The 115,343-nt window shown below is 50.3% G+C and carries 101 protein-coding genes, 1 tRNA gene, 6 rRNA genes and 2 riboswitches; of the genes, 94 read left to right on the forward strand and 14 right to left on the reverse strand.

Annotated features, from left to right (window positions below):
• The 6 genes from dnaA (at position 1) to gyrB (ending at position 6,403) form a co-directional block, all read left to right on the forward strand.
• Positions 1 to 1,347 (forward strand): chromosomal replication initiator protein DnaA, encoded by a 1,347-nt coding sequence (gene dnaA, locus SNR34_RS00005; RefSeq protein ID WP_236413689.1) that lies wholly within the window; start codon positions 1 to 3, stop codon positions 1,345 to 1,347.
• Positions 1,348 to 1,582: 235 nt separating this feature from the next.
• A complete protein-coding gene (gene dnaN / locus SNR34_RS00010) occupies positions 1,583 to 2,725 on the forward strand; it encodes a DNA polymerase III subunit beta (RefSeq protein WP_236413690.1) in 1,143 nt (380 codons plus the stop codon).
• Positions 2,726 to 2,741: 16 nt separating this feature from the next.
• Positions 2,742 to 2,966: a S4 domain-containing protein YaaA gene (yaaA, locus tag SNR34_RS00015; protein WP_236413692.1), complete on the forward strand. Its 225-nt coding sequence runs from the start codon at positions 2,742 to 2,744 to the stop codon at positions 2,964 to 2,966.
• Positions 2,967 to 3,020: 54 nt separating this feature from the next.
• Positions 3,021 to 4,133 (forward strand): DNA replication/repair protein RecF, encoded by a 1,113-nt coding sequence (recF, locus tag SNR34_RS00020; RefSeq protein WP_339275450.1) that lies wholly within the window; start codon positions 3,021 to 3,023, stop codon positions 4,131 to 4,133.
• Positions 4,134 to 4,147: 14 nt separating this feature from the next.
• Complete coding sequence (gene remB / locus SNR34_RS00025; protein ID WP_017691405.1) at positions 4,148 to 4,396, forward strand: extracellular matrix regulator RemB; 249 nt, start codon at positions 4,148 to 4,150, stop codon at positions 4,394 to 4,396.
• A 96-nt stretch (positions 4,397 to 4,492) separates the two neighbouring features.
• Positions 4,493 to 6,403: a DNA topoisomerase (ATP-hydrolyzing) subunit B gene (gene gyrB, locus SNR34_RS00030; RefSeq protein ID WP_236413696.1), complete on the forward strand. Its 1,911-nt coding sequence runs from the start codon at positions 4,493 to 4,495 to the stop codon at positions 6,401 to 6,403.
• A 119-nt stretch (positions 6,404 to 6,522) separates the two neighbouring features.
• Here the strand turns inward: gyrB and SNR34_RS00035 are convergent, their stop codons facing one another.
• Positions 6,523 to 7,533, reverse strand: a complete 1,011-nt coding sequence (locus tag SNR34_RS00035; RefSeq protein ID WP_236413698.1) for a YheC/YheD family protein — start codon at positions 7,531 to 7,533, stop codon at positions 6,523 to 6,525.
• 350 nt (positions 7,534 to 7,883) lie between these two features.
• Between SNR34_RS00035 and gyrA the strand changes: the two genes are divergently transcribed.
• From gyrA to SNR34_RS00070, 7 genes are all read left to right on the forward strand, one after another.
• Complete coding sequence (gene gyrA, locus SNR34_RS00040) at positions 7,884 to 10,433, forward strand: DNA gyrase subunit A (protein WP_236413700.1); 2,550 nt, start codon at positions 7,884 to 7,886, stop codon at positions 10,431 to 10,433.
• Between the two features lie 579 nt (positions 10,434 to 11,012).
• Positions 11,013 to 12,305 carry a group II intron reverse transcriptase/maturase gene (gene ltrA / locus SNR34_RS00045; protein WP_486180916.1) on the forward strand — a complete coding sequence of 431 codons (1,293 nt, stop codon included), beginning with the start codon at positions 11,013 to 11,015 and terminating at the stop codon, positions 12,303 to 12,305.
• A gap of 261 nt (positions 12,306 to 12,566) precedes the next feature.
• Complete coding sequence (locus SNR34_RS00050) at positions 12,567 to 13,679, forward strand: HD-GYP domain-containing protein (RefSeq protein WP_236413702.1); 1,113 nt, start codon at positions 12,567 to 12,569, stop codon at positions 13,677 to 13,679.
• A gap of 496 nt (positions 13,680 to 14,175) precedes the next feature.
• Positions 14,176 to 15,727: ribosomal RNA gene (locus tag SNR34_RS00055) — 16S ribosomal RNA — on the forward strand.
• Positions 15,728 to 15,951: 224 nt separating this feature from the next.
• Positions 15,952 to 18,877: ribosomal RNA gene (locus SNR34_RS00060) — 23S ribosomal RNA — on the forward strand.
• A gap of 141 nt (positions 18,878 to 19,018) precedes the next feature.
• Positions 19,019 to 19,135: ribosomal RNA gene (rrf, locus tag SNR34_RS00065) — 5S ribosomal RNA — on the forward strand.
• The 16S, 23S and 5S rRNA genes sit together here, the layout of an rRNA operon.
• Positions 19,136 to 19,346: 211 nt before the next feature.
• On the forward strand, positions 19,347 to 19,784 hold the full coding sequence (locus tag SNR34_RS00070) for a hypothetical protein (RefSeq protein ID WP_236421362.1): 438 nt from the start codon (positions 19,347 to 19,349) through the stop codon (positions 19,782 to 19,784).
• A 449-nt stretch (positions 19,785 to 20,233) separates the two neighbouring features.
• Here SNR34_RS00070 and SNR34_RS00075 read toward each other — a convergent pair whose 3' ends face one another.
• Entirely contained in the window at positions 20,234 to 20,758 is a 525-nt protein-coding gene (locus tag SNR34_RS00075) for a hypothetical protein (protein WP_236421360.1), read from the reverse strand.
• A 399-nt stretch (positions 20,759 to 21,157) separates the two neighbouring features.
• Between SNR34_RS00075 and SNR34_RS00080 the strand changes: the two genes are divergently transcribed.
• The 10 genes from SNR34_RS00080 (at position 21,158) to rsmI (ending at position 29,288) form a co-directional block, all read left to right on the forward strand.
• Positions 21,158 to 21,343, forward strand: a complete 186-nt coding sequence (locus SNR34_RS00080; protein ID WP_236421359.1) for a sigma factor G inhibitor Gin — start codon at positions 21,158 to 21,160, stop codon at positions 21,341 to 21,343.
• 166 nt (positions 21,344 to 21,509) lie between these two features.
• A complete protein-coding gene (locus SNR34_RS00085; RefSeq protein WP_486180917.1) occupies positions 21,510 to 23,204 on the forward strand; it encodes an aminotransferase class I/II-fold pyridoxal phosphate-dependent enzyme in 1,695 nt (564 codons plus the stop codon).
• A gap of 201 nt (positions 23,205 to 23,405) precedes the next feature.
• Complete coding sequence (gene tmk / locus SNR34_RS00090) at positions 23,406 to 24,035, forward strand: dTMP kinase (RefSeq protein WP_236421357.1); 630 nt, start codon at positions 23,406 to 23,408, stop codon at positions 24,033 to 24,035.
• A gap of 77 nt (positions 24,036 to 24,112) precedes the next feature.
• Positions 24,113 to 24,442 (forward strand): cyclic-di-AMP receptor, encoded by a 330-nt coding sequence (locus SNR34_RS00095; protein ID WP_236421356.1) that lies wholly within the window; start codon positions 24,113 to 24,115, stop codon positions 24,440 to 24,442.
• A 393-nt stretch (positions 24,443 to 24,835) separates the two neighbouring features.
• The gene (locus tag SNR34_RS00100) at positions 24,836 to 25,279 is read left to right on the forward strand and encodes a YaaR family protein (protein ID WP_339275460.1); all 444 of its coding nucleotides are present in this window, start codon (positions 24,836 to 24,838) and stop codon (positions 25,277 to 25,279) included.
• Positions 25,280 to 25,288: 9 nt separating this feature from the next.
• The gene (gene holB / locus SNR34_RS00105; protein WP_236421354.1) at positions 25,289 to 26,260 is read left to right on the forward strand and encodes a DNA polymerase III subunit delta'; all 972 of its coding nucleotides are present in this window, start codon (positions 25,289 to 25,291) and stop codon (positions 26,258 to 26,260) included.
• An 83-nt stretch (positions 26,261 to 26,343) separates the two neighbouring features.
• A complete protein-coding gene (locus SNR34_RS00110; protein ID WP_236421353.1) occupies positions 26,344 to 27,144 on the forward strand; it encodes a PSP1 domain-containing protein in 801 nt (266 codons plus the stop codon).
• Positions 27,145 to 27,173: 29 nt separating this feature from the next.
• Positions 27,174 to 27,542, forward strand: coding sequence for a DNA replication initiation control protein YabA (gene yabA / locus SNR34_RS00115; protein ID WP_236421352.1), 369 nt, complete (start codon positions 27,174 to 27,176; stop codon positions 27,540 to 27,542).
• Positions 27,543 to 27,617: 75 nt separating this feature from the next.
• Entirely contained in the window at positions 27,618 to 28,406 is a 789-nt protein-coding gene (locus SNR34_RS00120; RefSeq protein WP_236421351.1) for a tRNA1(Val) (adenine(37)-N6)-methyltransferase, read from the forward strand.
• Positions 28,407 to 29,288 carry a 16S rRNA (cytidine(1402)-2'-O)-methyltransferase gene (gene rsmI, locus SNR34_RS00125; RefSeq protein ID WP_486180918.1) on the forward strand — a complete coding sequence of 294 codons (882 nt, stop codon included), beginning with the start codon at positions 28,407 to 28,409 and terminating at the stop codon, positions 29,286 to 29,288. It begins immediately after the preceding gene.
• A 279-nt stretch (positions 29,289 to 29,567) separates the two neighbouring features.
• Here rsmI and SNR34_RS00130 read toward each other — a convergent pair whose 3' ends face one another.
• A complete protein-coding gene (locus tag SNR34_RS00130; protein ID WP_024633700.1) occupies positions 29,568 to 29,822 on the reverse strand; it encodes an AbrB/MazE/SpoVT family DNA-binding domain-containing protein in 255 nt (84 codons plus the stop codon).
• A gap of 358 nt (positions 29,823 to 30,180) precedes the next feature.
• On the opposite strand from SNR34_RS00130, the gene SNR34_RS00135 reads away from it, so the two are divergent.
• The 13 genes from SNR34_RS00135 to SNR34_RS00195 all read left to right on the forward strand — a co-directional run bounded on the left by SNR34_RS00135 (position 30,181) and on the right by SNR34_RS00195 (position 42,952).
• Positions 30,181 to 31,458, forward strand: coding sequence for an HD domain-containing protein (locus SNR34_RS00135; RefSeq protein ID WP_343262700.1), 1,278 nt, complete (start codon positions 30,181 to 30,183; stop codon positions 31,456 to 31,458).
• 123 nt (positions 31,459 to 31,581) lie between these two features.
• Positions 31,582 to 32,352 carry a TatD family hydrolase gene (locus tag SNR34_RS00140; RefSeq protein WP_486180919.1) on the forward strand — a complete coding sequence of 257 codons (771 nt, stop codon included), beginning with the start codon at positions 31,582 to 31,584 and terminating at the stop codon, positions 32,350 to 32,352.
• 240 nt (positions 32,353 to 32,592) lie between these two features.
• A riboswitch (cyclic di-AMP (ydaO/yuaA leader) is annotated at positions 32,593 to 32,844 on the forward strand.
• A 267-nt stretch (positions 32,845 to 33,111) separates the two neighbouring features.
• Positions 33,112 to 34,299, forward strand: a complete 1,188-nt coding sequence (locus SNR34_RS00145; protein WP_236421347.1) for a resuscitation-promoting factor — start codon at positions 33,112 to 33,114, stop codon at positions 34,297 to 34,299.
• Positions 34,300 to 34,449: 150 nt separating this feature from the next.
• On the forward strand, positions 34,450 to 34,995 hold the full coding sequence (gene rnmV, locus SNR34_RS00150; protein WP_236421346.1) for a ribonuclease M5: 546 nt from the start codon (positions 34,450 to 34,452) through the stop codon (positions 34,993 to 34,995).
• 5 nt (positions 34,996 to 35,000) lie between these two features.
• The gene (gene rsmA, locus SNR34_RS00155) at positions 35,001 to 35,897 is read left to right on the forward strand and encodes a 16S rRNA (adenine(1518)-N(6)/adenine(1519)-N(6))-dimethyltransferase RsmA (protein ID WP_236421345.1); all 897 of its coding nucleotides are present in this window, start codon (positions 35,001 to 35,003) and stop codon (positions 35,895 to 35,897) included.
• Positions 35,898 to 35,988: 91 nt separating this feature from the next.
• Entirely contained in the window at positions 35,989 to 36,882 is an 894-nt protein-coding gene (gene yabG / locus SNR34_RS00160) for a sporulation peptidase YabG (protein ID WP_236421366.1), read from the forward strand.
• 152 nt (positions 36,883 to 37,034) lie between these two features.
• The gene (gene veg / locus SNR34_RS00165; protein WP_236421344.1) at positions 37,035 to 37,310 is read left to right on the forward strand and encodes a biofilm formation stimulator Veg; all 276 of its coding nucleotides are present in this window, start codon (positions 37,035 to 37,037) and stop codon (positions 37,308 to 37,310) included.
• Between the two features lie 232 nt (positions 37,311 to 37,542).
• Entirely contained in the window at positions 37,543 to 37,719 is a 177-nt protein-coding gene (locus SNR34_RS00170; RefSeq protein WP_236421343.1) for a small, acid-soluble spore protein, alpha/beta type, read from the forward strand.
• Between the two features lie 145 nt (positions 37,720 to 37,864).
• On the forward strand, positions 37,865 to 38,719 hold the full coding sequence (gene ispE, locus SNR34_RS00175) for a 4-(cytidine 5'-diphospho)-2-C-methyl-D-erythritol kinase (RefSeq protein WP_236421365.1): 855 nt from the start codon (positions 37,865 to 37,867) through the stop codon (positions 38,717 to 38,719).
• A 95-nt stretch (positions 38,720 to 38,814) separates the two neighbouring features.
• Positions 38,815 to 39,642, forward strand: coding sequence for a pur operon repressor (gene purR / locus SNR34_RS00180; protein WP_339275463.1), 828 nt, complete (start codon positions 38,815 to 38,817; stop codon positions 39,640 to 39,642).
• A gap of 185 nt (positions 39,643 to 39,827) precedes the next feature.
• Entirely contained in the window at positions 39,828 to 40,112 is a 285-nt protein-coding gene (gene spoVG, locus SNR34_RS00185; protein ID WP_017691372.1) for a septation regulator SpoVG, read from the forward strand.
• A gap of 391 nt (positions 40,113 to 40,503) precedes the next feature.
• On the forward strand, positions 40,504 to 41,892 hold the full coding sequence (glmU, locus tag SNR34_RS00190; protein WP_445259768.1) for a bifunctional UDP-N-acetylglucosamine diphosphorylase/glucosamine-1-phosphate N-acetyltransferase GlmU: 1,389 nt from the start codon (positions 40,504 to 40,506) through the stop codon (positions 41,890 to 41,892).
• A gap of 106 nt (positions 41,893 to 41,998) precedes the next feature.
• Positions 41,999 to 42,952, forward strand: a complete 954-nt coding sequence (locus SNR34_RS00195; RefSeq protein WP_236421341.1) for a ribose-phosphate diphosphokinase — start codon at positions 41,999 to 42,001, stop codon at positions 42,950 to 42,952.
• Between the two features lie 93 nt (positions 42,953 to 43,045).
• On the opposite strand, the gene SNR34_RS00200 is transcribed toward SNR34_RS00195, so the two are convergent.
• Positions 43,046 to 43,246, reverse strand: a complete 201-nt coding sequence (locus SNR34_RS00200; protein ID WP_236421340.1) for a hypothetical protein — start codon at positions 43,244 to 43,246, stop codon at positions 43,046 to 43,048.
• Positions 43,247 to 43,383: 137 nt separating this feature from the next.
• Between SNR34_RS00200 and pth the strand changes: the two genes are divergently transcribed.
• From pth to SNR34_RS00385, 37 genes are all read left to right on the forward strand, one after another.
• On the forward strand, positions 43,384 to 43,944 hold the full coding sequence (pth, locus tag SNR34_RS00205) for an aminoacyl-tRNA hydrolase (RefSeq protein ID WP_236421339.1): 561 nt from the start codon (positions 43,384 to 43,386) through the stop codon (positions 43,942 to 43,944).
• 104 nt (positions 43,945 to 44,048) lie between these two features.
• Positions 44,049 to 44,279, forward strand: coding sequence for an anti-sigma-F factor Fin (gene fin / locus SNR34_RS00210; protein WP_236421338.1), 231 nt, complete (start codon positions 44,049 to 44,051; stop codon positions 44,277 to 44,279).
• Between the two features lie 270 nt (positions 44,280 to 44,549).
• Positions 44,550 to 48,077: a transcription-repair coupling factor gene (gene mfd / locus SNR34_RS00215; RefSeq protein ID WP_236421337.1), complete on the forward strand. Its 3,528-nt coding sequence runs from the start codon at positions 44,550 to 44,552 to the stop codon at positions 48,075 to 48,077.
• On the forward strand, positions 48,061 to 49,227 hold the full coding sequence (locus tag SNR34_RS00220) for a peptidylprolyl isomerase (RefSeq protein WP_236421336.1): 1,167 nt from the start codon (positions 48,061 to 48,063) through the stop codon (positions 49,225 to 49,227). Before mfd ends, SNR34_RS00220 begins: the two co-directional genes overlap by 17 nt.
• A gap of 270 nt (positions 49,228 to 49,497) precedes the next feature.
• Entirely contained in the window at positions 49,498 to 50,040 is a 543-nt protein-coding gene (gene spoVT, locus SNR34_RS00225) for a stage V sporulation protein T (RefSeq protein WP_236421335.1), read from the forward strand.
• 134 nt (positions 50,041 to 50,174) lie between these two features.
• Positions 50,175 to 51,878 carry a putative polysaccharide biosynthesis protein gene (locus SNR34_RS00230; RefSeq protein WP_486180920.1) on the forward strand — a complete coding sequence of 568 codons (1,704 nt, stop codon included), beginning with the start codon at positions 50,175 to 50,177 and terminating at the stop codon, positions 51,876 to 51,878.
• 130 nt (positions 51,879 to 52,008) lie between these two features.
• Positions 52,009 to 53,502: a bifunctional methyltransferase/pyrophosphohydrolase YabN gene (yabN, locus tag SNR34_RS00235; protein ID WP_343262697.1), complete on the forward strand. Its 1,494-nt coding sequence runs from the start codon at positions 52,009 to 52,011 to the stop codon at positions 53,500 to 53,502.
• Between the two features lie 284 nt (positions 53,503 to 53,786).
• Positions 53,787 to 54,059, forward strand: a complete 273-nt coding sequence (locus tag SNR34_RS00240; RefSeq protein WP_236421332.1) for an HU family DNA-binding protein — start codon at positions 53,787 to 53,789, stop codon at positions 54,057 to 54,059.
• Positions 54,059 to 54,337: an RNA-binding S4 domain-containing protein gene (locus SNR34_RS00245; protein WP_236421331.1), complete on the forward strand. Its 279-nt coding sequence runs from the start codon at positions 54,059 to 54,061 to the stop codon at positions 54,335 to 54,337. The genes SNR34_RS00240 and SNR34_RS00245 overlap by 1 nt, the downstream gene beginning before the upstream one ends.
• A 196-nt stretch (positions 54,338 to 54,533) precedes the next feature.
• Positions 54,534 to 54,818: a sporulation protein YabP gene (gene yabP / locus SNR34_RS00250; RefSeq protein ID WP_236421330.1), complete on the forward strand. Its 285-nt coding sequence runs from the start codon at positions 54,534 to 54,536 to the stop codon at positions 54,816 to 54,818.
• A complete protein-coding gene (gene yabQ / locus SNR34_RS00255; protein ID WP_236421329.1) occupies positions 54,815 to 55,384 on the forward strand; it encodes a spore cortex biosynthesis protein YabQ in 570 nt (189 codons plus the stop codon). Before yabP ends, yabQ begins: the two co-directional genes overlap by 4 nt.
• Positions 55,385 to 55,396: 12 nt before the next feature.
• Positions 55,397 to 55,732, forward strand: coding sequence for an FtsB family cell division protein (locus SNR34_RS00260; protein WP_236421328.1), 336 nt, complete (start codon positions 55,397 to 55,399; stop codon positions 55,730 to 55,732).
• Between the two features lie 196 nt (positions 55,733 to 55,928).
• The gene (locus tag SNR34_RS00265; RefSeq protein WP_236421327.1) at positions 55,929 to 56,426 is read left to right on the forward strand and encodes a S1 domain-containing RNA-binding protein; all 498 of its coding nucleotides are present in this window, start codon (positions 55,929 to 55,931) and stop codon (positions 56,424 to 56,426) included.
• A gap of 415 nt (positions 56,427 to 56,841) precedes the next feature.
• On the forward strand, positions 56,842 to 59,346 hold the full coding sequence (spoIIE, locus tag SNR34_RS00270; RefSeq protein ID WP_486180921.1) for a stage II sporulation protein E: 2,505 nt from the start codon (positions 56,842 to 56,844) through the stop codon (positions 59,344 to 59,346).
• Between the two features lie 84 nt (positions 59,347 to 59,430).
• Positions 59,431 to 60,183 (forward strand): vWA domain-containing protein, encoded by a 753-nt coding sequence (locus tag SNR34_RS00275; protein WP_486180922.1) that lies wholly within the window; start codon positions 59,431 to 59,433, stop codon positions 60,181 to 60,183.
• A complete protein-coding gene (locus SNR34_RS00280; RefSeq protein ID WP_236421324.1) occupies positions 60,167 to 61,114 on the forward strand; it encodes a serine/threonine protein kinase in 948 nt (315 codons plus the stop codon). Before SNR34_RS00275 ends, SNR34_RS00280 begins: the two co-directional genes overlap by 17 nt.
• Positions 61,115 to 61,180: 66 nt before the next feature.
• Entirely contained in the window at positions 61,181 to 62,599 is a 1,419-nt protein-coding gene (gene tilS / locus SNR34_RS00285) for a tRNA lysidine(34) synthetase TilS (protein WP_486182374.1), read from the forward strand.
• A gap of 52 nt (positions 62,600 to 62,651) precedes the next feature.
• Positions 62,652 to 63,191 (forward strand): hypoxanthine phosphoribosyltransferase, encoded by a 540-nt coding sequence (gene hpt / locus SNR34_RS00290; protein ID WP_236421322.1) that lies wholly within the window; start codon positions 62,652 to 62,654, stop codon positions 63,189 to 63,191.
• Between the two features lie 100 nt (positions 63,192 to 63,291).
• The gene (ftsH, locus tag SNR34_RS00295; RefSeq protein ID WP_486180923.1) at positions 63,292 to 65,340 is read left to right on the forward strand and encodes an ATP-dependent zinc metalloprotease FtsH; all 2,049 of its coding nucleotides are present in this window, start codon (positions 63,292 to 63,294) and stop codon (positions 65,338 to 65,340) included.
• A gap of 300 nt (positions 65,341 to 65,640) precedes the next feature.
• The gene (gene nadA / locus SNR34_RS00300; protein ID WP_236421320.1) at positions 65,641 to 66,579 is read left to right on the forward strand and encodes a quinolinate synthase NadA; all 939 of its coding nucleotides are present in this window, start codon (positions 65,641 to 65,643) and stop codon (positions 66,577 to 66,579) included.
• A 35-nt stretch (positions 66,580 to 66,614) separates the two neighbouring features.
• Positions 66,615 to 68,252 (forward strand): L-aspartate oxidase, encoded by a 1,638-nt coding sequence (nadB, locus tag SNR34_RS00305; RefSeq protein WP_343262696.1) that lies wholly within the window; start codon positions 66,615 to 66,617, stop codon positions 68,250 to 68,252.
• Positions 68,249 to 69,115, forward strand: coding sequence for a carboxylating nicotinate-nucleotide diphosphorylase (nadC, locus tag SNR34_RS00310; protein ID WP_486180924.1), 867 nt, complete (start codon positions 68,249 to 68,251; stop codon positions 69,113 to 69,115). Before nadB ends, nadC begins: the two co-directional genes overlap by 4 nt.
• Positions 69,116 to 69,121: 6 nt before the next feature.
• The gene (locus SNR34_RS00315; protein WP_236421317.1) at positions 69,122 to 69,892 is read left to right on the forward strand and encodes a type III pantothenate kinase; all 771 of its coding nucleotides are present in this window, start codon (positions 69,122 to 69,124) and stop codon (positions 69,890 to 69,892) included.
• Positions 69,893 to 70,030: 138 nt separating this feature from the next.
• A complete protein-coding gene (gene hslO, locus SNR34_RS00320) occupies positions 70,031 to 70,948 on the forward strand; it encodes an Hsp33 family molecular chaperone HslO (RefSeq protein WP_445259726.1) in 918 nt (305 codons plus the stop codon).
• Positions 70,949 to 70,966: 18 nt separating this feature from the next.
• Positions 70,967 to 71,917, forward strand: coding sequence for a peptidylprolyl isomerase (locus SNR34_RS00325; RefSeq protein ID WP_236421316.1), 951 nt, complete (start codon positions 70,967 to 70,969; stop codon positions 71,915 to 71,917).
• Between the two features lie 363 nt (positions 71,918 to 72,280).
• Positions 72,281 to 73,219, forward strand: coding sequence for a cysteine synthase A (gene cysK / locus SNR34_RS00330; RefSeq protein WP_236421315.1), 939 nt, complete (start codon positions 72,281 to 72,283; stop codon positions 73,217 to 73,219).
• Between the two features lie 138 nt (positions 73,220 to 73,357).
• The gene (locus SNR34_RS00335; RefSeq protein ID WP_486180925.1) at positions 73,358 to 74,992 is read left to right on the forward strand and encodes an anthranilate synthase component I family protein; all 1,635 of its coding nucleotides are present in this window, start codon (positions 73,358 to 73,360) and stop codon (positions 74,990 to 74,992) included.
• 43 nt (positions 74,993 to 75,035) lie between these two features.
• Complete coding sequence (pabA, locus tag SNR34_RS00340; protein ID WP_486180926.1) at positions 75,036 to 75,611, forward strand: aminodeoxychorismate/anthranilate synthase component II; 576 nt, start codon at positions 75,036 to 75,038, stop codon at positions 75,609 to 75,611.
• A 3-nt stretch (positions 75,612 to 75,614) separates the two neighbouring features.
• The gene (locus SNR34_RS00345; RefSeq protein ID WP_486180927.1) at positions 75,615 to 76,499 is read left to right on the forward strand and encodes an aminotransferase class IV; all 885 of its coding nucleotides are present in this window, start codon (positions 75,615 to 75,617) and stop codon (positions 76,497 to 76,499) included.
• Entirely contained in the window at positions 76,496 to 77,359 is an 864-nt protein-coding gene (gene folP / locus SNR34_RS00350) for a dihydropteroate synthase (RefSeq protein ID WP_486180928.1), read from the forward strand. The genes SNR34_RS00345 and folP overlap by 4 nt, the downstream gene beginning before the upstream one ends.
• A gap of 124 nt (positions 77,360 to 77,483) precedes the next feature.
• Complete coding sequence (gene folB / locus SNR34_RS00355; RefSeq protein ID WP_236421310.1) at positions 77,484 to 77,846, forward strand: dihydroneopterin aldolase; 363 nt, start codon at positions 77,484 to 77,486, stop codon at positions 77,844 to 77,846.
• A gap of 8 nt (positions 77,847 to 77,854) precedes the next feature.
• Positions 77,855 to 78,403: a 2-amino-4-hydroxy-6-hydroxymethyldihydropteridine diphosphokinase gene (folK, locus tag SNR34_RS00360; protein WP_236421309.1), complete on the forward strand. Its 549-nt coding sequence runs from the start codon at positions 77,855 to 77,857 to the stop codon at positions 78,401 to 78,403.
• Entirely contained in the window at positions 78,355 to 78,558 is a 204-nt protein-coding gene (locus tag SNR34_RS00365; RefSeq protein WP_236421308.1) for a helix-turn-helix domain-containing protein, read from the forward strand. The genes folK and SNR34_RS00365 overlap by 49 nt, the downstream gene beginning before the upstream one ends.
• Positions 78,559 to 78,663: 105 nt before the next feature.
• Entirely contained in the window at positions 78,664 to 79,683 is a 1,020-nt protein-coding gene (gene dusB / locus SNR34_RS00370) for a tRNA dihydrouridine synthase DusB (protein WP_339275484.1), read from the forward strand.
• A gap of 248 nt (positions 79,684 to 79,931) precedes the next feature.
• The gene (greA, locus tag SNR34_RS00375; protein WP_236421306.1) at positions 79,932 to 80,408 is read left to right on the forward strand and encodes a transcription elongation factor GreA; all 477 of its coding nucleotides are present in this window, start codon (positions 79,932 to 79,934) and stop codon (positions 80,406 to 80,408) included.
• Positions 80,409 to 80,643: 235 nt separating this feature from the next.
• Entirely contained in the window at positions 80,644 to 82,155 is a 1,512-nt protein-coding gene (lysS, locus tag SNR34_RS00380; RefSeq protein ID WP_236421305.1) for a lysine--tRNA ligase, read from the forward strand.
• Between the two features lie 187 nt (positions 82,156 to 82,342).
• Positions 82,343 to 83,680, forward strand: a complete 1,338-nt coding sequence (locus tag SNR34_RS00385; protein ID WP_236421304.1) for a TrkH family potassium uptake protein — start codon at positions 82,343 to 82,345, stop codon at positions 83,678 to 83,680.
• Positions 83,681 to 83,788: 108 nt separating this feature from the next.
• On the opposite strand, the gene SNR34_RS00390 is transcribed toward SNR34_RS00385, so the two are convergent.
• Positions 83,789 to 84,385, reverse strand: a complete 597-nt coding sequence (locus tag SNR34_RS00390; protein ID WP_486180929.1) for a TetR/AcrR family transcriptional regulator — start codon at positions 84,383 to 84,385, stop codon at positions 83,789 to 83,791.
• 177 nt (positions 84,386 to 84,562) lie between these two features.
• Here SNR34_RS00390 and SNR34_RS00395 point away from each other — a divergent pair, with 177 nt between their 5' ends.
• The 15 genes from SNR34_RS00395 to SNR34_RS00465 all read left to right on the forward strand — a co-directional run bounded on the left by SNR34_RS00395 (position 84,563) and on the right by SNR34_RS00465 (position 101,226).
• Complete coding sequence (locus SNR34_RS00395) at positions 84,563 to 85,027, forward strand: hypothetical protein (RefSeq protein WP_486180930.1); 465 nt, start codon at positions 84,563 to 84,565, stop codon at positions 85,025 to 85,027.
• 520 nt (positions 85,028 to 85,547) lie between these two features.
• Positions 85,548 to 87,099 (forward strand): 16S ribosomal RNA (locus tag SNR34_RS00400).
• A 279-nt stretch (positions 87,100 to 87,378) separates the two neighbouring features.
• Positions 87,379 to 90,304: ribosomal RNA gene (locus SNR34_RS00405) — 23S ribosomal RNA — on the forward strand.
• A 121-nt stretch (positions 90,305 to 90,425) separates the two neighbouring features.
• Positions 90,426 to 90,542 (forward strand): 5S ribosomal RNA (gene rrf / locus SNR34_RS00410).
• A 351-nt stretch (positions 90,543 to 90,893) separates the two neighbouring features.
• Positions 90,894 to 92,351 carry an IMP dehydrogenase gene (guaB, locus tag SNR34_RS00415; RefSeq protein ID WP_236421473.1) on the forward strand — a complete coding sequence of 486 codons (1,458 nt, stop codon included), beginning with the start codon at positions 90,894 to 90,896 and terminating at the stop codon, positions 92,349 to 92,351.
• 459 nt (positions 92,352 to 92,810) lie between these two features.
• Entirely contained in the window at positions 92,811 to 94,199 is a 1,389-nt protein-coding gene (locus tag SNR34_RS00420) for a D-alanyl-D-alanine carboxypeptidase family protein (RefSeq protein WP_445259727.1), read from the forward strand.
• Between the two features lie 248 nt (positions 94,200 to 94,447).
• Positions 94,448 to 95,041: a pyridoxal 5'-phosphate synthase glutaminase subunit PdxT gene (gene pdxT, locus SNR34_RS00425; protein WP_486180931.1), complete on the forward strand. Its 594-nt coding sequence runs from the start codon at positions 94,448 to 94,450 to the stop codon at positions 95,039 to 95,041.
• 263 nt (positions 95,042 to 95,304) lie between these two features.
• Entirely contained in the window at positions 95,305 to 96,588 is a 1,284-nt protein-coding gene (gene serS, locus SNR34_RS00430) for a serine--tRNA ligase (RefSeq protein WP_236421475.1), read from the forward strand.
• Positions 96,589 to 96,737: 149 nt separating this feature from the next.
• Positions 96,738 to 96,826 (forward strand) — tRNA-Ser (locus SNR34_RS00435).
• Between the two features lie 156 nt (positions 96,827 to 96,982).
• Positions 96,983 to 97,324, forward strand: coding sequence for a hypothetical protein (locus SNR34_RS00440; RefSeq protein ID WP_236421476.1), 342 nt, complete (start codon positions 96,983 to 96,985; stop codon positions 97,322 to 97,324).
• A 25-nt stretch (positions 97,325 to 97,349) separates the two neighbouring features.
• Positions 97,350 to 97,526, forward strand: a complete 177-nt coding sequence (locus SNR34_RS00445; RefSeq protein WP_236421477.1) for a hypothetical protein — start codon at positions 97,350 to 97,352, stop codon at positions 97,524 to 97,526.
• Between the two features lie 23 nt (positions 97,527 to 97,549).
• Complete coding sequence (locus tag SNR34_RS00450) at positions 97,550 to 97,705, forward strand: small acid-soluble spore protein P (RefSeq protein WP_236421478.1); 156 nt, start codon at positions 97,550 to 97,552, stop codon at positions 97,703 to 97,705.
• A 260-nt stretch (positions 97,706 to 97,965) separates the two neighbouring features.
• Positions 97,966 to 99,060, forward strand: coding sequence for a hypothetical protein (locus SNR34_RS00455; protein WP_236421479.1), 1,095 nt, complete (start codon positions 97,966 to 97,968; stop codon positions 99,058 to 99,060).
• A 155-nt stretch (positions 99,061 to 99,215) separates the two neighbouring features.
• On the forward strand, positions 99,216 to 100,085 hold the full coding sequence (locus SNR34_RS00460; protein WP_236421480.1) for a helix-turn-helix domain-containing protein: 870 nt from the start codon (positions 99,216 to 99,218) through the stop codon (positions 100,083 to 100,085).
• A 100-nt stretch (positions 100,086 to 100,185) separates the two neighbouring features.
• Positions 100,186 to 101,226, forward strand: a complete 1,041-nt coding sequence (locus SNR34_RS00465; RefSeq protein WP_236421481.1) for an ABC transporter substrate-binding protein — start codon at positions 100,186 to 100,188, stop codon at positions 101,224 to 101,226.
• 67 nt (positions 101,227 to 101,293) lie between these two features.
• Here SNR34_RS00465 and SNR34_RS00470 read toward each other — a convergent pair whose 3' ends face one another.
• Positions 101,294 to 101,863 carry a GNAT family N-acetyltransferase gene (locus tag SNR34_RS00470; protein ID WP_236421482.1) on the reverse strand — a complete coding sequence of 190 codons (570 nt, stop codon included), beginning with the start codon at positions 101,861 to 101,863 and terminating at the stop codon, positions 101,294 to 101,296.
• 32 nt (positions 101,864 to 101,895) lie between these two features.
• Entirely contained in the window at positions 101,896 to 102,396 is a 501-nt protein-coding gene (gene tadA / locus SNR34_RS00475) for a tRNA adenosine(34) deaminase TadA (protein WP_343262788.1), read from the reverse strand.
• 332 nt (positions 102,397 to 102,728) lie between these two features.
• On the opposite strand from tadA, the gene SNR34_RS00480 reads away from it, so the two are divergent.
• Together SNR34_RS00480 and rluF are read left to right on the forward strand one after the other, a co-directional pair.
• On the forward strand, positions 102,729 to 105,077 hold the full coding sequence (locus SNR34_RS00480) for a PAS domain S-box protein (RefSeq protein WP_486180932.1): 2,349 nt from the start codon (positions 102,729 to 102,731) through the stop codon (positions 105,075 to 105,077).
• Between the two features lie 18 nt (positions 105,078 to 105,095).
• Positions 105,096 to 105,797, forward strand: coding sequence for a 23S rRNA pseudouridine(2604) synthase RluF (gene rluF / locus SNR34_RS00485; RefSeq protein ID WP_343262790.1), 702 nt, complete (start codon positions 105,096 to 105,098; stop codon positions 105,795 to 105,797).
• A gap of 148 nt (positions 105,798 to 105,945) precedes the next feature.
• Here rluF and motB read toward each other — a convergent pair whose 3' ends face one another.
• The gene (gene motB, locus SNR34_RS00490) at positions 105,946 to 106,767 is read right to left on the reverse strand and encodes a flagellar motor protein MotB (RefSeq protein WP_339275500.1); all 822 of its coding nucleotides are present in this window, start codon (positions 106,765 to 106,767) and stop codon (positions 105,946 to 105,948) included.
• Positions 106,754 to 107,554, reverse strand: a complete 801-nt coding sequence (gene motA / locus SNR34_RS00495) for a flagellar motor stator protein MotA (protein ID WP_236421487.1) — start codon at positions 107,552 to 107,554, stop codon at positions 106,754 to 106,756. Before motA ends, motB begins: the two co-directional genes overlap by 14 nt.
• 231 nt (positions 107,555 to 107,785) lie before the next feature.
• Between motA and SNR34_RS00500 the strand changes: the two genes are divergently transcribed.
• The 3 genes from SNR34_RS00500 to rbsK all read left to right on the forward strand — a co-directional run bounded on the left by SNR34_RS00500 (position 107,786) and on the right by rbsK (position 109,590).
• Complete coding sequence (locus tag SNR34_RS00500) at positions 107,786 to 108,079, forward strand: hypothetical protein (protein WP_236421488.1); 294 nt, start codon at positions 107,786 to 107,788, stop codon at positions 108,077 to 108,079.
• A gap of 189 nt (positions 108,080 to 108,268) precedes the next feature.
• Positions 108,269 to 108,565 carry a 4a-hydroxytetrahydrobiopterin dehydratase gene (locus SNR34_RS00505; RefSeq protein WP_236421489.1) on the forward strand — a complete coding sequence of 99 codons (297 nt, stop codon included), beginning with the start codon at positions 108,269 to 108,271 and terminating at the stop codon, positions 108,563 to 108,565.
• A gap of 44 nt (positions 108,566 to 108,609) precedes the next feature.
• Positions 108,610 to 109,590 (forward strand): ribokinase, encoded by a 981-nt coding sequence (rbsK, locus tag SNR34_RS00510; RefSeq protein WP_486180933.1) that lies wholly within the window; start codon positions 108,610 to 108,612, stop codon positions 109,588 to 109,590.
• A 132-nt stretch (positions 109,591 to 109,722) separates the two neighbouring features.
• On the opposite strand, the gene SNR34_RS00515 is transcribed toward rbsK, so the two are convergent.
• The 5 genes from SNR34_RS00515 to SNR34_RS00535 form a co-directional block, all read right to left on the reverse strand.
• Positions 109,723 to 110,079 (reverse strand): c-type cytochrome, encoded by a 357-nt coding sequence (locus tag SNR34_RS00515; protein ID WP_236421491.1) that lies wholly within the window; start codon positions 110,077 to 110,079, stop codon positions 109,723 to 109,725.
• Between the two features lie 191 nt (positions 110,080 to 110,270).
• On the reverse strand, positions 110,271 to 110,723 hold the full coding sequence (locus tag SNR34_RS00520) for a GNAT family N-acetyltransferase (RefSeq protein ID WP_236421515.1): 453 nt from the start codon (positions 110,721 to 110,723) through the stop codon (positions 110,271 to 110,273).
• Between the two features lie 278 nt (positions 110,724 to 111,001).
• Positions 111,002 to 111,472, reverse strand: coding sequence for a C40 family peptidase (locus SNR34_RS00525; protein WP_438286911.1), 471 nt, complete (start codon positions 111,470 to 111,472; stop codon positions 111,002 to 111,004).
• 4 nt (positions 111,473 to 111,476) lie between these two features.
• Positions 111,477 to 111,614, reverse strand: a riboswitch (cyclic di-AMP (ydaO/yuaA leader).
• A gap of 251 nt (positions 111,615 to 111,865) precedes the next feature.
• Entirely contained in the window at positions 111,866 to 112,708 is an 843-nt protein-coding gene (locus SNR34_RS00530; RefSeq protein ID WP_486180934.1) for a hypothetical protein, read from the reverse strand.
• A gap of 10 nt (positions 112,709 to 112,718) precedes the next feature.
• Positions 112,719 to 114,710, reverse strand: coding sequence for a M1 family metallopeptidase (locus SNR34_RS00535; RefSeq protein WP_486182375.1), 1,992 nt, complete (start codon positions 114,708 to 114,710; stop codon positions 112,719 to 112,721).
• Between the two features lie 100 nt (positions 114,711 to 114,810).
• On the opposite strand from SNR34_RS00535, the gene SNR34_RS00540 reads away from it, so the two are divergent.
• Positions 114,811 to 115,314, forward strand: a complete 504-nt coding sequence (locus SNR34_RS00540; RefSeq protein ID WP_236421493.1) for a YwhD family protein — start codon at positions 114,811 to 114,813, stop codon at positions 115,312 to 115,314.
• Positions 115,315 to 115,343 lie beyond the last annotated feature (29 nt).

Consider the following 115,343-nt stretch of genomic DNA (forward strand, 5'->3'; position numbering starts at 1 on the left):
GTGGACAGCCATACTTCCGACTTATGGCAGCAAATCTTATCAATCATACAAAGCAAGCTCAGCAAACCAAGCTTCGATACCTGGTTCAAGGCCACCAAAGCAACCAAGCTGACGGACCAGACCATCGTCATTTCCGCGCCAACAACGTTTGCCGTCGAATGGCTGGAGAGTCGTTATACCAAATTGGTCGGCTCGACAGTATACGAATTGCTCGGCAAACAAGTCGACGTGAAATTTGTCATCGAAGAGAACAAGCCGGCTGAACCGGATCCGCAGCTTCCTGCACCAACACCTACCGTTGTACAAGAGGAAGCTGTGCTTAGCATGCTTAACCCCAAATATACATTCGACACTTTTGTCATCGGACCAGGCAACCGGTTTGCCCATGCCGCATCGCTGGCGGTAGCTGAAGCGCCCGCCAAGGCCTATAATCCCCTCTTCCTTTATGGAGGCGTTGGATTGGGCAAAACGCACTTGATGCATGCGATCGGACACTATGTTCTAGAACATGACCCAAGCAGCAAAGTGGTTTATTTGTCATCCGAGAAATTCACCAACGAATTTATCAATTCCATCCGCGACAATCGCGGGGAAAGCTTCCGCAACAAATATCGTAACGTGGACATCCTGCTTATAGACGATATTCAATTTTTGGCGGGAAAAGAATCGACTCAAGAGGAATTTTTCCATACGTTCAACGCGCTGCATGAGGAGCGGAAACAGATTATCATCTCCAGCGACAGACCGCCAAAGGAAATTCCGACATTGGAGGAGCGCCTTCGCTCCCGATTTGAATGGGGTCTGATTACGGACATCCAGCCTCCGGATCTGGAAACGCGGATCGCTATCCTGCGCAAGAAGGCCCGCGCGGAAAACCTGGACATCCCGAATGAAGCGATGATGTACATCGCCAACCAAATTGACACGAACATCCGCGAGTTGGAAGGGGCTTTGATCCGGGTCGTAGCCTACTCATCGCTGACAAACCAGGATGTCACGTCCCATCTTGCTGCCGAAGCCTTGAAAGACATTATTCCATCCAGCCGTCCTAAAATGATCACTATTCAAGACATCCAACAAAAGGTCGGGGAATACTACAACCTGAAGCTCGAAGATTTTAAAGCGCGGAAGCGAACCAAGGCCGTTGCCTTTCCGAGACAAATCGCCATGTATCTCTCCCGCGAATTGACCGATTTTTCGCTGCCGAAAATTGGCGAGGCTTTTGGAGGAAGGGACCATACCACTGTCATTCATGCGCACGAGAAAATCTCCCAATCCATTAAAAGCGATCAGGAGCTCTATAAAGTTATCAACAACTTAACCGAAAAAATTAAGAACCCAACCTGAACAAGTCCAAAGCCTATGCACAACGTGTACACATGTGGATAGGCTTAATTTTATGGGTTTTAACACACTTATCCACATATTCAGTGCCCCTATTACTATTAATACTAAAAAGATTTAAAATATATCTTCTCCTAAACAGACAAGTCGAAACAGGCCTATCGGCCTTTTGAATAACCGTAGCCCATCACTTGACCACCTAATGCACACACCCAAAAAATCCGTCAGGAGTGAAACCATGAAAATCAGCATAATGAAAAGCTATTTGAACGAGTCCATACAGCATGTATCCAAAGCGATCTCCAGCCGTACAACGATTCCGATCCTGAGCGGGATCAAATTCGACGTAAATCATCAAGGCGTCACGTTGACGGCAAGCGACACTGATATTTCGATCCAATCCTTCATCCCTCTTGAGGATGGAGATCGCAGCGTAGTTCAAGTCGAGCAGCAAGGAAGCGTCGTGCTGCCTGCCAAGTTTTTTGTCGAGATCATCAAAAAGCTGCCTTCGCAGGAAGTTCACATGGAGGTCAAGGAAAACTTCAATACGTTTATTTCAGCCGGAGCTACCGAAATCCAACTGGTCGGTCTTGATCCGGAAGAATTCCCTGTATTGCCAAGCATCGAGGAGAATCAAACCGTATCGATTCCCGGCGATTTGTTGAAAAACATGATCAAGCAAACGGTATTCTCCATTTCCACTCATGAAACCACGCCTATTCTTACAGGGGTGCTTTGGAGCCTGGCGGATAACGAGTTGAAATTTGTGGCAACCGACCGCCACCGTCTTGCCACCAGATCGGCAATGTTGGATAATGCAGAAGGCGTTCGTTTCAGCAATGTCGTTATTTCGGGAAAAACGCTGAACGAGCTGAGCAAAATCGTGCCGGACCAAAACACGCTTGTGGATATCGTTGTCGCTGATAACCAGGTCCTGTTCAAAATCGACCGGGTGTTGTTCTATTCCCGCATTCTGGACGGAACATATCCCGATACTTCTAGAATTATTCCGACTTCGTACAAAACAGAACTTGTTCTCGATACAAAAAAATTGAGCGAGTCGATCGACCGCGCATATTTGCTGTCCCGCGAGGAGAAAACGAATATTGTGCGCATGCAGACGATGGAGAACGGATCGATCGAGATTTCTTCCAGCTCCTCCGAGCTGGGGAAAGTAAGGGAAGAGATCGAGCCAGCCGAATTCACCGGCGATCCGCTCAAAATTTCGTTCAACTCCAAATATATGCTCGACGTACTGAAGGTTGTGGAAAGCGAGCAGCTGATGATAGCTTTTACCGGCGTCATGAGCCCGATTATCCTCAAACCGATGGATGACAGCCATAGCTTGTATGTCATTCTGCCTTACCGTACGACGAACTAACGAAAGGAAGATTCCTTTGAAACGAGTGACCATTCGTACAGACCGTACGGAATATATCAAGCTTGACCAGTTTCTGAAACTCGCTGACTGCGTCCCGACCGGAGGTATGGCCAAAGCGTTGCTTCAGGAAGGGCTTGTGCGTGTGAACAATGAGCCGGAGGAGCGCCGGGGACGGAAGTTATACCCTGGGGATATCGTTGAGGTGGACGGAGAAGGCACTTTCGAGGTTGCCGCGGAATAAAACGATGTGCTCCTGATGCCTCCTGATGAACGGAATCACAAGGGAGGGTAACGCGTGTTTGTCAAAAGCATAGATCTGCAGCAGTTCCGCAATTACGAGCATCTGAGACTGGATTCGTTCGGTCCGGTGAACCTGCTGATCGGGCAAAATGCCCAAGGCAAGACGAATATGGCCGAGGCTATATTTGTCTTGGCCCTTACCAAAAGCCATCGCACGTCCCGGGATAAGGAGCTGATCCGTTTCGGGGAAGAACGTGCCCGCTTGTTTGCTGAGGTTGACAAAAAGTATGGCGCGGTCCAACTGGAACTGTCGCTGTCCCAACAAGGCAAGAAGGCGAAGATCAACGGCCTGGAGCAGCGCAAGCTTAGCGATTTTATCGGGGCGCTCAACGTGGTGATGTTTGCTCCCGAGGATCTGGAGATCGTCAAAGGAACACCGGGGGTTCGCCGCCGGTTTCTTGACATGGAAATCGGACAAGTGGCACCGGGTTACCTCTATCATCTGCAGCAGTACCAGAAGGTGCTCGTGCAGCGGAACAATCTGCTTAAACAGCTGTGGGGCCAGGGCGCTTCCGCCCAGACGATGCTAGACATCTGGAACGAGCAGTTGGCCGAGCACGGTGTTAAAATCGTCAAAAAAAGGAAACAATTCATAAAGAAACTGCAAAAGTGGGCCGAAACGATTCATCAAGGCATCACCGGCGGCGGAGAAGTGTTAAAACTGGCATATGTGCCATCATTCGGCGAAGCCGCCGAGGAAGATGAAGCTGTTTTAATGGACCAATTTATGATAAAATTATCACAAATGAAAGAGCAGGAGATTCGCCGGGGGACTACGCTGAGTGGCCCGCATCGGGATGACCTGTCCTTTTTCATTAACGATCGGGAAGTGCAAACATATGGTTCGCAGGGACAACAGCGCACAACCGCATTGTCCCTTAAACTTGCAGAAATCGAACTGATCCATGAAGAAATCGGAGAGTACCCCGTCCTGCTGTTGGACGACGTGCTGTCCGAGCTGGATCCTTTTCGCCAGACGCAGTTGATCGAGACGTTCCAGAGCAAGGTGCAGACCTTTATTACGGCTACCGGAGTCGAGAGCCTGAACGTTGACAAGCTCAAGGATGCCAGTATTTATCACGTTCATGCCGGACAGGTTGAACGCTAGGGAGTGAGGGTGCCATGTACATTCATCTGGGCGGCGAGAAAATTATCCGTTCTTCCGAGCTGGTTGCTATTTTTGATATATCGATTGAAAAGTCCTCAAAGATTTCCAAGCAATATGTTACGCATGCAGAGCAGGAAAAAACGGTGGAACACATCGGCGAAGAGGAAGCCAAGTCCATCGTGGTAACCAAAAACATTGTGTACTACTCGCCGATTTCATCTGCTACGCTCAAGAAGCGGGCGCACATCTTTCCGGACCTATGACATGTGCAAGCAACACGAGCGTTGCCTCCCGTTCCTTGGTTTTATTATGTTTAACGCATATTTAGGATATTGAATCTATAGAAGTAGGTGAAAGGCATGTCTATGAATCAACCGTCATATGATGCGAATGAAATTCAGGTCCTTGAGGGACTGGAAGCCGTACGGAAGCGTCCGGGGATGTACATCGGTTCTACCAGCGCCAAAGGTCTGCATCATTTGGTGTGGGAAGTAGTGGACAATAGTATTGACGAAGCACTTGCAGGATACTGTGACCATATCGAAGTGACGATTCATGAAGATAACAGCGTTACCGTCGTGGATAACGGGCGCGGAATTCCGGTCGGTGAGCATGCCAAAATGAAACGCCCTGCGCTTGAAGTCGTCATGACCGTACTTCACGCTGGCGGTAAATTCGGCGGCGGCGGTTATAAGGTATCGGGCGGTCTGCACGGTGTAGGGGTATCGGTCGTTAATGCCCTGTCCGAGAAAGTGGTCGTTACCGTTAAGCGTGACGGTCATATCCACCAGCAGGAATATCGCCGCGGTGCGCCGCAGTATGATCTGAAAGTCATCGGCACGACGGATGAGACGGGAACGACGGTTACGTTCCATCCAGACCCGGAAATTTTTACGGAAACGACCGTATACGACTATGAAACACTGCTGACCCGTATTCGGGAGCTTGCTTTCTTGAACAAGGGAATCGGTCTTACGCTCACCGATGAGCGCACGGGGGCAACCAACTCATTCCTGTATGAGGGCGGAATCATCGAGTACGTATCTTTCCTCAACCAGAAGCGGGAAGTGCTTCATGAGAATCCGATTTACGTTGAAGGCTCACGCGATAATATCCAGGTAGAAGTGGCGTTGCAATACAACGACAACTATACCGAGAACATTTATTCTTTTGCCAACAACATCAACACTCATGAAGGTGGAACACACGAATCCGGATTCAAGAGCGCCCTTACCCGGATCATTAATGACTATGCACGCAAAACAGGCGTTATCAAGGACAGCGCGAGCAACCTGTCGGGAGATGACGTACGTGAGGGCCTGACTGCCATCATTTCGGTCAAAATCCCTGAACCGCAATTTGAGGGACAAACGAAAACCAAATTGGGCAATAGCGAAGTGCGCGGTGTCGTTGAATCCCTCTTCTCGGAGAAGCTGCAGGAGTTCCTGGAAGAAAACCCTTCTGTATCCCGCAGAATCCTGGAAAAAGGTCTGCAGGCTGCACGCGCTCGAGAAGCTGCGCGCAAAGCGCGTGAGCTGACCCGACGCAAGGGAGCGCTTGAGGTAAGCTCCTTGCCAGGGAAGCTGGCGGATTGCTCCTCCAAGGATGCTTCCATCAGCGAACTGTACATCGTCGAAGGGGATTCGGCGGGCGGATCGGCCAAACAAGGCCGGGATCGTCATTTTCAGGCCATCCTGCCATTGCGCGGTAAGATCCTGAACGTCGAAAAGGCGCGCCTTGACCGGATTTTGGGCAATGCAGAGATTCGGGCCATCATAACGGCAATGGGGACAGGAATCGGCGACGATTTCGATATTTCCAAAGCACGTTATCACAAAATCATTCTGATGACCGATGCCGATGTCGACGGTGCGCATATCCGGACACTATTGTTGACATTCCTGTACCGCTATATGCGCAAGATTATCGAAGCGGGCTATGTATACATTGCCCAACCGCCTTTGTTCAAAATCGAACGTAACAAGGTCATTCGCTACGCAGGTTCCGAGAAGGAACGTGATGAGATCATTGCAAGCTTCGGCGAGAACGTGAAAGTCAACGTCCAGCGTTATAAAGGTTTGGGCGAAATGAACGCAGAGCAGCTGTGGGAAACGACGATGGACCCTGAGAGCCGGACGATGCTTCAAGTATCCATCAATGATGCGATGCTTGCTGACGCCATGTTCGATACGCTGATGGGCGATAATGTCGAACCACGACGCGATTTCATTCAGGAAAATGCAAAATACGTTAAAAACTTGGACATTTAATTTCGTTGATTGCGAACGGCTTAATGACAAGGATATGGGGCGCCTGATGGCGCCCCTTTCACTTTGTGATCATATAATCCGGTGGTGGTGTGGTAACCAAAATGCAATAGAGCAGACAGTCACTGTTTTTTGGACTTAGCGGCACTTGTTTTTAGCTGGCGTATTTGGCGGGCTGGCTTTGATTTTTTGGAAGGCAGTCTGCCATATGCGATGGCATAACGCTTAATCTTACGGTAGGTTTCTTTGTCGGGCAAAAGGCCGAATGCATAAATGCCGGGAAGTGTGTTGACTTCCAGAATCCAGGGTTGACCCGATGGGTCCAGCGCAATATCAACGCCGATTTCTTTGATTCCGGGGTAGTACTTCCTCAGTTGCCGTGCAATCAGGACCCCTAGGATATTCAGTTCGTTGCGAAGCTGCTGATAGCGCTTTGGTGTGAAGTGAGGTTGTACGAGTTCCGCGAAGGTTGCGAGGCGTCCGCCGCCGTGAATGTTGGTTATGATTTTGCCGGGGGCGGCGACCCTGCCTAAGATACCGGTCGTTTCCCAGTTTCCTTTCAAGTTTTTTTGCGTCAGCACCCGGAGGTCGAAGGGCAAATCCTCATGTTTGAGCAGGGGGATGCCTTGCTGGATGATGTAATCATGGTTTTTGATCCGTTTTTGCAGTGCCGAATCCAAATCGTCCAGACTGTGATATGAAAACTGTTCCGTACCATGTTGCAGCTCGTAAGCAAAGGTTGGGAGTGCGGAGATTTGGGCTTGGAGGATTTCGGAATTTCCCTCGATTGTGGACAATTCGGACTGTCCGACGGCTTCATCTCCAGCAGCATCATGTCGGAAATCCTGAGGAACTTGGTAGGTACGAAGCGCTTTGACTCGCATAACTCCATTCCCATAGGTGCCACGATCGGGTTTGATATAGTTCGATTCAAATAAATTTAACATTTGTTCCAGGGTCTGGCGACTATATTGGCGGGTGACTGGAATATATGGGGCTATACCATGGTTACGCCGTAAAACTGCTGTCTTGGCCCATTTGCTGGAGACGCGCTGGATACTCAGAGGGCATCGTTCCTTTCTGTTGTAATCAGAATCGCGTGCAGGCAGAATTGCAGAGAAATCAAAGGACAATTGAGGATTTCAATGGTATAATAGAGAAATATGGCGTTTTGTGCGGTTTGCTGCACAATTTGCAGTTTAGTCTTGTGAATGGGAATGGCGAATGCCTGATGGAAGCAGTATAACTGCCGCTTTTTCTAGCATTGTATGTACAAATGCCGAGGAAGTAAGGGCTAACCCCCAAACTACCCCAAGTTCCCGGAAAAAGGCTAAAACCCAGCGGACGTTTAATTGTGTAACTTTTGTGAAAGTAATATAATAAAGAGTAGCGTTTTTGTGCGGTTTTAGCCTTGTTATGCTTTTCACATATAGTGATTGAATGGATTTGGAACGTTTGTTGAAGGTCAAAAAGGAGGTCCAGCATGGCGGAAGAAATGAACTCGCAGATAAAGGATCGGGATATTGGCGTCGAGATGCGTGAATCGTTTATGGACTACGCGATGAGCATCATCGTCAGCCGCGCGCTTCCTGATGTGCGTGACGGATTGAAGCCGGTGCACCGGCGGATTTTGTACGCAATGTCAGAGCTAGGCATGACACCCGATAAACCGCATAAAAAGTCGGCCAGAATCGTCGGAGAGGTCATTGGTAAGTACCATCCGCACGGAGACTCGGCTGTATACGAAACGATGGTACGGATGGCTCAGGATTTCTCTCTTCGCTACATGCATGTCGATGGTCACGGCAACTTTGGTTCGGTAGATGGCGATATGGCGGCTGCCATGCGTTATACCGAGGCACGCCTGTCCAAGATTGCGATGGAGATGCTGAAGGATATCAATAAAGATACGATCGACTTCCAACCAAACTATGACGGCGAAGAAAACGAGCCGGTTGTTCTGCCTGCCCGTTTTCCAAACTTGCTTGTCAATGGTGTAGGGGGGATCGCCGTAGGTATGGCGACCAACATTCCTCCGCACAATCTGGGTGAGGTTATTGACGGCGTACAAGCGATGATCAAAAACCCGGATATTACTTCGATGGAATTGATGGACTATATTCAAGGGCCGGATTTCCCGACGGCTGGTTACATCATGGGGCGTTCCGGTATTCGCCAGGCTTATCAAACGGGCCGCGGATCAGTGACCATGAGGGCGAGAACCAACATTGAGGAACATAACAACAAGGCCCGCATTGTCGTTACGGAAATTCCGTATCAGGTCAACAAGGCGAGACTTGTTGAGAAAATTGCCGAGCTGGTTCGTGACAAAAAAATCGACGGCATTACCGATCTTCGGGACGAGTCGGATCGTAACGGGATGCGTATCGTCATCGAGCTACGCCGCGACGTGAATCCAAACGTTGTGCTTAACAATCTGTACAAGCATACAGCGATGCAGTCGACTTTCGGGATCAATATGCTGGCCATCGTGAATAAAGAGCCGAAAATTCTGAATTTGCGCGAAGTGCTCTATCACTATCTGCAACATCAGATTGAGGTTATCCGTAGACGGACCCAGTTTGAGCTTCGGAAGGCTGAAGCCCGTGCACACATTCTCGAAGGATTACGCATTGCTCTTGATCATATCGATGAGATCATTGCGCTGATCCGATCTTCGGCGACGGCCGATGCGGCAAGAGAAGGTTTGATTGAACGCTTCGGACTCAGCCATGACCAGGCGCAGGCGATTCTTGACATGCGTTTGCAGCGTCTGACAGGTTTGGAGCGGGAACGCATTGAGAACGAATACCAAGAACTGATGGCCAAGATTGCCGAGTATCGCGAAATTTTGGCGAATGAGCATCTCGTTCTCGACATCATCAGCACAGAGCTGGAAGAGATTCGCGAGCGCTTTTCCGATGATCGCCGTACCGAGATTACGATTGGCGAGGAAAGCATTTTGGATGAGGATCTCATTCCTCGCGAAGAGGTCATCATTACGATCACCCACACGGGCTATGTGAAACGTCTTCCTGCGTCGACATATCGCAGCCAGAAGCGCGGCGGACGCGGCGTGGTTGGCATGGACACAAAGGATACGGATTTCGTGGAGCATCTTTTCGTGACCAACTCGCATAACTATTTGATGTTCTTTACCGATAAGGGTAAAGTATACCGTCTTAAAGCTTATGAAATTCCTGAACTTGGCCGTACGGCACGTGGAACACCGATCATCAACCTGATCCAGATCGAGCAGGGAGAATCAGTCAACGCGGTAATTCCGGTGCAGGAATTCGAAAGTGACAAATATTTGTTCTTTGCCACGCGCCAAGGGGTTGTGAAAAAGACGCCGCTTGAGGACTATACCAATATCCGCAAAGGCGGTCTGATCGGTATTTCCCTGCGCGAGGACGATGCCTTGATCGAAGTGAAGCTGACCGATGGGCAGCAGGAGATCATTATGGGGACAGCCCACGGAATGTCGATTCGCTTCTCCGAAGAGAATGTTCGTTCAATGGGCCGCAGTGCTACCGGTGTCAAAGGGATCACGCTTGAAGGCGATGATGCCGTCATCGGCATGGACGTTGTCGATCATGATCTGGACGTACTCATCGTGACTGCCAAAGGTTACGGCAAACGGACTCCGGTTGCGGATTATCGTATTCAGACCCGGGGCGGTAAAGGGATCAAGACGATTAATGTTACCGATAAAAATGGCGAAGTAGTCAGCCTGAAAATGGTTAAGGATGACGAAGACTTGATGATTATCACATCCAGCGGCACGCTTATTCGTACAAGCATGGATGGCATCTCCACGATGGGGCGTTACACCCAGGGCGTGAAGCTGATCAATATTCGTGAAGAAGACGATGCGGTGGCTACCGTCAGCCGAATCGACAAAAATGAAGAAGAACCGGACGAGCAAGAACTCGAAGGATTGGAGGGCACGGATGCCGATAGTGAGGCAACTGCCCCGATGGAAGATTCAAATGCTGACACGGAAAACGATCCTTCCGATACAGAAGCATAAAACGGAATAAACATGGATGAAGAGCCCTGCATAAGGGCTCTTTTCTTTTATGCGCGTGCCCAGAGGCACGTATCTTCTAGCCGGTGAAAGTCCGGTCATGGGAGGGGCCAAGCCCCCATGTAGCTAGGATGCCTGCGTACGGCGAGAGCTTTGCGTAGAAGCGCATCGACAAAAGTCATGTCAGAGACAAGGCGAGCGACATACCAGGCCGTAACATCAAGTGAATCCTGCCGCGTCGTCAAAAAGGCCTCGCAAGAGGGACAAGAGGAAGCCGAACCTCGGCTTAATGGGTGAAGGCCACGGAAACTGTTACGAACTTGGAGCGGCAGTGAAGAATCCTCCGGCGTAAGGGGATCGGCATGGTATGAAAGAGGATACAGTGAACTGGGGAGACCCTCCCCTGCACGGATTTTTTTTTTGAAACCGTAACGAAGTGGTCCATAAGTCCAAAAGATGAAATGATCAACTTGCAGGAAGGGAGTCCGAGGGGCTCATAGTACTGAGGAACGACAGGACAACACAACCTGTCGGAGGGAAGGAGCCCTGCTTTGTTCATGTTTCTTAAGGAGGTACGAGTTAGTGAATGCCGAAGGGCTAACAACACCAAAAGAAAACGTTCAACAACTCCAAGAGAAGCTAGGTCATGCGGCCAAGGAAAACAAGAAGCGAAGATTCCATGCTCTGTATGACAAGGTCTATAGAAGGGATATTCTGTGGGAAGCATGGAGGCGAGTGCGCGCGAACAAAGGTGCAGCGGGTGTGGATGAACAAACCCTTTCGGACATTGAGAGGCAAGGTGAATTTCAGTTCATAGAAGAGTGCCACCGACTGCTGAAAGAAGGAGACTACCACCCTTCGCCTGTTCGAAGGAAGTACATCCCCAAGAAGGATGGAAAGCAGAGGCCTCTCGGCATCCCAACCATTCGTGACCGGGTCATGCAAATGGCAACGAAGCTTGTCATTGAACCTATCTTTGAAGCAGATTTCCAAGAATGTTCGTTCGGTTTTCGCCCGAAACGGGGTGCCAAACAAGCGCTGGAACGAATCCGTAAAGCATGCAACCGCAAAGGAAACTGGGTGGTCGACGTCGACATCCAAGGCTACTTCGATAACATCAACCAAGAGAAACTAATGAAGCTGATCGCTATGCGAATCAGTGATCGTCGTATCTTGAAATTGGTGAGAAAGTGGCTTGTTGCGGGAGTTATGGAAGAAGGAAGTGTCCGGCGCTCGGATTTAGGCACGCCACAGGGCGGAGTGATTTCGCCTTTACTAGCAAACATCTATCTGAACTACTTCGATCTATTGTGGGAACGCCATGGGAAACAATGTGGAGAATTAACGCGATATGCAGATGACTTTGTGGTCGTATGCAAAACCAGAAAAGACGCTATGCGTGCCTACGAACTCATCCAGAGGATTATGGAACGATTGGAGCTAACCCTGCATCCGACCAAAACACGGATTGTTGGTTTATGGACAGGCGAAGAAGGCTTTGACTTTCTGGGGATGCATCACCGCAGAACGAAAGCAGAAACGTCCAAAGCACGAGTGTATTATTCAACACAGCAATGGTTAACTTCAAAAGCGGAAGCGCGGATTCGCGAAGTGGTGAAGGAGCGCTTAGCGCCACCAAGTATGCGAAAGTACGCTTTCCAAGAACACGTTGCATGGCTGAACCCCAAGATCCAAGGTTGGCGAAATTACTACCATACGTTTTACGGTAAACGGATATTAGCCAAATTAGACTGGTATATTCTACAGCGGTTCACAAGATGGTATGCGAAGAAACGGCAACGAGCGAGATGGATAGGGTCCTATTCAGAGGTGAAGTATTTGGCAAAATTACATGGATTGAAGAAGCTCTTGTAGTCCGCACGCTCAGGAATGACGAACATCGGAAAGCCGTATGAGGGAAAACCTCACGTACGGTTTGATGAGGAGGGGCTGGGAAGACCAGCCCTTTACTCTAGTCTGATCTAGGCAGATAATGTACAGCAGCATAGCTGTGCGGAGAAAATCCTTAGAATCTGGGATGTACAAGCCCGTTTGCTCAGTAATATAATGGGGAATATCATGCGATCCGGGACTATGGTCATACAAAATTCATAGATAAACAACGAGGGGATAAATATGGGACTAATTACCGTGTCTGAGGCCAAACCAGGCTTTAAACTGGGAAGTGACGTGCTTACTACGCGCGGAAACGTGTTGTTGCCGAAAGGCAAGGTCATCTTACCAAAGGATATTGAAGTGCTAAAAGCTTTCATGATACATAAGGTCGAGATCGAACAGGCGAAAACAGGTGCAAATGCTCCGACCTTCATCCCGAACGAAACAGAAGATCCAATCCTGAACGGAAAGAATGCTGAGCGGCCAGTTTCGGATGGAGGAGCAGCTTCAACTGTGCAGTCTTCTTTACAGGATGAGTATGAGAAGATGGTGAATTTGACTAAAAGTGCTTTTTTGGCCTCTATTGCTGCCGAATTGCCAATATATGAGCTTCGTACGCAGTTGGAATCCTTACTAGGATATATTAAACAGTACAATCCGCTAACCTTCAGTCCGAGAAATATGATGGATCACGATTATGTATATCACCAAGCGGTGTTAAGTGCAATGACCTCCTACCAATTGGCTCAATGGATGGATCTTCCGTCCAAAGACTGGATGCAAGTAGCTTTTGCAGGGTTATTCCATGATATAGGAAACAGCAAGGTCGATCCTCAAATTTTGCATAAACCAACGACGTTGACAAGCTCGGAACAGGAGGAAATCCGACAGCATACGAAATATGGGTATCAATTGCTGAAGCAGGCAAAAGCGATTAATGAAGGGGTCAGGCTTGCCGCTCTCCAGCACCATGAAAAAGTGGACGGATCGGGTTATCCGCTACAGCTGAGTGGCAGCCAGATCCATGTATATGCGAAGATTGTTGCCATAGCGGACATTTTCCATGCGATGACACTGGAGAAGGTTTACCGCAAAGCCCAGTCTCCTTATTTGGTGCTCGAGCAGCTCCAAAGCGAAGCGTTCGGTAAGTTGGATCCGGCGATTGTAAATGTTCTGGTTCAACGTTCAACGCAAATTCATAATGGAGTAAGAGTAAAGCTGAGCAACCATCAGATTGGTGAAATTGTATTTTCGGATCGGGATCATCCCACGCGTCCAATGGTTTCTGTGGAGGGCAACATCATTAATTTGATGCAACAGCGGCAGCTACATATTCAGGAGGTTATTGGTTGAACTGAATCCTGGACAAAGCACGATGAAGAAACTAGTCAGGTTATAAAGTGTGTTTCTTTATCGTGCTTAAGTTATGTATCTTCTGCTGCCACCATAAATTTTATTCGAAATATTATTAAAAAACACTTGCATAATATTTATGTACATGGTATATTCTAATTCCGGCCAAGAAAACACCGAGAAACATGGTGCGGCAAGCAAAGCAAATAAGCTTCGAAAAAAGAAACTTAAAAAAATGCTTGCAAAGTTGGTTCGGATGTGATAAGATATAAGAGTTGCTAAGGGCAACAACTTAGTAACGAAAACGAAGTTTGATCTTTGAAAACTGAACAACGAGTGAGTAATGCGAGGGTTTTTGGTACATGTCGTATGACTGTATAAAAAACCGGAGCGACATTGAGATATTTTATCTCGTCAGATTCAAAATGAGCTAATCGCTCTTTTCAATACCTCAGATGATTTTCATCACGATTAACCTCGTGTCCGAAATTCATCTTTATTGGAGAGTTTGATCCTGGCTCAGGACGAACGCTGGCGGCATGCCTAATACATGCAAGTCGAGCGGAGTTGATAGGAAGCTTGCTTCCTTGATGCTTAGCGGCGGACGGGTGAGTAACACGTAGGCAACCTGCCCTCAAGCTTGGGACAACTACCGGAAACGGTAGCTAATACCGAATACTTGTTTTCTTCGCCTGAAGAGAACTGGAAAGACGGAGCAATCTGTCACTTGAGGATGGGCCTGCGGCGCATTAGCTAGTTGGTGAGGTAACGGCTCACCAAGGCGACGATGCGTAGCCGACCTGAGAGGGTGATCGGCCACACTGGGACTGAGACACGGCCCAGACTCCTACGGGAGGCAGCAGTAGGGAATCTTCCGCAATGGGCGAAAGCCTGACGGAGCAATGCCGCGTGAGTGATGAAGGTTTTCGGATCGTAAAGCTCTGTTGCCAGGGAAGAACGCTTGGGAGAGTAACTGCTCTCAAGGTGACGGTACCTGAGAAGAAAGCCCCGGCTAACTACGTGCCAGCAGCCGCGGTAATACGTAGGGGGCAAGCGTTGTCCGGAATTATTGGGCGTAAAGCGCGCGCAGGCGGTCATTTAAGTCTGGTGTTTAATCCCGGGGCTCAACCCCGGATCGCACTGGAAACTGGATGACTTGAGTGCAGAAGAGGAGAGTGGAATTCCACGTGTAGCGGTGAAATGCGTAGAGATGTGGAGGAACACCAGTGGCGAAGGCGACTCTCTGGGCTGTAACTGACGCTGAGGCGCGAAAGCGTGGGGAGCAAACAGGATTAGATACCCTGGTAGTCCACGCCGTAAACGATGAATGCTAGGTGTTAGGGGTTTCGATACCCTTGGTGCCGAAGTTAACACATTAAGCATTCCGCCTGGGGAGTACGGTCGCAAGACTGAAACTCAAAGGAATTGACGGGGACCCGCACAAGCAGTGGAGTATGTGGTTTAATTCGAAGCAACGCGAAGAACCTTACCAGGTCTTGACATCCCTCTGACCGGTACAGAGATGTACCTTTCCTTCGGGACAGAGGAGACAGGTGGTGCATGGTTGTCGTCAGCTCGTGTCGTGAGATGTTGGGTTAAGTCCCGCAACGAGCGCAACCCTTGATCTTAGTTGCCAGCACTTCGGGTGGGCACTCTAAGGTGACTGCCGGTGACAAACCGGAGGAAGGTGGGGATGACGTCAAATCATCATGCCCCTTATGACCTGGGCTACACACGTACTACAATGGCCGGTACAACGGGCTGCGAAGCCGCGAGGTGGAGCTAATCCTAAAAAGCCGGTCTCAGTTCGGATTGCAGGCTGCAACTCGCCTGCATGAAGTCGGAATTGCTAGTAATCGCGGATCAGCATGCCGCGGTGAATACGTTCCCGGGTCTTGTACACACCGCCCGTCACACCACGAGAGTTTACAACACCCGAAGTCGGTGGGGTAACCGCAAGGAGCCAGCCGCCGAAGGTGGGGTAGATGATTGGGGTGAAGTCGTAACAAGGTAGCCGTATCGGAAGGTGCGGCTGGATCACCTCCTTTCTATGGAGAATCGTCTTCTGCAACGAAGACATTCAAATAAGCAGCTCAGCTGCAAACTTACTCACTCGTTGCTCAGTTTTGAGAGTTCAAACTCTCATGATTGTTCCTTGAAAACTGGATATCGAAACGAAAAATGCGAATTAGAACATTCCTTTTAGCTGAACTTGTGTCAAAACAAGTTTCAATAAAACGGTAGATTGCATCTTACTCTTTACGAGTAACATGGTTAAGCTACTAAGAGCACACGGAGGATGCCTAGGCGCTAGGAGCCGATGAAGGACGTGGCGAACAACGATACTGCCTCGGGGAGCTGTAAGCAAGCTTTGATCCGGGGATGTCCGAATGGGGAAACCCAGCTGGCGTAATACCCAGTTACTCTTGTCTGAATACATAGGGCAGGAGAGGCATACCAGGGGAACTGAAACATCTAAGTACCCTGAGGAAGAGAAAACAATAGTGATTCCGTCAGTAGCGGCGAGCGAACGCGGAACAGCCCAAACCAGAGAGCTTGCTCTCTGGGGTTGTGGGACGTCTCACATGGAGTTACAAAGGAGCCGGTTAAACGAAGAGGTCTGGAAAGGCCCGCCATAGAAGGTAAAAGCCCTGTAATTGAAAGTCTGTTCCCTCCGAGACGGATCCCGAGTAGTGCGGGGCACGTGAAACCCCGTATGAATCCGGCAGGACCATCTGCCAAGGCTAAATACTTCCTAGCGACCGATAGTGAAGCAGTACCGTGAGGGAAAGGTGAAAAGCACCCCGGAAGGGGAGTGAAATAGAACCTGAAACCGTGTGCTTACAAGAAGTCAGAGCCCATTTTAGGGGTGATGGCGTGCCTTTTGTAGAATGAACCGGCGAGTTACGTTCCCGTGCAAGGTTAAGGTGAGAAGCCGGAGCCGCAGCGAAAGCGAGTCTGAATAGGGCGACATAGTACGTGGACGTAGACCCGAAACCGGGTGATCTACCCCTGTCCAGGGTGAAGGTGCGGTAACACGCACTGGAGGCCCGAACCCACGCACGTTGAAAAGTGCGGGGATGAGGTGGGGGTAGCGGAGAAATTCCAATCGAACTCGGAGATAGCTGGTTCTCCCCGAAATAGCTTTAGGGCTAGCCTCGGAAAACAGAGTCGTGGAGGTAGAGCACTGATTGGGTGCGGGGCCCGCAAGGGTTACCAAGCTCAGTCAAACTCCGAATGCCATAGACTTACTTCCGGGAGTCAGACAGTGAGTGCTAAGATCCATTGTCAAAAGGGAAACAGCCCAGACCATCAGCTAAGGTCCCCAAGTGTGTGTTAAGTGGGAAAGGATGTGGAGTTGCACAGACAACCAGGATGTTGGCTTAGAAGCAGCCACCATTGAAAGAGTGCGTAATAGCTCACTGGTCGAGTGACTCTGCGCCGAAAATGTAACGGGGCTAAACACACCACCGAAGCTATGGCTTGATCTTATGATCAGGGGTAGGGGAGCGTTGTATAAGGGTTGAAGGTGTACCGTAAGGAGCGCTGGACATTATACAAGTGAGAATGCCGGTATGAGTAACGAAAAGATCAGTGAGAATCTGATCCGCCGAAAGCCTAAGGGTTCCTGAGGAAGGCTCGTCCGCTCAGGGTAAGTCGGGACCTAAGGCGAGGCCGAAAGGCGTAGTCGAAGGACAACAGGTCGAAATTCCTGTACCACCGTAAATCGTTACGAGCGATGGGGGGACGCAGTAGGGTAGTGACGCAGGCTGATGGATGCCTGTCCAAGCAGTGAGGCTGGTTAGTAGGCAAATCCGCTAACCGCAAGGCTGAGCTGTGATGGGGAGTGAAAATTACAGTAGCGAAGGTCATGATCTCACACTGCCAAGAAAAGCCTCTAGCCAGATGAAGGTGCCCGTACCGCAAACCGACACAGGTAGGCGAGAAGAGAATTCTAAGGCGCGCGGAAGAACTCTCGTTAAGGAACTCGGCAAAATGACCCCGTAACTTCGGGAGAAGGGGTGCCCCGGTAGTGTGAATAGCACGAGGGGGCCGCAGTGAAAAGGCCCAAGCGACTGTTTAGCAAAAACACAGGTCTGTGCGAAGCCGTAAGGCGAAGTATACGGGCTGACGCCTGCCCGGTGCTGGAAGGTTAAGGGGAGCGGTTAGGGAGCAATCCCGAAGCTGTGAACCGAAGCCCCAGTAAACGGCGGCCGTAACTATAACGGTCCTAAGGTAGCGAAATTCCTTGTCAGGTAAATTCTGACCCGCACGAATGGCGTAACGACTTGGGCGCTGTCTCAACGAGAGATCCGGTGAAATTTTAATACCTGTGAAGATGCAGGTTACCCGCGACAAGACGGAAAGACCCCATGGAGCTTTACTGCAGCTTGATATTGAATTTGGGTACGATCTGTACAGGATAGGTGGGAGCCTGAGAAGCATGAGCGCCAGCTTGTGTGGAGGCACCGTTGGGATACCACCCTGATCGTATCTAGGTTCTAACCTGGTGCCCTAATCGGGTACGGGGACAGTGTCAGGTGGGCAGTTTGACTGGGGCGGTCGCCTCCTAAAGAGTAACGGAGGCGCCCAAAGGTTCCCTCAGAATGGTTGGAAATCATTCGAAGAGTGCAAAGGCATAAGGGAGCTTGACTGCGAGACCTACAAGTCGAGCAGGGACGAAAGTCGGGCTTAGTGATCCGGTGGTACCGCATGGAAGGGCCATCGCTCAACGGATAAAAGCTACCCTGGGGATAACAGGCTTATCTCCCCCAAGAGTCCACATCGACGGGGAGGTTTGGCACCTCGATGTCGGCTCATCGCATCCTGGGGCTGAAGTAGGTCCCAAGGGTTGGGCTGTTCGCCCATTAAAGCGGTACGCGAGCTGGGTTCAGAACGTCGTGAGACAGTTCGGTCCCTATCTGTCGTGGGCGTAGGAAATTTGAGAGGAGCTGTCCTTAGTACGAGAGGACCGGGATGGACGTACCGCTGGTGTACCAGTTGTTCCGCCAGGAGCACCGCTGGGTAGCTATGTACGGACGGGATAAGCGCTGAAAGCATCTAAGCGTGAAGCCCCCCTCAAGATGAGATTTCCCAATTAGTAAGACCCCTTGAAGACGACGAGGTAGATAGGCTGGGGGTGGAAGTGCAGCAATGCATGGAGCTGACCAGTACTAATCGGTCGAGGGCTTATCCAAAAAAATGCAGGTTCTAAGTCGCAGATTTCGTTTCGAATCCAGTTTTCAGAGAGCAATCTCTGGGCTTGAGAATAGGCTGTCCTTTAAGGGCTGAACTTTTCTCGCAGCGATTTCGAGAAGCGTAGGCTTCGAAAAATCATGTTTGGTGGCGATGGCGGAGGGGTTCCACACGTTCCCATCCCGAACACGACCGTTAAGCCCTCTAGCGCCGATGGTACTTGGACCGCAGGGTCCTGGGAGAGTAGGAAGCCGCCAAGCGAAGAACCACTGCCGATGTCATCGGTGGTGGTTTTTATTTTGTATTTATACTATCGAAATCTGTTTCCTTTTTGAAATGGATTTACAAAAGGAAGGTAACAGTTTTGTTACGGAAAGCGCAGACAAAACCAGTATAATAGGACTATGTTTATTATGCTAAAAGTACCTGACCCGAGAGCTGGAATGTGCAGCTGTGAAAAGGAGGGTGTGCATGTTTAGTTGGCGCAGACTAGTGCTGTATTCTTGTTTATTAAGCTTGGTGATTGTGCTAGCTGGCTGCGGTGAAGATTCTGTCGCTTGGAACTCCTATGAGGGTGCGGTGAACGAAAAGAGCTTCCCGGTTCCGAAAGTGGCCAATAAAAGCGAGCAATTCGAAAACCGTTCCGACATGGATTATGTTCGATATACGATTTCCGGAATCAGCGAAAAGACCAGCTTGCCAGAGGTTTATTTGGATGAAATCAAAAGTTGGGGATGGACGGAAGAAGCCTCCAGCAATACAAGTGAGAACTCAAGTTCAACCCGTGTGTTTGCCAAGGATGGACATCTTGTTCATTTAGCCGTGCATGATGGATTCTTTACGCTAATGGTGCCTAGAACGGATGCAACCGCAGCCAAGGTAAAGTCCATGGATGATGACGAAGACTGACCGTGTACGAGGATTGCTTGGCCAGAGAAGGTTAAGTAGGTATCGGTGATTGTATATGAGATAGAAAGCCCTGATCAATGAATCAGGGCTTTTTCGTCGTGGGAAAGAGAACGTTATCTACCAACCACTATATGCGTGAACAGCTGAAGCAAAGGATCCAACCAGCGACATGTATATGATAAGGTGTGGTGCAGAAGCAGGGATGCTGTTTCATCGCCAGCAAGCATGCATGGTCAGTCGAAGTGGATCGCCTATCTCATCAATGCATGTTCGAACTGCGAGGAGGAGTCGGTGCTGAACTCTGGGGATAAGTTTGGTATTAATATGCTTACGTTCTTTGTGGATAAAAGAAAAGCGAGAAAAGCCAAAGAGGTTATCCACTGTGGATAACCTCTTTGGTACAGCATCAACTTTGAACTGCGAGGGTCGAAGCGAAATGAATAACCATTTCATTGCAGATAATAAGATACGTCCTGCGGGTTCAACTTGATGAGCCCGTCTTTTCGCTGGCGGGAGAGTGCGGCCAAGACGTAAAGGCGCGGTACTAACAACCATAGATGCCAAAAGATTAACGAGATCGTAAAGGACAATGGTGACCAGATTAAACAAATGGTGATGATACAGAGACCAATCCAACTCAGATTGAGATGGACTCTGGCAAACATGCGGTAACTAAAATGCTGGCTGGGAATATAGCCAAACCAGGGCATCTGGAAACTCCACTGCCAGCGTTTTACATACGATGAACCCAGGCTGAGAAGTATAGTTCTGGCGATAACATAGTGGATCCAAACCGTTAGGGGGCCAGCCAGGACAAAAAAGAAAAGTGATGTCCAAGGGAAGGCAAGCAAGTTAAACAGAAGCATGACGACAGGCAAACATAAATAGCTGTTAACGACGCTGCGGGGGATATTCTTTTTTTTCAGAAGCCGGTATTGGTAGAATGTTGCTTTATTCTCCGGTTCGGGAAACATACGTGTTCAAATCCTCCTTGTGAATACGTTTGATTAAAAAGTGTGAGTCGTACATGATGGTGATCCGTGAGTGGTTATGTAATAATGCAGCATGGCAATCCTGACTGCGACAGGTTTTGGTCAAATTGAAGGAGAGGCATAAGCAGCATATCCCGAGTTACTTTCGCTGTCAGGTTTGAAGAATTTGCGATGTAATATATATATCGGCGGCGATTCGGTGATTTTTTAAGGTTAACGAAGATTAGTTTTCGATAAGGCTCGGTTGTTTTTTTCGGTACAGACACCCGACGGCAAATGGGCGAATATATATATTTTGAATCAAGAAAGCACTATGAAAAGGTTTAAAATAATAGAAAGTGTGCCATACTGATAGTAAACGTAAATAAGGTGGGATGGTTGATGGAAGAACGCGCCGAACACGTCTGCATTATTTGTGAAGAGAAAAAAAGAGAAGGCATATTTATCGTATCCGAATTCATATGCGACGCTTGCGAGTCTGAAATGGTTCATACCGATGCACAAGATGCCAAGTATCCTTTCTTTATCCATCAGATGAAGCAGATTTGGGTACAAAAGAACGCATAATATGATCGCCGTATATATGTGAGACAAACATAGACGGAAGGCCCTGTGAGGCCTTTTTCTGTTGAAATCCGAAATGGGAGTCCGCAAATGCTTGGTATCGGAGATAAGCTGATATAATAATATTGATTTTGATATTTCATTTCTAAATGTTCAGGAAGGGTAACTTATGAACGATAGATCGCATCATGCACCACTATATGAAGCATTGCTGGCTTACCGGGAATCAGGCAACCGTTCCTACCATGTCCCGGGTCATAAAAATGGACAAGCATATCGTAGAATGCCAACGAAAACGGAGGGAGAAGGTGTAAGAGTAGAGGAGGCCATTCCATCTGGCGCGGCGGTCTCCTCCGAATTCGTGGGGCGGAAGACGGTTAAAGGTGAAATGGATCACCGCTCTCTCCGATCTTCCAGTACGCCTGATATGGCGTTTATGGATATGATGCGTATGGACGTAACAGAAATCACCGGGACAGATGACCTCCACCACCCGGAGGGTGTCATTTTGGAGGCGCAGCAGCTCGCGGCAGACTGTTATGGAGCGGAGGAGAGCTTCTTTCTTGTAGGCGGCAGTACGGTTGGCAATCTGTCGCTGCTGCTGACGATTTGCAATGAACCGGGGAGTGTCGTTTTGGTACAGCGGAACGTGCACAAGTCCGTGATTCACGGTTTGATGCTGGCGGGGGCGAAAGCGGTATTTCTTGAGCCATGGGTCGATACTGCAAGTGGACTTGCGGTCCTACCGTCGGTAGAGACGGTCCAGGCTGCTGTTCAAGCGTATCCTGAGGCAAAGGGAGTACTCGTCACGTCGCCGAATTATTACGGCATGGGCAGCGATCTGTCGCCCCTTGCCGAGGTTTGCCATGCAGCAGGCATGCCGCTGCTGGTGGATGAGGCGCATGGCGCCCATTACGGCCAGCATCCGCAGCTGCCGAAGTCCGCCCTGTCCTGCGGAGCAGACGGGGTGGTTCAGTCGACGCATAAGATGCTGTCGGCCTTCACCATGGGGGCCATGCTGCATGTCCAGGGACCGCGCATCAACCGGTCCCTGCTGAGGCAGCGCCTGGCCATGGTGCAGAGCTCAAGCCCATCCTACCCGTTGATGGCTTCGCTCGATCTGGCGCGCCGGCACCTGCATGTGCACGGCGCAGAAGCCTTCACGGCGGGACTTGTCGCCGTGGAAGCCTTCAGGCGCGGCCTTGCGGAGCTGCCGCGCTTTCGGCTCCTGCAGCCGGCACAGCCGTGCGCTGCAGGATACACCGCTCAGGACCCGTTCAAGGCCGTCATTCATGACGGCGCAGGGGTGCTGAGCGGCTACAGGCTGCAGCAGCAGCTGGAAGCCCGCGGCTGCGTGCCTGAGATGAGCGACGAGCGATACGTCGTCTTGCTTTTCAGCCTCGGATCGACGATGCAGGATGCGGGGCACCTGCTTCGGGCTTTGGATGAAATCGATCAGGCCAACCGCCCGGGGCAAGAATTATTGCCGCAGCCTGATTCAGGGGTAGGGATGACTTATATTTCCACGTGGAACAATTTAGAAAATGCCAAGCCTTTTTCGGATCCGGTTCCTTTTTCGCTGCAACCTGTTCTTGAAGGGGACATGTCTTCTGTATCGATTGAGGAAAGCGTTGGGCACATATCTTCAGAGTTGATTACTCCTTATCCACCCGGAATTCCTTTAGTTTATCCTGGCGAACGGATCACTTCTGCCATGGCAGCGCGCTTAAAGCTTCTGAGCCAGGAAGGGGCTAAATTCCACGGTGCTTACGATCCCCGATTGCAAACTTTGAAAATCAAAAAAGAGGGGTTCACTGAGCATGGGACGCTTGGTCCATCGAATGAAAAATCTGCATATAGCTGACCACATGGGCTTGATCATGTATAGTATTATGTGAGAAACAATGATTTGTACATGCCCATGAAACAATGAGTGGGCCTGATCATACACCTCTGGGCGCATGGATTCATAATGTGGAGCAAGAGACCGCATCCCATGCCAATGAACAGTCGCCGAATCAACCAAGAACCGACGCAATCAACGATATAGAAAGCAGGGAAGTATATGCAGGGCAGAGGTCAATTCATTACGTTGGAAGGAGGAGAGGGCTCCGGGAAAACGACGATGATCGCCAGCTTGGATTCTTATTTTCGTGAAAAGGGTACTCCGTATATAGTGACACGGGAACCGGGAGGAATCGAAATCGCGGAAAAGATTAGAGAAATCATCCTTAATCCTCTTCATACGGCAATGGATGCACGAACAGAAGCGCTGCTATATGCAGCCGCAAGAAGCCAACATCTCGCTGAAAAGGTGGAGCCTGCGCTTGCCGCAGGAAAGACGGTGGTGTGTGACCGTTTTGTCGATAGCAGCCTGGTTTATCAAGGCTACGCCCGCGGATTGGGCATGGATAACGTATGGACCATCAATCGATTTGCCATCGGCGATCTGATGCCTGACATTACGTTTTATCTGGATATCGAGCCAGAAGTCGGTCTGGGGCGAATTAATGCCCATCAGGGACGCGAAGTCAATCGCCTCGATCTGGAGAGTCTCGAATTTCATCACAAAGTGCGGGAAGGGTACCTGCTCTTGAAAAAACAATTTCCGGAACGCATTCGCATTATTGACGCATCGGGCACACCTGATGAGGTCGCAAAGGCGATGATTTTGTCGCTGGACGAGGGATATTGAAGGAGTTTGGCGAGTAATTGTCAAATATATTAGGCAAGGCATTTCCGAAATGCCAATTCTGAAGGAGGTAATGCAGGATGAAACTGATTGTTGCGATTATACAGGATAAAGACAGCAACCGATTGTCCAGTGCATTGGTAAAAGCAAACTTTCGGGCAACCAAACTGGCCAGTACCGGTGGATTTCTGAAGGCCGGAAACACCACGTTTATGATCGGTGTTGACGACGGTCAGGTTGAGAATGTAATGAACGTCATTCGCAGCAGCTGTAAGGTTCGTGAACAGCTCGTGACTCCGGTCACTCCAATGAGCGGTACAACCGATTCGTACCTGCCGCTGCCTGTGGAAGTGCAAGTGGGAGGGGCCACTGTATTTGTTCTCCCGGTAGACCGCTTCGAACATTTTTAATCGGATCAGAACATATATACCTCGGCGGAACAGTACCCGATATGGCATTTAAACCTTCTGCTATGCGCGGTCTGGCTTCCCTGAGAGTAAATTTAGACATACGTTTGTGTTATGATGGATATAGGCCATGAAATATAAATGTGTCTAGTGCCGTTAGCACCTTACGTGACTTCGTTCTCCGTCCAAAATGAACAAACCTGATCGGCCAGTGTTCAGCGGGTATCTTTTGGCTGGAGAACGATGACGGCTCGATGTTGTACGACGAACTCTTTTCTACCATTATATATAGTGTATTGAACGTCAGAAATCGAAAAAGGGTTTTCTTCCATGCACAGGCGCAGCGCGTACTGTGCTGATGGTCGATCACCTACTATAACAGAAGGCGGGCGTTTTATGAAAATCAATCCTGGCTTCAGGCCGATGCAGAGCGGGATCAGTTCGGCCGATACCGGATCCAAGCCGATTCAGTCGAAAAGCTTTTCCGATATGATGCAGCATCAGGGCGAGCGTGCTTCTCAGGCCGAATTGAATCGCAGATTAAGCGAGATTCAGATGCAGGGTGAGAGGCTTGCCCGCTCTATGACCATCCGTGAACTGAAGGCGTACAAAACTATGGTTAAGCGATTCCTGGAGGAGACGGTGCGCCGCGGCGTATCGATGAAGGAAACGCGTGGATGGGATCGCCGGGGAAGAGGCAAGCGGTATAAACTAATTGATGAGGTCGATTCTGCGTTACTCGCTATGGCGGATGAGCTGTTGGAAACGGAAGAAGGCAAGATTACGCTATTACAGCAGGTTGGGGAAATTCGGGGAATGCTTATTAATTTAAGCTTCTGAGGAGGAAACATGTCCTTTCAACAAATTATGGGCCAGCAGGCGGCCAAGCAAATGTTACAGAGCAGTTTGAGACGACAGGCCATAAGCCATGCATATCTGTTTAGCGGCCCGACGGGCAGTGGCCAATTGCAGACTGCGGTTACGTTTGCCAAGGCTATTTTCTGCACGGAGCTAGAGGATGATGCATGCGGACATTGTCTTGAATGCCGTAAAGTAGAGCACGGTAACCATCCGGACCTAACGATGATTGCACCGGATGGAAGCACCATCAAGATCGATCAGATCCGGGATCTGCAACGGATGTTTTCATATCGATCAGAGGCAGAACACCCGAAAGTATATATTATTGAACAGGCCGAAAAAATGACGGTGCAGGCTGCAAACAGCTTGCTGAAGTTTTTGGAGGAGCCCCAGGTTCCGGCGGTAGGCATTCTGATTACCGACAATGGCCAGGCCATGCTCCCGACCATTCGTTCACGCGCACAGCTCGTGCCTTTTAATGCACTCCATCCTGAGGAAATGCTGCAAGCGTTGACGCTGGAAGGATATACTGGAAATCTGGCTCGTACTGCCGTTCACCTGGCTTCGGGACTGGAAGGATGTAGAGAAATCCTCCAGCAGAATTGGTTTGCAGAAATTAGAAACGTAATGTTACAATTAGGGAAGGAGTCCCTGGGCAGAGGCAGTACATCACTGATATCTGCGCAGCAGAAAATTTTTAAAACAGGACTCTCTGAGCATTTGGACATGCTGTTCAGCCTGTTCCATATTTGGTTCAGGGATATGCTGTATGTCCAGGTTGGTAGGCATGAACATATCGTTTTTATAGATCAGTTGGACATGCTGTCTCAATTGGCACATACCCGAAGCACAGAGCAGTGGGTCTCCTATATGGATTTGGCCGCGGCATGCAGGAAAAAATTGCGTTTCAATGTCAATGGCCAGCTTTGTCTGGAGCAATTTTTGATTGGTCTGGCATAAGACTTGTGATCACTTCGGCGGAATTGCCATAAGAATACAGGGCTTCAGACGAAGTGGGGTTGGCTTACGAGGGGGTTAATTTTTTGTATAGTGTAGTGGGTGTCCGTTTCAAAAAAGCGGGCAAAATTTATTACTTCGATCCCCTGGACCTTCCCATTGAAAAAGAAAACTGCGTTATCGTGGAGACAGCGCGGGGGGTTGAGTACGGTAAGGTTGTTGTTGGCAAGAAAGAAGTAAGCGAGTCCGATGTAGTGTTGCCGCTTAAAAAAGTCATTCGCGTAGCCGGGGAGACTGATGCCCGGGTTGTTGACGAAAACAAGCGTGCAGCCAAGGAAGCATTCGGTACTTGTTTAAATAAAATCAGAGACCATGGACTCAAAATGAAGCTGGTCGATGTAGAGTTTACGTTTGATCGCAACAAGATCATTTTTTATTTTACGGCTGAAGGAAGGGTGGATTTCCGGGAGCTGGTGAAGGATTTGGCCAGCATTTTCCGTACGCGGATCGAGCTGCGGCAGATCGGTGTTCGGGATGAAGCCAAAATGCTTGGCGGTATTGGTCCCTGCGGCCGCGTGTTATGCTGTTCCTCCTGGCTGGGAGACTTCGAGCCGGTATCCATCAAGATGGCCAAGGATCAGAGCTTGTCACTGAATCCGACGAAAATTTCCGGGTTGTGCGGAAGGCTCATGTGCTGTCTGAAATTCGAGCATGATAATTACGAAAGCGTAAAGGAAGAACTACCGGCCGTTGGCAAGCTGGTTATCACCTCCTTGGGTGAAGGGAAAGTGGTCGCCATTAACGCAGGCAATCGTACGGTGCATGTTCAACTGTTCGAGATCAGTAAAGTCAAAGAACTTCCGCTGGATGACGTCGTTATCAAGTAAACCATTATAGGTTGCTTCGGGGTGGAAACTTGGAAAAGAAAAATCTGTTTACGCATATTCATGAGATGGAAACCCAATTGGGTCAATTGCACAGTGATTTGGGAGAGTTAAAAATGATTGTTAAGGAGCTGCTGGAAGATAATCAGCGGCTTACCATTGAGAATGAGCAGTTACGCAAACTGTTGAAACGTGAAACGCCGGCAGAGTTGCCTGTGTCCTCCGCACTCGCTCCGGTAGCGAGGCCTGCTGGCCCCGATCCGGGCGAAGACGTGGTGGGCGAAGGATACGACAATTTGGCTCGGCTGTATCACGAAGGGTTCCATATCTGCAATGTCTATTATGGCCATTTGCGAACGGAAGGCGATTGTCTGTTCTGCCTGTCTTTTCTTAATAAATGATGTGACCGTAGGGAAGAGCCCCTACGGTTTTTTTTCAAGGTTGGAAACATTGAAGGATAGTATACCGGAGGATGAATGCAATTGACGAAGGTGAATTCAGTGCCACTATACGAGTCTGAACGGCTTGACGATCTGTTGACGCATGATCTGAACATTATACAAAGCGATGAAGTTTTCAGTTTTTCCATGGATGCAGTTCTATTGGCACGATTTGCGGCTGTACCCAAGTATGGGCGAGTCTTGGATCTGTGCACCGGAAATGGAGTCGTCCCGATTCTATTATCGACGCGAACGCAGGCCCGACTAGAGGGGATCGAAATTCAGCCGAGGTTGGCCGATATGGCCAGACGCAGCGTGCAGTTGAATGGTCTGGAAGACATCATTACAATCCACGAGGGAGATCTGCGCGATTGGGTGAAACAAACCGGGCATGATGTCTATGATGCGATTACCGTGAACCCTCCTTACATGCCCTTAAACGGAAGCGACATCAAGGTCAATGTACATCAGGCCATGGCAAGACATGAATTGGGATGTACGTTGGAGGAGGTCATTCAGGCGTGTACCCGTTTGGTTCGTCATGGAGGCAAGGTGTTCATGGTACATCGACCACAGCGGCTTGCTGAAATAATATCGCTCATGAGGCAGTACCGGCTTGAACCGAAACGGATCCGTTTGGTACATCCACGCGCCCATCTTGAAGCCAATATGGTATTGATCGAGGCACACAAGGGAGGCAAGCCTGAAGTAAGGATGCTGCCGCCGCTCATTGTTTATAATGAAGAGGGGGCATACTGTGATGAAGTTATGGAGATTTACTATGGCTCCACGAATTCGAAACTTGGGCAGGAAGGAGGAGAGTAAATGACGCTGCACGTTCAAAAGAGTTTTGCCGACCAACCGGAGCATTACGGCAAATTGTATTTGGTAGGAACTCCGATCGGTAATTTGGATGACATGACCTTCCGTGCGATCAAGACACTTCAGAGCTGCGACATTATTGCAGCAGAGGACACGAGGCAAACGCGAAAATTGTTGACCCATTTCGAAATTACGCCATCCATGCTGTTCAGCTATCATGAGCACAATAAGGTGGCCAGCGGGCCTGAACTGATACGCTATATAATAGAAGGAAAAAATTTGGCGCTGGTTAGCGATGCCGGTTTGCCGGCCATTTCCGACCCTGGTTCCGACCTGGTCAAGCTGGCTCTTGAAGCCGGAATTAGCGTTGTTCCCATCCCCGGTCCCAATGCCGCGTTGTCGGCGCTCATGGTGTCGGGACTATCGACGGAACGCTTTACTTTTGGCGGATTCCTCCCGCGAGAGAAAAAGGACATGCGCAAAGTGCTGGAAGGGTTCAATGAATCCAATGGAACGTTGTTGTTCTATGAATCGCCGCACCGTATACGCAAAACGTTATCCGTCCTGGAAGAGCTGCTCGGCGATCGTTCGGTTGTGCTTGCACGTGAACTGACGAAACGGCATGAGGAATTTGCGAGGGGAAGTATTAGCCAGTGCATGGAATGGCTGGATGAGCACCCTCCGCTTGGCGAGTACTGCCTTCTGGTGGAGGGCATTCGGGAGGAAGAGCGCAAGGCGGAGCGAGAAGCATGGTGGCAGCAAATGTCCTTGGAGGAACACGTCAGCCATTATGAATCAGAAGGATTCAACCGGAAAGACGCGATGAAAAAAACGGCGACGGACCGAGGCTTATCGAAACGCGAGGTATACAATGCTTTGGTATAATGGTTTGCATGTTCCTGAAAAAGGAGAACGTATCCTTAAAATGGATGACTTTCAACCTTAATGTAATATTAAAGAAATATGAAAAAAGGAAGCGACGAAAAAAAATTTTTCATCGTTTCCTTTGATGATTACGGGGTAATGCCCTAAGACAGGATCGAGCGGTTTGGGCAGCTCCAAAAAAAAGACCTTCCAACGATGGGGTTCACATCGGGAAGGCAACCAAGGAATATAAAAAGGTTAGAATTAACAATGTTATAAGTCCATTATACCTGATCTTTCTTATTTTGTCACAGGTGCAGGGATTTCAGAAATACATTCGTTGCAAACAATTTTACCTTTGAAGTATGTCACGTTTTCGGCATTTCCGCAGAAGATGCATGCTGGCTCATATTTTTTCAGCATGATGCGTTCGCCATCAACGTAAATTTCAAGAGCATCTTTCTCGCCGATACCCAGAGTACGACGCAATTCGATTGGAATAACTACCCGTCCCAGTTCGTCTACTTTTCTTACAATACCTGTTGATTTCATCATTATAATCAGTGCTCCTCTCAACTAACTATCAGTAGTTCAGTGTCATTATTCGACATTATTTTATGTTTTATGATACTCATCATACCAACGATTCCCAAAACAGTCAACCTTAAAATTTGCTTAAAATTAAGGTTATTTTTGATAAGGTAACGGTGGGCAAGGGATTGGGGCAGTTTTTTCGCAAATAGACACGAAGTTCGGCTTTGTCGATTTGGAAGACGACAAAATCACTGTATTCGACATAATTCGTCATTGTTTGTCGAATGGTTGATGTGCTTTTCGCCAAAATCCAATAAACTGCAGTAACAAACGTATCGTAGACTTAGATCAGGAAATCATCTTAAAGGAGTGAGTTAACATGGAGCAGCGCTTGACGGAAGAAAAGGTGTTTAAAGATCCCGTACATAATTACATTCATGTGCAAGATCCAATCATTTGGCAATTGATCAACACGCCCGAGTTCCAACGGCTGCGTCGCATCCGTCAGTTAGGGACATCCTATCTCACGTTTCATGGTGCGGAACATAGCCGGTTTTCCCACTCGCTTGGCGTATACGAGATTACGCGCAAAATCATCTCGCAGTTTGAACGAAGCCATTATCCTGATTGGCCAAAAGAAGAAAAGATTGTGGCCCTTTGTGCAGCATTGCTGCATGATCTGGGGCACGGTCCATTTTCCCATTCCATTGAAGAGGCATTCGATATGCATCATGAAGATTGGACCTGTCGTATTATTCTTGGCGATACCGAAGTGGGGGCGATTCTGAGAAGGTATGCTTCCGACTTTCCGGAGAAAGTCGCTTCCGTGATTCAGAAAACATACGACAAACCTATTGTGGTCAATTTGATCACAAGCCCTCTGGATGCGGACCGAATGGATTATTTGCTGCGCGACGCCTATTTTACGGGCGTAAATTATGGGACGATCGACCTTGATCGAATTTTGCGAATGTTGAGGCCCTACCATGGCAGAATCGTCGTCAAGGAGTCGGGCATGCATGCGGTGGAAGATTACCTGATGTCCCGTTATCAGATGTACTGGCAGATCTATTTCCATCCGGTAACACGAAGCTCTGAAATCATTCTTAGGCAAATATTCAAACGGGCCAAACAACTGATGAAGCAGAATTTTAACTTCCGTTTCATGCTGGATCCCCTGCCGCAGCTGTTTGAGGGATCGCTCTCGGTCAAGGAGTATTTGCAATTGGATGAAGCGCTCATCCAGACCGCCTTTATGCAATGGCGTAAGGAGAACGATGCCATTCTTCGAGAACTGTGCGAACGCTTCATGGATCGCAGGTTGTACAAATACGTAGAGATTGAACAGCATGACGTAGCGTTGATGGATGACATTCGGAAGGCCTTCGCCGAAGTGGGACTGGAGCCCGAGTACGATGTCGAAATTGATTTTCCAACTGATCTTCCGTATGATGTGTTTCGTCCGGACGAATCGACGGAGAAACAGATTTTGCTGCTGGATCGCCAAGATAAATTGCATGAATTATCCGAGGTATCCGATATTGTTCGTTCGATTAGCGGCATACAGCGTGGAAAGCATCATCTGTATTATCCGCAGGATAAAGTGGATGCCGTTCTTCACCATCTTCCAGCCCATATACGCCGTTATTTTTCTTGAAGCTGCACTTATTTTTTTTATGATACAGTAATCTGCTTTAATGGAGAGTAAATGTAGATCGACATAATTTTGTAATTCATTATTTTTTTCCGGACAGACCATTAAGGAGAAGGAGATGTAACCATGATGTTATTCGACACTCACACGCACCTGGATGCGCCGCAATTCGACGAGGATAGGGAGGAGGTCATTCAACGTGCTGTCGACGCTGGCGTCGGACGCATGATTAATGTCGGTTTTAATCGGGAAACTATTCCATCCACCATGAAGCTTGCCGAAACGTACGAGTTTATCTACGCCGCGGTCGGATGGCATCCCCAAGATGCCATCACCATGCAGGAGGGCGACCTGGAATGGATCGCTGATTTGTGCAAACACGAAAAAGTCGTAGCCATTGGCGAGATCGGGCTTGACTACTATTGGGACACCTCCCCCAAGGATGTTCAGCATCGCGTTCTTCGCCAGCAGATCGGATTGGCTCGCGAGCTGAAGATGCCTATTGTCATTCATAACCGGGACGCGCATGAAGACATTGTGAGAATTTTGCGTGAAGAGAAGGCGTCAGAGGTCGGCGGTGTGATGCATTCGTTTTCGGGGAGCTGGGAAACGGCAAAACTTTGTCTGGATATGAACTTTGACCTTTCCTTCGGTGGACCGATCACGTTTAAAAATGCCAAGCAGCCAAAAGAGGTACTCGCCAAGGTGCCGATGGACCGGTTTTATATCGAAACCGACTCCCCTTATCTTACTCCTCATCCATTTCGAGGAAAGAGAAACGAGACGGCTCACGTTCGCCTCGTGGCTGAGGCAGCTGCCGAAATCAAGGGTGTATCGGTCGAGGAAATTGCGGCAATTACGAACAAAAATGCCATGGGACGTTTTGGGATTCGTTGAAAATCGGAGTAATTCAGGTGAAAAAACGAGCTAGACGGAGTGAATTTGCTTTTTGATCCAAATAAACGAAGTTTATTACAATATTTTAACCAAATATTTAGAAAAACGTAGTTGAATGCTGCTTTACAACATGCATCGAAACAGGATATCATCTTTTCAGTGAATTGTTGCGTGGAAAAAGGACAGATGTTCGGGGGATAGCAAAAGGGACTCTTCCTTGAACGCAGCGTTTACTTTCATGAACCAGTCTCGCTGAGTCTCCGAACACGGAGAGCGGGGGAACCAATAGGGCTTGAATATCGGTGAATTTCCCGATCCGCGTCATTCGCTGACCCAAAAGCAGCGGATGGACTGCGAAGCCGTATTTGATTTCTTCTTTGGGTCTCGGGGTGAATTCAAGGGTATCCGCCATGAGCGGGTGACCGGAGATAGGGCGGCTCTCTTTCGTCCGAACCCGACAGCTAACCTCGCAAGCGGAAAAAGAGAGGTAATCTCGTGCATGAATTTCCGATATTCAAAATCATTCGGAAGCCACGAAAGAGTCCTCTTAGCTCTTTCTTTGGCTTTTTTGTTTTTGAATAAAAGAAATGCGGTCATCATAGAGTTCTTTTTAGGATGACTGATCTCATGTTGCGAAGAAGGGTTCATGGTGCAGAGCCGGTTGTTGTTTTGACCCGTTCTGTAGAAAATTTCGGTATAGTCGCGTCAAAGACATCATGCATTACTTTAGACGGCGGGGCTATGAAGGAGGACGGAGAAGTGGGCGCATTCCAACCAGAGGAGACCCATGAGTCACGATCATCCAGTAAGTCTTACGCGTTGAGGTGGAAGCATGAGAACTTGCGTCAAATTGCGTTGATCGCTATTTTCTCAATCGCACTTACAATCATGATCTTGTTAGTCGTTTATGGTCAGGCCGGAAAACAAATATCACTGGTGATTGACGGCAAATCTCAAGAGGTTGAGACTCGTACAGGATTGCTTCAGGAATTGCTGGATGAGCAATCCATCACGGTAGGGCCTCACGATGAGGTATCCATGCCATTGAACGGGTCCATTACGGATGGCGATCGCATCGTCATCGAGCGTGCTGTTCCAGTTAATGTTACGGCAGACGGAGACACCAAGACTCTGTATACAACGGATGCATCGGTGGAAGAAGCCATTCAAAAGGCAGGCATCACCGTAGGGAATGAAGACAAAATCTATCCAGCCTTGGATACTTCGATCAAGAAAGATATGAAAATTCGCGTAGTGCGGGTAACAAAGCGTACAGTCGACGTTGAACAGCCGATCGCATATAAAGTGGTCAAAACGGCTGACCCGAGCCTGTACAAGGGTGACAATCGAGTCATCGTGAATGGCAAGGAAGGCACATTGGTGCAGCATATCGAAAAGGTATTTCAGGATGGAGAATTGGTCTCCAAAAAAATGGTCGGCAAGACGGTGACTACGAATCGCGTGGATAAAGTCATTGCGGTGGGAACCAAAGCAAAACCGGTTGTCAAGGAAGAGCCTGTGGTTCAAACCGTATCGGCCCAAACTTCGAAAACTAAATCGGCTACAACGGCAAGCTCGACCAAAAAGTCTGCTTCGGGCAGCAAGGTCATCACGGTTTCGGGCACGACGTTCAAATATTCCAAAGTCCTCAAAAACGTAACCATGACGGCGTACTCCGCCGAAGAACCGGGAATCGGAACCAAAACGGCTTCCGGTACGAAGGTAACCGAAGGACGCACCATTGCCGTGGATCCGAAAGTGATTCCGATCGGTTGGTGGGTTTACATCGAAGGCCTCGGCTTCCGTCGCGCAGAGGATACGGGAGGGGCAATCAAAGGAAACAAAATCGATGTTTATTATGATAGCGTGAAGCATGCCCTGAACTTCGGAAGAAAGAAAGGCAAGACGGTATATGTCATCGGTCCGGTGAAGCCGGAACTGAACTAAAATCGTTTTACTTTAAATAGGGAATGCTATAAAATAGTGCATGATTGAATCATGCGGAATATGCGACAGTGGGAGCAAATGCTTTTCACGTCGTTTGCCAGAGAAGAGGGTCCTCCTCTTCTTTTTGCGTTAGAAAGGGAGAAATCGAACATGATAAAAGAAGTGATCGTGGTGGAAGGCCGTGACGATACGGTAGCGATTCGGCGGGCGGTGGAAGCCGACACGATAGAAACGGGAGGATCGGCCATCAATGATCGCATCCTGAGTCGCATTGCGCTTGCCCAGGAGAGACGGGGAGTCATCGTGCTGACCGACCCGGACCATGCCGGAGAGCGCATTCGCAAAATTATTGCGAATAAGGTGCCAGGCTGCAAGCATGCGTTCATTCCGGAAGCGGATGCTACCCGCAAGGGCGATATTGGCGTGGAGAATGCTTCGCCGGAGGCGATCCGTCTGGCGTTGTCCCGCGTTCACACATCGTATGAAGGGGTTCCTAGCCTGATTGACTGGGAAGATCTGATCGAGGCGGGATTGATCATTCATCCCAGGGCTTCCGAACGCCGGATGCAGATGGGCAATCTGCTGGGTATCGGCTATTGCAACGGCAAGCAGTTTCACAAGCGGCTGGGCGTGTTCCAGATTACCCGGGAGGAGTTCCTGGCCGCTCTGGCAAAAATTGAACGTGAAGGAATGTGAGGAGCATGAAGGGCATGGAAGAACGGTTGGAAATTGCTACACCCAAACGCACGAAGGAAATTATCGCTCGACACGGATTTTCCTTCAAAAAAAGTCTGGGCCAAAATTTTCTGATCGATCAGAATATTTTGAATAAAATCGTAGACGCTGCCGATCTGGACGAGTCCAAGGGTGCATTGGAGATCGGTCCCGGCATTGGGGCATTGACAGAACGCCTGGCTCGCGTAGCGGGGACTGTAACAGCCGTAGAGATCGACCAGCGGCTGCTGCCGATTCTGGACGAGGTTATGGAGCCGTATTCCAACGTAAGAGTGCAGCATGGAGATGTGCTGAAACTGGATCTGGCGGAGCTGTTCCGCAATGATTTTGGTTCGGTGGACAAGGTAAGCGTGGTGGCCAACCTGCCTTATTACGTGACCACACCCATCATGATGAAGCTGCTCGAGGAAAAATTGCCGGTAGATCGCATCGTGGTCATGATTCAAAAGGAAGTGGCAGAGCGCATGGCAGCTGCTCCGGGCTCCAAGGACTACGGCAGCCTTAGCATTGCGGTTCAATACTACAGCGAACCAGAGCTGGTTTGCATCGTGCCGCATACTGTCTTTATTCCGCAGCCGAATGTCGAATCGGCTGTCATCCGGCTGAAGGTCCGCGATGAGCCTCCTGTTCGGGTTCCGGACGAAGCATTCTTTTTCGAAGTGGTTCAGGCTGCTTTTGCGCAGCGGAGAAAAACGATATCGAACAATCTCAAAGCCAGATTTTTCACCAAGGAAAATCGGGAACAAGCCGATCAATTGCTTGAACAGGCGGGAATTCAGCCTTCCAGACGGGGAGAGACACTCAGCCTTCAGGAATACGCAGCGCTTAGTACCGTTATGTGGGAAGCAGGCATTCGCGATTAAGGCTCCCAGCCCCGTTCGTTCTTCACATTTTCGGTTTGGATGAACCAATCCGGGTTCCTGCCCATACGATGGGGTAGAGGTGATGATGTTGATGAATGTCGGAGATCTGGTCGTTCGAAGATCATATGGCGGAGACGTAACTTTTCGGGTAGAGGTCCTTCAACTGGATAAAGCGATCATCAAGGGAACCGAATTCCGGTTGCTGGCCGATTCCCCGCTAGACGATTTGATACAGGTGACTCAAGAGGCGCAGAGTGACAAATCGAGACGCGCACATGTGAAAGCACACCAGACGCTCACGCGTCTGCAGCAAAATCGGATGGACCAGGCTGAACGAAACCGGGAAGGCCTGCTTCAAGAGTGGTCTGCCCAAGAGCCCGCCTACTTTGAAATGCCGGGTAAGGTGCTGCATCTGGACGGCGACCCCAATTATCTGAAAAAAAGCATGAATCTGTACGAACAGCTCCGCGTGCCGGCCGAGGGCCATTATGTGCATGAATCGGCAATGGCCGATACCTTGTACCACCTTTTACCCCAAGTGCGTCCCGACATTGTCGTGATCACGGGGCATGATGGAGTGCTGAAGTCCCGTCAGCCCTATGACCTGTATAGTCTTTCGAGCTACAAAAACTCCCAAAACTTCGTGTCTGCCATCCAGGTCGCACGCCAGTACGAACGCCACTTGGATGCACTCACCATCGTAGCGGGAGCCTGCCAGTCCCATTTTGAAGCTTTATTGCGGGCAGGGGCGAACTTCGCCAGCTCGCCGGGCCGTATACTCATTCATGCCCTTGATCCCGTATACGTGGCTTCAAAGGCAGCATTTACTTCGGTAAGGGAAACGGTGAACATGAATGATATTCTGCACAATACCATTAGTGGCAGCCAGGGAGTTGGCGGTGTGGAAACCCGAGGCAGCTACCGCGTCGGTTTGCCGGGGCTCAACGATTTATCTACGCTCAAAGTCAATCCATCGGTTGTGTAAGGGTGGGCAGAGGAAGTCCCAAACAGGGGCTTTTTTTGTTGCAAAAAAATTCATTGACAACTGCTTTTACAGGTTGATATAATATTTGTCTTTAATTTGACATTGACTGTAAAAAGAGGTATAATGGACAAGAAAAGAGGTGGTCGTCGACAATGGCTAAAAATACGCTGTTGGATATCAAACGCAATCTCGATGCTCATATCGGTCAGAAGATCATGCTGCGCGCCAATGGTGGCCGCCGCAAGACGATTGAGCGTACAGGAGTATTGGAAGAAACGTACCCTTCTGTTTTTATTGTCAAGCTCGATGAGGAACACGAAACCTTTAAGCGAGTTTCTTACAGTTATGCCGATATACTTACGGAGTCGGTGGAGGTCATGGTGGTTGATCCCGGCCAATCTACCGATAATTCCTTCATGGAGACGTAAGCAAGATTTGACAATGCGGTTTGCCGATCAGGCGAGCCGCATTTTTTCGTTTCCGGCATATTTCTCTCCGCGAAGACAGGAATGAGACGCAGGGGCACTTGGCATACTATGCGGACAGGCTCAAAACCATATGCTTTACCCTTAGGTTTGATGCCTGTAACGGATATGCAGCATGAATCACTGTGGTGGTCTGGACTAATCATGGTTTAATTTATACGAGGAGGACGATGGCATGAGTCGGAGAAGAAGAAGCGTAATGTCGGAAGAGCTGAAATACGAGCTCGCCAAGGATCTTGGTTTTTATGATACGATCCAGCAGGAGGGCTGGGGGGGCATCAAAGCCAAGGATGCTGGAAACATGGTGAAACGGGCCATCCAGATGGCAGAGCAGGCGGCGCGCAAATCGTAAGTGGTTTAAAAGCTAAAGGGCGGGGGAATCCGTTAGGAGCACCTCGCTTTTTCCCCATACATGGCGAATGGCAATGACTTGACAGTCCCATTTTGATATAATATGTTAAGTTGTCTTAGGGAAAAGGTGAGGACGGGTGAACGCCTTGAAAATTTACGAAAAAGCGCCTGCTAAAATCAATTTGATGCTGGACGTCTTACATAAACGAAGCGATGGATTTCATGAAGTGGAAATGATCATGACGATGGTTGATCTTGCCGACCGGTTGGAAATGTCGGAGCTTCCACGCGACACGATCGTCATTTCCAGTCAGGCAGGGTATATCCCGCTGGATGAGAAAAATTTGGCTTTTCAAGCAGCCCGATTGATCAAGGAGCGTTATGACGTCAAGACCGGCGTGCACATCCATCTGGATAAAAAAATTCCGGTGGCGGCAGGGCTCGCCGGAGGGAGCAGCGATGCAGCGGCTGCCCTGCGCGGCTTGAACCGTCTCTGGAAGCTGGATATCCCCGACACAGAGCTCTGGAAGCTCGGGGCCGAGCTAGGGTCGGACGTTCCGTTCTGCATTACGGGAGGAACAGCGCTCGCCACAGGCCGGGGAGAGAAGCTTCGGGCGATTCCGAATCCGCCGCAGTGTTGGGTCGTTTTGGCCAAACCGCCTATTAACGTATCCACAGCGGACGTATATGGGCGATTCCGCAGCGACAAAATCGTTCGGCATCCAAGTGCGGAGAAAATGGAGCAAGCCATACGTAACGAATCATTCCCTGAGGTGTGCGCACAATTAGGAAACGTGCTTGAGGACGTGACGCTGCGGCTGTATCCTGAAGTCCGGCATCTGAAGGAAGCCATGATCCGGCTTGGGGCGGATGGAGTTCTTATGTCGGGGAGCGGTCCAACCGTATTCGGGCTTGTCTCGAAGGAATCGAAGGTTGCCCGCATATACAACGGGCTTCGCGGTTTCTGCAAAGAAGTGTATGCGGTACGCATGTTGACTTAAATTTACATTTTAATGTACAAACACGTATAAAGGTGTTATATTTTTAGATAATTATTCGGATTTGGATGTTTCCGTGATCGTGAGGATGGATCTCTGTGAAGAAATTAAAACGAAGCGCAAGGCTGGTTGAAATGACGCAGTACTTATTGGCAAGACCGCATACAGTCATTCCGCTCACCACTTTTGCCGAACGTTACGGTGCCGCGAAGTCATCAATTAGCGAAGATTTGGCGATTATCAAGGAAGTGTTCGAAGAAGGTGGATCGGGCGAGCTTTTAACGCTGGCTGGGGCGGCTGGAGGAGTGAAGTGGATACCGAAAGTATCCAGAGAACATGCTCTTCATTTTGCTGAAAAATTATGCAGTGAACTGGAACAACCGGATCGGATCTTGCCGGGAGGGTACCTGTACATGTCGGATCTTCTAGGTGAACCTTCCCTGATGAACGAGGCAGGCAAAATTTTCGCCACGGCATTTGGCGGTATGGATATCGATGTGGTCATGACGGTAGAGACCAAAGGAATACCGCTGGCGTATGCGACCGGAGCCCAACTTAACCTGCCTGTCGTTCTCGTTCGCAGGGACCATCAGGCTACGGAAGGATCGGCTGTTAGTATCAATTACGTTTCCGGGTCCCATAAAAGCCTGCATACAATGACCCTGTCCCGCAGGGCTATGAGAGAGCATTCCCGGGTCCTGATCGTGGATGATTTCATGAAAGCGGGAGGAACGGTTCAAGGGATGATCGACTTGCTGGCCGAGTTTAATGCAACGGTTGCCGGTGTAGGCGTTTTGGTGGAATCGGGAGCGGTGGATTCGGAGGAAAGACTGCTGACCGATTACGTCTCTTTGGCCAAGCTGACGGCGGTTGACGCCAAGAGCAGACAGATTTCCGTGAAGCCGGGGAACTACTTCGATCTGTAAAATGTTGACGGTTTACGTGTCGAGAAAGCTTCTATTCCATCGATCAAACATGAATACTGTCGAATTGTGTATTAAATAAAAAAATTCCTGATATTAGGACATTTTTATGGTTCTAAAAGAAGGAGTTCGTATATGCTGTGTGGAATTATACACCAAGTTCTGATGGAAAAAGGTGGTGAACACACATGCAAATTACGGATGTCAGACTCCGCCGAGTTAACTCTGAGGGGAGAATGAAGGCAATCGCATCCATTACCATCGATAACGAATTCGTCGTTCATGACATTCGCGTCATTGATGGCAACAACGGAATGTTTGTTGCAATGCCGAGCAAGCGGACTCCTGACGGAGAATTCCGTGATATCGCCCACCCGATTTCTTCCGGAACGCGCGAGAAGATTCAGGCTGCTGTTTTGACTGAGTATGACCGTGCTGCGACTGAGGAAGAAGTCATTGAAGAAGGTGCCTGAGAACATTATTGGGGTTCAAAGGAAAAGAGAGCCATGTCTTATGGCTCTCTTTTCTTTTTGTCCGGAATAAGATATATTCAGTATTGAGTTTATTCATGCAGGAGATCTGCGCAGCGACTGTGTTCCCATGTTTCGCATGGGTAATATGCGTGCGCAAAAATATATACGGCAGGCGTATTCTGAAAGCGTCGTGACATTCGAAGGCTTACAGATAATGGCGTATACGTATAACTGCGATGATCGGTGTCCGCGTTGTTACGTGTCATGACTGAGACAGTGGTTGATGAACAAGACCGGCTCAAGCCGGCTGAACGTTGCTCGTTGACAAGGCTTCGCAAAAGGGGATGTCAATGAGGATTTTCAGAACAGGAGGTCGTGGATTTTGAAAAAAATGGCAATCGTTCTTGCTGCAGGGCAAGGCAAACGAATGAAGTCGAAATTGTACAAGGTGCTGCATCCCGTATGCGGCAAACCGATGGTTGGCCACGTACTGGATGCAGCGCTTCGGGCAGGTGTTGAGCGTACCGTCGTCGTGGTTGGCCATGGAGCCGAAGCGGTGCAAGCCTTTTTGGGTACAAAGGCGGAATATGCGCTTCAGGCCGAGCAGTTGGGTACAGGGCATGCCGTTAAACAGGCAAAGGATCTGCTCGGAAGCGAGTCAGGATCGACGATCGTCGTTTGCGGCGACACACCGCTGGTAACCAGCGAGACGTTGCAAGGACTGATGGAGCTTCACGAAAGCCGAGGGGCGGCAGCTACCGTCTTAACGGCAAATCTGGATCAACCTCATGGATATGGCCGCGTCATTCGCAGTGAAGACGGGTCCGTACTGCGGATCGTGGAACAAAAGGATTGCAACCCGCAGGAAGATGCAGTGAAAGAGATCAATACGGGGACGTACTGTTTCGATAATGCAAAACTGTTTGCCGCCTTGGAAAAAGTGACGAACGAGAACGCTCAGGGGGAATTTTACCTGACGGATGTGATCGGCATTTTCCGTAACGAAGGTGAAGTTGTGGAAGCATACATGTCGGATGACATCGCTGAATCGATCGGAGTCAATGACCGACTGGCCTTGTCCCAGGCGGAAGGATTCATGCGCGAACGTTTGGCCAAACATCATATGCTGAACGGGGTTACGATCATTGATCCGGCATCGACATATATCGGGGCAGATGTTACGATTGGAGCAGATACCGTACTCTATCCGGGGACCGTTCTGAAAGGAACAACGACGATCGGCGAGGCTTGCCAGATCGGGCCGCATGCGGATATTGAGGATAGTGTCATTCATAACGGCGTGGCCATCAAACATTCGGTTGTTTCGAAATCCGAAATTGGAGACGAAGTGACCGTGGGTCCGTTCGCCAACTTGCGTCCAGGCACCAAATTGGGACGCAAAGTGAAAATCGGCGACTTTGTCGAAGTGAAAAATGCTACAATTGATGAAGGCTCCAAAGTGTCTCATTTGAGTTATGTTGGAGACGCCCAAGTGGGCAAAAACGTTAATATTGGTTGTGGTGCAATAACGGTGAATTATGATGGATATAATAAGGCAGTGACGACAATCGAAGACGATGCGTTCGTGGGCAGCAACGTCAATCTCATTGCACCGGTAACGATCGGAAAAGGAGCATACGTTGTAGCCGGTTCCACGATTACCCATGCTGTTCCCGATAACGATCTCGCCATTGCGCGTCCACGCCAAGAGAATAAAGCGGGCTATGCGGAGAAGATTCGCGGCCGTGCAAAAGCAAAGAAACAAGCGAAGTCCGAGTAAACTCGGGATATCTATATTCCTTTTTTCCTTCCGGAAGCCCGGAAGGTGCCGACATGTCGCAGACGCTTACAGATTCCAATGAACCAGCACGGAGGGTTTTTATTTTATGACTTATTTTGATTCGAAATTGAAAATATTCACTTGTAATTCTAACCCAAAGCTTGCCCATCAAATCGCGGATTATATCGGAATTCCTATGGGCGAATCTCACACGACCAGTTTCAGTGACGGCGAGATTCAAGTAAAACTCTCCGAGAGCGTGCGCGGCTGTCATGTATATATCGTGCAGTCTACTTGTGCGCCAGTGAATGACAATTTGATGGAAATGCTCGTGATGATCGATGCGTTGAAACGGGCTTCCGCCAAAACGATCAACGTTGTCATTCCGTATTACGGATATGCACGTCAAGATCGCAAGGCTCGTTCCCGTGATCCAATCACGGCGAAACTGGTGGCGAATTTGATCGAAAAAGCAGGGGCTACCCGCGTCATTGCCATGGACTTGCATGCCATGCAGATCCAAGGATTTTTCGATATTCCCGTCGATCATTTGCTCGGCGTGCCGATTCTGGCACAGTATTTCCGTTCGAAACAGATCGAAAATCCCGTTGTTGTCTCGCCTGACCATGGCGGTGTGGTTCGCGCGCGCAAGCTGGCTGACTTCTTGAACGCACCGCTTGCGATTATTGATAAACGCCGTCCGGAGCCGAACGTCAGCGAAGTCATGAACATCATCGGTAACATTGAAGGGAAAACGGCGATCCTGATCGACGATATCATCGATACGGCAGGAACCATTGTGCTGGGGGCAAATGCTTTGATGGAAGGCGGCGTGAAAGAAGTATATGCATGCTGTACGCATCCGGTATTGTCGGGTCCTGCGATGGAGCGTTTGGAAAACGCACCGCTGAAAGAGGTCATCGTGACGGATACCATTCCAATTACGCATGCCAATCCGACGAGCAAGCTGAGAGTGCTGTCTGTTGCACCTTTGCTTGGTGAAGCGATCATCCGGGTTCATGAGGAACTGTCCATTAGCAAACTATTTGAAATAGAATAAGGCTGTCTGCATCATCTAGAAGTGAGGGGTTACGTTTTCCAGTTCAATGGAAAATGTAACCCCTGTCGGCGTGCTAATAAAAATAAACCCCGATCAATAACCGGGGCGGGAAATAAAACGAAACCGGCGCCGATGGAACAGCGTGTCGGCAATTTCGACAAATTGATGGTCGAAACGTGTAATCACACCGATTTCTACGTGGGTATCGCGGTCATATACCTGCACAGGGGTACGAGATTCCAGATGATAGATGAAATCATGATGCTGAGTCAGTTGTCCATTGTCTTCGCGCAAAACCCGCTCACCTTCCTGAGTCGATGAAATTAGGCTGTGAAAGTTACAGCAAATTGGAAGTTCACTTTCCTGATATTATATGTAATATATCAATCGAAGTCTATGCTATATGTTGGTTACCCGAAGGAGGGAATACAATGAAATGGATTGTCGGACTCGGAAACCCGGGCTCGAATTATGCCAAAACGAGGCACAACATCGGTTTTATGGCGCTGGATCGCCTGGCGGAGCGCCACGGCATTTCCATCACGCAGAACAAATGCAAAGCGCTGATTGGAGAAGGGAATATCAATGGAGTAAAAACGGTGCTGATCAAGCCGATGACCTACATGAATCTTTCGGGTGAATCGGTACGTGCATACATGGACTTCTTCAAAGTCAGCCTTGAGGACATGATTGTGGCGTATGATGACATGGATACGGAGATCGGCAAAGTGCGATTGCGGTATCAAGGAAGCGCAGGCGGACATAACGGAATCAAGTCGATCATCCAACATGTGGGCACGCAGCAATTCAACCGGGTGCGTATGGGAATATCCCGTCCCGAACCTGGACATGCCATCGTGGATTATGTATTGTCGACGTTTATGAAAAAAGAAAAAGAAGCGCTTGAACAGACGATTGAGCAGACCTGCAATGCGCTGGAGTTCAGTCTGGACCATACGTTTGAACAAACGATGGCGAAATTCAATGGCTAAACCGCTCTGAAGCATTAGCGAGAACAAAGACAGATTGTTTCCAGGTTGAAATCGGTCCGAATGGGGTATGCTGAACGTATAAACCACGTGCAGGAGGCATAGATATGTCAGTGAATTATGTGTGCAGGCATTGCCGCACCTTTATTGGACGGATCGATTCGGCTCGAATCACGGAGACGCAGCTCGGTTTTCATTTCTTGACCCCCGACGAGCGGAGGGATATAATAGCGTATAATTCCGGTGGTGACATTACCGTCCGGATTACTTGCGATTATTGCAAAGAAGCTCTGGACTCCAATCCCGAGCTCAGTTTGCTGGCCAACCCGCTTCAGTAGCGGAGCTGGGCAGCAGCAATCAACCGATTACAGATGATGGCGGCAGCGAAATGCTCCACCTTTATAGCCTTGGCAGCCTGCTGAGGCTTCTTTTCGGTTTGGGTAAAAACAGTCTCTCCCCCACAATAGGGAATCCGCATCAAACGGATTGTGGCAAAGAAACGGCAAATCCCTTATGATGGAACAGGAGAAAAAGGCAATGTTATCCAAATGTTAAAAGAACGCTTGGCTGCGTACATCATTAAGTAAGTTATAAGAGAGGTGCCCCTTTTGTTACAAGCACTTATACAGGCTTTTTCCAAAGATCCGGACTTTGGGTCCATCACTGCCGGTATTGAGTCCGGAATGAAGGAGCAGCTGGTTTCGGGGTTGTCCGGATCAGCACGGCAGATCATGCTGGCTGCACTTCATGAAGAGATGAACCGGCCATTGCTCGTCGTTACGCATAATATGTTTTCCGCACAAAAAATTGCAGAAGATTTACAGGAAGCGCTTTCACCAGAGCGCGTGCTTCTATACCCCGCCAATGAGCTTGTTGCCGCTGAAGCCGCCGTTTCCAGTCCGGAAACGTTGGGTCAGCGTATTGACGTGCTCGTTCAGTGTGCCCAAGGCTTTCGAGGGGTCGTTGTCATCCCGTTTTCGGGGGTACGCAGATATGTACCGACTCCAGAAGTCATGGCCAGCGCCCGAATCACGCTAAAACAGGGAGAAACGCTGGAGCTTGATGCCTTCCTGCTGGAGATGGTGAAGCTCGGGTATCAGCGGGTAGAACGGGTTGAATCACGAGGAGAGATGAGCGTCCGCGGCGGAATCATTGATTTCTACCCGGTGACGTCCTCCGTTGCATACCGGGTAGAACTGTTCGACGACGAAATTGATTCCATCCGGACATTTGATCCAGCGGACCAGCGCTCGATCGAACGTATTGGCGAAATCACGGTGCTGCCATGCAGAGAGTTGATCGCCGACGGCGATCGGATGGAACGGGCGGCCGACACGGCTGCACTTATGCTGGAGAAACAGCTGGAGAAGGTGACGGACCGGCAGGCCAAGCTGCGCCTGCGCGAAGAGATTCATCGCGAGATTGAGCTGCTGCGAGAACATGTCTATTTTGATGAAATATATAAATATATATCCCCGCTCTATCCGGAGCACAAAACGATTTATGATTACTTGCCTGAGGATACGCTCCTTGTGCTGGATGAACCTGCAAGGCTGGGAGAGACTTCGAAACAGTTGGAGCGGGACGAGTCCGAGTGGAATCTGCATTTGATGCAAAACGGTAAAACGCTGCCGGATCTGCATCTGTCCGCGGACGGGGATGATTTGATATATGAACGTCCGTTCCAGACGCTCTTCATGTCAATCTTTTTGCGTCAGGTACCGCATACGCAGCCGCAAAACATCCTCAACTTTATCAGTCGCGGCATGCAGGATTTCCATGGACAGATGAACGTGCTCAAGGCCGAAATGGAGCGTTGGCATAAAGCAGGGGTTCGCGTTGTCATGCTCGCGAGCGGCGAGGAACGATTGGAGCGCATGCGGCGCGTGCTTGCGGATTATGAAATTCCTGAGCCGGAAATGCTGATCGGAAATCTGCAAACCGGCTTTGAGCTGCCATCGATTCACCTGGCTGTGGTCACGGAAGGCGAGATGTTTTCGCAGAAACAGCGCAAAGTTCGCAAATCCAGCCGCAATGTCGACAATGCGGAGCGGATCAAATCCTACAGCGAACTGAAGGTCGGCGATTATGTCGTGCACCAGAACCATGGTATCGGTAAATATCTGGGGATCGGAACGTTAGAGGTTGCGGGCATTCATAAGGACTACATGCACATTTTGTATGCCGGCGGAGACAAGTTGTCCGTGCCAATCGAGCAGATCGACCTGATTCAGAAATACGTCGGTTCCGAAGAGAAGGAACCGAAAATCTACAAGCTGGGCGGCAACGAGTGGACGCGCGTAAAAAACAAGGTCCGTTCCTCCGTTCAGGATATTGCGGATGATCTGATCAAGCTGTACGCCGAGCGCCAAACGTCCCAAGGATATGGCTTCGACAAAGACACGCCGGAGCAGCAGGAATTCGAGGCCATGTTCCCTTATGACGAGACACGGGATCAGATTCGTGCCATCGAGGAAATCAAAAAGGATATGGAACAGAATCGGCCTATGGACCGCCTATTGTGTGGTGACGTCGGATACGGCAAAACAGAGGTCGCCATTCGTGCTGCCTTCAAAGCTGCCATCGAGGGAAAACAAGTTGCTGTACTTGTGCCCACAACGATTTTGGCGCAGCAGCATTACGAGACGTTTCGCGAACGTTTCGGCGAATATCCTTTCAACATTCAGGTGCTCAGCCGATTCCGTTCCCGCAAGGAACAGAACGAGACAGCCAAAGGCATCAAGGCCGGAACGGTGGATATCGTAATCGGTACGCACCGGCTGTTGTCTCAGGATTTGGTATTCAAGGATCTCGGATTGCTGATCGTCGACGAAGAGCAGCGCTTTGGCGTTACCCATAAGGAAAAGCTCAAAAAATTGAAAACCAACGTGGACGTGCTGACGTTAACGGCGACGCCGATTCCGCGTACCCTGCACATGTCGATGCTGGGCGTACGGGATTTGTCGGTCATCGAAACACCGCCGGAGAACCGTTTCCCTGTGCAGACGTATGTCGTCGAACACAGCCAGACATTGGTGCGTGAAGCCATCGAACGCGAGCTTGCCCGGGGAGGGCAGGTGTATTATTTGTACAATCGGGTTCAGGGCATTCACGAAAAGGCAGCAGAGATATCCGACCTGGTGCCGGAAGCAAAGGTTGGCGTAGGCCATGGACAGATGTCGGAAACGGAGCTGGAGAAAACCATTCTGGACTTCCTGGATGGCGAATATGACGTACTCGTCAGCACAAGCATCATCGAAACAGGCGTAGATATTCCGAACGTCAATACGTTAATCGTTCACGATGCCGATAAGATGGGATTATCCCAGCTCTATCAGCTGCGCGGACGTGTAGGGCGCTCCAACCGGATTGCGTATGCTTATTTTACGTATCAGCGGGATAAAGTGTTGACCGAGGTGGCGGAAAAACGCCTGCAATCCATTAAAGAGTTTACGGAACTGGGCTCCGGCTTCAAAATCGCGATGCGCGACTTGTCGATCCGCGGGGCGGGCAATCTGCTCGGTGCGGAGCAGCACGGCTTTATCGCATCCGTCGGTTTCGATCTGTACTCCCAGATGCTTGCTGAGGAGATCAACAAACGCAAGGTAACTATGTTGGGCGAAGCACCAGTGCCTTCCGATCAGTGGAATACGACGCTTGATCTCAGCATTGACGCGTATTTGCCGTCCGATTATATTTACGACAGCATTCAAAAAATAGAGATTTACAAAAAAGTAGCGGTAATTTCCTCCTTTGAGGACGCGATGGAGTTGGAAGACGAGTTGGTAGACCGATTCGGCGATCTTCCGGAGGCGGTTATTAACCTCATGGCTGTAGCGAGACTTAAAGTGTATGGAAAAACCTACGGCATTGAGTCCATAACCCGCCGTGGCGATGACTTGACCATCAAATTCTATGAAGGCCGTGAACATGCCTTTGAACTGTCCAAAATCGCGAACATTGGAAATCAGTTCGAAAGACGTGTACAATTTGAGCAAGGGAGCCACATGCTGGTCCATGTCAAAGGCAAAGGTCTCGAGGACAAGCAATTGATGGAACTGGTCGAGAAGTTTATGGAGTCCTTACAAAGTGCTTTTAAATCAAAGGGGGAACCAAAGAATGTTACTAAAGTATAAAAACGTGAGGAAAGTGCTGTCCGTCAGCATGGTTGCAGTACTTTCCCTGTCCTTGCTTGCCGCATGCGGCAAAAAGGATGCTGAAAGCACGAACGATCCGAAGGATACGAGCGCTGTTGTGGCAAGCTACGAGGGCGGTACCATTACCGCCAATGAATTCGATATGGAACAACGGGTAATGAAATTCCTGTATCCGGAATACGCACAAATGATGGACATGGACGACTTCAAGGACTTTCTGGTACGTCAGGAAGTCGCTTATGAATACCTGAGCAACAAGGCAAGCGAAGAAGCAAAGACGGCAGGCGCCAAGGCGGCGACCGAGCAGTTTGACAAAATGAAAGCTCAGGTCGCAGCCGATCAATGGACCGAAATGACCAAGGCACAAAACTTGACCGACCAAAACATCAAGGATTACATGACTCGCATCATGACGGTCATCAAGGACAAGGAAACGGGTGTAACCGAAGACCAGATCAAATCCGAGTTCGAAACGAACAAAGATCAATACACGACGGCAACCGTTCGTCACGTTCTGATCAATTTCACGGATCCGGATACGCAAAAAGAACGCAAAAAAGAAGACGCGTTGAAATTGGCCAAAGAAGTAAAAGCGAAACTGGATGCCGGCGATGATTTCGCCAAAGTGGCGAAAGAATATTCCGAAGACCCGGGTTCCGCGGAGAAAGGCGGCCTGTATGAAAACGTGCCTGTCGGCAATTGGGTAGAAGCCTTCAAAGAGGCTGCCAAAACGCTGCCGCTCAACAAAATCAGCGATCCGATCGAAACCGAGTACGGTTATCACATCATGAAGGTAGAAGCGCGCACGGAAGCAGATTATGCCAAATTGACGGATGAGCAAAAAGAGAGCCTGAAGAGCCAGCTGGCCGCTACCGAGATCGACAAGTTCATGTCGGATGAACTGGATAAGATCGTCAAAGAAGTAAAACTGCCTAAGTCCGAAACGAGCGAAGAAGGCAAGACGGAAAGCGGAACAACGGGCACTGGAACCGATGCAGGAACAAGCAAGGAAGGCGATAAAGCCGGCGAAACGAAAACCGACGGTACAAGCAGCACCGATTCCAAAACGGATCAAGGCACGACTGGAACAGATGCAAAAAGCGAAAGCACGGAATCCGGCAGCAAGTAAGAGCCAATACACCAGTGGGTGGACAAGTTATGAAAGCGAGGGAGGCCTTTTGGCCCGCCCTTGCTTTTTTGCTGTCTGATCGGGGAAGAATAGGCATAAAGTCACCTTTTGTCTGGTAAGCACAACGATATCCCCCAAGGCATGTATAAGGAAATGGGAACAGATGAATACTATGGTCAAGATATTACAAATCACGTTCTGGGATTCTCCTCTGCCCATTAACGAACAGTAGTTTAAAAATCTTCTCGAGAAAGTGGGGCAACATGTGAAATGAAAGCTACTGGTATTGTTCGCCGTATTGATGACCTCGGCCGCGTGGTCATTCCGAAGGAAATTCGCCGTACGTTACGGATTCGCGAAGGTGACCCGCTGGAAATTTTCGTGGATCGCGACGGAGAAGTCATTTTGAAAAAATACTCACCGATCGGCGAGCTTGGGGACTTTGCCAAGGAATATGCTGAATCGCTGTATGAAAGCACAGGCCACGTCACTCTGATTTCGGACCGTGATACGATCATCACTGTAGCCGGAGGCTCCAAGAAAGAATATTTGGACAAGCAGGTCGGCCAGATGGTCGAAAATTGCATGGAGAACCGGAAGACCATTCTGGAAACAGGAAGCGGCTCTTACGAAATCAGCAAGGATCATGACGAGACGTTATCATCCTTTGTCATCGCACCGATCATTTCGGGTGGAGACCCGATTGGAACCGTCATTTTGTTCAACAAGGACGAATCCGTGAAAATGTCCCAGTTGGAAGTGAAGATGGCTGAGACGGCCGCAGGGTTTCTTGGCAAACAAATGGAACAATAAATTACTTAGTCAACTCCTGAAGCCTGCTTTGGCGAACAGGAGTTTTTCTATTTTATTCGTCTGCGCACCGATCGGGAGGTATAATACAAGCATATGCTTGTTATTCTTGATCGGAAATGGTGCAGGAGGAGATTATGGGACAGCCATCTACGGCTTCGAGGTTGCTGCAGGGTGCGTTTGTGCTCGCGCTGGCGGCCATTATGTCGAAAGTCATCGGAGCTTTTCAGAAGATTCCGCTGCAAAACTTGGGGGGCGACGGTGTTTTCGGCATTTATAACACGGTGTACCCGTTCTATATGATGCTCATCACGATTGCAGCGGCTGGATTGCCTGCTGCGGTCTCCAAGTTCGTGGCTGAAGAAAATGCATTGGGGAGACCGGAAGAAGGACGGAGAGTTGCCCGCCTGTCCTCCGCCTTGCTCGGGGGAATCGGATTGGTCATGGCTGCCCTGATGTATGCGGGAGCACCCCTTCTGGCAAAGATTATCGGAAACAGCCATGTAGCAGCATCAATACGTACCGCCTCGCTTGCGTTGCTCTTTGTGCCTCTGATGACAGGACTGCGAGGTTACTTTCAGGGACTGCAGCAAATGGTGCCTACGGCCGTATCCCAAGTCTTGGAGCAAACGGTTCGGGTGACGGTCATGATTGTTCTTTTGTTATGGCTGTTAAGGAAAGAAGCCTCGCTGGAGACGATTGCCGCAGGTGCGATGCTCGGATCGGCAGCGGGCGGCATCGCTGGACTGTTGGTTATGCTGTATTTCTGGTATCGCCATCGCCATCGCCTGAAGGCTGCGGACCAGAGCGGACCGACGGGTACATGGAGCAGGACAGGACGATGGAAGGAGGACCCCGTACAAGGGCAGATGGAGACAACCGGGGCAGCAGGCAAACGCAGCAATGCCGAGTGGGTTCGTATGTTAATGGCTTACGCGATTCCGGTTTGTCTCGGTTCGTTGGCCGTTCCCCTCATGAACCTTGTGGACACGTTCACTGTGCCGCGGCTGCTTCAGCGCGAAGGATTGGACGAAATCGGGGTCATGGTCGATTTCGGTATTTACAATCGCGGCCTGCCGCTCGTGCAGATGGTGACGATGCTGGCCACGTCACTATCGGTGCTGTTCATCCCGGCGATGGCCGAAGCCCGGCTGAAGGGTGGGCCGGAAGCCGTAAGACAGCAAGCGGGCATGGCGCTGCGCTGGTTTTGGCTCATCGGCCTGGCAGCATCCGCTGGGCTTGCGGTGCTGGCGGAGCCGATCAACCGCATGTTGTACGGGGATGCCGCAGGCACGGAAGCTTTGCGGTACATGGCGCTGACGGCCGCGGGCAGCACCGTCAGCATTATCGCGGCGGCGCTGCTGCAAGGCCTCGGCGCCGTGCGCGCACCAGCGTTCAGCATGCTTGCCGCCGCAGGCGTCAAGGCGCTGCTGAACGTGCTGCTCGTGCCGGCGCTGGGCATCAGCGGCGCGGCACTGGCAGGCGCGGCCGCCTACATGCTGGCGGCCGGCCTGAACGTGGCGCTGCTGGCGCGGCGAAGCGGCATGCGCCCGGCCATCGGCGCCGCCCTGGCGAAGCCGGCGCTGGTGATCGCCGCCATGGGCGCAGCGGCGGCGGTCGCCGCCTGGGCCGCCGAAGCGGTGCTCGGCGGCGTGGGCATCGCGGCCGATCGCAGGCTGGCCGCGATGGGCATCAGCCTGCTGGGCATGGCCGCAGGCATAGCCGTGTTTGTGCTGGCCGCGGCGCGAACCGGGCTGCTTACCGCCGCAGAGCTGGCGTCCGTTCCGAAAGTGGGCGCTCGCCTGGCCGCGATCTTGCGCAGACTGCGTATTCTGCGCTAGTCACCCGCTCATGCTGCACAGCCTGCATGAGCGCCATTTACAGGCGAGCGGCAGATTCTGGTATAATACGAGTAATCATGATGCGACGCCCGGTTCGAAAGAGCGGGACGCAAGATACGGAGGTTTGTGCATGAGCGCAGCATTAACGGTGGTTGGCCTGGGTTCGGGAGATGCCGATCAACTGACGATAGGAATCGTGAAAAAAATGAAGCAGGCGGCCGTTCTGTACGTCCGCACGCTGGATCACCCTGTTCTGGACGATCTCAGGCAGGAAGGGCTCAAGATGACGTCGTTCGATTCCATCTATGAATCGAAGGCTTCTTTTCCGGAAGTGTATGACGAGATTGCGAACCGGCTTATCGAAGCTGCATGTCAAGGTGAAGGCGGAAGCGAAATCGTATATGCCGTTCCAGGGCATCCCATGGTTGCCGAAGCCAGCGTGCGGCTGTTGAAGGAGCGCTGTCCGGACAAGGGAATATCGCTGCGGGTGATGGGCGGAGAGAGTTTTCTGGACGAAGCGTTCATCCGCCTCGGTTTTGATCCGATTGAAGGGTTCCAGCTGCTTGATGCAAGCAGCTTGAGTCCGGAGTTGATTCAGCCCCAACTGCATACGCTGATCGGACAAGTGTATGACACGTTCACCGCTTCCGACGTGAAATTGTGCCTGATGGAAGTGTATCCGGATGAGTATCCGGTCTATGTCGGTCATGCGCTGGGCGTGCAGGATCAGGAAATCATCCGGAAAGTGCCGCTGCATGATCTCGATCGGGTCGAAGGATATGGGAATCTGTCGCTGATCTATGTGCCAAGAAATACGGAAGATCATTTGCGCCGCCGCTCATTTGCCCGCCTGCACGAGATCGTGAACATTCTTCGCAGCCCTGGCGGATGTCCGTGGGATCAGGAGCAAACGCATCAGAGCATCCGCAAAAACCTGATCGAAGAAACGTACGAGGTCATCGAAACGATAGACGAGGACGATCCGGACCACATGAAGGAAGAGCTCGGCGACCTGCTGCTGCAGATCATGCTGCACTCCCAAATGGAGGAGGAGGTCGGCACTTTTAACGTGTACGATGTCATTGAAGGGTTGAACGACAAGCTTATTTTCAGGCATCCGCATGTTTTTGGCGAAAATCAGGCCAGCGATGCGCATGAAGCGCTGCAGAATTGGGAACAGATGAAAGCAGAAGAGAAACGCCGCAAAGGCCAGGACCTGAAGGCAGCCTCTGTTCTGGACGGCATACCGCCCGACCTGCCTGCCCTGATGAAAGGATACAAGCTGCAGAAAAAAGCAGCCAAAGTCGGCTTTGACTGGGACGATGTCGATGGCGTATTTGCCAAAATCGAAGAGGAGCTGGCTGAGCTGAAGGAAGCCGTACAACAGAATCACTCCGACGAACAACGCAAGCTGGAGCTCGGCGATCTTTTATTTGCCACTGCCAATGTGGCACGTTTCATCGATGCTGATCCTGAAGAAGCGCTGGCTGCAACCAACCGGAAGTTCACGAAGCGTTTCCACTACATCGAAACCCGGTTGCGCGAGCAGGGGAAAACCCCTGCAGAGAGCAATGTTGAGGAGATGGAAAGATACTGGCAGGAGGCCAAGCAAAGAGGCTTGTAAACGGAGCGGTCGGTACATTCGTTCTTAGAAATCCATCTTAGATGAATGACGCTGGATTTGAAATCCCGTATAATGTTGATTGGCATGGATCGGTTTAGGGTATTGGACTTGACGGTCTTTGGCGAATTGGTGTGGCGATTGTTAAAAAAAGTCGTCGCCGAAGGCAGGAATTCGAAGCCGAAGCCAGAATACATGTGTAGTAACCTTGCGCGAATCAAGGTGCGGCTTATATGCTGCAGCGCATTCGCAGATACTTTTTTTTCAATTTGGGAGGCTTCTAAAAGATGAACAAAACAGACCTGATCAACAACATTTCCACGAAAAGCGGATTGACTAAAAAAGACGTCGAAGCTGTACTGAACGGCTTTTTGGGCGAAATTACAGACGCACTTGCTAGCGGAGACAAAGTACAATTGATCGGCTTTGGCACTTTCGAAACCCGCAAACGTTCCGGCCGCACTGGCCGCAACCCGCAAACAGGGAATGAAATCGTTATTCCTGAGTCCATTGTTCCTGCATTCAAAGCGGGCAACAAGCTTAAAGAAGCTGTAAAATAATGCGTCTTGATAAATTCCTGAAGGTCTCAAGGCTGATCAAACGCCGCACGGTGGCCAAAGACGTTTCCGAACAGGGACGCGTGCTGATCAATGGACGAGAAGCCAAGCCAAGCGCTGCCGTTAAGGTAGGCGATGAGCTGACGGTTCAGTTCGGTCAGAAACTGGTCACGGTAAAGGTAGAGCGACTTGCGGAGAGCACCAAGAAGGAGGAGGCGACCAGCCTCTATACCTTGGTTAAGGAAGAGCCGATCGCAAAGGATAACGGGCTGAACTGGTAACATTCGCCTGGGATGCCTTGCAGCATCTTTCTGCAAAACCATCGACATAGGGCTGTCCCGTAAGTCATGCAATTGACGAGGGGCAGCCCTTTTGGCTTTTCGTTCAGCGACAATTCTATTTTGTTTCTGTTAGTACCCAAGGTTCTATTCCTTTCTTCTGCTCCATAAGCTAGGTGTAGAAGGAGGGGTACATGCCATGGTTGAGTACGGTAAGCCAAAGCAGCATCATGTGAACATGCAAAATCGAAAGCTGTTGGATCTGACAGGTGTTTCGAATGTGGAGAGTTTTGACAGCGAGGAGTTTTTGCTTCAAACTGAACTTGGACATTTGACCATCCGCGGACATAATTTACATATCAAAAACCTGAACTTGGAGGAAGGTTTGCTGTCCATAGAAGGTACAGTGAGTTCACTCCAGTATCTGGACCCCGGTTCCCAGACCAAAAACGGCAAGGGCTTGTTCGGCAAGATGTTCCGATGAGTCCGGATACTCAATGGATCACTTTGGTGTGGATGGTCCTTTCGGGAGCCGTAATGGGAGTGGCCTATGACAGTTACCGGGTGTTATGCGGGCAACTACGATTTCCGAGATGGAGCGTCCACACGCTCGATCTGTTGTATTGGATCGCTTCGGCGCTGTTCGTTTTTCGGATGCTGTACGCCGGCAACCATGGGCAGCTGCGTTTTTATGTCTTTTTGGGGCTGATTGTGGGGGTTTGCTTCTATTTTTGGCTTTTAAGTGTTACAACCCAACGTTTTGTGGTAATGTTAATTAAACTCGCAAGAACGCTGATTCATTGGTGTGGACATATCCTTAACGTCCTTGTCGTCATGCCCGCCAAAGGGGTATATAAGCTAGTGCGCGTGTTGTTGGGATTTATACTGGCGATTCTCCTTTTTGTGGGCAAGCTCGTATTACAATGCTTGGTGCCTTTCGGAAAGCTGCTTCGCTGGATGTTCAGGCCGCTGCTGAAGCATTGGGTAACGCCGCGCTGGATGATTCAGGCGTGGACAAGGGTTGCAGCGATATGGAAACGCTGGTTTTAAGGAGGTCCGTATATGGGCAGAACAACCTTGGGGCGAACCGCCGCTCCAACAGGCCAGGGGAAATCTGCTGCTTCACGAAGAAGGTTGATGTTATGGATGGTTTTTGTTGTTTTATTCACCATCTGGGCACTCTATACGTTCTTCGTACAGAACGCACAGATTTCGGACAAGAGCTCTCGACTGGCCGCTCAACAGGCATCCCAGGAAGAGACGTTGAAAAAGCTGGATCAGTTGAAGTATGAAGTCAGCCGGTTGAAGGACCCTGAATACATAGGACAGCTGGCACGTAAAAAAGGGTATTACCTCCCTGAAGAAACGCCGATTAAGGTAGAGGGCTCAGGAAACTGACGAGTTTGGTCCATACGAAGGGATAGGCGCTCGATACGGTTCCAGGGTCATCGAATCCGGAAAAAATAGGCTCTATTATAGGGAGCAGCTCAGTTGACCTTGGTTTGAGGCATAAGGTATAATCAGTTTAGCACAGCATTGATTTTTGCATCCAAAAATCGGGTTGTATATTTTTAAGGGAGGATCATTTTATTCTATGGCAATTGAAGTGGGCACCAAGTTAGAGGGCAAGGTGACAGGCATCACGCATTTTGGAGCATTTGTGGATCTGTCAGGAGGTGTCACGGGTCTCGTTCACATCTCGGAAATCGCCGACAATTACGTCAAAGATGTCAACGACCACCTGAAGCTTAATGACGTGGTTACAGTGAAGGTCATCAACGTTGACAAAGACGGAAAGATCGGACTTTCAATCAAGCAGGCTGTTGACAAACCGGTTGAGCAACAGACGCAGTCGAGACCCCCGAGAGGTCCTAGACCGGAACGCAGTGGAGGAGATCGCGAACGTTTCGGTGGCGGCGGCGGAGGTGGTTTCAACCGTGACCGCGGAGGACGTTCCTTCAAGCCCGCAGCAGGCAAACCTTCATTTGAGGATAAAATGTCACGCTTCCTGAAAGATAGCGAGGAACGGATCTCTTCGCTCAAGAAGAACACGGAAGGCAAACGCGGAGGTCGCGGAGCTAAACGTGTCTAATCTGTTCAACCTGATTTAAAATATATACGTTCAAAGCCGTTAGCCCTCGGGCTGGCGGCTTTTTAGCGTTCTTTGCGATTTTTGCAGCTGCCCAGGCAGTAAATAAGAACATTTGTCGTCTACCATTTTTTACCGACAGCATTCCATGGCATTCCGCAGGTATTTTGTTTGAATGCTGCAGCGCTTGGAACAGAAACGATTCAAAATCAGACAATCGCCTCCCTTGGATGGAGGAGCAAAAATCGGCGAAGCAAGCATAGGGACGGGGTTCTGCCGCACCGCGCAATCGCCGAGTCTTTTGTCGTAAATTTTTTATGGCCTGTCCAGTTATTGTGACAAACTATGTCTTTCATTCTATCTATAATCGGTACCAATGAGATGGAATTGAAAACATACGAATGGGGTGCCTTGGGATATGGAAAAGTGGAATGTCATTCAATTTCCGGGATGGAAAGCAGGGAAAGAACGTACGAAGGCGTGGGAGGATCTGTCCGGAAGAATCAAGCAATGGTTCAGCTCCCGCAAGGCGGTCCAGTTCGTTGCTGCACGGAAGTGGGTAATGCTGCTCACTGCGATGGGTTTTTTACTCGGGAAGGCGATGATTCTGAATGAACTGTCCCCCTTTGCCATCGCGTATTTTGCCGTCATTGCGTTTATGCGGAAAGACTATGTCATCCCGGTGGGCATTGCTTTGCTGGCAGGCAGCTTCTTCGCGCCCTTCCCGGTTGTGCTGATCGTTGCGGCCGAAATTGCCATTTTCCTGCTGCTCTACAAAGGTTTGTCCACATATGATCGCGCTGAATTATCCTATGCGCCGGCCATGGTGTTCATGACCACTTTTCTGGTCAAGCTGTTTGCCGTCGTGATCGGCCCTTCGTTCAGCTGGTATGCCATGATGATGCTGACGCTGGATTCGGTGCTCAGTTTCGTGCTTACCCTTGTGTTCATACAAGCGATTCCACTCTTCACGTTCCGCAAAAAAAAGCTTAACTTGAAAAGCGAGGAGATCCTTTGCTTGATCATTCTGCTCGCTTCCGTCATGACAGGCGCCGTAGGATGGACGATACAATCTCTCTCCGTGGAACATATGTTATCGCGATACCTAATTTTGATCTTTGCTTTGGTAGGCGGAGCGCCCTTGGGAGCTTCGGTCGGGGTCATAACCGGCCTGATCTTGAGCCTGGCTGATATGAGCGCCATCTATCAGATGAGTTTGCTCGCCTTTGCCGGGATGCTGGCCGGGATGCTGCGGGAGGGGAAACGCCCGGGCGTTATACTCGGCATGCTGCTCGGCTCATCTATTCTGTCTATCTACCTTGGCGGGCCTAATGACGTAATGAATTCGTTATGGGAAACCTGTGCAGCCATCGCCTTGTTCATACTTACCCCCAAAAGCATTATGGCCGCCATATCCAGATATGTGCCAGGTACGCAAGACCACACGAAGTCACAGCATGAGTATGCCAAACGCATTCGCGACGTGACGGCAGAGCGGGTTGCCCGCTTCTCGCAAGTGTTCCGCCAGTTGTCCCGAAGCTTCGACCAGATGTCAGGGGCGGGCGAAGCCGTGAAAAATGAGGGTGGTATGGAGCATTTTATGAATGCTGTTGCGGAGGGCACCTGCGCGTCCTGCTTCAAACGTTCCCAATGCTGGGACGCCAAGTTCATTCAAACCTATAGGTATATGACTGACGTGATGAGTTCGATTGAGGCCAACCCCGAGATGACGGCAGAGCAGATTCCGGTGGGATGGAACCGGATCTGTGCCAAACCGGAGGAAGTGCTTGAAGTTATGCGTGCCCAATATGGACTGTATCAGCATGATTTGCAGTGGAAGCGGCAGATCATGGACAGCCGTCAGCTTGTTGCCGAGCAGTTGTCGGGCGTATCCCAGGTGATGGAGGATCTGGCGAGGGAGATTCAGCGGGAAAGCGAGGAGATGGTGCAGCAGGAGGAACAAATTCGGGAAGCGCTGGAATCATTCGGCCTGTCGATTCATTCCATCGAGATCATTAGTCTGGAGGCAGGCAATGTGGAAATTGAAATTGTCCACGCCTACACGCGGGGGTTTGACGAATGCCGCAAAATGATTGCTCCGCTCATTTCGGAGGTGCTGGACGAGCACATTGCCGTCCTGCATGAAACGATGACCGATCCTAAACAGGGGCTGGCTACCGTCACCTTCGGGTCAGCCAAAACGTTTGAGATTACGACTGGAGTGGCCGCCGCAGCCAAAGGCGGGGATCTGTTTTCCGGCGATAGTTTCAGCACGGTGGAGATGGGGAACGGCACGTTCGCGGTAGCCCTCAGCGATGGCATGGGCAATGGTGAGCGGGCACGGATGGAGAGCAGTGCGGCTTTAAATATATTGGAGCAGCTGCTGCAATCCGGGATGGATGAAAAACTGGCGATCAAATCGGTGAATTCCATTCTGATGCTGCGCTCCCCTGAAGAAATGTATGCTACTGTCGATATGGCGCTCATTGACGAGTATTCGGCCGAAACCACCTTCATGAAGATCGGCTCAACGCCGAGTTTTATTAAAAGGGGACACGAGGTCATTCAAGTGTCGGCCAGCAATCTCCCGATTGGCATCATCAAAGATATCGAGGTCGATCTGGTGACCGTACAGCTCCAGCCCGGCGATATTTTGATCATGATGACAGACGGCATTTATGATGCACCCGGTTATGCCGTGAACAAAGAACTGTGGATCAAACGCCTGATTCAGGAGGTGAGCAGCGAAGACCCGCAGGAAGTGGCGGACTGCCTGTTGGAGAGCGTGATCCGATACCAGCAGCATGAGATTTATGACGACATGACCGTGATCGTTGCCAAGGTAGAGCACTACCATCCGGAGTGGGCCACATTGCGGGTCCCCGGAATTAGCCGGATGGAACGGCCGCGCACCGTAAGTTGAAGCCCGTTCCCTCTTGTTTGAAATCTCTTCAATCTGGCAATGCTAGTCATAGAATTGAAGAGTAACGAAACGGAGGGATATCGGATGAAGCAAATTCTATTGATTACCGACGGTTGTTCCAATGTGGGCACAAGTCCTGTGCTTGCTGCGGCTGAGGCGCATGAAGAAGGCATAACTGTGAATGTGGTCGGGGTTATCGATTATGGCACGATTGGAGAACTCGGAAGCCGAGAAATCGAAGACATTGCCAGAGCAGGGGGAGGGATCAGTCAGATCGTGGGCACCAGACAGCTGGCCCAAACGATGCAGATGATGACCAGAAAAACGGTGGTACAGACGATCCAACAGGCCGTTAACCGCGAGCTCACGCAGATTTTCGGAGAAAACTCGCCTAAAAGCGTGACCGATCTTGCGCCTGCGCAGCGGGCGCAGGTTGTTGAAGTTATGGATAACATGACGGAAACCGCTCCGCTGCAGGTTGTGCTGATGATCGATGTCAGTGCAAGCATGAAGCCCAAGCTGCCTGCCGTGGAAGAAGGCATCCGCGACTTGATGCTAAGCTTGCAGGCGAGGGTTGGAAAGAGCCGGCTTGCGGTATTTCACTTTCCCGGCCGGCACAGCGGTGAAGAGGCCGTGATGGATATAGACTGGACGGACGATCCTGGCAGCGTGAAGTCGCTGTTTGGACGTCTGCAAATGAAAGGCGCGACGCCCACGGGACCCGCGATTCAGAGGGTGATTGATTTTTATCGTTATGGTACACTGGAGGAACAGCAGGAAATAGAAGGGAACTATCGCATTGAAAGAGAAGGGATGCTCGGTGACAACGTTGTCTGATGCTTCTTTCCCGCCGGGCACCGTCATTACGGGAAAATGGAATCGAAGCCGTTATACCGTCCGGAAGCTGCTGGGCAAGGGGGCCAACGGCATCGTTTTTCTTGTCCAGCGGCGGGAAAACGGGAAACATTATGCACTCAAAATGGGGTTCGATCCGGTAGATCTGCAATCGGAAGTCAACGTGCTCAAATCGTTTCAACTGCAACGCAAGCACGAGGCCTTGCAACAGAGCGGCATTCCTTCTTATTTAAAAGAGGTTGACGATTACTCCGTTGAGGGACGGGATATCCCCTTCTACGTGATGCGTTACGTTCGCGGCGAGGCATTTCATCACTTTATACGACGCCAGGGAACGGAGTGGACAATCGTTGTCGGTCTGCGGTTGCTGCAGAAGCTGTCCCAACTGCATCAGGCCGGATGGGTGTTCGGAGACCTCAAACCGCAGAACGTGCTCGTAACCGATTACGGCCAAGTTGAACTGATTGATTACGGCGGTGTAACATCGATGGGGCGCAGCGTCAAACAATTTACCGAATGGTATGATCGCGGATTCTGGAATGCAGGGAGCCGTGCTGCTGACGGGACTTATGATATTTTTGCATTTGCTTTATTGCTCATTCATGTGTTGGAGGGAGAAGAATTAAAAAGGCTGGCAGCAGAGGGGTTGCCGCAATTGCGGAGCGTCAATCAACTCGTTGCCCTGGTCATGCGCAGCGAGCGGATGAAGCCGCTCCAGAGCTGGACTGTCCAAGCCTTGCGGGGACAGTTCACCGATGCGGAGCAAGCGATTCGCGGCTGGAAAGAGATGATGGCGCGGCCGTCCAAGCTCCGCCGTTCGTCCAGAGGTGCGACGCCGGGCTGGCTTAAAAGCGCATTTGCCATTTCTATCATTATACTTATTGTGGCGCTCATCTATGCACTCCTGAACTGACTGATGCGAGTGCATATACATAACGCAAGGAAAGAGGAAGCAGGGATGGAAGCTTTAGGCTGGGACATGTTGGTGAAGACTGTGATGGAAGCAGCAGAAGAGCATCGGTTATGGGTTTCCGGGGATCGGATCGTCGTTGCGGTGTCCGGCGGACCGGACTCGGTGGCCTTTTTGCATATCATGCATGAAATCAGCACCCGCCATACGCCCCTTGAACTGATCTGTGCACATGTGCATCACGGGTTCCGAAAAGCATCGGACCAGGAAGCCGAGATGGTCAAAGAATTGGCGGGTCGGTTAGGGATTGCCTTCGAGTGGATCAAAGCCGATATTCCTTCATATATGAAGCTTACAGGCTTGGGTTCGCAGGAAGCTGCACGCGACCGTCGCTATGCCTTTTTGCATGAGGTCGCACGCAAATACGATGCATCCAGCATTGCGCTGGCTCACCATGCCGATGACCAGGCGGAGACGGTTTTGCTTCATTTATTGCGCGGCTCCGGGCTTTCCGGCCTGGCCGGCATGAGGTTTAAACGTCGCGAAAAAAATGTGGAACTAATTCGGCCATGCCTTCGTATAAACAAGACGGACCTTGTAGAAGCTTGTAATACACAAGGTTTCCCGTATGTGAACGACGAGTCGAACACCAACCGAAAATATACACGGAATGCCATCCGTCTGGATGTGCTCCCTTTCTTGGAGCAATTTAACGGACAGATCACGCCGTCTTTGAATCGTCTTGCCGAAATCGTGGGCGATGAAGACGAATTCATGGGGCAGGGTGCACTCGACGCATACAGCTGTCTAGTGCAGAAGAACGGCGGAAGGCAGACCTTTGAGTTGCCTTCCTTTTTGAAGTTACATGTCGCTTTACAACGGAGGTTGATTAAACTAATATTGAATTATCTGCCTTTGGACAGTGATTTTGTCGACTTTACCCGGATCGAAACCATTCGGCGCAAGGTCACGGAGAACGATTCGACGACCTGGAGTCTGGATCTGGGACAAACCTTTGTCTGTACTCGGGAATACGAGAATATTTCCTTTGGCGTACGGAATGAAGTACAGGATCAATCTTATGAGTATCGTCTCGAGCGATGGAGCGGAGTTTGCGAGCTTTCGCTCATGGAGATTAATCGTCAACTGCGGTTATTCCCCCTGAGCCCCAAGGACTACCTTGCACCCGAATCGGCTGACGTGGCCGCATTTGATGCGGACGAACTGATCATGCCGCTCGTTGTGCGTTCACGGTTACCTGGAGATACCATGAAGGTCATGGGATTAAACGGAAGCAAAAAGGTGAAAAATATTTTCATCGACGAAAAGGTACCTCCCTCTGTCCGACCACGCATTCCTGTGGTATGTGACGGTGCTGGCAACATTATTTGGTTGCCGGGCGTGCGCCGGTCCAGTCTGGCTCCGGTGAAGGAGGATACTTCTGCCATTCTGTACATGACTGTAGGCGATTCAGCGATTCAGGGGTAGTGGTTATGGTTCAGGTAAGGCTTTCATAGTATAACTTAGGAGGTTCACGCAGTTGCAGAACGACATTCAGGAAGTATTGATCAGCGAGGAAGAGATTCAAAACAAGGTGAAGGAACTTGGTGCAGTATTGAGCGCCGAATATGCAGGTCGCAATCCTTTGGTCATTTGCGTGCTCAAAGGTGCGTTTATATTTATGGCTGATTTGGTTAAAAACATTACTGTACCCGTGGAGATGGATTTCATGGCGGTATCCAGCTACGGCGCTTCAACCAAATCGTCCGGCGTTGTCAAAATCATCAAGGATTTGGACGTATCCGTCGATGGACGCGAGGTCCTGATTGTTGAAGATATCATCGACAGCGGACTTACGCTCAGTTATTTAATCGAACTGCTGCAAGGCCGCGGAGCCAAATCGGTTCGCGTAGTGACACTCTTTGACAAGCCGTCCGGCCGCAAGGTCGAGCTGGAAGCGCATTATACGGGCTTTGACATTCCGGATGCCTTTATTGTTGGTTACGGTCTGGATTACGCCGAGAAGTATCGGAACCTCCCTTATATCGGGATCTTGAAACCAGAGGTTTACACCAGTTAATCTGTGCTGGACCCCAGCCCCGAGCGGCTTTTTTGCTTCTGTTGAGAAGCCATATCGGGCTATGTTAAAATAAATAAAGTGTCTCGAGAGGAGGTAGGGGATGAATCGGTTCATCCGGAATTCTGGTTTTTATTTGATTCTTTTTTTAGTTGTGGTGGGCATAGTCCAATTCGTCAGCAATGGCGGCGAAGCCACCGATAATCCTAGATATGATCAGTTGCGTTCGGCGATTCAGGCCGATAACGTCAAAGATTTGACGGTTCAGTTCGATGGACAGTCATTTCTGGTAACCGGTCATTACAGAACCAAGCCAGCAGAAGCCAAATCAGAAAATTTCTCGACGTACATTCCTCCTACAGACGAAGCGATTGGGGAGCTTGTAAAGGCAAGCGAAACCAATAATTTCGAGTTTAATCAGGAGCCCATGAGAGGTGACAGCATTTGGTTGACATTGCTGACCTCCTTTATTCCTTTGATCATTATGTTCCTCCTGTTCTTCTTCCTGTTTAATCAGGCTCAAGGCGGCGGCGGTAAAGTAATGAACTTTGGTAAAAGCCGTGCCCGTCTCTACAATGAAGAGAAGAAACGGGTCACGTTCGAAGATGTTGCCGGTGCGGACGAAGAGAAGCAGGAGCTTGTCGAGGTCGTTGACTTCCTCAAGGATCCTCGCAAGTTTGCGGCTGTCGGCGCACGGATTCCGAAAGGCGTATTGCTTGTAGGTCCTCCGGGTACGGGTAAAACTTTGCTTGCGCGTGCCGTAGCGGGTGAAGCAGGAGTGCCGTTCTTCAGCATTTCCGGTTCCGATTTCGTGGAAATGTTCGTCGGTGTCGGTGCTTCCCGTGTACGCGATTTGTTTGAAAATGCAAAGAAAAACGCACCATGTATCATCTTCATTGACGAGATTGATGCCGTGGGACGTCAACGTGGTGCCGGACTTGGCGGCGGTCACGATGAACGTGAGCAGACGCTGAACCAGTTGCTCGTTGAGATGGACGGTTTCGGGGCGAACGAAGGCATCATTATCGTTGCCGCAACCAACCGTGCAGACATTCTCGACCCGGCGTTGCTGCGTCCAGGCCGCTTCGACCGTCAAATTACGGTAGATCGTCCGGATGTTAAAGGCCGTGAAGCTGTACTGAAAGTACATTCCCGTAACAAACCGCTCACCAAAGATGTGAAGCTGGATGTGATCGCGAAGCGTACAACCGGATTCTCCGGTGCGGATCTGGAAAATCTCCTGAACGAAGCGGCATTGCTTGCGGCACGCCGTAATCGTAGAGATATTTCGATGCGCGAGGTAGATGAAGCGATTGACCGTGTCATCGTTGGTACGGAGAAGAAAAGCCGTGTCATCAGTGATCGCGAGAAACGCATCGTTGCTTACCACGAAGCGGGTCATACCATCGTAGGTTATTTCCTGGAACATGCCGATATGGTACATAAAGTGACCATTATACCGCGTGGACGCGCGGGTGGATACGTCATCATGTTGCCAAAAGAGGATCGCATGCTCGTCACCAAGCAAGAGCTTCTGGACAAAGTTACGGGTCTCCTGGGGGGCCGTGTAGCAGAGGAATTGTTCATCGGCGAGATTGGTACTGGCGCATATAGCGACTTCCAGCAAGCAACAGGTATTGTTCGCAGCATGGTAATGGAGTACGGTATGAGCGAGAAATTGGGACCAATGCAATTCGGCAGCTCGCAAGGGCAAGTGTTCCTTGGTCGCGATATCGGTCACGAACAAAACTACTCGGATTCCATCGCTTATGAGATCGATCAGGAGATGCAGCGTTTCATCACGGAATGTTATGAGAAATGTAAAGACCTGCTCGTGAAACATTCGAAGGAAGTTCACCTGATTGCACAAACGTTGCTGGAAGAAGAAACCCTGGAGATGGAACAAATCAAGCAATTGATTGAAACAGGATCCCTGGGCAATAAAGCCGCCAGCGACAATGGCAATGAAGGTACACCTAATGAAAGCGGCGAGGCAATCATTGATAATATCGGTGATGTGCGCGTTCGTATTCAAGGCAAGGATGATGTAGTGCCTGAGACACCAGCCGGAGATGTTCCCAACGAAGCTCCGAACCTGGATAAAGGCGATAACACCGATCCAAGCGATGGTGGTTCGAAGCCGACATCCTAAGCATAATCATAACCGCTCGTTGTTAGCGCGGATTAAAAAGAGAGCCTTCCGGCTCTCTTTTTTTTGCAAAAATACATGAATGGATCAAGATAACGCAAATGGAGAGCTAGGACGCGAACCGGGCAGGAAATGGGCCGATACGTGGCAATTCTGTGGCGTTTTCATTAATTGACAGACTCGTGAACGTTGTGTACATTAGGTGTTAAACCGCTTGTGATTCGTTTCTCAAGCGAAAATTACGGTACACAACCTTATACAACACAGCGCTATGCGCTGTCCTGATAAAGGAGAGGATCGCAGGTGGAAGCTCTGGCATTAGAGCGCAAGGCTGAGATGAATCGGGAGCTGCGGGAGCGGCTGCTGCAGTTGAAAAAAGAACGTAACGCCATTATTCTTGCCCATTATTATCAACGTGACGAGGTACAGGAGGTCGCCGATTTTCGTGGGGATTCGTTCTTGCTTGCCCAGAAGGCAGCGCAGACGGATGCCGATGTCATTGTTTTTTGCGGCGTACACTTCATGGGGGAGAGCGCTAAGATTTTGGCGCCGAACAAAACGGTTATCATCCCGGACGAACGTGCCGGCTGCCCGATGGCAGATATGGTGAATGTGGACGGGTTGCGAAAGCTGAAAGCACAGCATCCGAATGCCAAGGTTGTTACTTACATCAACTCTTCCGCCGAAATCAAGGCAGAAACCGATATTTGCTGTACATCAGCCAATGCGGTCAGAGTCATTCAATCTGTCGATTCTGACGAAATCATCTGGGTGCCGGACAAAAATCTGGGCCATTATGTGCAGCAGCACACGGACAAGAAAATGATTATTTGGGAAGGTTACTGCAACACACATGACATGCTGACTGTAAAAGATGTTGTGGAGATGAAAGCCAAGTATCCGAACGCCGAATTTGTCGTGCATCCGGAATGCCGCCCGGAAGTTGTGGCCATGGGGGATTTCGTAGGCAGCACAACGGCCATTCTGGAATATTGCAAAAATTCTACGGCCAAAGAATTCATCGTAGGAACCGAAGACGGAACAGGCTACCAGCTTCGTTTGGACAGCCCGGATAAACAATTTCATTTCGCGACCAAATTCCTCGTATGTCCAAACATGAAGGTCAACAACCTAAAGAAACTGGTGAAATGCCTGGAAACGATGAAACCGCAAATTTACGTACCGCCGGCCGTTGCCGATAAAGCCAGAGAATCGCTAGAGCGCATGTTACTCGTGAAGTAGCGTGCGCTACTCTTGCTCCAAGACAGGTGAATAACATGATACCGCAATATGTAGTAGATTTTGATATATCCCTGCTGCCGGTGCATGAAACGGATGTGCTGGTGATTGGATCGGGCATCGCAGGTTTGTTTACGGCCATTAAGGCGAGCGCGCAGAACCGCGTACTCATGATTACGAAGAAATCGTTGCTCGAAAGCAATACCCGTTATGCTCAGGGAGGCATCGCCGCAGTGATTGCTGAGGACGATTCGCCGGCATACCATCTGCAGGACACGATGGTGGCCGGGGCCGGGCTTTGTCGTCCTGAAGCGGTGGAAGCTTTGGTAAATGAAGGGCCCGACGGAGTCAAGGAACTGATCCGCCTGGGCACCTCGTTCGATCTCGAGGACGGCGAGCTGGCACTGACACAGGAGGGCGCGCATAGCCACCGCCGCATACTGCATGCAAACGGAGATGCGACAGGCTACGAAATCGTGCGTGCGCTGGCCGTTGAAGTGAGCGAGCATCCCGGCATCGACGTTTGGGATGAACACTTCGTCATCGACTTGATAACCGGGGATGGCGAGTGTAGAGGCGTGCTTGTGCAAAAGCCTGATGGAACAAGAGTATTTGTGAAGGCAAAGGCCACAGTGCTCTGCTCAGGCGGGGCGGGGCAGCTGTATAGATACACAACGAACCCGGAAGTAGCGACAGCCGACGGGGTAGCTATGGCGTATCGTGCTGGCGCCGTCGTTCGTGATATGGAGTTCATTCAGTTTCATCCAACCTCGCTCTGTTATCCCGGTGCCCCGAGATTCCTGATCTCCGAAGCGGTTCGCGGCGAGGGCGCGTATCTGCGCAACGTGAAGGGCGAACGGTTCATGGCGCGGTATCATGCGCAGCTGGAGCTTGCACCGCGCGATATCGTAGCAAGGGCGATCATTAGCGAGATGGAAGCTACGAACAGCACGTTTGTTTATCTGGACATTACGCATGAATCGGCAGAGATGGTCAAACACCGTTTTCCAACCATTTATGAAACCTGCATGCGTTACGGACTTGATTTGACATCCGATTGGATACCCGTCGCTCCTGCGGCCCATTACATGATGGGTGGCGTGAAGACGGATATGAACGGGGAGAGCAGCATTTCAAGATTGTTCGCTTGCGGGGAAGTCTCGTCCACAGGCGTGCATGGTGCAAACCGTCTGGCCAGCAATTCATTGTCCGAAGCGATCGTGTTCGGAAGCCGCATCGTCGAACGGATTTCTCAGCTGCCTCCGTTAACTGCACAGGAGGAAAACCATTCGAAAACAAGTTTCATCGGGAACCCTGATCCAAGAGTCAACCGGTTAACGTTAGATCAAAAGCCTGTTTCCGAGCGGCGTCTACGGTTACAGAAGCTAATGGTAAGACAAGTCGGATTGCGGCGTAACCTGAACGGATTGCGCGAAGCCTCCGAGAAGTTGAAGCAGGAGATGGCCTTTTTTGAACAGGAGCTTGAGCAAGTTGAGGAAATGGAATATGCAAACCTGCTGACATGTGCCTGGCTGGTGACAAGCGGAGCCTTGCACCGGCAGGAGAGCCGGGGAGCTCATTATCGTGAGGATTACCCCGAACGTAATGACGCGGTTTGGCAGAGACACAGCCTGCAGCAGCGGGAACAAGCGATCGTGGAGGAATTGATGTCATGATACTCGATGGATATAATGAAGCACTGATTGAATCGATTAAGGGCTGGCTTCGCGAAGATGTCGGTTCGGGTGATGTAACGACAACTGTAACGATCCCGGAAGGTCATCAATCCAAAGCGGTGATCCATGCCAAGGACGATGGTATCGTTGCCGGAATCCATGTAGCCGAGCTTGTTTTCCGCGAGGTGGACCGAACGCTTTCTTTTGCCGCTAAAGTGAAAGATGGCGATCGTGTTACACGTGGAACGATTTTAGCCGAGGTGGAGGGCAGTACGCATCGTCTGCTGACGGGAGAGCGACTTGCCTTGAATCTGCTCCAACGCATGTCCGGCATTGCGACCCGCACGCGTATGTATGTGGACGCATTGGAAGGGCTGCCAACCCGATTGGTGGATACGCGCAAAACGACGCCGGGCCACCGCATGCTGGAGAAGTATGCCGTACGCGTCGGCGGGGGAGCGAATCATCGGTTTGGCCTCTATGATGCAGTCATGATCAAAGACAATCATATTAAAGGTGCAGGCGGTATCACTCAAGCGGTCCAACGGGCAAGAATGGCTATTCCGCATACAATGACCATTGAAGTAGAGACGGAGAATCTGGAACAGGTGCAGGAAGCGCTGCAGGCCGGCGCGGACATCATCATGCTCGACAACATGCAGCCCGGCCTGATGCGTGAAGCCGTCGCCGTCATTCGTGAGCAGGCCCCACATGTTAAGGTGGAGGCTTCAGGAAATGTATCTTTGGAGACGATCCGAGGAATTGCCGAGACGGGTGTGGATGTAATTTCGGTAGGCAGGTTAACCTATTCTTTCGAGAGCCTCGATATCAGCCTGGATTTAAACGAAAAGAAGGAGGGGTGAACCTCTTTGATTCTTGTTGTGGACGTGGGCAACAGCAATATCGTGCTTGGGGTATACCGGGGACGGGAGCTGCTCCATCATTTTCGCTTGAGTACCTCACGCCAGTCGACAGTGGATGAATACGGCGTATTGATTTATAATTTATTTCATATGTCCGGCATGTCTGCCCGAGACATTGAAGGCGTGATCATTTCATCGGTGGTTCCGCCGCTGGTGAACGTGATTGAAACGATGTGTGAAAAATACATCGGCCAAAAGCCGATGCTGGTTGGGCCCGGTATCAAAACCGGCCTGAATCTGCGATATGAAAATCCGCGCGAGGTAGGCGCCGATCGGATCGTTAATGCCGTGGCTGCCACCGCCAAATATGGCGGACCGCTCGTTGTTGTCGATTTTGGGACGGCAACGACCTTCGACTGCATTGACGAGAAAGGCCATTATCTCGGCGGAGCGATCGTGCCTGGCATTCATATCGCCACCGAGGCGCTGTATGAACGGGCTTCGAAGCTGCCGCGCATCGAATTGGAAAAGCCCAAAAAGGTTATTGGCCGCAACACCGTACATGCCATGCAATCAGGTATTATTTACGGATATGCCGGCCAGGTCGACGGCATCGTGGAACGCATCTGCGCAGAGATGGACGCGAAGCCGACGGTGATCGCAACAGGGGGATTGGCATCACTGATTGCCGAGGAGACCCGCAGCATCGAGAAGGTTGATCCGCTGCTTACACTGGAAGGGCTGCGTATCATTTATGAACGGAACCGGGAAAGGTAAGGATAAGGACGGCAGACAGCGGGCTGGTGGACAGCCTGAAGTACGGGCCGTCTTTTCTGTCGCTTGCAGGAGCTTTTTCTCTTTATCATTGGATTGAAATCGGGTTCATTAAATAATTTAAACATCATCGATATGATGATGAAACAACTAAGGAGGCTGAAAAGCTTGGAAAACAACCACAAGCAAGACCGGCTGATTCGTGGGACGGCCATGGAGGGACGGGTCAGAGCCTTCGCCGTTCAAACGACGGCGTTGGTAGAAGAATTGCGCCGAAGACACGATACGTTCCCTACCGCCACGGCAGCGATGGGACGCACGGCAACGGCTGCGGCCATGATGGGCGCCATGCTGAAGGGCGAGGAGAAGCTGACGGTTCAGATCAAAGGAAACGGGCCGATCGGCCAGATTGTTGCCGATGCCAACGCCAAGGGCGAAGTGCGCGGATATGTACACAATCCGCATGTGCATCTGCCAAGCAACAGCAAAGGAAAGCTCGATGTTGCGGGAGCGGTTGGTACGGAAGGATTCCTTCATATTACCAAGGACCTTGGATTGAAGGAGCCTTACCGCGGCAGCGTGCCGATCATTTCCGGCGAGCTTGCCGAAGATTTTACCTACTATTTCGCAACTTCCGAGCAGACGCCCTCTGCGGTTGGTTTGGGTGTGCTGGTCGATCAGGATAGCTCGGTCATCGTCGCTGGCGGATTTATCGTACAATTGCTGCCAGGATTGAGCGATGACGAGATCTCAGCGATTGAAACATCCCTTGGCGAGTTGTCCCCGGTAACCACTTTGCTGGAGCAAGGAATGGAACTGGAGGAACTGCTTCGCCAGGTGCTTCCGGACGTGCGTATTATGGATGGCATGGACATTCATTTCCGTTGCGAGTGCTCGCGTGAGCGCGTGGAAAAAACGCTGATTAGTCTTGGGCAATCCGAGATGGAGCAATTGATCGAAGAAGATGGCAAAGCGGAAGTGGTTTGCCAATTTTGCAACGAAGCTTACCAATTTGATCGCGAACAGCTCGAGAGCATTCTAGAACAAGCCAAGAGCTGATTCGGGCGGGGGCACGCAATGACAAGTCAGGAAAAAGGGTTGTGGACGGCGGTAGTTGTCTTGACGCTCGGCATGGTGGTGATGGGGACCATGATGGTTATGCAGGGCCTCAGGCCACAACGCGAAGACGCGGATGCATCCGGCGAGAACGGACGGGGAGATGGCAATGTCATTGCAACAATCAATGGGGAAGTGATTACCGACAAGGAATGGACGGATGCGCTGAAGCGACGTTACGGAAACGAATTGCTGATTCAGATGTTGAATCGCAAAGCGGTGTATGCCGAAGCGCTCAACCGCAATCTGACGGTAACCCCTCGTGAAATTAGCCGGGAACTTAACGCGGCGATGGAAGGATACGACTCGGTGCAGGCGTATTTTGACGAGATGCAGTCCCAACTGGGCCTGACCAAAGAAGAACTGGAATTAGAGGCAGGCTACAAGCTGCTGCTGGAAAAGATCGCAACGATCGGCATCCAGGTGAGGGAATCGGACATTGAGGACTACCGGAGCAAACATGAGGAAGATTTCGTGACACCTGAGAAATACGATCTATCTCTTATCGTGGTCAAGGACAGGCAATATGCCGAGGATTTGGTGGATGCATTGAAAAAGGGCACCGACTTTGAAGAAACCGCGCGAACGGAATCGATCGACAGTTACTCGCGCGACTCCGGCGGGCGATTGGGTTGGATCGAACGAACCGATCCCTTTCAGCCTGAAGCGATCATGAACCGGGCCGAACATATGCAAAAAGGCGAAATCGCAGGTCCCATTCCGGTGGAAGAAGGGTATGCGATCCTCAAAATGAATGACCGAAAAGAAAAAGAAGTTCCTTCGGACGAGGAGATCGTTGAAGAGATTCGCATGCAGCTCGCATTAAGTCAGGCAGATCCCCTTTCCGAAGTGGAAGAGAGACTGCGTGACAAATACGAAGCGGTCATCATTGCCGAAATTCCGGCTTCGTGAAGCCTGACTCTTCCCCGTTGCAGCCTGCCGACAGCATTGTGATAAATAGACTCTTTTTGTGGGCCCAAATGCCCATGGAAAGAGTATTTTTTTTGGCACTCATATTGACAATAAGGTGTAACGTTGATAAGATGAAAATAGCAAATACCTACTTTTTTACTCGGATTAAACATGATTTGTGCTTATATACTTTTTGAAAAGAAACCTTCGGAGACCTGGCCTGCCAATGCGTTGTCGTTGACAGGATGAATATGAAGCAAGGGGTTTCCGCGGTTCTTCTATACAGCAACCAGAGGCTGGTTCAGCCGCAGAAGGGTCCCGCAGGACCAAGATTTACTCATCCAACCTAAGGAGGGCATTCATATGGCTAAAGTCGTTAATAACGTAACAGAATTGATCGGGGGAACTCCTCTTGTGCGTTTGAATCGCATCGTTCCGGAGGGCAGTGCCGAAGTATTCGTGAAACTGGAGTACCAAAACCCTGGCTCCAGCGTTAAAGACCGCATTGCCGTTAGCATCGTGGAAGAAGCGGAAAAGGAAGGCAAGCTGAAGCCGGGCGACACCATTATTGAAGCAACCAGCGGGAACACCGGGATCGGTTTGGCCATGGTTGCCGCAGCCAAAGGTTACAAGGCAGTGATCGTCATGCCTGAAACGATGAGTTTGGAGCGCCGCAACCTGCTGCGCGCATACGGAGCCGAACTGGTGCTGACGCCAGGGTCCGAGGGCATGAACGGGGCCGTTAAGAAGGCGGAAGAACTGCAGAAAGCCAATCCGACATACTTCATGGCAGAACAATTCAAGAATGAAGCGAACGTAAAAATTCACCGTGAAACGACAGGTCCGGAAATCGTGGAGGCCATCGAATCCATCGGAGGCACATTGGATGCATTCGTTGCGGGCATCGGTACGGGGGGAACGATTACGGGTGCAGGCGAAGTGCTTAAAGAAGCGTTCCCATCGGTGAAAGTATACGCGGTTGAACCGGCAGCATCTCCAATTCTTGCCGGCGGCAAACCGGGACCACATAAAATCCAAGGAATTGGCGCGAACTTTATTCCTGAAATCCTTAACCAAGAAGTGTATGACGAGATCATTCACATCGAGAACGATGATGCATTCGAAACTGCCCGCCAGGTGGCCAAGGAAGAGGGCATCCTTTCCGGTATTTCCTCCGGTGCGGCCATTCGTGCCGGCTTGCAGGTAGCCAAGCAGCTTGGGGCAGGCAAACGCGTTGTCGTGATCGTGCCAAGTAACGGTGAACGTTACCTCAGTACGCCATTGTACAACTTCGAAGCTTAATTTTATGCGCTGGATCGATCCTCCATGCCCGTGTATCGGGTGTGGGGGATTTTTTGTCTGGATGCTTTTAAAAGGGTCGGCGCTTTAGTATACTATCAAACAATAGAACTTGCGACAGATGGAGGGCGGCAAACCGCGATGACAGAGCTGATGACAACATACGCCGATTGGATGGAGTGGGCCGTTCAGGACTGGACGATGCTGCCTTATATCATTCGGTCGGACGGTGGCACGAAGCATGGCGGTTTGCCGCCGACGTGGGCTGAAGCGTGGCAGCAGGCCGCTCCTCATGCCATGGTTTTGGAGAACGGCAAGGGTGGACGCTATACGTTTGTGGGACTGCACCCGGTATCGGTGATTTCGGGAAAAGGAAGCGAAGCCGTAATCGAGGAGCTGGCCAGTGGAGAGCGGCGAAATGATCAGGGTAAGCCGCTGGAGGTTCTGCAGCGTTGGGCACAGCCCTATCGCGCTCCCCGAGTAGAGGGAGTACCTGGCTTCGCTGGCGGATGTGCAGGCTATCTAAGTTATGACGTGGCCCGCTCGCTGGAGAAACTGCCTGCACTAGCGAAGGATGATCCGGCATTGCCGGATTACTGGTGGATGCGTTTCGAAGAGTTGTGGGCCTACGATCATGAGTCTGGTGCGCTTTATTGCATGATCCATGTGCCGGCGCCTGTACAGCCGGAAGCGAATGACAGCGGCCTTCGCGCTGCGTTTGAAAAGGCGGAAGGCCGTGCAAAAGCAATGCAGCGACAGTGGTCGCAGATGATGGATGCGGCGAAGTCGGACGAGCAGCAGCGGATTTTGGATCAACGCAGGCAGCGGTGGGCCGTGCAGCAGAACGAACCGGCGGACGCGGAAACGGAAGGTTGGCAAACCCCGTTTCCGCGGCAGGATTTCGAAAATGCGGTACAGCGGGTGCAGGAGTACATCAGGCAGGGCGACGTATTTCAGGTGAATCTGTCCCTGCGTCAACAAAAAGGATTGCAGTCTTCGGCTGAAGATATCTATGAATGGCTGCGGATCGTCAACCCGTCTCCATACATGGGCCTGCTGCGCAGTCCGGAATTTCAACTCGTCTGCGGATCGCCTGAGCTGCTCGTCAAGGTCGATCAGGGCAAGGTAAGCGCACGTCCTATTGCGGGAACAAGGCGAAGGGGCCGGGACCAGGCTGAGGACGAGGCGATGGCTGCGGAGCTGTTGAACAGCGAAAAGGAACGGGCCGAGCACATTATGCTGGTCGATCTGGAACGAAACGATATCGGCCGGATTGCCGCTTACGGTTCGGTGCGTGTTCCGGAGTTGATGACGATCGAGAGATATTCGCACGTCATGCATCTTGTCTCCCAAGTGGAGGGAATGCTGGCCGAGGGATTATCGGTGTACGATGTCATCGCAGCCACATTTCCTGGAGGCACCATTACCGGCGCGCCGAAGGTGCGAACGATGGAAATCATCGAGGAGCTGGAGCCTGTTCGCCGCGGGCCCTACACGGGCTCGATTGGCTGGATAGACTTCAGTGGAAACATGGAATTGAATATTGTCATCCGGACGCTAGCCGTCAAGGATGGCGTGGGTTACGTCCAGGCCGGGGCGGGCATCGTGATCGATTCCGACCCTTACCGAGAATACAAAGAGTGCCGCAACAAAGCCAGAGCGATGATTAAAGCCGTGAAGCACAGTGAAGAAGAGATTCGGAGCAGAGCATTGGTGGAACATACCGATTCCACAGAGAAGCAGTCCGGGCAGGCTGAGCCGGTCCGGGCCCAATAAGAGAGCCGTCTTCAAGCAGGACGGAAGAGGAGGAGCACGAGCGATGATCCTGGTTATCGATAATTATGATTCTTTTACCTACAACTTGGTTCAGTATTTGGGCGAATTGGGGGAAACCGTCGAAGTAAGACGCAATGACGAGATTGAGCTGGAAGGCATTGAGACACTCGCCCCGGATCACATTTTGATCTCTCCCGGCCCTTGTACGCCGAATGAAGCGGGAATCAGCTTGGCCGTTATTGAACATTTCAAAGGCCGCATCCCGATCTTTGGCGTATGCCTGGGCCATCAATCCATCGGACAGGCGTTTGGCGGCAATGTCATTCGCGCAGAGCGCATGATGCATGGCAAAACGTCGGAGATGTTCCATAACGGCACGTCCGTGTTTGCCGGATTGCCATCTCCGTTTACGGCAACGCGTTATCATTCCTTGATCGTTGAGCGCAGCAGTTTGCCGGATTGTTTGGAAATCACGGCAGAAACCGCCGAAGGCGAAATTATGGGCCTGCGTCATAAGGAATATGCGATCGAAGGTGTACAGTTCCATCCGGAGTCGATCATTACGGATCATGGGCACCAAATGCTGCGTAATTTCCTGGCAGGTCAGGTCAAGGCATAGACGATGAAATATGCCGCATTGAATGGAAAAGTCGTTCCCATGGCAGCAGCCGTGGTTCCGGTAACGGATCACGGCTTTTTGTACGGGCTGGGACTCTTCGAGACGTTCAGGACCTATCGGGGCGTGCCCTTCCTGCTGGAACGTCATCTGGAGCGGATGGCGGCCGGTTGCCGGGAGTTGGGCATCCCCTTCCATGTGACTGCGCCCGAGGTGGAGAGCTGGATTCGGGGGTTGATGCAGGCGAACGGATTGGAAGAGGCATATGTACGCTATACCGTTTCAGCCGGGGAGGCGCCGCTCGGTTTGCCTTCATCCGATTACGGAACGCCAAATCATATCGTCCTGGCCAAGGCACTGCCGCCCGCATCGTCTGAATTGCACGAACGCGGCAAAATGCTGCAATGCCTGAAGCTGCCCCGCAACACCCCGGAAGGGGCCGTGCGGCTGAAATCGCTGCATTACATGAACAGCATTCTAGCCAAACGCGAGCTGAATGGATATGGCGAGGCGGCTCATGGCGCGGAAGGCCTTCAGTTGACTAGGGAGGGCTATGTGGCGGAAGGCATCGTGAGCAACGTATTTTGGATAAGATCGGGTGTCCTGTATACGCCGTCCATCCATACGGGCATACTGCCTGGCATCACCCGTGGAATGGTGTTGGAATTGGCGGGCGGGCAGAACATACCTTGCGAAGAAGGTTTGTATGCATGGGACAGCCTGCTGGAGGCGGATGAGATTTTCCTGACAGGCTCCGTGGCCGAATTGGTCCCCGTGACTTCGCTGCGTGATCCGATGGGTGAAGTCCGAATCATCAGCGACGGAAGAATAGGTCCAATTACAGCCGGGCTTCTTCATAAGTACCGAGAGAAAGCGGGGTTAAATTCATGACGCTTGCACCAATCATATATGAACGAGATTATGCATGGGGGCCGGCCGGGCTAAAGCTCGGGGAACGGACGCTTATTATGGGCATTCTCAATGTTACGCCCGATTCGTTTTCGGATGGAGGGCGTTACAACAATGTGGAGCGCGCCGTCACTCATGCGCTTCAGATGATGGAGGACGGCGCCGACCTGATCGACATCGGCGGAGAGTCGACGCGTCCCGGCTCACAGGTCGTGACCGCCGAGGAAGAGATGAGCCGGATCGTTCCGGTGATCGAGGCGCTGCGCCGGGAAGCTCCGCATATTCCCATTTCGGTGGATACCTACAAGGCGGGCGTTGCCCGTGAAGCCATCCTTGCCGGAGCTCACATTATTAACGACGTGTGGGGGGCGAAAGCTGATCCGGATATGGCCCGCACGGCTGCAGAGCTGGGATGCCCCATCATTCTAATGCACAATCGGCAGGCGCGCGACTACACCGATTATGTGCCTGACGTCGTCCGCGACCTCCAGGAGAGCGTACGGATCGCAAAGGAGGCGAGCGTAAAAGAAGACCAAATCTGGCTGGACCCAGGCATCGGATTCGCAAAGGACCTGAACGAGAATTTGATGCTGATGTCTGCGCTTGGGGAATTGAACGAGCTGGGATATCCCGTTCTGCTCGCCACATCGCGCAAGCGGTTCATTCAGAGCACGCTCGGCGTGGAGCCGGGCGATGCGGTGGAAGGCACGGCGGCAACGGTTGCCTTCGGCATCGCCCAAGGCTGCCAGATGGTTCGCGTCCATGACGTGAAGCCGATTCGGCGCACGGTGGACATGTGTGACGCCATGTTATACGCTTCTCCGGGCTTGCGGAAAAGATGAAACGGCGGTCTGCCTGGACCCGTCCGGAGGAAGCGCAGCGTTTTTGGGAAAGAGGAGAAGGTTGCTAACGGAATGCGTTTGATGAGGTTGGCGGACTGCATAAAGGTTGAAGGAGGATGAAATGATGGACCGGATGGTTTTGCATCGAATGGAGTATTACGGGTATCATGGCGTGTTTGAGGAGGAACGGAAACTTGGGCAGCGCTATTACATAGACCTGGAGCTGGATATGGACCTGGGGGAAGCCGGGCGTACGGACGACCTGACCAAAACGATAAATTACGCGGAAATCCACGAGCTCGTGAAGGGCATCGTCGAGAATACGTCATTCCAGTTAATTGAAGCATTGGGTGAACATATTGCATCTTCATTACTGGACACTTATACTAGTATCATTGCACTTACAGTCAAGGTGACGAAGCCGCATCCGCCGTTCGATATTCATTTTGGCGGCGTGACCGTGGAGCTTCGGCGCACAAGAAAGTGAGAACGGATATGAATGCACATTCGACCTCTGAATTTTCAGAGGCTTATATTGCTTTAGGGGCTAATTTGGGGGATCGCGAGCAGACGCTGCTTGAGGCGCTGAATTTGCTGGACGAACACCCGCAGATCAAGGTTCTTCGGGGTTCTGCGCTCTATGAGACGGAGCCGGTAGGCTACGTGGATCAGCCCGCTTTTCTGAATATGGCGGCAGCGCTCCAAACGAGCCTTCAGCCTGAGCAGTTGCTTACTGCGATGCTGGAGATCGAGAATCGGCTTGGCCGGGTTCGGGATGTTCGCTGGGGCCCTCGCACCGTTGATCTGGACCTGCTTTGGGTAAATGGGGAGACAAGGGATACGGAATTGCTGCAGCTGCCGCACCCGCGAATGGGTGAGCGGGCATTTGTGCTGGTTCCGTTGTCCGACATCGTGTCCGAAGGGGAGACTACAGGTTTGTACGACGTTGTACACGCATCGTTGTCTGCGCTGGATGGAAAGGGTGGAATTCGGCTTTGGAAAACATGCAACTGGCCAATCGCATCCGGGCATTCCGGAAGTTGAGAGGTTTGACGCAGCAGGAGCTTGCTGCAAAAACCGGCATATCGCTGGCTGTTCTAGGCACGATTGAGCGGGGCAACCGCGTGGTGACGGAAAAGGAGTTGGCACGGATCGTTGAAACGCTTGGGGTCAGCGCCAGCGAGCTTCAAGGGCAATAGACTGTATTTGCAGTCTGAATGACAGCTCGTTCGACATACAATGTTCAATTTTGACTGCGGGTCTTCTGAGGGATGCCTGCAAAATGAAGGAGAGTGGGACAAGGGATGCTGAAAATAGGCAATATTGAAATGAAAAATCAGGTCGTGCTGGCGCCTATGGCCGGTGTCTGCAATCCGGCTTTTCGTTTGATCGCCAAAGAATTCGGAACAGGACTCGTTTGCGCCGAGATGGTCAGCGACAAAGCGATCGTTCACGGCAACAAGCGCACGCGCCAGATGCTGTTCGTGGATGAACGGGAGAAGCCGCTCAGCCTGCAAATTGTCGGAGGCGACCGCCAATCGCTCGTAGAGGCTGCCAAAGTAGTCGATAAGGAAACCAATGCAGACATCATTGACATCAACATGGGATGCCCGGTACCCAAAATAACGAAATGCGATGCAGGGGCACGCTGGCTGCTGAATCCGGACAAAATCTACGAGATGGTATCTGCCGTAGTTGATGCTGTTGAGAAGCCGGTCACGGTCAAAATGCGTATTGGCTGGGACAGTGAGCATATCTATGTGGTCGAAAATGCCCTTGCCGTAGAACGTGCTGGAGGACAGGCAGTGAGCGTGCATGGTCGTACCCGGGAGCAGCTGTATACGGGAACAGCCGATTGGTCCCACATCAAAAACGTGAAAGAAGCCGTGTCCATTCCGGTCATCGGCAATGGGGACGTAGCTACTCCGGAGGATGCGCGGCGCATGCTGGATGAAACGGGTTGCGACGGCGTCATGATCGGCCGTGCTGCACTCGGCAATCCATGGATGCTGTATCGTACCATTCAATATTTAAGCTCCGGGGAGCTGCTGCCTGATCCGGAAGCCGAAGAAAAAATTCGCGTGGCTATCCTGCATATGGATCGTCTCGTTGCCCTTAAGGGCGAAGTGGTCGCTGTACGCGAGATGCGCAAACATTTGGCGTGGTATCTGAAAGGGCTCAAAGGCTCCGCACGTATCAAGGACGTTATTATGGAAGGAACGAAACGTGACGAAATGGTGCAGATTTTGGAGAATTTCGTAAGTCAACTGCATCAAGAGGGGCCATCTGACGCTGAACGTGCCGTTGCTGAAAATGCATCCTAAGACGACGTTGTAAAACGTTTACAGCCATATGGGGAGTGACATTGACTTTTCGATGTCGTTCCCCTATAATTTCTCAGTATAAATTCGCCAATGTGTGTCATAAGGCTTAGTGCATCAGGGGAAACGTTCTGTTTCTCCGGAGAACTTCATATAGTTTTCAAGATATATGCGGGCGGGGCTTTTGAAAGACATCATGGGTTCCGTTGCCGTGCAATCAAATTATTCCCATGACAGGAGAATCGGTTGAGATGAGCGATAAGGAAGTTATCCTTACACAAGAGGGACTCAAGAAACTGGAAGAAGAACTGGAGACGCTGAAGTCTGTCAAGCGCCGTGAGGTGGCTGAGCGGATCAAGGTAGCCATCGGTTATGGCGATATCAGCGAGAACTCCGAATACGAAGATGCGAAGAATGAGCAGGCGTTCATCGAAGGCCGCATCATTACGCTGGAGAAAATGCTCCGCAACGCGCGCATCATCAACAATGACGAGATCGATACCGACGCTGTAAGCGTAGGCGCAACGGTAATCGTTGAGGATTTGGAATTTGGCGACACCATGGAGTATACCATCGTAGGTACGGCTGAATCCGATCCTTTGCAGAACAAAATCTCGAACGAAAGCCCTGTCGGAAAAGCGATTTTGGGCAAGAAAAAAGGTACGGTGGTTGACGTAAACGTGCCTGCAGGCGTTATTCAATATAAAATTGTAGATATTAAGAAGTAATATAATCAATGAAGCAGTCGGGAAATGAGGCAAAAGCTTCCTTAGGGGAGCTTTTTTCAACATGTCCGGCATGCATAAACATTGATGTACACTTGCATCCTGATACTGCAACATAAACTTCCGACAACCGTGGTCTGCCTTTTGCGGGAAACCATCGATGAACGATGTTCCCGGCATGAGAGGAAGCGCAGATTCGCCTTTGTCTGCAATGTAAATAAGGAGATGAATATAGATCATGACGGATGAAGTCTTGAATCAGGAAACCGAACTTAGCGAGCTTTTGCAAATTCGCCGCGACAAGCTGGACGAGCTCCGCAATCTGGGAATCGACCCGTTTGGCAAAAAGTACGTACGTACCGAGGAAGCCGGTTCTATTCTGAAGAAGTACAATGAACTGACGAAGGAAGAGCTCGAGGAAAAGCAAATCGAAGTCAGTATTGCCGGACGGATTATGGCGAAGCGGGGAATGGGTAAAGCGAGCTTTGCGCATATTCAGGACCTGAGCGGCAAAATCCAGATTTATGTTCGTCAAGACTCGGTGGAAGAGTCGAAATTTGCTGCATTCAGCCTGCTTGATCTCGGAGATATCGTCGGTGTTAGCGGTGTGGTCTTCAAGACCAAAACCGGTGAAACGTCTGTCAAAGTTAAAGATTTGGAAGTGTTGTCGAAATCGCTCTACCCACTGCCGGATAAATATCATGGTCTCACAGATGTGGAGCTGCGTTATCGTCAGCGCTATGTGGACCTGATTACGAACCCTGAAGTACAACAAACATTCATTACACGTTCCAAAATCATTCAGTCGATGCGCCGTTACCTGGATTCCCTCGGCTATCTCGAGGTGGAAACCCCTACGTTGCATACTATCGCTGGTGGTGCCGCTGCGCGTCCGTTCATCACGCATCATAATGCGCTGGACATGGAATTGTACATGCGGATCGCAATTGAGCTTCATCTGAAACGTCTGATCGTAGGCGGATTGGAGAAAGTGTATGAAATCGGTCGTGTTTACCGGAATGAAGGGATGTCGACACGTCATAATCCTGAGTTCACGATGATCGAGCTGTATGAGGCATATGCCGATTATAAAGACATCATGCGTCTGACTGAAAATTTGGTTGCTCATATCGCCCAAGAAGTGCTTGGCACGCAGGTCATCCAGTACGGAGACCATCAGGTGGATCTGACGCCTCAATGGCGCCGTGTGACCATGGTGGATGCAGTCAAAGAAGTCGTTGGTGTAGACTTCTCCGTGCACATGTCGGATGAGGAGGCTCATCGTCTGGCCAAAGAACATAAGGTTCCGGTTGAACCGCATATGACTTTCGGTCACATCCTGAATGCGTTCTTCGAGCAATTCGTAGAAGAGACGCTGATTCAGCCGACGTTTATTATGGGACATCCGCTTGAGATCTCTCCACTGGCAAAGAAAAGTGATGTAGACCCGCGTTTTACAGACCGTTTCGAATTGTTCATCGTCGGTCGCGAGCATGCCAATGCCTTTACGGAGCTGAACGATCCGATCGACCAACGTCAACGGTTCGAAGCGCAGCTGCTGGAGAAAGAGCACGGAAACGACGAAGCGCATGAAATGGATGACGACTTCATCCGTGCGTTGGAATACGGCATGCCGCCGACAGGTGGACTGGGGATCGGCATTGATCGTCTCATCATGCTGTTGACCAACTCGCCGTCCATTCGCGATGTTCTGCTGTTCCCTCATATGCGTCCGCGTACGCAAGACTAGGAGTTGTACTGCAAGAGTCAAAGTATCGAGAGTCGGCGTTCTGCGAATAACGGCTGCGGTTAATAATAAGGGACGCATCCAGCGTTCATAATAGAAGAGGAACCTGCTGTTCGGCATTACCGCTGGCGCAAGTTCCTCTTTAGGTTTAATATGCGGTTTTTATTATGTTTTAGAAGAGGTGCCCTTTATGAAGTTCAAGCTTCATTTAGCCAAAATCCTGTCTCCTCCGTTAATCCTGGTAGGTGGATTTTTATTGATCATAACCATCGGTACCATTCTGCTTATGATGCCTTTTGCCAATCAGAGCGGAGTACATCTGCCATTGATCGATGCGCTGTTTACCGCGACCTCAGCTGCTTGCGTTACAGGGTTGGTCGTGGTGGATGTGGGTACGACGTTCAATCTGTTCGGCCAGATCGTTATTATGGTATTAATGCAGCTGGGCGGACTGGGGTTCATGACACTTGCAACCTTGTTTGCGCTTGTGGTGGGTAAGCGGATTTCCCTGAAGGACAGGCTGCTGCTTAAAGAGGCCATTAATGCCGACAGCATGGAAGGCATCGTGCGCATCATCCGCAAGGTGCTGATATTTTCGTTTACCATTGAGGGGATTGCTGCAGTGATATTGGCTCTTCGATGGGCGCTTGAAATGCCCTTTGGCCAAGCGGTTTATTACGGAATTTTCCACTCCGTATCTTTATTCAACAACGGTGGCTTCGACCTGTTCGGCAACAGTTTTCAATATTTTACGGGAGACTGGTTGTTCAACATTACTGCATCCGTTCTCGTCGTTTCCGGCGGACTGGGGTTTGTGGTGCTTAATGATCTGTTCGAGTATCGTAAAAAACGGCGTTTGTCTCTGCAATCGAAGCTGGTATTATCCGTCTCGGGTTCGTTAATCGGTATCGGTGCGCTTGTATTGTTCATTTTTGAGTTCACCAATCCCCATACGCTTGCTTCGCTTACATGGGACGAAAAGATCTATGCTTCCTTCTTCCAGTCCGTTTCGACGCGTTCTTCGGGTACAAGCACCATTGATATTACCGAAATGCGGCAGGCTACGCAGTTTTTCTTCATACTGCTGATGTTTATCGGGGCCTCGCCGGGCTCCACCGGGGGCGGCATCAAAACAACGACGTTCCTGATCATGATCGGGGCAGTGTATGCCATGATTCGAGGGAATCGGGATATCGTGTTTTTCCGGCATCGCGTACCCAAGGAGCTGTTGATGCGTGCATTAACCATCATTATGGTCTCGTTGATCATCTTTATGATCGTTGTTATGCTTCTCCTCACGACAGAAGATGCGCCGTTTCTTGCATTGATGTTTGAAGCAGCTTCGGCGATCGGAACGGTAGGACTATCAGTAGGGGTGACCCCGGAGCTTAGCGATTGGGGAAAAATCATTATCTCCCTTACCATGTTCATCGGCCGGATCGGCCCGTTAACGATTGCGTATGCATTACGCCCTCGCAAGGAGAAGAGATTGTACCGCCATCCGGAAGGGCGAATCATTATCGGATAAACCAAATAACCGCAAAACCCGCCGAATTTCATCCAGGCATCAGCTCGGGCGAAATGTCGAATCGGGTTTTGCGGTTTTTTTTGTTTTCAGGGTCTGGTTTCGTCTTTATTACGTTTTACTGCATAGAGAGGATAGATGCAGCTCAACGATGTCCTCCAACAGTTGGGGTTCCATCTGCTCGGGATTCAATATGGCATGAATTGCAAGGCCGTCAATCAATGCGTATAAACGTTCCGTTTCCAGTTGTTCCTGCATATCGGGTTTGGCCAACCCGAGCTTGATTAAATACTGAATGACGGAGGAAGCGGTATAACGCAATTCTCCATATACCTGGTCTGCTAGCGATTTCAGCGCCGGATCTGTCTTGGATTTGGCCGTAAAAGCATACCACACCTCCATTTCGGCCATGTTCTCTTCCGTCGTCGGCAATACCTCAAGCAGCAGCCTCTTTGCATTTTCCAATGGCGGGCCGTTAAGGTCCAGCCTTTTAATGCGTTCGTGTACACGCTCCGAGACCAAGGTCATTGCATATAACAACAACTCGGACTGAGTGGAAAAATAGTGACGCATGGAGCCGGGCGAGATGCCGGCCTCTTCGGCAATTTTGCGAACAGAGGCTTGTTCCATGCCATCCCTTCGTATGACGCGCCATGCTGCCTCGGCTACGAGCAAGCGCTGTTTGTCGTGATCTACAATTTTAGGCATATACGAATTATATCACTATTGATTAATATAATACAATTGTGTTAAATTGTTTTCAGTACACTTGTATTATAAAAAAAGGGGGGAGATAGAACGGTGATTGCCTATTTTATCATTGGGTGCGAGATTGCATTCTGGATTTTTGTGATAGCCGGTTTGAGTGTGCGATATTTGCTTGGAATGAAAAGGGTGGGTATGGGATTGCTCGCGGCAACTCCGGTGGTGGATCTGTTGTTGCTTATAGCTACCGTCATTGATTTACAACGAGGGGCAACGGCAAGTCTGGTACACGGCATAGCAGCTATATACATCGGGGTGAGCATTGCTTATGGGCATCAGATGATCTCTTGGGCTGATCGATACTTTCAATTTTGGTTTAAAGGAGGAAGCCATCCTCGGGAAATGAAGCGATACGGCAAAGATCATGCCAGCCATGAACGGAAAGGATGGTTGCGGCATGTAGTCGCTTGGTGTATCGGAAGTGGATTCCTGTATATCATGATTTGGTGGATTGGTGACCCTGAGAGAACAAAGGCATTTTCGGACTTGGTCCAAATATGGGGAATCATTCTGGTTATCGACTTTGTGATCAGTTTCAGTTACACATTGTGGCCAAAGAAAGAGCCTTTGAAGAAGGTAAACTAGGCGGAGTGAGAAGGGTGCGCATGTGGGGAGCTGAAGGCATGTGCGCCTGGATTTGTTTGGTTCAGTTCAGTGTGCATGCTCATGATTTTGAGAGGGAGTTGCATTATATCCATTTTAATTAGGTTGCCAGAGTTATAGATCCAATAAGGATAAACACTTTTTTCAAAAAAACACTTGCATAATATTTATGTACATGGTATATTCAAATTCCGGCCAAGAAAACGCCGAGAAACATGGTGCGGCAAGCAAAGCAAATAAGCTTCGAAAAAAGAAACTTAAAAAAAGTGCTTGCAAAGTTGGTTCGGATGTGATAAGATATAAGAGTTGCTAAGGACAACAACTTAGTGACGAAAACGAAGTTTGATCTTTGAAAACTGAACAACGAGTGAGTAAAACTGATCTTGCTTGCAAGGTCAAAACTTGAGATATTTTATCTCGTCAGATTCAAAATGAGCTAATCGCTCTTTTCAATACCTCAGATGATTTTCATCACGATTAACCTCGTGACCGAAATTCATCTTTATTGGAGAGTTTGATCCTGGCTCAGGACGAACGCTGGCGGCATGCCTAATACATGCAAGTCGAGCGGAGTTGATAGGAAGCTTGCTTCCTTGATGCTTAGCGGCGGACGGGTGAGTAACACGTAGGCAACCTGCCCTCAAGCTTGGGACAACTACCGGAAACGGTAGCTAATACCGAATACTTGTTTTCTTCGCCTGAAGAGAACTGGAAAGACGGAGCAATCTGTCACTTGAGGATGGGCCTGCGGCGCATTAGCTAGTTGGTGAGGTAACGGCTCACCAAGGCGACGATGCGTAGCCGACCTGAGAGGGTGATCGGCCACACTGGGACTGAGACACGGCCCAGACTCCTACGGGAGGCAGCAGTAGGGAATCTTCCGCAATGGGCGAAAGCCTGACGGAGCAATGCCGCGTGAGTGATGAAGGTTTTCGGATCGTAAAGCTCTGTTGCCAGGGAAGAACGCTTGGGAGAGTAACTGCTCTCAAGGTGACGGTACCTGAGAAGAAAGCCCCGGCTAACTACGTGCCAGCAGCCGCGGTAATACGTAGGGGGCAAGCGTTGTCCGGAATTATTGGGCGTAAAGCGCGCGCAGGCGGTCATTTAAGTCTGGTGTTTAATCCCGGGGCTCAACCCCGGATCGCACTGGAAACTGGATGACTTGAGTGCAGAAGAGGAGAGTGGAATTCCACGTGTAGCGGTGAAATGCGTAGAGATGTGGAGGAACACCAGTGGCGAAGGCGACTCTCTGGGCTGTAACTGACGCTGAGGCGCGAAAGCGTGGGGAGCAAACAGGATTAGATACCCTGGTAGTCCACGCCGTAAACGATGAATGCTAGGTGTTAGGGGTTTCGATACCCTTGGTGCCGAAGTTAACACATTAAGCATTCCGCCTGGGGAGTACGGTCGCAAGACTGAAACTCAAAGGAATTGACGGGGACCCGCACAAGCAGTGGAGTATGTGGTTTAATTCGAAGCAACGCGAAGAACCTTACCAGGTCTTGACATCCCTCTGACCGGTACAGAGATGTACCTTTCCTTCGGGACAGAGGAGACAGGTGGTGCATGGTTGTCGTCAGCTCGTGTCGTGAGATGTTGGGTTAAGTCCCGCAACGAGCGCAACCCTTGATCTTAGTTGCCAGCACTTCGGGTGGGCACTCTAAGGTGACTGCCGGTGACAAACCGGAGGAAGGTGGGGATGACGTCAAATCATCATGCCCCTTATGACCTGGGCTACACACGTACTACAATGGCCGGTACAACGGGCTGCGAAGCCGCGAGGTGGAGCTAATCCTAAAAAGCCGGTCTCAGTTCGGATTGCAGGCTGCAACTCGCCTGCATGAAGTCGGAATTGCTAGTAATCGCGGATCAGCATGCCGCGGTGAATACGTTCCCGGGTCTTGTACACACCGCCCGTCACACCACGAGAGTTTACAACACCCGAAGTCGGTGGGGTAACCGCAAGGAGCCAGCCGCCGAAGGTGGGGTAGATGATTGGGGTGAAGTCGTAACAAGGTAGCCGTATCGGAAGGTGCGGCTGGATCACCTCCTTTCTATGGAGAATCGTCTTCTGCGATGAAGACATTCAAATTTAAAATCTAGCCAGGTCGGCTAGTGACTCACTCGTTGCTCAGTTTTGAGAGCTCAAACTCTCAAACACATGCTCGTAACTTTCGACCGACACATTCCGTGAACGGCCCGAAAGCAAGCGAGATTGTTCCTTGAAAACTGGATATCGAAACGAAAAATGCGAATTAGAACATTCCTTTTAGCTGAACTTGTGTCAACAAGTTTATATATTAGTGAAAACTGCATTGCTCATCCGAGCAATTGGTTAAGCTACTAAGAGCACACGGAGGATGCCTAGGCGCTAGGAGCCGATGAAGGACGTGGCGAACAACGATACTGCCTCGGGGAGCTGTAAGCAAGCTTTGATCCGGGGATGTCCGAATGGGGAAACCCAGCTGGCGTAATACCCAGTTACTCTTGTCTGAATACATAGGGCAGGAGAGGCATACCAGGGGAACTGAAACATCTAAGTACCCTGAGGAAGAGAAAACAATAGTGATTCCGTCAGTAGCGGCGAGCGAACGCGGAACAGCCCAAACCAGGGAGCTTGCTCTCTGGGGTTGTGGGACGTCTCACATGGAGTTACAAAGGAGCCGGTTAAACGAAGAGGTCTGGAAAGGCCCGCCATAGAAGGTAAAAGCCCTGTAATTGAAAGTCTGCTCCCTCCGAGACGGATCCCGAGTAGTGCGGGGCACGTGAAACCCCGTATGAATCCGGCAGGACCATCTGCCAAGGCTAAATACTTCCTAGCGACCGATAGTGAAGCAGTACCGTGAGGGAAAGGTGAAAAGCACCCCGGAAGGGGAGTGAAATAGAACCTGAAACCGTGTGCTTACAAGAAGTCAGAGCCCATTTTAGGGGTGATGGCGTGCCTTTTGTAGAATGAACCGGCGAGTTACGTTCCCGTGCAAGGTTAAGGTGAGAAGCCGGAGCCGCAGCGAAAGCGAGTCTGAATAGGGCGACATAGTACGTGGACGTAGACCCGAAACCGGGTGATCTACCCCTGTCCAGGGTGAAGGTGCGGTAACACGCACTGGAGGCCCGAACCCACGCACGTTGAAAAGTGCGGGGATGAGGTGGGGGTAGCGGAGAAATTCCAATCGAACTCGGAGATAGCTGGTTCTCCCCGAAATAGCTTTAGGGCTAGCCTCGGAAAACAGAGTCGTGGAGGTAGAGCACTGATTGGGTGCGGGGCCCGCAAGGGTTACCAAGCTCAGTCAAACTCCGAATGCCATAGACTTACTTCCGGGAGTCAGACAGTGAGTGCTAAGATCCATTGTCAAAAGGGAAACAGCCCAGACCATCAGCTAAGGTCCCCAAGTGTGTGTTAAGTGGGAAAGGATGTGGAGTTGCACAGACAACCAGGATGTTGGCTTAGAAGCAGCCATCATTGAAAGAGTGCGTAATAGCTCACTGGTCGAGTGACTCTGCGCCGAAAATGTAACGGGGCTAAACACACCACCGAAGCTATGGCTTGATCTTATGATCAGGGGTAGGGGAGCGTTGTATAAGGGTTGAAGGTGTACCGTAAGGAGCGCTGGACATTATACAAGTGAGAATGCCGGTATGAGTAACGAAAAGATCAGTGAGAATCTGATCCGCCGAAAGCCTAAGGGTTCCTGAGGAAGGCTCGTCCGCTCAGGGTAAGTCGGGACCTAAGGCGAGGCCGAAAGGCGTAGTCGAAGGACAACAGGTCGAAATTCCTGTACCACCGTAAATCGTTACGAGCGATGGGGGGACGCAGTAGGGTAGTGACGCAGGCTGATGGATGCCTGTCCAAGCAGTGAGGCTGGTTAGTAGGCAAATCCGCTAACCGCAAGGCTGAGCTGTGATGGGGAGTGAAAATTACAGTAGCGAAGGTCATGATCTCACACTGCCAAGAAAAGCCTCTAGCCAGATGAAGGTGCCCGTACCGCAAACCGACACAGGTAGGCGAGAAGAGAATTCTAAGGCGCGCGGAAGAACTCTCGTTAAGGAACTCGGCAAAATGACCCCGTAACTTCGGGAGAAGGGGTGCCCCGGTAGTGTGAATAGCACGAGGGGGCCGCAGTGAAAAGGCCCAAGCGACTGTTTAGCAAAAACACAGGTCTGTGCGAAGCCGTAAGGCGAAGTATACGGGCTGACGCCTGCCCGGTGCTGGAAGGTTAAGGGGAGCGGTTAGGGATTTATCCCGAAGCTGTGAACCGAAGCCCCAGTAAACGGCGGCCGTAACTATAACGGTCCTAAGGTAGCGAAATTCCTTGTCAGGTAAATTCTGACCCGCACGAATGGCGTAACGACTTGGGCGCTGTCTCAACGAGAGATCCGGTGAAATTTTAATACCTGTGAAGATGCAGGTTACCCGCGACAAGACGGAAAGACCCCATGGAGCTTTACTGCAGCTTGATATTGAATTTGGGTACGATCTGTACAGGATAGGTGGGAGCCTGAGAAGCATGAGCGCCAGCTTGTGTGGAGGCACCGTTGGGATACCACCCTGATCGTATCTAGGTTCTAACCTGGTGCCCTAATCGGGTACGGGGACAGTGTCAGGTGGGCAGTTTGACTGGGGCGGTCGCCTCCTAAAGAGTAACGGAGGCGCCCAAAGGTTCCCTCAGAATGGTTGGAAATCATTCGAAGAGTGCAAAGGCATAAGGGAGCTTGACTGCGAGACCTACAAGTCGAGCAGGGACGAAAGTCGGGCTTAGTGATCCGGTGGTACCGCATGGAAGGGCCATCGCTCAACGGATAAAAGCTACCCTGGGGATAACAGGCTTATCTCCCCCAAGAGTCCACATCGACGGGGAGGTTTGGCACCTCGATGTCGGCTCATCGCATCCTGGGGCTGAAGTAGGTCCCAAGGGTTGGGCTGTTCGCCCATTAAAGCGGTACGCGAGCTGGGTTCAGAACGTCGTGAGACAGTTCGGTCCCTATCTGTCGTGGGCGTAGGAAATTTGAGAGGAGCTGTCCTTAGTACGAGAGGACCGGGATGGACGTACCGCTGGTGTACCAGTTGTTCCGCCAGGAGCACCGCTGGGTAGCTATGTACGGACGGGATAAGCGCTGAAAGCATCTAAGCGTGAAGCCCCCCTCAAGATGAGATTTCCCAGTATGTAAGACCCCTTGAAGACGACGAGGTAGATAGGCTGGGGGTGGAAGTGCAGCAATGCATGGAGCTGACCAGTACTAATCGGTCGAGGGCTTATCCAAGAAATGCAGGTTCTAAGATCGCAAGTTTCGTTTCGAATCCAGTTTTCAGAGAGCAATCTCTGAGTGAAAAACGGGTACATCACTTGATGTGCGGATCGTTTTTCAATCCAAAGCAAAATCGTTTGGTGGCGATGGCGGAGGGGTTCCACACGTTCCCATCCCGAACACGACCGTTAAGCCCTCTAGCGCCGATGGTACTTGGACCGCAGGGTCCTGGGAGAGTAGGAAGCCGCCAAGCGAAGAACCACTGCCGATGTAATCGGCGGTGGTTTTTATTTTTTTATAGATATATTTAGTGAATTTATGCATCAAAAAAAGGCCTTATTATATAGTACATTTTGACAAACATACCATTCCAATTGGAACGGTAATTTGTCTCATCTTTTCATTTGTCCTCAGTGTACATACATATGTGTTCAACAGACAGTACACCCTATAGAAGAGGGCGGTTTTCCTTGACAGTCTAAATAGCGCTTTGCTATCATGGCAATAATAAATTTTTAAGTAACGTACTTTTTAGGAACATACAGCCTGGAATCAACAGATTTTGGACCGTAAAGCAGAGCACATATTAAGGAGGAACACCCGCGTGTGGGAAGACAAATTTGGTAAGGAAGGCTTGACCTTCGACGATGTTTTGCTGGTGCCACGGAAATCCGAGACACTGCCTAAGGAAGTAGACGTATCCGTTCGTTTGAGCGATAACGTGAAATTGAACATCCCTTTGATCAGTGCCGGGATGGATACCGTAACAGAAGCAACAATGGCAATTGCCATCGCTCGGGAAGGCGGCATTGGTATTATCCATAAAAACATGTCCGTCGAACAACAGGCTGAAGAAGTGGACCGTGTTAAACGTTCCGAGAGTGGCGTCATCACCAACCCGTTCTCTCTCACTGCCGATCACCTGGTATCTGATGCTGAAGCGGTTATGGCTAAATACCGGATTTCCGGTGTGCCGATCGTGGATGCCGATCAAAAGCTGGTCGGTATTTTGACAAATCGCGATTTGCGTTTCATTCACGATTACGGAATCAAAATCAATGATGTAATGACTCGTGAAAACCTGGTAACTGCTCCTGTCGGCACAACGCTGCAAGAAGCCGAGGGGATTCTGCAGAAGCATAAGATCGAGAAGCTTCCTTTGGTGGACGAGACGAACACCCTTAAAGGGCTCATCACCATTAAAGATATCGAAAAAGCAATTCAATTCCCGAACGCAGCCAAAGATGCTCAAGGACGCCTGCTCGTCGGCGCAGCGATCGGCATTTCCAAAGATACGTTCGAACGTGCCGAAGCATTGGTACAAGCCGGCGTGGACCTGATTACGGTTGATTCCGCTCATGGTCATCACATTAATATCCTAGATGCGGTTCGCCAACTGCGTGAACGTTTCCCGAACCTGACCATTGTTGCAGGCAACGTTGCAACGGGTGATGCAACACGCGACTTGATCGAGGCAGGTGCTTCGGTAGTCAAAGTGGGTATCGGCCCGGGTTCGATCTGTACAACCCGTGTTATCGCGGGAATCGGCGTTCCGCAAGTAACGGCCGTATACGATTGCGCAACGGTTGCACGCGAATACGGTGTACCGATCATCGCCGACGGCGGGATCAAATATTCCGGCGAGATTACAAAAGCTCTTGCTGCCGGGGCTCATGCAGTTATGCTGGGAAGCCTGTTTGCAGGTACGGAAGAAAGTCCGGGCGAGTCGGAGATTTATCAAGGACGCCGCTTTAAAGTATATCGCGGAATGGGTTCCCTCGCTGCCATGAAACAAGGCAGTAAGGACCGTTACTTCCAAGATGACGACAAGAAGCTCGTTCCTGAAGGGATCGAAGGCCGCGTTGCTTACAAAGGGCCGATCTCGGATACGATTCACCAGTTGATCGGAGGTCTGCGTTCCGGAATGGGATACTGCGGGACAAGCAACCTGGAGCAGCTGCGCAACGATACGGCGTTTATCCGCATTACCGGTGCAGGGCTTCGCGAAAGCCATCCGCATGATGTACAAATTACAAAAGAGGCACCTAACTACTCCTTGTAATCAGAAGGGTGTCATTTATTCCCAAGGCAGGCTCGGCGATTTTCGCCGGGCTTGTCTTTTTTTGCGGATACCCCTGTGATAGAATAGTAAGGGTGGTTACGGACCATGGGCAAACGAGGGCGAAGCGACATTGTTGTTAAAATTGCCCGGACAAGCCTGTGGCGTTTTTATGAAGGGTTTCTCGTTTATTGAAGTCCTTCCTGCATGGGCCTTATTAAGAGGCACCGATGCAGTTTCTGTTTTATCATTATGAAGCGCATATGTCCTTCTACATAAGCATGTAGATATGCTGATTAAGTGACGATCGATCTTGTACTTTCAGAGCGACGGCATCGCTCTTTCGATACAGCGCATATACAAAGAAAAAGATTCACACCAACATCTGCACGGTTCAGGGCAAAAAAATATCACAGTTCAAGCTGTTCCACAGCTTCGGATGTGAAGGGAGAATTCACTACATTGAAAGCTAAACGAACGAATAAAAATAAACGCCAATTGCTCAAAAAAAGCGTAGCGTCGATGATGCTGGTCAACATGCTCTGCATGTCCGCGGTCATGCCGGTCATGGCGGCAGCGAATAATTCGGGTCAGGTTCTTACTGCGGCAGCTACCAAAACACAAACGGCAAAAGCAGCACAGATTCCATCCGTGGATTCCCTCGGGCTGAAGGTTAAATCGGCGATTCTCATGGAGGCCTCCACAGGGGAAGTTCTTCTGAATGTGAATGCGAATGAAGCTATGCCACCTGCGAGCATGACCAAAATGATGACGGAATATATCGTGGCTGAACAGGTCAAACAAGGAAAATTCAGCTGGGATGACGTCGTTGAGGTTAAGGATAACGCAGCAAAAAGTATCGGTTCCCGCATTTTTCTGGCCAAAGGGGACAAGCATACAGTTAAGGAGCTGTACATCGCGATGGCCGTAGGCTCGGCAAATGATGCTACGGTTGCGCTGGCGGAATATGTCGCTGGCTCTGAAGCCGAGTTCGTAAAAATGATGAACGAAGAAGCACAGCGTATGGGCATGAAAGATACGTATTTTATTAACTCTACAGGTCTTGACCGTGCTGACATGCCGGAGGATTACCGTCCTGCCGAAGACAAGGAAACGGTGATGTCGGCGTATGATGCGGCGATCCTATGCAGATACATCATTAAAGACCATCCGGACTATAAGGATTTTACGACGATTCAATCCTACAAATTCCGTCCAAACGACAAGGCGCCAATCATTAACTACAACTGGATGCTGGAAGCAAATAAAGATATCACCAACTTCAAAAGCTTTGCTTACGAAGGTTTGGACGGCATGAAGACAGGTCACACTACGAAAGCAGGCAACAATTTCACGGGAACTGCTGAGCGTAATGGATTGCGTTACATCAGCGTAGTAATGGGCACCACTTCTGAAGCAGCACGCTTTACGGAAACACGGAAGGTACTGGATTATGGATTTAACAATTTTGAGGTCAAGCAGGCAGTTGCTGCAAAAACGAAGGTAACCGGTCTGGAATCCGTTCCTCTTAAAAAGGGGAGTGAAACAACAGTTCCTGTCGTGACCGATAATGCGGTAAGCTTTGTCGTTCCGAAGGGTACGCAGAACCTGGATGTTACGTTCAAGACGAACGTATCGAACGATAACGAACTGGTGGCCCCAATCAAAGCAGGAACCAAGGTTGGAACGGTAACCTACACCTATAAAGCGGACGGCATGGAGCCTCAGGAGAAAACGGTAAACCTGATCACGGCAGAAGACGCGGAAAAAGGCGGATGGTTCCGGTTGTTCTTCCGTGCCATTAAAGATTTCTTCGTTGATCTGTTCGACGGAATCAAGAACCTCTTCTAACGAGCAGGGCCGATCCGAACCATCAATGAATATTACGCAAAGGTGGCAGCAGAGGATAAGCCTTTAGCCGTTTGCGTGTTATTCGATCGGATGGATTGTAACTTGGTTGGTTTTCCGGTAAAATATCAAGTTAGGATTCTACGTATAATCTGATGATTTTCCAGCTTAAACACAGTAATGAAATCTCCAAACTTGCCCCTTCCGAGCGCATGCAGGATCGTGGCATGTAAGGGAAGGAAAATGCGAAAATGAAGATTGGCGTTTTGGCACTTCAAGGTGCGGTAACCGAACATATACGCAGCATCGAACTTGCCGGGGCAGAGGGCGTACCTGTCAAGCAGGTTGAGCAATTGGCTGAATTGGACGGCCTGATCCTTCCTGGCGGAGAGAGTACGACGATAGGCAAGCTTATGCGCAAATACGGCTTTATGGAGGCCATTCGTTCTTTTGCAGCTGAAGGAAAGCCTGTTTTCGGCACATGCGCGGGATTGATTGTTATGGCAGAGCGTATAGCTGGACAGGAAGAGGCTCACCTGGGCCTTATGGACATGACGGTATCCCGGAATGCGTTTGGTCGTCAGAGGGAGAGCTTTGAAACGGATCTGCCTGTCAAAGGCATTGAAGGACCGGTAAGGGCCGTATTTATACGCGCGCCTTTGATCGAAAGCGTAGGGGAAGGGGTAAATGTGCTTTCTACCTATAACCATGAAATCGTCACAGCTCGTCAGGGGAACTTGCTGGCATGCTCCTATCATCCGGAGCTTACGGACGATTATCGTCTGCATGCTTATTTTGTAGACATGGCTCGTTCCGCTAAGAATGCTGTACCTAACCATGAATAAATAATGCACAACCTATGATCTCCCGATATCGATCACCCCTGTGATGGTTATGCCATTGCTCAGGAATTGTATGTGATCAGATGCCTGATGTTGCCCGTATCTGCTTGATGAGACAAAGCGGGGATCGCAGCGTGGGGTATCTTGTCACCGGGAGATAAAGGTTGTTTTTTTGGTTCCATGAAAAGCGAAGTTATAAGGGCTCCCTAATAATGCCGATAAAAGAGTAAGGGGCTTATTACGCGGAGGATTTAGGAGGGGTAGTAGTGCTTGATGTAAGAATTTTGCGAAATGAATTGAATCGAGTGGAAGAAGCGCTTAACAACCGCGGCAAGTCGTTGGACCTGATCTCGGGGTTCACCGAGCTGGATACCAAGCGCCGCGAGCTTCTGCAGGAGAGCGAAGCGTTGAAAAACCAGCGAAACACCGTTTCCGCCGAGGTGGCCAAACGCAAAAAAAACCGTGAGAATGCGGATGAACTCATCGTTGAAATGCGTGAGGTTTCTGATCGGATCAAAGCAATGGATGAAGAGGTTCGCGAACTGGAAGCCCAAATCAATGACCTGACCATGGCTATTCCCAACATTCCAAACGAGAGCGTGCCGGTGGGCGCATCCGAAGAGGATAATGTGGAAATTCGCCGCTGGTCCGAACCGAAAAGCTTTTCCTTTACACCAAAAGCACATTGGGAAATTGCGCAGGAGCTGAACATCCTTGATTTTGAAGCGGCTGCGAAAGTTACAGGTTCCCGGTTTACTTTCTACAAAGGGCTTGGAGCACGTTTGGAGCGTGCACTGATCAATTTCATGATGGATCTGCACAGCGATCAGCATGGATACGAAGAAATCTTGCCTCCTTATATCGTCAACCGAGATAGCTTGTTTGGTACAGGCCAGTTGCCAAAGTTCGAAGAAGATTTGTTCAAACTGAAAGATACCGAATATTATCTGATTCCGACAGCGGAAGTTCCCGTCACGAACTATCATCGCGAAGAAATTTTGAACGTGGAAGATCTGCCGAAGCATTTCGTGGCGTACAGCTCTTGTTTCCGTTCCGAGGCCGGCTCCGCCGGTCGAGATACACGCGGTTTGATTCGCCAGCACCAGTTCAACAAGGTGGAGCTGCTCAAACTCGCGACGCCAGAAACCTCGTATGAGGAATTGGAGAAAATGACCCAAAATGCGGAGCGCGTGCTTCAATTGCTTGAGCTCCCTTACCGTGTTTTGACGTTGTGCACAGGGGATATGGGCTTTACATCTGCCAAAACGTACGATCTAGAAGTATGGTTGCCGGAGAGCAATACGTACCGTGAAATTTCTTCTTGCTCCAATTGCGAGGATTTTCAGGCACGCCGTGCCAACATCCGCTTCCGCAGGGAGGCTAAAGCGAAGCCGGAATTCGTACATACCTTGAATGGTTCCGGTCTGGCGGTTGGCCGTACCCTTGCAGCAATCCTGGAAAACTACCAGCAAGAGGATGGTTCGGTTGTGATCCCTGAGGTTCTTCGCCCTTATATGGGAGGCATTAGCGTAATCACCCGCCGTTCGTAGGCAATAAAAACCAAGTGGGGATCCGGCGTAACATTTCGTAATAAAACGCCGGATTTTAATCCCACATGGAGCAAAGTAAAAGGGTTGCTTCCGCATATAATGATGTGGTATGATATGTTTCGTGGCAACTTTATAGTTCTTTATAACCTGGAGAGATACCGAAGCGGTCATAACGGGGCGGTCTTGAAAACCGTTAGAGTGCAAGCTCACGTGGGTTCGAATCCCACTCTCTCCGCCAACTTATAATAATGACAAGGATTTGGGCGTATATGCCTGAATCCTTTTTTGATTTTCTTGGCTTTATAACGCTAACGGCAGCCTTCCATTCGCGTTCGAAGCAGATGCATAAAAACATGCTCAACGCCGCAACTTATAGGGGTGGAGGTGGTCAATAATGAACCGCGAGTTGAACATGGATCAAAATGAGCTTGTGGACGCTTGGCAGGAAGTGCTGCCCCAGGTCTTGAATGTAGGCGATCAGGCACAGGTAATGGCCGATGAAGCCGATCAGCAAGCGATACGCATACACATCGAGACGGCAGGGCATCAGATGTATTCCTTCGACTTTAAATGTGCTTACGTGGACTCGCGTGAAGTCGAGGTCCAGCTCGTGGACGTTGAACGGGATGGCAGAACTACCGATGAGCGCACCGAATCCATACAAGAACTAGCTTACGACTATAAACGTCACATCCATGAATGTGCCCAGTCTTTGCAGTCGAAAACGAACCGATAACTTGTGATCCAAAGGAGTGAGGAACTTGAGCAAAGCCAAAGCAGGCGTGGACAAAAATTTGCAAAACGTTGCCGCCGATCTGGAGCAGACTGTCGTCAATAGCCATCATGCCCAACAGATACAGCAGGATACCAACGACCGTCGCCATCAGGATTCCTTGAATCATGATAAAACGGAAGACATGGACCCATCCCATTCCTAATCTCTTGTACTGGAGGTAACCAAATGAGCAAACCAAAGGCTGTGCCCGTACCCGAAGCTCAAGATTCCGGACAAAATCATCGGGATTCACGCAAGGATTCGACCATGCAAGAGCCATTATCCGGGTCGAAAAAAGTAAAAAACCGGAACCATGTGGGTCACTTGAATCCTGAAGGCTAGGCAGAATCAAAATATAACGGATTTTATATATTTAGCAAGACATAAAACTCTGGTTACCTAACCAGAGTTTTTGCGTATTAATACATATACCTTGGGATGGTAACGGTGCGCGCCTAAACCTAACATAGGTCTTTCTAGCTATTTTTCCGTGTTGGGACACAAATTTCCCAAAATGTGTTTCCGTTTTTCAATTTATGGTTTATCATTGAACTTGAATTGCTTTTTTGGGGGCAGACACACGAGAGGAGAGAAACAAATCAATGACAAAACGTATGGGGGCGCTTCTTCTTACATTGCTGTTGACGGTATCTTTGGCATTAACCGCATGCAGCAGCAAACAAGAACCGAAAGAAGCGTTAAAAACAGCAGCAGCGAACGCATCCAAACTGACTTCGTATGAGATGAAATCCAACTTTACCATTAACGAACTGAGCTATAAACCACAGGACCAATCGACGCAGGATCCGACCGTAACTCAATTCATGAGCATGCTGAAGGATGCCCAGCTGAATATTACGGGTGTATACCAAGCTGAGCCAATGCAAACCGAAATGACTTTAGGCATCGAGCTTAAAGGCGACATGGGCATGACGTTCAACATCCCGATGGTCTTAACTGCGGAGAAAATGTATGTTAAGGTTCCAAGCATTCCGTTCTTGCCGATTCCGGAAACGTTGGTAAACAAATTTGTCGAGATTGACCTGAAGCAGCTTGCTGAACAGGAAGGTACCGAATGGAACCCAAGCGCGATGGATGCGGCCAAAACGCAAAAGCTGAGCAACGAATTGATGGATGCCGTACTTAGCGAGTATGACCAAAACAAGTTTTTCAAAAACCTCGACACCAAGGATGCAAAACTGCCTGAAGGCGTAGATGCAAAACAAGTGGTTCAATTCACGGTAAACAATGACAACGTGAAGGAAGCCGTTACCGTATTGGTAACCAAAGCTTTGCCTAAAGTGATCGACATTATTTCCAAAGACGAATATCGCGAAGTGCTGCAACTGACGCAAGAAGATATCGATCAAGCTAAATCGGATTTGAAACTGACCGAGGAAGATAAAGCGGAGATGGAAAAGGATCTGGATAAACTGAAAGATGTACTGACCATCAATGCGTTCAACATCGATTTTGCCCTGGATAAACAAGACTTCCCGGTATACCAAAAAATGAATGCAGACGTTCTGATCAAAGATCCGGATACGAAGGATGAAATCAAACTTGCATTTACCGCATCGAATACGTATACGAAAATCAATGAAAAACCAGCATTCCAAATTAACATCCCTTCTGGCGATGACGTCATCAAAATGGATGAGTTGGAAGAACTGATGAATAGTTCTTACGGCTACTAAGCCTATCTGAAATAAAAACAAACCGTCTTTTCGTAAAATGAAGGAGTGCTCCTTCATTTGAACGGAGGCGGTTTTTTTCTATACAAATGGGAAAGGCGAGAGATAAACTAAATAAAAACAATATTACGCAACGAAACAGGAAGGAGAAGGCAAGCATGACCCTTGGAGATGAACAGCTTGCGCTGGAATTCGCCCGGCATCCTGTTCGTGTTTACGGTGTTTATCGCACGTTACTGGAAGCAGAAAAATACTATGATGGCCACAAAGAAAAGCGAACCGAGAAATGCGCATTGCTCTTGGTGCTTAATGGTCGGGCGGAATTTCGTTTTACGGATATTCAGGGCCAACTGTGCAGGCTTTCACTACAGCCCGGGAATTCCTTTATTGGTGGTTTGAATATGAATTTGGAAATTCAGGTTGGGGAAGAAGACTTCGAATATGTACTAATTCATTATATGCCAGTATCCTTAATGGAGGGAGGGGGTTATCCGGCCCATACGCATATGATCCAGGAAATCAATATGGATCAGAACGACTCTGAGGTGAGCCTGCAGGCAGAGCTGATGCTGGCCCTTCTTGAAGTAGCTGCGAAGCCGGGGCATATGGAACAGTTGGAGAAACAGACATTGTTCTATCGTTTGCTCGAATCGGTGCTGCGCGCATCAAGGAACACCCGGAATCGGGAGAGCGGCAGAATAATGAATGCGGCGCAGGAGTTTATTCATCGTCAATACATGGAGCCGTTGACACTGGAAGGCTTGGCGGCGAGGTTCGGGATGAGATCCAAATATTTTTCTCACAGATTTCAACAGTATTCGGGAATGGGTCCGATGCGCTACCTTTCTAAATATCGCTTGAATCGGGCACGGGAACTACTTGAAGTAGGCAACTATAGCGTAAAGGAGGTTGCGGCCAAGGTAGGTTATGCAGACCCGTATTACTTCAGCAGGGTTTTCAAATTGCATATGGGCTTGGCGCCTTCCGAGATAAAAAAGAAGGGTAGGGAAGGGAAAAATCCATCCTGAATCGGACGATATCCATTGTATAAACAAGCTTCATCCGTATAATTGATAATGATAATTGTTATCATATTCGAGTGCGATACACACTGGAGGAATAATACGGATGTACAGAAAAAAGTATAAAAATAGAGGATTATTAGCTGCTCTCATCGTTTTGGTCTTCATGCTGGCGGCTTGCTCGGGACAATCGGAATCGGGTCAAACGCAAACAGATACACGACAGAGCGCTAACGAGAAGGCTGAAAACTCGAAAACCTCGGTGGATCCGGAATCGACGGAAGAGGCAAACGTAACTTATCCACGTACGATTCAGGATGCTCGTGGAAGCGTAACGTTGGAACAGCAGCCGAAAAGGGTAGCTCTCGCTCATTGGGGATTGAGTGATGATCTGTTGGTTTTTGAGCTGGATTCGATCGCCATCACGCTTCCATTTACGAAGAACCAATCTTTGTTGGATAGCGATATTTATAAACCATATGTCGAAGGAAAGAAACAGATCGAAGTGGTAGGTGAAAATACGCAGGTTAACCTGGAAGCACTGCTCGCCTATGATCCCGATTTGATCATTGCCGGAAGCGAGACCAACAAGGATATTATCGAGCAGCTTGACCAGATCGCTCCGACCATTGTTATAGATGAGACCAAAAGCGATGTTTTCAAGGAGTGGCGTGCCACCATTAACGAGTTCGGTAACATTTTGGGACAAGAAGAGACAGCGCAGAAATACATCAGTGATTTTGACGGCAAGCTGGCCGAGGGCAAGAATAAGTTGGCATCGATGGATGGCACGGTTGCCTTTCTGCAAATTCGGGAGAAACAAGCTTACCTGCAAGGGAAAGACTATATTACCGAGTATTATGAAGGTCTGGGATTGACACCGCCATCGACCGAGGCTGGAGAGTTAACGCTGGAGGGGCTGGCTGAGCTCGATCCGGATTATCTCTTCCTGGGATACTTCAATATGGAAGACCCGTCATTGCCGGCAGTTTCCGATGAGTGGGAAAAAAGTGCTGTCTGGAAGGGGCTCAAAGCCGTCCGAAATGGACATGTGTATAAAATAAACGGACAGATTGCATTCGGATTTGGTCCTATTAGCAAAAATTACGGAGTAGAAGCGATCGTCCATGCGGCTCAGGCCGAATAACGTCATAAAAAAACTGCACTGCCAACATTTCTGTGTTGAGGGTGCAGTTTTTTATGTCCTCACAAGATCATTCGTGTTCTTCGGGCAGATCCTCAGCAACAATGGCATAAATCCGGTGATCCTGATATTCGCCGTTGATTTTGAGATATTTACGGGCGATGCCCTCGGCCTGAAAGCCGTTCTTCTCCAGTACGCGCTGCGACCCCATGTTGGAAGGCAAAATGGCAGCCTGAACACGATTCAGCTTTAATGCCCGGAAGGCATACGCTACAGCCAGCTTGACAGCCGCAGTCATTCGTCCGCCGCCTTGATAGTCGGGGTGAATAAAGTAACCCAAATCCGCATAGTTGGCAACGCCATGAACGACGTTGTTAAGACTCACCTGACCGATGAGGGCATCGTCGCCCAATGAAAAAATCCCGAATTGATACCCCGTTCCTTGTTCGGCCGCGTTCATTCGATCTGCAAGACGCCTGGTCTGGGCATCCAATGTGTAAAACTCGTCGTCTCGGATCGGTTCCACAGCTTGGTAGGGGACACGAGTAACCCGGATCATGTTCAAATAGGGCTCAGCATCCAAAGTGGTAAGCAAACGCATGCGGATCCCGTTAGGGGTATCATAAAGGGTCAAAGGCATATACAGCACGTCCTTTCATAAATAAACCAGTGTTATTTTTTTCGTAATCGCCTGAAAAACTCAGTTAAAAGCGAGGCACATTCCGGCTGCAAAATGTCCGCGATGACTTCGGTTTGATGGTTAAAACGAGGCTCCTGCAACAAATTCATCAACGTTCCAGCGCAACCGGCCTTGGGATCGGCAGTACCGAAAATTACGCGCGGCACCCGTGATTGCACAATAGCTCCCGCACACATTGGACAAGGCTCCAGCGTAACGTACAGGCTGCAGTCCAATAGGCGCCAAGCACCAATCGTTTCGCTGGCTTGCCGAATGGCTACCATCTCCGCATGAGCGGTTGAATCGAGAGTGGTTTCCCGCAGGTTGTAACCGCGTCCAACAATACGATCGTTTTGAACGATGACGGCACCGATCGGAACTTCCCCCAACGCTTCGGCTTGGCGTGCTTCGGCAATGGCTTCCCGCATCCAGAATTGATGCCGCTCCTCCTCGGAATAGGATGAGAAGTCAGTAGGGATGGAATGATCAAACATGCTTTAGTCAAACTCCTTCCAGAAGAGAACAATGTAAGAGAACAAACATTCGTTTGTTAACATGTTGTGTATAAGTCTGTGGATAACAGAGTAGTTGCTCACATAGTTATAAACAGGATATCCACAAGCCTGTGGATTTGTGTATAAAATCATGATTGATTTTATTGTAGATGCGAAAATGACAAAAAACAATGAATTTCGACCTGATGACCCAAACGGTAACTTTTGGACTGTGGTCAATTCTCCTTTTCAAATACCCATTCAACCGTTATGATGGATATAGTATTTGCCATATATCGCCAAAGGTACAAGCCAAGAGGTGAACAAAAAATTTGTCTATCAAAACGAAGTTATCCATAATCATGTCGTGCTCGGTGTTTGTCATACTCGTTTTGAACATCGCGCTAAATTATTATACTACGGAAGAAAACCTGCGACAGGACAGTGAAATGAAAATGGTGCTCACGGCCAAGCAGATTGCAATCGCTGTCGAACAGAACCAGTACAGTTCGAATTATGTCACACGGCAAATCGGCAACAATTTGTGGCTTGCATCCATCATAGCTGCCGAAGAGCTGGACCCGGATATTAATAATATCACAAATGAAGAACTGGTTCGCCTGAGCCAAAAGGTCGGCGTTTCCCATATTTCGCTGTTGGAGCAAACCCCGGACGATATTGTCGTCACCCGTTCCTCCGATCCAAGGGAGATTGGATTGTCCACCAAATCAATGAATTATTGGTATGAAGCATTCAAGCAGTTGTTCGATAAACATCAAGTTACGATTCCGCAAGGTCAAACGAAGGACCATTTCTGGTCAGACGGTTTCGAGTACTCCACTTCAAGCCCGTCGGATGTAGATATATGGGGCTATTATCATGATGGCAAGAGAAACTACATAATCAATCCCTTCTATAATAACGCCGAAGTTGATGACTATGTGAAGATCTCTAGCCCGAATGAGATACTGAACAAAATCAGAGAGGTCAATCCTTCCATTCTTGAAATTACCGGAATCAACCCTCTGACCTTCGGGAGTCCAACCATGAACGTGGACGGGAGAGACGAGAAGTTCAACAAGCTCAATAATAAACCCATCCGTTTCGGCACGTACCAGTACGGCACTGCTGAAGAAGATCATCGAGCCGTAGTCAAAGCCGTACGCACAGGCCAGAACGTCACCTTCGTGAGCCAAGCGCGTGGTCAAAAAGTGCTCAAAAGCTTTATTCCGATCTTTGCGCCGAATCAGTCCTCATACGTTATCAGCATCGTCACGGACTATAGGCAGATCTCTTCCATGATTTCCGAACAGTTGGTCAGCCATGCCTCAATCTCCCTGGTTCTGCTGGAGATTGTGATCTTTGGCAGTTATTTGCTGGCAGGGTATATTACGCGTCCGATTCAATCCATTCTGGACAAGGTGAACGATGTTGCCGACGGGCATTTCGACTTCCGCCTCAAAATTCGAAGGAGAGACGAACTGGGACAGTTGGCCAACCGGATCAATGCCATGATTCGCAATCTCGGACATTACACGAATCGCCTCAAGCAGATGTATGAGGAAAACAGGGCCGTAAAGGAACACCTCGAATCCGTCATCAATCAGACTGCGGATGCCATACACATTACCGATCTGGAAGGTAATGTGCTTAGGGTCAATCGGGCCTTCGAACAGTTATACGGATGGAAGAGCCGGGAGGTAGAGGGACGTAAGCTCAGAATCATTCCTCCGGATGCGGAGGAAGAGATGATGGAGCAGCATGCCCAACTCGTTGAGGGATTATCCATTACGTCCAATGAGACGGTGTGGATGAAGAAGGATGGAAGCCGGGTTGAAGTTAGCGTCAGTACAGCTCCGGTGAGAGACGAGGAAGGGGAAATTACGGCGCTCATCAGTGTATCGCGAGATATTACCAACCGAAATCGCATGGAAGAGCTCCTAAGACGCTCGGAGAAGCTGACGACCGTTGGCCAGCTCGCCGCAGGTGTGGCGCATGAAATTCGCAACCCGTTAACAACGCTGCGCGGATTTTTGCAGCTCCAACAACAGACGAACAAGTTGAACCATCGCCATTTGGACCTGATGTTATCCGAATTGGACCGAATCAACTTGATTGTGGGCGAGTTCTTGATTCTTGCCAAACCCCAGGCTGTGCATTTTCAGGACCGGGATATTCGCTTCATTCTGGGAGACGTGATCTCGTTGCTCGACAGCCAGGCGCATTTGCACGGCGTTGAATTTATATTGAATGCCTCGTCCGAATCGGCTATGGTACACTGTGAAGAGAACCAACTGAAGCAGGTATTTATTAACGTGCTCAAAAATGGCATGGAGGCCATGCCTGAAGGTGGGGCGATTCGGATCAAGCTGAAGTATATGGAGGAACAGCAGCGGGTGCGAATCGAAATCAAGGATGAGGGCATCGGTATTCCTGAAGAGATTATGCCCAAGCTGGGTGAGCCGTTCTTTACGAACAAGGAGACCGGCACGGGTCTGGGTCTAATGGTCAGCCAGCGCATCATTCAATCCCATAAGGGCATGATGGATATTAAAAGCGTCATGAACAAAGGGACTACCGTAATCATTGAGCTTCCTTCTTCCGGGCTGCAGCAGCAAGAGGAGAAACATCAGGAAGAAGATGAGGAAGAGCAGCCTCCTTTGGCAGACAAAGAGAATTAGATGGGGTGAGATGAGCTTTTGCGTATTAACAAGTTTATTAGTGAAACCGGCTATTGCTCCAGACGTGAAGCCGATAAGTTGGTGGAAAGCGGAAAAGTGACCATCAATGGAGTGAAGGCGGAGCTCGGAAGTCAGGCAGAAGAGGGCGATGATGTCCGGATTAATGGCAAGCCCATTCGGGAGAAACGGAAGCATGTGTACATTGCCCTGAACAAACCGGTAGGCATTACGAGTACGACCGAGCGGCATATACGCGGCAACATTGTTGATTTCGTGGGTCATAAAGAGCGCATTTTTCCGATCGGCCGCTTGGACAAGGATTCGGAGGGTCTGATTCTAATGACCAACGATGGGGATATCGTTAACCGGATCCTGAGATCGGAGGGCCGCCATGAAAAGGAGTATATCGTGACGGTCGATCGTCCAGTGACGACGAGTTTTTTGAAAGGTATGAGCACGGGCGTGCGCATTTTGGGAGAAATGACGTTGCCCTGCAAAGTAACCCGAATATCGGAGCGAGTATTCCGCATTATTTTAACCGAAGGGAAGAATCGCCAAATACGCCGGATGTGCAGTGCCTTTGGTTATGAGGTTAAACGCCTTAAACGCGTCCGCATCATGAACATTCATTTGGGCGAACAAGCTACAGGGGTATGGAGAGAGCTGAGTGCCGATGAGAAAGAGGAACTGGGCCGCATGCTCGACTATCACCTGGAGTGACGTAGCCGGAAATCCGTACGAGCCCTGTTGTCTAAAGATGACAGGGTTTTTTATAAACGGCGAATGTATGCGCTCCCATGGATGCGGGGCAATAAAAAAACCGTCCCCCGCTAGGGAGGACGGTCCAAAAATCAATGGGTCAGCGACCTTAGTTGTTATTCTGATTCACAGACTGTGTGGCGGTGTTTCCGCTCTGGTATTTACGAATAATCGAGACCTCTACACGCCGGTTTTGGGCTCTTCCAGCCGAAGTATCGTTACTGGCAACCGGATGATATTCTCCATACCCGCTAGGCGTGAATTTGCTGGGGTCGAGAGACGCGTTCAACAACAATATTTTGAGGAAATTCAGGGCACGATCCGCACTTAAGTCCCAGTTATCCTTATATTGGCTGTTGGAAATGGGAACATTATCAGTATGGCCGGATACAACCACCTCGTACTCAGGGAATTCAACCAGCATGCTGGCAATGGCTTTGGCCAATGCGCGCGATTCCGGTTTGACAGTGGCTTGTCCCGAGGCGAACAGCGCGTTGTCGCTGATCGTGATTTTGAGCTCGGATTGGTTCAGCTTGGTGTTTAACTGGTCCGAAAGACCGTTTTGTTTAATATACTGATCCAACCGTTTTTTGAGCTTCTCCAGATCTTCCTGCTCTTTCTGGGCCATCTGCGCATCGGTGATCTGATTGGTTTTATTTTTAGTCACTTCCTGAGGTTCCTGTTTCATTTTGCCCAGATCCGTGCTGGAGTCTGTCGGGTTCATGGACGTGTGGTCCAAAACCCCTGATCCTCCATTCAATGCGCTGCTTAGCGCACTGGCCATCTGCTCGAATTTGGCTGCATCGAGCGAGCTCATGGAGAACAGCGTAATAAACAGGGCCAGGAGCAAGGTCATCAAGTCAGAATACGGAAGCAGCCAGCTCTCGTCGATATGCTCTTCGTGCGCCTCGTGTTTCTTAGCCTTTTTCACCTGAAGCCCCCTCCTTCTCCTCCAGCTGTTTACGTTCGGAAGGCGTCAGGAATACAGACAATTTTTGATTAATGGCGATGGTGGACACACCGGATTGAATGGATAACAATCCTTCAACCATCATAAGCTTGATTTCGATCTCCTGCTTGGATAACCGCTTCAGCTTATTGGACATCGGGTGCCATAACACGTAACCGGTAAAAATACCGAGCAATGTGGCAATAAATGCAGCCGCGATCGCATGGGACAATTTTTCCATGTCACTGAGATCGGCAAGCGCCGCGATCAAACCGACGACCGCCCCGAGTACCCCGAGCGTTGGAGCGTACATACCCGCCTGGGAGAAAATCAATGCACCGGCGCGGTGACGCTCTTCCGTTGCGTGAATATCCTCCATCAGGACATCGCTGACGAATTCCTGATCGTTGCCGTCAATAATCATGCGCATGCCGCCGCGCAGAAACTGGTCGTCGATCTCTTCGACTTTCGATTCAAGCGCCAGCAGACCTTCCCGACGGGTGGTGGAAGCCCAGTCCATAAACGTGCCAATCAGGGAAACGCGGTCGATCAGCTGTTGCTTTTTGAACAAAATTCCGAATAACTTGGGAATCTTTTTGACATCCGACATGGGAAATGCCATAAAAATACTTGCTGCCGTACCTACAAAAATGATCATGTAAGCTGCCGGGTTGTTTACCAGGTTGATGATGGGAGCACCCTTTAGTATCATGCCGACTACAAGGGAAACAAGTCCCAAAACGAGTCCGATAATCGTTGAAATTTCCATTATACACCTCATCCATGAGATAAAATTGAATCCTTTCGAGCGGCTTCATTCGGGCTTCCGGACGAACGTAACGCCGCATTCCGCCTAACCGGGAGGTCTCGGGAACTACCCAATAGTTAAAACGGTCATGTATAGTATTTATCGACCAAGGGGCCTTTTTTTTTAAGGTTTATTTTCAGGTATAATAGGATTAAATCCGCTCCGCAGGGGCCGAACAGGAGTGAAAAGCCAATGGGCGTAAAGCATGGACGGGATTATGAAGGAATATTGACAGATTTGACAGGGGCGATCGGCCGGATACCGGACCGGTATGTTTTTTTCGAAATGGACGAAGAAGACTGGACCCGTTTGGATGCTCCAGAGCAACTGGAGGTCGATGAAGCTTTGGCGGAGGATCTGTTCTATGCGCTCGGCACACAGCCCGTCATACCGGTGGGGAGCGGCGTCGTCATGCACGACAAGGACCTGCACCGGATTAACGTGTTGATCGGAGAAGAGGAACTGACCTTTGTTCCGTTGATCTGACCATGGGATATTTATCTTTGTTGTGGTGAACACAAAAGGTGATGCTTTCAAATCCGAGCCGGCATCGCTGCGAAACCGCGTCCTGGTTGGATTAAAGGCTTCGCCGTGGTAAGATAATAGTCATGGAAATGCGAGCGGGAGTACGGAAGGATGCCTATAATTTCCGTCCAAAGGGGAGGAAGATGACACATGGTTTTTTCGCAAGAGGAGATCGAAGCGTATTTGGAAAGGCTGGAAGGCTGGGAGCTGGAAGAGGGACGCTGGATTGTACGCAAGTTCGTTTTTTCCAGTTACATGAAGGGGATTGCGTTTGTGGATGAAGTAGCCGCGATCTCGGAGGCGTTCAATCACCATCCTTTCATTACGATCGACTATACGACCGTGACACTGCGATTGACGTCATGGGACGAAGGCGGCATTACTTCGGTCGATATCAAGGAAGCGGAACAGTATAATGAAGCTTTCGAGAAAATGAGCTCGGAATAACTGAAACGGTTATTGCATAACGGCTGGAAATGAGTGAAGCATACATGTCAGAACAGAATCAGATGAGGCCTCATATTGCTGTCGTGGGCAGCTTGAACATGGATCTGGTCGTGAAATCGGATATCATTCCGGAAGAAGGCGAGACCGTGACCGGAGAGGAGCTCCATTACCTGGCCGGGGGCAAAGGAGCGAACCAGGCTGTGGCAGCCGCGCGTCTTGGCGCCGAGACAACGATCATCGGCGCCATCGGCGACGACAGTTTCGGCCAGAGATTGATGGACAGCTTGACCGAAAGCGGGGTAGACGTTGCTCAGGTACGCGTACTGGATGAAATCGGGACCGGTACAGCCTCGATCTGGCTGTCAGGTGGAGATAACCGAATTATCGTCGTTCCTGGGGCGAACGGGAGCGTTGTGCCGGAAATGATGGATGAGGCTGATGCGGCAAAAAGCCTGAAGGAAGCGGCAGCCGTGCTGCTTCAGCTGGAGATTCCGCTGCCTGCGGTGACCCGCGCGGCTCAACTCGCGGCCGAAGGCAGCGCTCTGGTGGTGCTCAACCCGGCTCCCGCAGTGCCGGGTCTGCCTGAGGAGCTCCTGCGGTGCGTCGACGTGATTACGCCGAACCGCAGCGAGCTCGCCGTGCTTACCGGCCGGGACCACCTCCGGCCGGAAGACGTCGATGCGGCGGTCGCAGAGCTCGCCGCATCCCTCGGGGCCGCCGTCGTCACGACGCTCGGCCCCGAGGGGGCTGCCTACGCGGCTGCGCCAGGCGGCCGCGTACAGGCAGGGCAAGCCGGCGCATGCCGTGCGCCCGGCTATGCCGTGAGCGCCGTCGACACGACCGGCGCCGGCGATTGCTTCAACGGCGCGCTGGCGGTAGCCCTGGCGCGCGGCGAAACGCTGGACGCGGCCGTAGGCTTCGCCATGGGCGCGGCAGCGTTGTCGGTGACCAAGCTCGGCGCCCAGTCCGGGATGCCGACGGCGCGCGAGGTAGAGGCATTCCTCGCGGAGCGAGCGTCCAAATAGCCTTCTACAAGGCTTGGCGCTGCAGCAGCCGTGCTGCCTATGGTTTGCAATGGAAAAAGGCTCACGATCCTTCAATAGAGGGCCGTGAGCCTTTCTGCATGTGCACCCCATGCGAAGGGCCATGCTTGCGTATTATTTCTTCTCCGACAACCACATCGCAATGTTGGCGATTTCCTCTTCTTTCAGCTTGCCTTTGAAGGAAGGCATGCCGCCTTTGCCCTTGAGAATGACGGAGTAGATTTTGTCCACGTCGTCCTGGCTTCCGATCTTTTGCAGATTGGGGCCAACGGCGCCTTGAAGCTGATCTCCATGACAGGAGATACAGTTGGCTTTGACGGTCGCCTCCGCTTGGGCAGCGTCCATCGTAACTTCCGGCATGGTGGGTTTGGCCTCCTCAGCCACCTCCTCTTTCCCTGGAAGCGTAAACATTAACACGATTGCCAACGCGCATGCTGCAAAAAATATTCCGCTCATGATCCATTTGTGCATCCCTTAAGTCCCCCTCCAGAATGAAAGATCATCTTACTCCAACTGTCCATCTCATTATACCGGAACCGGGTGGGACAGCATAGCATTTTGTGGAAATTATCATAACCAATTACACCTTTGCAGGATTTGCGATGCTGGTTCACATATCATTCAATTCAACCGACTAATAGAGAGGCGGCCGTCCGGTAGAATTAAAAGCCTTCATAAACCATGCAGTGAAAAAGCTTCATTCCTTCCGGCGTCATTCGTTCATAGGTGTCGTGAATCGCAAATCCTGCCCTTTGATACACCCGAATGGCCCGATGATTCCAGGTCAGCACCTCCAGATCGATTTCATTTTCAGGATTGCGGCGCCGGGCCTCCTGGACGATGGCTGCCACGAACTCCATGCCCTGGCCCTGTCCGCAGCGCTCCGGCCTCATCCCGAGACCAATGCGCGTTACGCCTTCCAGCGGAAAGTATTGCGCGAATCCCGCTAATTCGCCATGCTCCGTGAGGACGGCGACATATTGTTCTCGTCTTAGCCGATCATCCCCAAATTCGATCTCAAGCGCCTTCATCTGTTCCCAAGGAAGGAACCCATAGATGTTGTACGGGGGATCATATGCCCAACTGCAGATCTGTTCGCCGTGTTCTTCCTGCATCGGAATAACGTTGAATGTGGTTGAACCTTCGTACACCACCGTGCCTCCTTTCCTGATGCGAAACAGGACAAGCTTTGAAAAAAGTGAAACAAAAGTCCTGTCTATTCCGTTATATATATTCATAATACGCCATTCGCCGTTTATATTATAACAGGATGGGTAAAATCATCATAAGGGCACGGACGCATGCAAAAAACCGCTGGGATCATTCCTGCGGAGAATGATGCCAACGGTTTTTGTTCAAGCTTCGTTACAGTATGACGTTGCCTAGCTTGTCCTTAGTCGAGTGCAAGCGTCTCATATGCGTCCGTGCTCATAATGCGTTTGGCGCCGATATAACGGTCAGCCCAATAGTTTTCGCTCAGGGAACTGATAGTTACACCTTTTGATGAAGAAGAATGTGCGAATTTGCCTTCGCCGACAAAGATGCCAACGTGGGAAACGCCTTTACCTGTCGTGTTAAAGAATACCAGATCGCCTGGTCTCATTTCCATGCGGGATACCGAATCGCCCATTTCGTATTGAGCGCTTGATTGACGTGCCAAATCAATGCCCAGCTTGTCGAATACATAACGCGTGAACCCTGAGCAATCGAAACCGCTAAGGGTTGTTCCACCGCTTTTATATGTAGTTCCCATTGCCGAATCAATGACTTCATCCATTTTAGAATCTGCGAATGCGCTTCCTGCCCCAAGCGATAGTGCGAATGTTAGGCTGAGTACAGCTGCGGTGATTTTCTTCTTAAACAAAAGATTTTTCCCCTTCCAACGCCTGCGAGGTTAGCTTAAGGATTCGGTTGAAGGTCCCCTATGATCCCTCTGTAGCAAGATCAATTCACCCATAACTGGTTCCCCCGCTTCCCAGGTGCCAGGAATTTGGCTTATCATGATGTGCACCTGTGAAATCAATATGACAATTTTAAGTAGTTACAATTATGAAGTTAAAGATTACAAAGTTGTTACTAAAAGATCACTGGGAATATTGTAACAGAGGTGTACCTGTTTGGCAACGTTTAACAGCAAATTTAGCAAAAAAATCCCCGACCTTAGACGGGGAAAGGTCGGGGATTGCTGATTTTAAAGCGTTTTTATAAATAAAAGTTAACATGGAGATGGTAACAAATTTGCTCGCCAACCCCTGACTTAATGTTTGGCGAGCTTGGATTGCCAAAGGCGAAAATGTGCGCATATTTTCCACAGGCTGAGGATGCAGCGTGCAAGCGGATAGGTTTGCTGCAGGATCAGTCCGGCAAGACCGGTCAACCACCAGGAGAACGAGGTGAATGCGCCGAAGAGGAGCAGGTGGAAAACACCGAGAATAAGGGCAATGCCCGTCACGGTCATAATGCTCCGGAGCGCGATCCACAGCGCGTGGAACGCGCTTTTTATCGGTTCATGGCTTTCTGGAGCCGAGACCCCGAACTGCATGTACAACAAGGCATGATGCACGATCCAGCCATAGACGATCCAGCCGGCGATATAAGGAATCCCGGGCATCAGCAGGGCGAGTGAATGGAACCCGTCCATCAGAATGGCATACAGCTTTGGCAGAAGCCAGTAGCCGGGCAACAAGATGAGCAAGGTTCGGGTCGTTTGCAGGAGCAGGATCGGCTTCCAAAGCTGGCGAATGCCTTTCACAAACGGGATACGTTCATCCGTTTGCTCGAAATGCTGCAGCGAGTACATCAGGCCGGCATGGATCAGGGGGCTGATTAGCATCCGCAAGAGCAGCATGGCCCCCAGAATCCAAAGGTATCGATGTACTTCCGGATGGGCAGACAGGCTGAGCTGGCTTTCCATTTTGAACAATAATGTGCTGAGTTCGCCCGCTTCAGGCTCGGGATAGCGCCGCAGGAGCGGCACGACTGCCGACTGTACCATCCGGAACAGGAAGTAACCCCAGACCAATTGATACAAGAATAAAAGCGCGGCAATGAACATGTGCTGGCGGACGAGAAACCAGCCTTCGCGTATTTTAGCTTTCACTGTTTCCACCTCACCATGTCAGACCTCCGAAAATGGCTTCTATTAGTTTGGTTGCGCCCAGGCTCCAGCGGAATTGGACGGGCTCATCCAGGCCGGCTTTTAAAAAATTGTTCATATGCCGGTTCTCCAGCACCATGCTGTACAGCGGATCGGTCATGGCCCAGGAGACGGGAGAAGAATAAGTGAGACGGTAAGTAATCCGCTCTTCCCGTCCATCCCATTGCTTGTTCACGACGTGGCCGTCTTCAAACACGATCCGAACGGGCACGCCCTTGTAATCACTGCCTTTTTTCTGGACCGTGATAGACGATTCATACCAGGTGTTACCTTCCTTTTGCACGGGTTTCACCGAGATTTTTTCAACCGCGAAGTCGGCCATGCCGCTGCCGTATACGTACTGGTTGAAATATTCGGACCACGAGGCTCGCGTGACCTGTTCCACCACCCTCTGAAAATCCGTGGAGGAAGGATGTTTGAACCGGTACTTTTTGACGTAGGTCGAAAGAATGCGTTCCATCGTTTTGGCGCCGACCTGCTGTTCGATGCCGAGAAGCACGAGTTTGCCGCGCGTATACACGTTGGAGGCGTAGTCATTCTGCGAATCGAACTTCCACGACTCTTGCGTAAGCGGGGCAGGGGAGGTAATGAGACCAGCTTGTACAGGCAGGTTGGGAATAAGGCCGTATTCCAGTTCCATCACCTTATCCTCGGCATAGGAGGTGAAGCCCTCATCCAACCAAGCCTCCTCGAATTCGTTGCTTGCGACCATACCGTAAAAATACTGATGCCCAATCTCGTGCACAACGGTGCGTTCCAGATCATAACCCGGGGACGTATCGTCCGCGCCAAACGCTGTAACGAGCGTTGGATACTCCATGCCGCCGGCACCGTTACCGGCTTTCGGAGGAACCACGATGGATAATGTGGAGTAAGGGTAACGCCCGAACCATTTGCTGTAATTGGTCAATGCGGCTTTGGCTGCATAGAAATAACGTTCTTTCAAGTCCTCATGGGCAGGATCCAAATATAGCTTGATGCGCACGCCAGGCACGTTGGGTGCGGAGAAGGGCTCTTCGGCATAGACGAAGTCCGGTGAGGCGGCCCAGGCAAAATCATGCACGTCGTCGGCATAGAATTGATAGATTTTTTCTCCGTTTTTTACGACAGAGGGTCTGGTTGGGAAACCTGTGGCTGCCACCTTGTATTTCTCCGGTACCCGAATGCGTACGCTATAGATGCCAAAATCCGAATAAAATTCCGAGTTGCCGTGGTACTGGTGCAGGTTCCACCCTTCAACGGCACGGTCTCTACGGCCTGCCGGCTCGTAGACGCTCAGTTTGGGAAACCACTGGCCTGCCATGACGAAATTGCCCGCGGTGCCCATTCGGGCAAAGATTTGGGGGAGCTTGACCTCAAATCGGGTATGGAGCGTGATGCTTTCTCCGCCTTTGACCGGTTTAGGCAAACGAACCTTGATTAATGTACGATCCTTGATATTACCGTCGTCCGGTTGGACATACTGCATGCGATGCATTAGGGAGAGCCCGTCCTCCGTTTTCATCTCAGTGATCGTCATGGAACCGTAACCGTTCGCCGGCATGACGTCACCTCGCAGTTTTCCGCCCGATTCTTGCATGAATGTTGTGTTTTGGGAGGAAAAGGCGTTGGGGTACAGATGAAAGTAAAGCTCGTTGACCGTCTTTTTGCCCGGATGGGTCCAAGTGAGGGTCTGCGTTCCTTGAAGGACGTTATCATCCGCCAGCTTCACGTCGATGTGATATTCCACCACGCGATCACTGAGCACTTCTGCAGTGGGTGTCTGCACGCTCTCAGGGGAGTTCGGGAGCTGTGCGGGTGCCACAGGCTTGCCCGATTCCGGAGCGAACGCGGGCAATTCGGATATTGTGGCTTGGGGTTTACCCAGAATGAACCATGCCGCTCCGGCTAGAAGAAAAAGGACAAGACATGCAGTGAGCCGGATCTTGGCGCGTCGTGAAATCATCATTCAATACCTCCCGTTGACAAGCATCTAAAGCATGTATATGTTTGCAACCGGACGATTATTAGTTAAAATATTGGTATCAACCCTTGGAGGCTAGAACATGGATCAGAACGAGCAAAACGGCAAGAAACAGATTGCCTTGAATATCGTAAGTTCAAAAAGCAAGCATAAAGGTTTTGGAGCAGGATCCATCGACCTGAACAACCTTTCCCCGGTCATCATCGACCAAGGGGAGGCCAAAATCGATATTGGTGCAATGCATGCCAAAAGCAAGGTGGAGCGAGGCATCAAATTTTCAACAAATCGGGAAGACGTACCGAACGGACGCCAGGTTTGGCTGGTATGGGTAGCCGTGGATCGCAACGAGAACGGGCAGCTGTATGGTGGAGCTACCGCGTGCGAGATGTGGATCGATACAGAGGCAAAGCGAGGCTGGAAATTGCTTGCAGATCACGTCAATCGTATGGACTACGCACTGAAACGCCGCATTATGCTGGATGAGCTTGGACCAGCGGAACGTGCGGCGCTCAAGAATTTGCTGATTTCCCACAATGAAGATTGGTGGAACGCTTCCCCGGATGAGTTGAAAGAAGCGTTGGCATAACAACGAAGCATTGGCGTAACTGCCGCTTG

Source organism: Paenibacillus sp. XP01 (assembly GCF_057364885.1).

Bases quoted from the DNA above. Each gene is read 5' to 3' on its own strand.
- SNR34_RS00470 (WP_236421482.1), bottom strand. From the start codon at position 101,863: ATGCCTTTGACCCTTTATGATACCCCTAACGGGATCCGCATGCGTTTG.
- folP (WP_486180928.1), top strand. From the start codon at position 76,496: ATGACGCTTGCACCAATCATATATGAACGAGATTATGCATGGGGGCCG.
- rsmI (WP_486180918.1), top strand. From the start codon at position 28,407: ATGACGCTGCACGTTCAAAAGAGTTTTGCCGACCAACCGGAGCATTAC.
- SNR34_RS00240 (WP_236421332.1), top strand. From the start codon at position 53,787: ATGAACAAAACAGACCTGATCAACAACATTTCCACGAAAAGCGGATTG.
- SNR34_RS00460 (WP_236421480.1), top strand. From the start codon at position 99,216: ATGACCCTTGGAGATGAACAGCTTGCGCTGGAATTCGCCCGGCATCCT.
- folB (WP_236421310.1), top strand. From the start codon at position 77,484: ATGGACCGGATGGTTTTGCATCGAATGGAGTATTACGGGTATCATGGC.
- lysS (WP_236421305.1), top strand. From the start codon at position 80,644: ATGACGGATGAAGTCTTGAATCAGGAAACCGAACTTAGCGAGCTTTTG.
- SNR34_RS00075 (WP_236421360.1), bottom strand. From the start codon at position 20,758: ATGTTTCCCGAACCGGAGAATAAAGCAACATTCTACCAATACCGGCTT.
- yabP (WP_236421330.1), top strand. From the start codon at position 54,534: ATGGTTGAGTACGGTAAGCCAAAGCAGCATCATGTGAACATGCAAAAT.
- SNR34_RS00135 (WP_343262700.1), top strand. From the start codon at position 30,181: ATGGAGCAGCGCTTGACGGAAGAAAAGGTGTTTAAAGATCCCGTACAT.
- rbsK (WP_486180933.1), top strand. From the start codon at position 108,610: ATGTCAGAACAGAATCAGATGAGGCCTCATATTGCTGTCGTGGGCAGC.
- spoVT (WP_236421335.1), top strand. From the start codon at position 49,498: ATGAAAGCTACTGGTATTGTTCGCCGTATTGATGACCTCGGCCGCGTG.
- remB (WP_017691405.1), top strand. From the start codon at position 4,148: ATGTACATTCATCTGGGCGGCGAGAAAATTATCCGTTCTTCCGAGCTG.
- ftsH (WP_486180923.1), top strand. From the start codon at position 63,292: ATGAATCGGTTCATCCGGAATTCTGGTTTTTATTTGATTCTTTTTTTA.
- SNR34_RS00120 (WP_236421351.1), top strand. From the start codon at position 27,618: ATGCAATTGACGAAGGTGAATTCAGTGCCACTATACGAGTCTGAACGG.
- SNR34_RS00345 (WP_486180927.1), top strand. From the start codon at position 75,615: ATGAAATATGCCGCATTGAATGGAAAAGTCGTTCCCATGGCAGCAGCC.
- yabN (WP_343262697.1), top strand. From the start codon at position 52,009: ATGAGCGCAGCATTAACGGTGGTTGGCCTGGGTTCGGGAGATGCCGAT.
- SNR34_RS00220 (WP_236421336.1), top strand. From the start codon at position 48,061: ATGTTACTAAAGTATAAAAACGTGAGGAAAGTGCTGTCCGTCAGCATG.
- SNR34_RS00335 (WP_486180925.1), top strand. From the start codon at position 73,358: ATGACAGAGCTGATGACAACATACGCCGATTGGATGGAGTGGGCCGTT.
- SNR34_RS00535 (WP_486182375.1), bottom strand. From the start codon at position 114,710: ATGATTTCACGACGCGCCAAGATCCGGCTCACTGCATGTCTTGTCCTT.
- tilS (WP_486182374.1), top strand. From the start codon at position 61,181: ATGTTGGTGAAGACTGTGATGGAAGCAGCAGAAGAGCATCGGTTATGG.
- SNR34_RS00450 (WP_236421478.1), top strand. From the start codon at position 97,550: ATGAGCAAACCAAAGGCTGTGCCCGTACCCGAAGCTCAAGATTCCGGA.
- cysK (WP_236421315.1), top strand. From the start codon at position 72,281: ATGGCTAAAGTCGTTAATAACGTAACAGAATTGATCGGGGGAACTCCT.
- gyrA (WP_236413700.1), top strand. From the start codon at position 7,884: ATGGCGGAAGAAATGAACTCGCAGATAAAGGATCGGGATATTGGCGTC.
- dnaN (WP_236413690.1), top strand. From the start codon at position 1,583: ATGAAAATCAGCATAATGAAAAGCTATTTGAACGAGTCCATACAGCAT.
- SNR34_RS00385 (WP_236421304.1), top strand. From the start codon at position 82,343: ATGAAGTTCAAGCTTCATTTAGCCAAAATCCTGTCTCCTCCGTTAATC.
- pth (WP_236421339.1), top strand. From the start codon at position 43,384: ATGAAATGGATTGTCGGACTCGGAAACCCGGGCTCGAATTATGCCAAA.
- tmk (WP_236421357.1), top strand. From the start codon at position 23,406: ATGCAGGGCAGAGGTCAATTCATTACGTTGGAAGGAGGAGAGGGCTCC.
- SNR34_RS00195 (WP_236421341.1), top strand. From the start codon at position 41,999: ATGACTTATTTTGATTCGAAATTGAAAATATTCACTTGTAATTCTAAC.
- spoIIE (WP_486180921.1), top strand. From the start codon at position 56,842: ATGGAAAAGTGGAATGTCATTCAATTTCCGGGATGGAAAGCAGGGAAA.
- greA (WP_236421306.1), top strand. From the start codon at position 79,932: ATGAGCGATAAGGAAGTTATCCTTACACAAGAGGGACTCAAGAAACTG.
- SNR34_RS00275 (WP_486180922.1), top strand. From the start codon at position 59,431: ATGAAGCAAATTCTATTGATTACCGACGGTTGTTCCAATGTGGGCACA.
- rnmV (WP_236421346.1), top strand. From the start codon at position 34,450: ATGATAAAAGAAGTGATCGTGGTGGAAGGCCGTGACGATACGGTAGCG.
- SNR34_RS00170 (WP_236421343.1), top strand. From the start codon at position 37,543: ATGAGTCGGAGAAGAAGAAGCGTAATGTCGGAAGAGCTGAAATACGAG.
- SNR34_RS00085 (WP_486180917.1), top strand. From the start codon at position 21,510: ATGAACGATAGATCGCATCATGCACCACTATATGAAGCATTGCTGGCT.
- dusB (WP_339275484.1), top strand. From the start codon at position 78,664: ATGCTGAAAATAGGCAATATTGAAATGAAAAATCAGGTCGTGCTGGCG.
- SNR34_RS00515 (WP_236421491.1), bottom strand. From the start codon at position 110,079: ATGCACAAATGGATCATGAGCGGAATATTTTTTGCAGCATGCGCGTTG.
- SNR34_RS00505 (WP_236421489.1), top strand. From the start codon at position 108,269: ATGGTTTTTTCGCAAGAGGAGATCGAAGCGTATTTGGAAAGGCTGGAA.
- pabA (WP_486180926.1), top strand. From the start codon at position 75,036: ATGATCCTGGTTATCGATAATTATGATTCTTTTACCTACAACTTGGTT.
- SNR34_RS00455 (WP_236421479.1), top strand. From the start codon at position 97,966: ATGACAAAACGTATGGGGGCGCTTCTTCTTACATTGCTGTTGACGGTA.
- glmU (WP_445259768.1), top strand. From the start codon at position 40,504: ATGGCAATCGTTCTTGCTGCAGGGCAAGGCAAACGAATGAAGTCGAAA.
- SNR34_RS00325 (WP_236421316.1), top strand. From the start codon at position 70,967: ATGACAAGTCAGGAAAAAGGGTTGTGGACGGCGGTAGTTGTCTTGACG.
- nadC (WP_486180924.1), top strand. From the start codon at position 68,249: ATGATACTCGATGGATATAATGAAGCACTGATTGAATCGATTAAGGGC.
- SNR34_RS00095 (WP_236421356.1), top strand. From the start codon at position 24,113: ATGAAACTGATTGTTGCGATTATACAGGATAAAGACAGCAACCGATTG.
- SNR34_RS00465 (WP_236421481.1), top strand. From the start codon at position 100,186: ATGTACAGAAAAAAGTATAAAAATAGAGGATTATTAGCTGCTCTCATC.
- tadA (WP_343262788.1), bottom strand. From the start codon at position 102,396: ATGTTTGATCATTCCATCCCTACTGACTTCTCATCCTATTCCGAGGAG.
- SNR34_RS00100 (WP_339275460.1), top strand. From the start codon at position 24,836: ATGAAAATCAATCCTGGCTTCAGGCCGATGCAGAGCGGGATCAGTTCG.
- SNR34_RS00540 (WP_236421493.1), top strand. From the start codon at position 114,811: ATGGATCAGAACGAGCAAAACGGCAAGAAACAGATTGCCTTGAATATC.
- nadB (WP_343262696.1), top strand. From the start codon at position 66,615: ATGATACCGCAATATGTAGTAGATTTTGATATATCCCTGCTGCCGGTG.
- yabG (WP_236421366.1), top strand. From the start codon at position 35,989: ATGAATGTCGGAGATCTGGTCGTTCGAAGATCATATGGCGGAGACGTA.
- rsmA (WP_236421345.1), top strand. From the start codon at position 35,001: ATGAAGGGCATGGAAGAACGGTTGGAAATTGCTACACCCAAACGCACG.
- SNR34_RS00080 (WP_236421359.1), top strand. From the start codon at position 21,158: ATGGAAGAACGCGCCGAACACGTCTGCATTATTTGTGAAGAGAAAAAA.
- SNR34_RS00130 (WP_024633700.1), bottom strand. From the start codon at position 29,822: ATGATGAAATCAACAGGTATTGTAAGAAAAGTAGACGAACTGGGACGG.
- SNR34_RS00140 (WP_486180919.1), top strand. From the start codon at position 31,582: ATGATGTTATTCGACACTCACACGCACCTGGATGCGCCGCAATTCGAC.
- SNR34_RS00265 (WP_236421327.1), top strand. From the start codon at position 55,929: ATGGCAATTGAAGTGGGCACCAAGTTAGAGGGCAAGGTGACAGGCATC.
- SNR34_RS00245 (WP_236421331.1), top strand. From the start codon at position 54,059: ATGCGTCTTGATAAATTCCTGAAGGTCTCAAGGCTGATCAAACGCCGC.
- SNR34_RS00390 (WP_486180929.1), bottom strand. From the start codon at position 84,385: ATGCCTAAAATTGTAGATCACGACAAACAGCGCTTGCTCGTAGCCGAG.
- SNR34_RS00395 (WP_486180930.1), top strand. From the start codon at position 84,563: ATGAAAAGGGTGGGTATGGGATTGCTCGCGGCAACTCCGGTGGTGGAT.
- fin (WP_236421338.1), top strand. From the start codon at position 44,049: ATGTCAGTGAATTATGTGTGCAGGCATTGCCGCACCTTTATTGGACGG.
- veg (WP_236421344.1), top strand. From the start codon at position 37,035: ATGGCTAAAAATACGCTGTTGGATATCAAACGCAATCTCGATGCTCAT.
- motA (WP_236421487.1), bottom strand. From the start codon at position 107,554: ATGGAAATTTCAACGATTATCGGACTCGTTTTGGGACTTGTTTCCCTT.
- SNR34_RS00260 (WP_236421328.1), top strand. From the start codon at position 55,397: ATGGGCAGAACAACCTTGGGGCGAACCGCCGCTCCAACAGGCCAGGGG.
- spoVG (WP_017691372.1), top strand. From the start codon at position 39,828: ATGCAAATTACGGATGTCAGACTCCGCCGAGTTAACTCTGAGGGGAGA.
- SNR34_RS00070 (WP_236421362.1), top strand. From the start codon at position 19,347: ATGTTTAGTTGGCGCAGACTAGTGCTGTATTCTTGTTTATTAAGCTTG.
- SNR34_RS00230 (WP_486180920.1), top strand. From the start codon at position 50,175: ATGGGACAGCCATCTACGGCTTCGAGGTTGCTGCAGGGTGCGTTTGTG.
- yabQ (WP_236421329.1), top strand. From the start codon at position 54,815: ATGAGTCCGGATACTCAATGGATCACTTTGGTGTGGATGGTCCTTTCG.
- SNR34_RS00050 (WP_236413702.1), top strand. From the start codon at position 12,567: ATGGGACTAATTACCGTGTCTGAGGCCAAACCAGGCTTTAAACTGGGA.
- SNR34_RS00440 (WP_236421476.1), top strand. From the start codon at position 96,983: ATGAACCGCGAGTTGAACATGGATCAAAATGAGCTTGTGGACGCTTGG.
- pdxT (WP_486180931.1), top strand. From the start codon at position 94,448: ATGAAGATTGGCGTTTTGGCACTTCAAGGTGCGGTAACCGAACATATA.
- folK (WP_236421309.1), top strand. From the start codon at position 77,855: ATGAATGCACATTCGACCTCTGAATTTTCAGAGGCTTATATTGCTTTA.
- holB (WP_236421354.1), top strand. From the start codon at position 25,289: ATGTCCTTTCAACAAATTATGGGCCAGCAGGCGGCCAAGCAAATGTTA.
- SNR34_RS00520 (WP_236421515.1), bottom strand. From the start codon at position 110,723: ATGCAGGAAGAACACGGCGAACAGATCTGCAGTTGGGCATATGATCCC.
- SNR34_RS00500 (WP_236421488.1), top strand. From the start codon at position 107,786: ATGGGCGTAAAGCATGGACGGGATTATGAAGGAATATTGACAGATTTG.
- hslO (WP_445259726.1), top strand. From the start codon at position 70,031: ATGAAACAACTAAGGAGGCTGAAAAGCTTGGAAAACAACCACAAGCAA.
- gyrB (WP_236413696.1), top strand. From the start codon at position 4,493: ATGTCTATGAATCAACCGTCATATGATGCGAATGAAATTCAGGTCCTT.